The following is a 115,343-nucleotide window of genomic DNA, read 5'->3' on the forward strand; positions in this document are numbered from 1 at the left end:
GGGCCACGGCCTCGATCTCGCCGTCCGCGCCGCGCGGGTACAGCACGGGGCGTCCCGGGCCGCCGTCGCCGAAGCGCCCGGCCAGATCGGACAGGATGTCAGGGGTGTGGTTGCTGACGATCCGGCCCGTCCACGCGTCGCTCAGCACGGGGGCCGAGGCCGGGCCGGGGTACCGGTGGCAGCCGGCCTCGTACAGCGGGCGCAGCGCCGAGTGCCCGCCGTCGGGCTCGTCGGGCACGGCCGGCAGCAGGGTCACCGGCAGGACGTCGTCGAGACCGAGCAGGCCGTGGGTGACGGCGATGGACAGACACTGCGGACAGGACGGCGACAGGTACAGGCGGTAGCGGCCGGGCACGGCGTAGTGGCCGCTGCGGGCGTCGGGGCCGATGCGGCCCCGGAAGGCGGGCGGCGACGAGCGGAACGGCACGGCGGGCGATGGCGTGGCGGGCATGTGTCTCCCCGGGTGCGTTGTGGTTCTCGGACGTGCGGTGGGCGTCAGGCCGGCCGGGTGGGCGGGTGCGGCGCGCGGCCGGTGCGCTGGCGGCGGCGGGCAACCGCTCCGGGGCGGCTTCCCGGCTTCAGCGCAGAGGGCTCGCGGCGCTGCAGACACGCAGCAGGTCGATGTGGCGGCGGGACGTCAGCAGGGGAGACGGACGGCGCGTGCGCCTCGCACGCTCCTCGGCCGGCTCCACGCGTCCCATATTTCCCACCGATTCGCTAGGGATTCTGCTGGAAGTGTCGTCCGGCCCGCGGACTCCGTCAAGGGAGGGGGACGGCCGGGCGTCCGGGACGCGGGCGCCCGCGCGCGCCGGACGGGGCGCCGGGCGGCGGGCGGTGGTCAGGGATTGGTCCACGCCTCCCGGTCCTCGGCCAGGTCCACCACCTCGTCGGGCAGTTCGGCGGCGGCCACGTCGGCCAGGGTGACCTCGTCGAGGATCTTGCGCACGTTGGCGCGTACCGCGATCCACAGGGGCAGCAGCGACTGGGCCGGGCCGGTGTAGGACAGTTCGGGCGGGCGCACGCCCCGTACCGAGACCAGCGGTCCGTCGGCCGCGCGGATCACGTCCGCGATCGCGATCGTGTCCGCCGGGCGGGCCAGCCGGTAGCCTCCGTTGCCGCCGCGGCGGCTCACCACCAGCCCGCCCCGGCGCAGATCGCCGAGGATGCCCTCCAGGAACTTGTGCGGGATGCCCTGCGCCGAGGCGATCGTCTCGGCCTTGAGCGGGATGTCCTCCCCCGCCGCCGCCAGCTCCAGCGCGGCGCGCACCGCGTAATCCGCCTTGGCCGAGATTCGCATGCCGTGATTATCCGCCATGGCCGGGTCCGCCCGGCACCGGTTGCCCACTCCGCCGGGGAGGAAAGAGCGGCGGAAAGGGGAGAGCGGTCACAGAGGGAGGGTGAACGGAGGGTGGGCGCCGTCCAGGAAGTGTTCCCCGAGTTCGCGCAGCCGGTGGGCACCGGGCACGCGCAGCGTGTGGGTGCGGGCGTCGCGCCAGAAGCGGTCGAATCCGAGCCGTGCCGAGGCGGCACCCGGGCCGACGGCGTCCAGGGCGCGCGTGGTGATCTCCTCCACGGCGCGGAAGGCGGCGGCCTCGGCCGCGCTCACCAGCACGGCGATCTCGGCGCACTCCTCGTCGTCCAGGTCCTCTCCCCGCGCGAGGCCGCGCACCAGCGCCTCGACCGCCTGGTCGGCGAGGGCGGAGGCGGAACGGGCGGCGACGACGAGCTCCCCGCAGGCGCTCAGCACGTACGGGTCGGGTGACGGGCCGCCCGGCCAGGGCTGCCGCGGCAGCGGCCGCCAGGGCGAGTGCGCGGCCCGGCGGTATTCCCGGGTTTCGGCGAGCAGTCCCTCGGCGACGCCGAGACAGAACTGCACGGAGAACATCCGCGCGGCCGGTGCGGCCAGACAGGCGAAGGGGGACAGGACGCCCTCGTCGGGGGAGAGCGAGCCGAGCACGTCGTCGGCCGTGACCGTCACGGAGTCGAACTCCACGCTGTCGCGGGCGGCCAGGCGCTGGCCGAAGGTGTCCCCGTCGTTGCCGTGCACGACACCGGGGCGGGCGGGGTCGACGAGGACGGCCAGGGGTTCCCCGGTGCCGGACCGCGCCGCGCGGACGACCAGCCGGTCGGCGACCTTGGCGGCGGCGACCTGGCCGCGGCGCCCGTCCAGCGCGTAGCCGTCCCGGACGGGTGTCAGCACGAGCGGCGGCTCGTGGGACGCCAGGCCGCCTCCCCAGCACCACGCTCCCGCCGCCGACGCCCGTTCGACGCGTGCGGCGACGGCGGGGCCGGCGAAGAACCGGGCGGCGCAGGAGAGGAAGTAGTGGCTGCCGAGCAGATGACCGACGGCGCCGTCCGCGGCCGCGATGGTGCGGACGACCCTGTAGGCGGTACGCCAGTCGGCGCCCGCCCCGCCGTGCTCGGCCGGCACCAGGAGGGTCAGCAGCCCGGCCTCGCGCAGCCGCGTCACCTCGTCCACGGGCGGTTTGCCGGCCTGTTCGCGCTCGACGACGTCGGTGGCCAGGTCGTCCGCCACCTCCCGGGCGATGTGCGGCCAGTCCTGCGCGGTCACCTGGTCGTCCTGCGGTGCGGTGGTCATGGCGGTCTTCCTTCGGGAGCCGTGGAGAACCGGTCGAAGGGCGCCATGCTCACCCGCCCCGCCGACTGGCGTCAATATTTCCCTACTAAATCGATAGGAAAACTAGGGATGAGGGCCGCACGTCGGCCGACTCCCGCCCACAGATGGCCGGTTGGCGTCGGCGCGTCGCCTGCGCGCGGGACCGGGCGTCCGTGCCGGGGAGGCCCCCTGGGGCACCCTGCCGGCGGTTCTCGTCCCGGCGCTCATCCGGTGGCCGCCAACAGGGCCGGGCGGCCGCCGAGAGCGAGGGAGAACCGGTCGGTGACCTGGGCGAGGGCCTCGGCGGAGCGCGGCGCGACGCTGAGGGCGCCGTCGTCGCCCACCGTGATGTCCTCGTCGAGTGTGAACCAGCCCGGGACGATGTGCGCGGCGCCCATGGAACTCAGCACGGGGCGCAGGGCGTAGTCGATCGCCAGGACGTGGGCGGTGGTGCCGCCGGTGGCCAGCGGGAGGACGGTCTTGCCGGCCAGCGCGTACTGCGGGAGCAGGTCGAGCAGTGATTTCAGCAGTCCCGAGTAGGCGGCCTTGTAGACGGGGGTGCCGATCACGACGCCGTCCGCCCGGTCGAACAGGGCGGTGGCCTCCGTGATGGCCGGGTGCGTCACGTCGGCCCCGAGCAGTGCCCCGGCGGGCAGGGCGCGGGCGTCGAGGGCGACGACCTCGTGTCCGTGGGCGGTGAGCCGGCGGTCCAGGTGGCGCAGCAGCCGCGCGGTGCGGGAGGTGGCGGAGGGGCTTCCGGAGACGGACAGGATGCGGGCCATGGGACGACCTTTCGGGCGACGGCGTGGACGGAGCGGTGGCCGGGGGCTCGGACGGCACCGGTGCGAGCCGGGCGGGACGGGCGGGACGGCGAGCAGGGGCGGGGGTCACGGTTCGCGCCACAGGGTCGTCGGGGCCTCCCGCCGTACCGCCGGTGCGATCTCCTCGGCGAAGCGGTGGAGTTGGTCGATCTGCCCGGGCAGCGTCAGGCCCGAGGCGTCGACGGTGACGGACTGAAGGTCGTGGCGGTAGGACTCGTGGTAGCCGAGGATCTTGTCGATGATCTGCTGCGGGCTGCCGATGAGGTGCGGGCCGTGCGCGACGGCGTCCTCGACGGTGCGGAACGGGGTGTTGTAGCCGGGCCTTCCCTCCAGTGCGGGCCGGTGGGCCTGCCGGACGCGGGCTTCGTAGTAGTCCTTGAAGCGGGTCACCGCCTCCCGGGTGGTGTCCGCGATGAACAGCCCTCCGGATCCGGCGCCCACGTAGGCGGTGCGCGGGTCGTGGCCGTACGCCTCGAAACGCTCCCGGTAGTGGCGGATGAGCCGGGCGTAGGCCGCGCGGGGCTGGACGGCGTTGGCGCTGAAGAGCGGGTCGCCGTGTCTGGCGGCCAGTTCCGGGGAGCGCAGGCTGGTGGCCGAGCCGTGCCAGACGCGCGGCGGGCGCCCGCCGTACGGGCGGGGCAGCGTGGTGACGTTCTTCAGCGGCGGGCGGAACCTGCCCTCCCAGGTGACCTCCTCCTCGCGCCAGAGCCTGCGCAGCAGCTCGTACTTCTCGGCCTGGTACTCCCACTGCCGCTCCTCGTCCAGGCCGAACAGCCCGAAGTGGCCCGCCTCCGCGCCCTTGCCGACGACCAGTTCCACCCGGCCCCGGGAGAGCTGGTCGAGGGTGGCGTAGTCCTCGGCGACCCGCACGGGGTCGAGGACCGCCAGCACGGTGACCCCGGTCAGCAGCCGGATCCGGGTCGTCCGGGCGGCCACCGCGCCGAGCAGCACCGTCGGGCTGGAGGACAGGAACGGACCGGCGTGCCGCTCCCCCACCGCGTACGCGTCGAAGCCCAGCCGCTCGGCGGCGACCGCCGTCTGGACGGCCTCCGCGATCCGGTCGGCGGCGGGGCCGAGTTCGCCGGTCAGCGGGTGGGGCGCGTGGCCGACGATGGTCAGGACCTGGAATCTCATCGCTCGCTCCCGGGTGCGGTCACGTGCCCGTCCTCGGCAGGCCGGGCGGGTTGATCTCCGAGGTGGTCACGGCCTCGCCGGACAGGCCCCAGCGCTTGAGCACCTCGGCGTAGGTGCCGTTGCCGATGACCTCGTCGAGGGCGTCGGCGAGCGGCTTCACCAGGCCGCTGTCCTTCTTGGTGGTGGCCGCGATCAGGCCCTGGAGGGTGGCCCCGCCGCCGGAGTACGTGCCGACGATCTCCGTCTGCCCGGTGGTGGCGGCGTGGTAGGCGGCGGTCGGATGGGGGCCGAGGTGGAGGTCGATCCGGCCGGACCGGAGGGCGAGATAGGTGTCGGTGTCGTTCTGGTAGTAGTTGATGTCCACCGGCTTCCGGCCGGCCCTCTCGTTCTCCTCGCTCCACTCGACGAGCAGCTTCTCCTGGTTGGTGCCGCTGCTGACGGCCACCGTGCGGCCCGCGACGTCCTTTGGGCCGTCGACCTTCAGTCCGCTGCCCTTCTTCGCCGCGAAGCCGAGGTTGTCCTTGCGGTAGGTGGCGAAGTCGTACTTCTCCTTGCGTTCCTCGGTGACGGTGATGTTGCCGAAGCCGACGTCGTACTTGGCGCTGTCGAGGCCGACGAAGACGTTCTCCCAGGAGACCGTGTGGATGCGGGGTTCGAGGCCGAGGACGTCGGCGACCAGATGGGCGATGTCGGTCTCCACGCCGATCACGGTCCGGTCGTCGGTGGCGCGGAAGGTCAGCGGCGCGGCGGAGCCGGAGGAGCCGGCGATCTCCAGGGTGCCCCTGGCGCGGATCTTCCGGGGTACCCCGGCGGCGATGGAGTCCACCTTCGCGGTGGTGACGCGGTTCTGGTCGGGGGTCAGGTTGATCGTCGTCCGGGTTCCCGAGGTGTCCGCGATCTCGGCCGTGTCCCCGCCGGAGGGATCGCCGCAGGCGGCCAGGAGGAGGACGGACGCGGCCCCGAGCGCGAGGGCGGTGCCGCGGCGGGCGGTGGTACTCACGGTGGCTCTCCTTGCGCGCGGAAAAGGGTGAGGGGTGGTCAGAGGACCTTGGAGAGGAAGGCGCGGGTGCGGTCCTGCCGCGGGGCGTCGAGGACGGCCGCGGGCGGTCCCTGCTCCACGACGACGCCGCCGTCCATGAACACCACCGTGTCGGCGACCTCGCGGGCGAAGCCGATCTCGTGGGTGACGACGATCATCGTGGTTCCGGTGCGGGCCAGGTCCTTGATGACGTCGAGCACTTCGCCGACCAGCTCCGGATCGAGCGCGGAGGTGGGCTCGTCGAAGAGCAGCACCTTGGGTTCGACGGCGAGCGCGCGGGCGATGGCCACGCGCTGCTGCTGGCCGCCGGACAGCTGCCGCGGGTAGGCGCCGGCCTTGTCGGCGAGGCCGACCCGGGCCAGGAGCAGGCGGGCGGCGGCCTCGGCCTCGTTGCGCGGGCGGCGCAGCGCGGAGACGGGCGCCTCGACCAGGTTGTCCAGCACGGCCAGATGCGGGAAGAGATGGAAGTCCTGGAAGACGAACCCGATGCGGGTGCGCTGCGCGAGGACGTCCTTCTCCTTCAGCTCGTACAGCTTGCCGCCCGAGCGGCGGTAGCCGATGAGCTCCCCGTCGACGCCGATCCAGCCGCGGTCGGCCTTCTCCAGGTGGTTGATGGTGCGCAGCAGCGTGGACTTGCCCGATCCGGAGGGTCCGAGGATCACGGTGACCTCGCCGGCGCGGACCTTCAGGTCGACGCCGCGCAGCACCTCCAGGGGACCGAAGCTCTTGTGGACGCCGTGGACGTCCACCATCACCTGGCTCATCGGCTGCCTCCCAGCGGTTTCAGGGGGACGACGGGCTCGCCGGGCCGGGCCGCGGCGGCGCGTACGGCGCGCACCAGGCGCCGGGCGCGCTGGACGGGGGTGGGCGGCGGGGTGCGGTCGGCGCCCCGGGCGAAGCGGCGCTCGACGTAGTACTGCGCGAGGGACAGCAGGGAGGTCAGCACCACGTACCAGGCGGTGGCGACCAGCAGCAGGGGGATCACCCGGCCGTTGCGGCCGTAGATCACCTGGGTCTGGAAGAACAGCTCGCCGATGGACATGACGTAGACCACCGAGGTGCCCTTGAGCAGGCCGACGACCTCGTTGCCGGCGGTGGGCAGGATGGCCCGCATGGCCTGCGGGAGCACGATCCGGCGGATCTGGCGCAGGCGGGGGATGCCCAGGGCCGCGGCGGCCTCCAGCTGCCCGTGGTCGACCGAGACGACGCCGCCCCGGACGACCTCGGCGGCATAGGCGGCCTGGTGCAGGGACAGCCCGATGACGGCGGCGCCGATGGTGCCGACCAGGCTGTTGCTGTCGACGGACCAGAACACCGGCCCGAAGGGGACGCCCACGCCCAGTTCCTCGTACAGGGCGCTCAGGTTGAACCAGAACACCAGCTGGACGATCATCGGGATGGACCGGAAGATCCAGACGTAGGACCAGGCCACGGTCCGCAGGACCGGACTGCGCGACAGCCGCATGAAGGCCAGGACGGTCCCGAGGAGGAAGCCCAGCACGGTGGCGTACGCGGTGAGCTGGAGGGTCACCCACACGGCCCGGACGATCGTCTCCGACAGGACGTAGTCGGCGAAGACGTGCCATTCCCAGACGGGGTTGGTGGCCAGGCCGTGGACGAACTGGGCGGTCAGGACGGCCACGGCGCCGGCCGCGGCCCACCGGGCCGGGTGGCGTGCCGGGACGACCCGGACCGGCGGGTCCGGGAGGGGCGGGGGCTGCGGGCCGCTGCCCGGCGGTGCCGCGCCGGGCGGCGCGGTGGTGGCGGTGCGTCGCATCGTCGTGTTCCTGCTCAGTTCTCGGGGGTGTGCTCGGGCGGGTTGATCCGGGAGGCGTCGATCGCGGAGGCGGTGGTGCCCCACTTCGCGAGGATCCGGGCGTAGGTGCCGTCCTCGATCAGGTGGTCGACGGCGGCCCGGAACGCCTTGGTGAGGGGGGAGTTCTTCCTGAAGGCGAAGCCGACGTCGAGACGGTGGTACTCACCGAGGAAGGCGGTGCGGGAGGCCGGCCGGGCCGCCTGGTGGCGCAGCCCGTTGATGGTCGACATGATCACGTCGATCCGGCCCTGCTGGAGCGCGGTGAGCGTGGCCGCGTTCTCCGAGTAGACCTTCACCTCGTACGGCTTCCTGCCCGCCTCGGCGCACACGCCCCGCCGCGCGGTGAGGGTCGCCTCGAAGGTGGTGCCGGCCCCGGTGCCGATGGTGAGGCCGCACAGCTGGGTGAGGCGGGTGACCTTCGTCCCCAGCGTGGTGTCGCCCCTGCGTACGGCGAAGCCCTGGCCGTCGTTGATGTAGGTGACGAAGTCGATCGTCTTCAGCCGCTCGGCGGTGACGCCGAAGTTTCCTGTGCCGACGTCGTACTTGCCGCTGCCGAGGGCGGGCAGGATCGTCTCGAAGGAGGCGTCCTGGCGCTCCAGCCTGACGCCGAGGACCTTGGCCACCGCGTTCGCCAGGTCGATGTCCTGGCCCGCGGGCGCCTTGTCCGGGCCGTCCGGGTAGTACGCCCCCGGCGGGGTCCCGATGGCGCTGCCGATCCGCAGCGTGCCCGCCTCGCGCACGCGGGCGGGCAGCAGGGCGGCGACGGAGTCCACCGTGCGCACGCCGGCGACCGGGTCGCCGGACGGCCCGGCGGCGGCCGGTGCCCCGGCCTTCACCGTGCCGTCGCCCGCACCGGTGCCGCAGGCGGTCAGGGCGAGCAGGGGCGCCAGCACCCAGGCGGCCACGCGGCGCGGCCGGGTGCCGGAGGTGGGGAGGTTCACAGGTCGGATGCCTTTCCGGTGCGGGCCGCCGGAGCGGTCAGGTGCTTCTCGAAGGCCAGCGGGCCGATGGTCTCGGGGTCGGCCCGGGTGTCGAACAGGGGGGTGTAGCCGGTGGCCAGGTACAGGCCGCGGGCCTCGGGCTGGCGCGGTCCGGTGGTCAGGTGGATCCGCCGGTAGCCGCGGAGGGCCGCCTCGCGTTCCAGCTCGGCGACGACCCGGCGGGCCAGGCCGCGCCGCCGGTGGGCGGAGTGCGTCCAGATCCGCTTCAGCTCGGCGGTCCTCGCGTCGTACCGGCGGAAGGCACCGCCCGCCACCGGCGCGCCGCGTTGGAGGAGCAGCAGCAGGGCTCCGCCGTACGGTGCGGTGAACTCCTCGTCGGGGTAGCGGGCGAGTTCGGCGTGCGCGTCCCTGCCGTACCGGGCCGTGTACTCGTCGCCGAGTTCGCGCAGCAGCGGCTCCACCCGGGGGTCGCGGACCGTTACCTGAACGACCGTCAGCTCCGGTGCCGAGGTCATCCGCCCACCGCCGCGAGGACCCCGGCGCCGCGTGCCGCGCGCTCGGCGTCGCGCTTGGCGACCTCCTCGCGCACGAGCGGGATCACGTACCGGCCGAAGTCGATCGCGTCGTCGAGCAGGTCGTAGCCGCGCGCGGAGAGGATGTCGACGCCGAGGTCGTAGTAGTCCAGCAGCGCCTGCGCGACCGTCTCCGGGGTGCCGACCAGGGCGTTGGAGTTGCCGGCGCCCCCGGTGGCGGCGGCGGTGGGGGTCCACAGGGCGCGGTCGTAGCGCTCGCCCGCCTCGGCGATGGCGATCAGCCGCTGCGAGCCGGTGTTCTCCGGCGCCCCGGTCCGGTGGTGCCGTACCAGGCCCGCCGCGCGCCGTTCGCGGATGGCACCGACCGCGCGGTGGGCCTTGTCCCACGCCAGCTCCTCGGTCGGGGCGATGATGGGGCGGAAGGCGACCTGGAAGCGCGGCACGTCGGTCCGCCCCGCGGCCCGCGCGGCGGCCTTCACGGCCTCGATCTGCTCGGCGGTCCTGGCCAGGGGTTCGCCCCAGAGGCAGTAGATGTCGGCCTCGGCGCCTCCGGCGGCGTACGCGGCGGGGGACGAACCGCCGAACGAGACGCCCGGGCGGGGCTGCTGGACGGGGAAGACGTCACTGACGAAGTCGTGGAAGCGGTAGTGCTCGCCCTCGTGGCCGAAGGGCTCGCGGGTCGTCCAGATCTTCTTGACGATCCGGATGTACTCCCGGGTGCGGGCGTAGCGCTCGTCCTTGGTGAGGGTGTCGCCCTCGCGGCCCTGCTCGTGGTCGTTGCCGCCGGTGATGAAGTGCACGGTCAGCCGGCCCCCGCTGATCTGGTCCAGGGTGGCGAAGGTCTTGGCGGCGAAGGTGGGGTAGGAGACGTTGGGCCGGTGGGCCAGCAGGATCTGGAGGCGCTCCAGCCGGCTGGCGACATACGCGGCGGCGGGCGCCGGATCGGGGGATCCGGAGCCGTAGGCGAACAGGACCCGGTCCCAGCCGTGGTCCTCGTGGGCCCGGGCGAGCCGGAGGGTGTACTCCTTGTCGAAGGCGGCGCCGGAGCGCGGGGTGGTTTCGGAGCCGTCGTTGGTGGCGGCGATGCCGAGGAACTCCACGGGCATGGAACGGCCTTTCTCAGGTCCTGGTGATGCGCCGCCCGCAGGCGGGCACGGCGGAACAGCCCTGCCGACGACCGTGGGTGACGGTGCGTCAGCTAGGTGCTGGTGATGGCTGAGCGAGCGTGAGCGTGACGACGCCGCGGCGTCGGAAGGCAAAACGGGAGAGCGGCGGCAGCGCGCGCAGGGAGATCTCGGCCCGCGACGGGGTCACCGAGGGAGGGAAGGGCCGGTCAGACGGCCCGCTGCCGAGTCAGGCGCAACACGCCGCGGACCACACCCGACCGAAGTCGATGTGGTCGCGCGAGACCAAGCGCTGCTGGGCGTTCATGCGATTACTTGAGCAGGACATCGTGCTCTTCGTCAACCGGTGCCCGCATCCCGGACCCCAACGGGCCCGCCGCGATGGCGTGTTGACAGACGGGTGCCGCGGCCGCCTACGATCGGCGGCGGACGGGCCCCGCCGTGCGCGGTGCCCCGTCCGGCCGCGTTGAGGGACGCGGCAGCGTGTGACGACGCCCGAACCGGACCGCAGCGCCTTCGCTGGGGCACCTCGAACCGTGCCCGCCCGCGCTCGCCGCCCGGTGATCTCCCACGCCCGCGCCTCCCTCTCCGGAGACCCCCGATGGTCACCTCTTCCGACACCGCCCCCGCTCCGCCCGGCCCGCGCCGGGAGTCCGGCCCGCCGGCCGGCCCGCCGCGGATCGTGCCCCGCCGGCACATCGGCCGCTTGCTGTCGGCCGCCGCCGGACTGCTGGTCCTCGCGATGGTCCTCAACTCCGTCGTCCGCAACGACGCGTTCCGGTGGGACGTGGTCGGCCGGTACTTCACCAGCGCCGCGGTGCTGGACGGCCTGCTGCTGACCCTGTGGCTGACCGCGGCGGTGACCGTGCTCGGCTTCCTGCTCGGCACGCCGCTGGCGGTGATGCGGCTGTCCGCCAACCCGGTGCTGCGCACGCTCAGCTGGGGGTTCGTATGGATCTTCCGCTCCACCCCGCTGCTGGTGCAGCTGCTGTTCTGGTTCAACATCGGCGCCCTGTATCCGACGCTCGGACTCGGCGTCCCCTTCGGCCCGCAGTTCGTCACCGTGCAGACGGTGAACCTGCTCGGCCCCACCCTGACCGCCGTCATCGGCCTCACCCTGCACGAGGCCGCCTACGCCGCCGAGGTGGTGCGCGGCGGCATCCTCTCCGTCGACCCCGGCCAGACCGAGGCCGCCCAGGCGCTCGGCCTGAGCAGGCGCCGCACCCTGCGCCGGGTCGTCATCCCCCAGGCGATGCGCTCGATCGTGCCGACCGCCGGCAACATGCTGATCGGCACGCTCAAGGGGACCAGCATCGTCAGCGTGCTGGCCGTGCACGACCTGCTCCACTCGGTACAGCTGGTCTACAACCAGACCTACGAGATCATCCCGCTGCTGCTGGTCGCCACCCTCTGGTACATCGCCGTCACCACGGTGCTCAGCGCGGGCCAGTTCTACGTCGAGCGGTACTACGCCCGCGGCACCTCGCGCGCTCTGCCGCCCACGCCGCTCCAGCGGCTGCGCGGCCGGCTGTCGGCCGCGGGCGGCCGGCTGCGTACGGTGACGGCGGCCGACGCCCGCCCGGTGATCGGCGGTGACCGGTGAACGACGCCGTCCCCGCGGCCGTGCTGGCCGTCGTCGGCGCGGGCCCGCGCACCACGGGCCTGCTGGAGCGCATCGCCGCCAATGCCCCCGAACTGTGGGACTGGGCACGGGAGTTGCGGATTCACCTGATCGATCCGTATCCGCCCGGCCCGGGCCGGATCTGGCGGCACGAGCAGTCCCCGCTGCTGCGGATGAACTCGATGGCCGAGGACGTCACCCTGTTCACCGACGAGTCCTCCACCCTCGACGGCCCGGTACGGCCCGGCCCCTCGCTGTCCGAGTGGGCCGCCCAGTTCTCCGGCCGCGGCCCGCGCCACGAGCCGTACGCGGAGCCCGCCGACCCGGAGGTACTCGCCGAGCTGCGCACCCTCACCGGCACCGACTTCCCCACCCGGCGCGCGCAGAGCGCCTACCTGGAGTGGGCGTTCCGCAGAGTCCTGGCCGACCTGCCGCCCTGCGTCACCGTCGTCCGGCACCGTACGACCGCCACCGCCGTCACCGGTCCCCCGGACGGCCCGCAGCAGGTCCACCTGGCCGACCGCACCACCGCGCTCACCGCCGACGTGGTGGTCCTCGCCCAGGGCCACCTGGGCTCGGCGCCCACCGGTGAGCACCGCGCGCTGGCCGCCTTCGCGCGCCGGCACGGCCGCTTCCACCTCCCGCCGGCGTTCACCGCCGACGCCGACCTGTCGGGCCTGCGGCCCGGCGAGCACGTCATCGTGCGCGGCTTCGGGCTGGCCTTCGTCGACCTGATGGCGCTGCTCACCGAGGGACGCGGGGGCACCTTCCGCCCCGCCGCGGACGGCACCCTCACCTATCTGCCGTCCGGCCGGGAGCCCGTCCTCCACGTCGGGTCGCGGCGCGGGGTGCCCTACCACGCCAAGACCCGCTACCGGCTGAGGGGGCCCCGGCCCCCGCTGCCGCGCCACTTCGGCCCCGAGGCGGTCGACGCGCTGCTCGCGCGGGGCCGCCCGCTGGACCTGCGGCGCGACGTGTGGCCGCTGATGGCCAAGGAGATCGGGTTCGGGTACTACCACGAACTGTTCCACGCCCACCCGGAGCGCACGGCCCTGCCCTGGCCGGACTTCGCCGCCGCCTACGACCGGCTCGGCGGGGACGGCGACGCCATGGCCGCCCTCGTCGCGGCGGCCGTCCCCGACCCGGCGGACCGGCTCGGCCTTCAGGCCCTGGACCGCCCCCTGGACGGCCTCGCCTTCCCCACACCGGACGCCTTCCAGGAGCATCTGCGCGAGCACGTCGCGCGGGATGTCGCCCGCCGCGAGAACCCGCGGTTCAGCGCCGACCTCGGGGCGTTCCTCGCCCTGCTGTCCGTGTACGGCTCCCTGCCCCGTCTGGTCGCCGCGGGGCGGCTGACCGCGCGCTCCGTCGCCGAGGACCTCGACGGCTGGTGGCACGGCTTCTTCAGCTTTCTCGCCTCCGGCCCGCCCGGCTTCCGCCTGCGCCAGCTGCTGGCCCTGTCCCGGGCCGGGATCGTCCGCTTCACCGGGGCGGGCGTCCGGATCGGCACGGACGAGACCACCGGCACCTTCACCGCGGCCAGTCCCACCGTCCCCGGCCACACCGTCCACGCCACCGCCCTGATCGAGGCCTACCTCCCCGCTCGCTCCCTCGCGCGCACCGAGGACCCTCTCCTGCGGCACCTGTACCGGACGGGCGCGCTCGCCGAGGAGATCGTCACCGATGCCTCCCATGTCCACCACTCGGGGCTGCTCACCGTCTCCCCCGCCGACGGCCGTGTCCTCGACCCGGGACTGGGCGGACCCCACCCCCGCCGTGTCGCGCTCGGCGCCCCCACCAACAGCCGGGCCGTCGCCGCCTTCGCCCGCCCCCGCACCGACGCCCCGGTCTTCCGCCAGAACGACGCCGTGGCCCGTGCCCTGCTGCGCACGCTCGCCGCGCCGGACCGGGCGCTCGCGCCGGACGACGCCGACGGCACACCGGTCCCCGCCGCGGCGCCGGCCCGGTGACACCGCGGGGCGGAGGTGACCACGCGCCACCGGGCCGCCCGGGTGCGGCGCGGGACACCGCGGTGGCTGCCCCGCGGCGCCGGCCGCGCGTCTGAGCAGCAGGGCCCGGGCGCGGGCCGGGAGTGCGGGCGCCGGTCCGGTCAGGCGTCGAATTCGACCGCCGTGCCGTACAGGCGGCGTGCCTTCAGCCGGATGACGACCCGGCGCTCGGCGACCTGCTGCTCCAGGAACGCCTGTTCGTCCTCCGGTCTGGCGGTGTCCGGGAGCATCGCGAGCAGTTCGCGCCCGACCGCGTCGCCGGGGACCGTGGTGATCTCCGATATCTCGGCCTCGCCCTCGGCGACGGCGAACGACCAGACGTCGTCGCCCGTCACATGCAGGGCGGCGCGCGGATCGTGCCGCAGGTGCCGGACCTTGACGCGGTCGGCCGTGGTGGAGAACCGGGCCGTGCGGGCTTCGGGATCCCACTGGTAGACCATGGTGGTCAGATGGGGATGGCCACTGCGCTTGCTGGTGGCGAGGGTGCCGAACCGCTGCTTGGCCAGCAATCCGGAGAGGGCTTCGTCGGACAGGGCGCGGGCTGTGGGCGCTTGAGTCATGACAGGGGCAACCGCTCGGGGGCGCCCCCTCATTCCGAGCGCCGGGCGCGGAACCGGCGCACGCCGCCGGGGTGTTGGCCGGCAAGCGCCGGGAGAGCCGGCCGCCGGCCGCTCGGCCTCCCGAGGTCTCCCGCACGATCGGTCGCGGTCACGCACAGGCGCGGATGCGCCGGGCCGCCCCTCGCAGACAGTCCTCGACGGCGCCGGAGTCACCCTGTCGCCCGGACCGGCGTGGCGATCGATGCCCCTGAGGGCGCCCGTCCGGCCGCCACGGCGCGGATGAGAGGGTGGGCAGGACAACTTCTTTCCACAGGAAGAGACTTCCGGTATGGCCGTCATCCACCGCACCGTCCTCACGCCGACCAAGCTCGAACTGCTCACCTCCTGGCTCCCGTCCCGGCCGTGGTACCACGGCGGCAGGGCTGAACCGGAGCTGACCACGGCCGGCGGCTTCCGGCTGGACGATCCGCAGGGCGAGGTGGGGATCGAGTTCATCGTGGTGACGGACGCCTCCGGCGCCCGCCCGGCCTCCTATCTGGTGCCGCTGACCTATCGCGGGGCCCGGCTCGACGGGGCCGACCACGCTCTCGTCGGCACCATGGAGCACGGAGTGCTGGGGCAGCGCTGGGCCTACGACGGCTGCCACGACCCGGTGCTGGTCGCCCAGTTGCTCGCCCTGATCGAGGGCCGGGTCCAGGCCCAGGACCAGAACGCCAGCGACACCCCCGACCGGGAGGTCACCCGCTCCTGCGCCGCTGACGGAGTCGCCCGCGTGGGCCTCACCGCCGCCACCGACGACCTGGAGGGCACCGAGATGCCCCTCACGCACGGCATGGCGCTGCGCCTCCACCGGGTCCTGCGGCCCGCCCCGGACGGCCGTCCCGTCCTTCCCGAGGTGGCGGCCGGCCATGTCGCCGGGGTCTGGAGCGCGCCGGACGGCACCCGCGTCCGGGGGCTCTTCGCCGTCCTGCACCACACCGCCGCTCGGTAGCGGCCGCTTGCCACCGCCCGGCCGCCGGCGGTGACGGGCCGCCGGCGGTGACGGGCCGACCGCCAGGGCGCCGGACAGCGGGCGGGCCGGGCCTAGCTGTGGCTGTCCGGACAGGCCCTAACGCACCAGGCAGGGGCGCTTGGCGTCGAACTCCCAGCCCGGGATCAGGTACTGCATGCCGACGGCGTCGTTCCGCGCTCCCAGGGCCTTCGTCCGGTAGAGCTCGTGGGCCGCGAGGAGGCGGTCCATGTCGAGCTCGACGCCGAGACCGGGGGCGTCGGGGACGGCGATCTCACCGTCGACGATGCGGGGCGGGGCGGTGGTGAGCCGCTCCAGGCCCTCCTGCCATATCCAGTGCGTGTCCAGGGCGTTGTACTCGCCGGGCGCGGCGGCTCCGCAGTGCGTGACCATGGCGAGGGAGATGTCGAAGTGGTTGTTGGAGTGGCAGCCCCAGGTCAGTCCCATCGCGTTGCACAGCTGCGCCACGCGGACGGAGCCCTGCATGGTCCAGAAGTGCGGGTCGGCCAGCGGGATGGAGACCGACTGCAGGGCGAGGGCGTGGGTCAGCTGCCGCCAGTCCGTGGCGATCATGTTGGTGGCGGTGGGCAGACCGGTCGCGCGACGGAACTCGGCCAGGATCTCCCGCCCGGAGTAGCCGTTCTCCGCGCCGCAGGGGTCCTCGGCGTAGGCGAGCGTCCCGGCCAGCGGCGCGCAGAGCTCGACGGCCTCCTTCAGCGACCAGGCCCCGTTGGGGTCGAGGGTGATCCGGGCCTCGGGGAACCGGTCCTTCAGGGCCCGTACGGCCTTGACCTCCTCGGCGCTGTCCAGGACGCCGCCCTTCAGCTTGAAGTCGCGGAAGCCGTACAGGTCGTAGGTCGCCTCGGCCTGGCGGACGATCGCCTCGGGCGTCAGGGCCTCCTCGTGCCGGATCCGGTACCAGTCGGTGTCCGCGTCGGGCTCGCGGACGTACTCCAGGTCGGTGCGGCCGGGATCGCCGACGTAGAAGAGGTAGCCCAGCACCCGTACGGAGTCCCGCTGCACGCCGTCCCCGAGGAGGGCGGCGACCGGGACGTCGAGGTGCTGGCCCAGGAGGTCCAGGAGAGCCGACTCGACGGCGGTGACGGCGTGGACGGTGGTCCGCAGGTCGAAGGTCTGCGCGCCCCGTCCGCCGGCGTCGCGGTCGGCGAAGCGGGCCCCGATCTCGCGCAGCACCCGCTTGTAGTCGCCCACCTTGGCCCCGACCACGAGGGACTCGGCGTCCCGCAGGGTCTGCGTGATCTTCTCCCCGCCGGGCACCTCGCCGAGGCCCGTGCGGCCCTCGGAGTCCGTCAGGACGACGATGTTGCGGGTGAAGTAGGGGCCGTGGGCGCCGGAGAGGTTCAGTTCCATGCAGTCGCGCCCCGCTACGGGGTAGACGGAGAACGCGGTGACGGTCGGCTGGTTCGTGCTCATGCTCTCTTCTGGCTCCTTGTGTCTGCGTGTATCGGCTCGCGCCGGCTGGTGCCGGCTTCCGCTGAGGGTGCGGGGCGGGTCACAGGCTCATGAGGTCGAGGGCCCATTCGGCCGCCAGGACGCCGCCCAGACCGAGGACCGACAGCACCGTGGTGTAGGTGGTGCGGACCTTGATCGCCTGGATGACCGACAGATTGAAGTACTCCTTGAACAGCCAGAATCCGGGATCGTTGACGTGCGAGAAGGCGACCGAGCCGCAGGAGACGGCGAGCACCATCATCTCGGCGTGCGCACCGCTCCCGGCGAGCAGGGGCAGCACCACCCCGGAGGACGTCACGACGGCGACCGTGGCCGATCCGAGGGCCACCCGGAGAATGGCCGCGATGAGCCAGGCCAGGACGATGGCGGAGATGGACCAGGAGTCGGTGACGTCCTTGATGTAGTCGGAGATCCCGCCTTCCACCAGGACGTTCTTGAAGGCGCCGCCGGCGCCGATGACCAGCAGGATCATCGCCATCGCCTTGACCGCCGAGGAGCAGGACGCGCTGACCTCCGACAGGCTCCGGCCGATGCGCGGCCCGAAGGCCCAGATGGCCAGGAGCAGCGTCAGCAGGAGCGCGATCGGCGCCGATCCGAGGAACGCGACGGAGTGCAGGAAGCGGCTCTCGCCGGACGTGGCCATGTCGGTCACCGCGGCCCCGGCGATCAGGGCGACGGGGAACAGCGCCACCAGCAGTGACCAGCCGAGGCCGGGCATCTCCTCCTCGGTGAACACCCGCTCGCTGACCAGGCCCTGGGGCATGGCGGGGTTCATCGCCTTGATGAACGGCAGGCGGGGCCAGAGCAGCGCGATGAGAGCGCCGACCGGCACCGCGAGGAACAGGCCGTAGAACAGCGTCAGTCCGACGGAGGCGTCGAAGGTCGCGGCGACGGCGGTGGGGCCGGGGTGCGGCGGCAGGAAGCTGTGCATGGTGGACAGGGCGATCGACATCGGCAGCCCGACCCACAGCAGGTTCGCCCCGGTGACCCTGACCAAGGTGAACGCGATGGGCACGATGATGATGAAGGCGACCTCGTAGAACATCGTCACGCCGATGAGCATGGACGTGACCACCATGGCGACCTGGACCCAGCGCGGCCCGAAGGCGTCGAGCAGGGTGCCGGCTATGCGCTGGGCGGCGCCGGAGTCTCCCATCACACGGCCGACCATGGCGCCGAGCCCGATGGTGAGCATCGTGTCGCCGATCTGCCCTCCGATGCCCTCCGAGAGGATGTCCGGGATGTCCTTCACCGGAATTCCCTGGACCACGGCGACACCGACCGCCACGAGCAGGAGAGCCGCGAAGCCGTTCAGTTTCAGCCTGGTCATGAGGAGCAGCAGAACCAGGACGCTGATTCCGACTACGACGAGTGGCATGTCAGTTCCCCTTTGAACTGTGGGTGGAGCGGCCGGGCCTCGGGCGGCGTGAGGGGGCGGCACGGACTCGGTACGGGGCTGGCGGTGGGGGCGAAGGCGGTGCGGCGACGGCTTCGAGCCGTGGCGGCCGGCGAGAGCGCCGGGGAGACCGGCGGGGTGAGGTGGCGCCTCGGGGAGCCGCCGTGCGGGACGCGGCGGCGAGCGGGCTCCGGTCGTCACCGGACCGGCTTCGCGTCGAGGCGGCGTTCCCGCGCGCCGGGCTCGACGCCGCCGGTCGCCTGCCCGGCGGACAGCCGGCGCGCGGCCGTGGGGCGGGGCACCGATGCGGCCGCGGCGGTCCTCGGTGCCCCCGGCTCGGTGGTGCGGTCAGACGAGTAAAGGGTCCGGGTGACCGGCGCGGGCCCCTGGGACGTCGGGCCTCTCCGCCGCGGCCCGGCGACGCCCGGGGCGGTCCGCGGACGCGGGGGCTCCGGAAGCGGCGGTCGCCGGCTCGTCCTGCCGGGCGGGAGCGGGCATGGTCGATCTCCTAGACCTGAGGGGGGAAGCGACAGCGTGCCGCGTGCGGTCCGAGCCACCGAATCGGTGGCTGAGTTGACCGTAGAGATCGTTCTGATTCACGTCCATGTCGAATTTTGTTGGTTGCCATACCTTTCTTGGATGGCCGCTTCATGACGGGGACGTGTCGGGCCGGGCCAGGCGGGGGTCACAGGTGCCGCAGCAGCGCGTGAAGAGCCGGATTGTCGTTGTTCCGGCGCCATACGAGGCTGAGTTCGACCGGTCGCGGGTCCGGCAGCGAGACCTGCCGGAAGACGACGCCTCCGTAGCGCATCCGGGCCGCGGTCTCGGGCACCAGGGCGATGCCCCAGCCGCCGTTGACCAGGGCCAGGATGCTGTGCACCTGCGTGAGGTACTGGGTGAAGACGGGCCGGGCGCGCGCGGCCCGGAAGACGCTGATCAGCAACTCGTGGAAGTAACGGGCCTCGATGGGCGAGTACATCAGGAAGTCCTCGCCGTCGAAGTCCTCGATCCGCATCGGCCCCTCCAGCGCGGCCAGCGGGTGCCCTGCGGGAAGGGCGGCCAGCAGCCCCTCCCGCACCGCCGTACGGGACGTCAGGTCGGCGCCCGTGGTGGAGGGCCGGATCAGCCCGAGGTCGAGCGAGCCCTCGCTGAGGGCCTTGAGCTGGTCGCGGGTGACGAGCTCCTGGAGCAGGATCTCCACTCCCGGCAGTGCCGCCCGGGCGGTTTCCAGCAGGTCGCCGAGAGCGGAGTAGGCGCTGGCGGCCGTGAACCCGACGGCGATCGCCCCCGCCTCGCCGGTGGAGACCCGGCGGACGGCGAGGGTGGCGTGCTCGGACTGGCGCAGGATGCGGCGCGCCTCGATCAGGAAGGCCCGGCCGGCCGGGGTGAGCCGCACGGTCCGGTTGGTGCGGTCCAGCAACTGCACGCCCAGCTCGTTCTCCAGCAGCTGGATCTGCCGGCTCAGCGGCGGCTGCGTCATGTTCAGCCGTTCCGCGGCGCGGGTGAAGTGCAGTTCCTCGGCGACGGCCACGAAGCTCGTCAACTGGGCGAGAGTGAACATTGATGCTCTCCAGGTATTGCGACATCCAAAATCTATGTTGGACGTGAATCATTGGGGACCGTAGCGTCGGATGTGGACAGACGGCGACCCCGCGAGTGCCTCGGCCGCAGCCCCCGGAGCACCGGAGCGGGGGCCGGCTGCCGGCCGAGGCCCGCCCGCGGCCGACGGACCCCGGCGCGGGCGGCGTCGTCACCGGACAGCCGCGCCGCCCGCGCCGGCCACCCGAAGCGCCCGCGGCCGACGGCCGCGGCACCCGCACCTCCACCGCACCATCCCGACCTTCAGGAGCGCTCCATGACGTCCTTCACCCCGGCGGAACTCGGCCGCCGCATCGGCTCCGGGCTGCTGTCGTTCCCCGTGACCCACTTCGGCGACGACCTGTCCTTCGACGAAGGCGCCTACCGGGAGAACATCGTCCGCCTGGCCCAGTACGACGTCGGCGGCCTCTTCGCGGCCGGCGGCACGGGCGAGTTCTTCTCCCTGACCCCCGCCGAGGTCGAACGCGTCGTGGCCGCCGCCGTGGGCAGCGCCCCCGACGGCACCCCGATCCTGGCCCCGGCCGGCTACGGCACCGCCACCGCGATCGAGCTGGCCGCCGCCGCCGAACGGGCCGGCGCCGACGGCCTCCTGCTGTTCCCGCCCTACCTCACCGAGGCCGGGCAGGAGGGGCTGGCCCGCCACGTCGAGGCCGTCTGCCGCTCCACCTCGCTCGGCGTCGTCATCTACAGCCGCGCCAACGCCGTGTACTCCCCCGACACGGTCGCCCGCCTCGCCGGCACCTGCCCCAACCTGATCGGCTACAAGGACGGCGTCGGCGACATCGACACCATGACCCGGATCTACGCCCGCCTCGGCGAGCGCCTCACCTACATCGGCGGCCTGCCCACCGCCGAGACGTTCGCCCTGCCCTACCTCCAGCTGGGCGTGACGACGTACTCCTCGGCCATCTTCAACTTCCTGCCCGAGTTCGCCCTCGACTTCTACGCCGCCGTCCGCGAGCGCCGGCACGACGCCGTCACCGGCATGCTCAGGGACTTCGTCCTGCCCTACACCGAGATCCGCAACCGCCAGGCCGGCTACGCGGTGAGCATCGTCAAGGCCGGCATGACCGCCACCGGCCACAGCGCGGGGCCGGTCCGCCCCCCGCTCACCGACCTGACCGCGCGGGAACTCGACGAGCTCAAGGCGCTCATCGCCAAGCTGCCCTCCGCGGCGGGCTGACGCAAGATTCCGCTCGTCCCCCTCCCCCCTCCCCCGCTTTCCGCGCCGTGCGCGGCGGGTGCGCCGGAGCCGTCCGGTACACCCACCGCCCGGAACGGGGCTCGGTCCAAAAACCCTGCCCGCCACCGGCCTGCCCGGCGAAGCGGATCAGCAGCCGGGGACGGTGCCACCGGCGCCGCGCAGGGCCTTCAGCGCCGCCAGGGCGTCGTCGAGCGTGCGGACCGGAACCAGGCGCACGCCCTCGGGGCGGGCGGCCATGGCCTTCGCGCACTGGCCGCGGGGCATCAGGAAGTTCCGTACCCCGTCCCGCCGTACGGCCTGTTCCTTGAGCTCGATGCCTCCCACGGCGCCGACCGTGCCGTCCGCGGCGATGGTGCCGGTGCCGCCGATGGCCTGCCCGCCCGTGAGGTCCCCGCCCCGTCCGTCACCCTCGATCTTGTCGATGATGCCGAGGGCGAACATCAGCCCGGCGCTCGGCCCGCCCACGTCCGGCAGCGTCAACCGCACCCGGACCTCCTTCGGGGACAGTCCCAGGTGCCCGAGCGCCGCTGCCGCGGCGGCGTCCTGGGAGTCGTTCATCTCCCGCGTGTTGTGCCGCGCGATCCGCTCGACGGACTTGCCCGCGGGGTAGACCCCGTCACGCGGTACGACGGCCCGGTGCTCGTCGAACCACGCGCCCACCACGTCCGACGACTTCACCGGCGCGTCGGGCGCAGTGACCGAAACGACCGTCGCCAGCCGGAGTTCACCCGACGTCTCGCGGGTCCGGGCGCCCTCGATGGCGATGACCGGTGTGCCGCGCCGGGCGCCGAGGACATCGGCGGTGGGTCCGGGCACGAGTACCGCGAACGGCAGCGGAGCCAGCACAGCGGTGACGACCAGTGAAAGGACCGGGGCGGCGCAGACGATGAGCGTACGGATGCGAGTAGTCACGCGCGTCACCTTGTCAGACGGCACGGAGCCGGGTCCGACGGGGCTGCCCGAGGGGGCGGTGGTATCGCACGCGGGGACGGGCGCGTTCGCGGCGCCGCGGATCGGGCGAAGGGCTCCGGCGGCGGGTGACGGCTCCGCGGCGCGGCAGGGGGCCGACGGTCCCGTCACGGGGTTCCGTGGTCCCCTGCCGCAGCCGGGCGGGGGTGTGCGGGGTGGACCGGGTGTCACACGGCGCCGGTCGTGGATATCACCAGCATCCGGGTCACCGTGCCGTCGTCTCCCACGACGTCCCGCACCGGGCGGAAGCCCAGGCGGCGGCAGAGGGCGAGGCTGGCGGTGTTCTCGGCGCCCACCATGCCGTAGGCCTCCCGCAGCCCCAGATGGTCGGCGGCGTGGCGGAGCAGGCCGCGGACCGCCTCGGTGCCCAGGCCCTTGCCCCAGTACCCGGGGGCCAGGGCGGTGACCAGTTCGTGGCCGTCGACGTTTCCGGTCTTCTTCACCTCGGCGTGGCCGGCGTAGACGCCCTCGTGCCACAGGCCCCACACGTCGAACAGCCGCTTGGGGTAGACGTCGGTGAGGATGGTGCGGAACAAGGTGCGGATCTCTGCCTCGGGCACCCGTTCCTGGCCCATCCAGCGGCAGACCTCCTCGTCAAGCAGCAGGGCGACGAACACGTCCTCGTGCTCGGCCCGGTAGGGCAGGAACTCAAGCCGTTCGGTGCGCAGGACGGATGACACGGAACCTCCCGGTCCACAGGGCTGGCCAATCGCGGCACCGGGCCGCGGAGGTACGAGGTGCCGTACCTCCGCGTCCCCTCTCGGTGCGGTGCCGGGTCAGGCCCCGGCGTTCTCCATCCGCTCCCGCAGGCTGCGCGGGCGCATGTCGGTCCACACCTCGTCGACGTAGGCGGTGCACTCGGCCTCGGTGCCCTCCTTGCCGACGGGCTGCCAGCCGGCGGGCACGTCGACGTCGACCGGCCAGAGGGAGTACTGCTCCTCGTCGTTGCGCAGCACCTGGTAGCGGGTGTTCTCGTCCATCGCGCGGGCTCCTGTCTTCAACGGTGATCGGTTTTCCGGTGGTTCTTGCGCAGGTGATCGTTACTCGGTGGTCGTGTTCCCGGTGGGTGTGTTCCCGGTGGGTGTGTTCCCGGTGGCCGGGGCGGGCAGCGGGCCCGGGGTCCGCCCATGCTCAGCGCACCCCCCGCGCGTGCCGCGCGATGTGCCGCAGCGCCTCGGCGAACTCCCCGGCGACGCGCCGTACCGTCGCCGTGTCGTGGACGGCGGGACGGTGGTGCCAGGTGAAGGCGAGACGGCCGTGCTGCACCGCGCCGACCACCTCCAGCAGGTGGGATCCGCCGTCACGGGGGTCGTGGTCCCGGCCGAGGCTGCCGTGCTCGGCGCGGATGAGGCCGCTGCCCGGGGCGCCGTCGCCGGCCGGGCGGGCGTCCCACTGACCGAGGTAGTTGAACACCACCTGGCCGTGGGAGGCCGCACCGCCGAGCCGCTCGCGCACCTCGGGCGGGCCGTAGGTGCGCAGGGCGCCGAAGCCGATGCCGTTGCCGGGCACGGCGCGCAGCTGGCGGCGCACCGACTTGACCAGGGCGCGCCAGTCGCGTCCCGGGCCGAGGTCGCCCGGCGCGTCGACGCGCAGCGCGACCGGGTGGACGGTGGTGAACCAGCCGACGGTGCGCGACAGATCGGCCCCGTCCAGCAGGTCCTCGCGGCCGTGGCCCTCCAGGTCCAGGCGGACCCGCTCCCCGCCGGTCCAGCGGGCGAGGGCGAGGGCGAGGGCGGCGAGCAGGACGTCGTTGACACGGGTGCGGTAGGCGGTGGGCGCGGACCGCAGCAGGGCCTCGGTGTCCTCCTCGCCGAGTTCGACGGTGAGCGCCCGGGACTCGCCCGCGTCACAGAGGGCCGGGCCCGGGACCGGTTCGGCGGCCACCGCCTCCTCCCAGTAGGGCAGTTCGTGGTCCAGGCCGCCGCCGGCCACATGGGCGGCGAGCCCGCGGGCCCAGTCCCGGTAGGAGGTGGTGCGCTCCCCCAGCGCGACCGGCTCGCCCCGCACCGCCTGCCGGTAGGCGGCCTCCAGGTCGTCGCGCAGGATCCGCCAGGACACGGCGTCCACCACGAGGTGGTGGGCGACCAGGAGGAGGAAGGCGGGGCGGCCTGGACCGCCCGTGAACAGCCCGGCGCGCAGCAGGGGGCCGCGTTCCAGGGCGAAGCCGGCGTGGAGTCCGTCGGCGGCCCGCTCCATGGCGGCGTCGGCCTCGTCGGGGGCGAGGCCCGTCAGGTCGTGGCGGACGAGGACGTCCCGGTCCTCGGCGGGCGGCGGGTTGAACTGGTGCCAGCCGTCGGCGTCCCGGGTGAAGCGCATGCGCAGCGCGTCATGGTGCGTGAGCAGGGCGGCGAGGGCCGTCTCCAGCGCCGCCGGGTCGGGCGTGCCGTCCAGCTCCAGCAGCAGCGACTGGTTGAAGTGGTGGTGCGCTGCGCGCGGGGTGGTCAGGAACCACTCCTGGATGGGGGTGAGCGGTACGTCGCCGCTGACCGGGCCGTCACCGGAGCGCTGCGGCCCGGTGCGGACGACGGCGGCCAGTCCGGCGACCGTCTGGTGGGTGAACAGGTCCCGGGTGGCGATGTGCAGCCCCTCGCGGCGCAGCCGGGACACCACCTGGAGGCTGAGGATCGAGTCGCCGCCCAGGTGGAAGAAGTTGTCGTCGGCGCCGACCTCCGGCACGCCGAGGACGTCGGCCCAGACGCGGGCGACGCGCCGCTCGGTGTCCGTGCGCGGGGCGGTGCGCGGACCGCCCCGCGCGGCGGCGGGGCCGGGGGCGGGCAGGGCGCTCCGGTCCAGTTTGCCGTTCGGGGTGAGCGGCAGCCGCTCGAGCGGGACGATCACGGACGGGACCATGTGCGGGGGCAGGTGCCCGGCCAGCTCCTCCCGCAGCCCGGCGGGCTCTTCGCGCGGCGCGGCCGTCTCCTCGCGCGGCGCGGTCCGCCGGTCGTGCGGCCGGGCGCCGGGGCGCCGGTCGCCTCCGGTGGCGGGGACGACGTACGCCACCAGCCGTGCCGTGCCGGTGGTCTCGTCGTCGCGTACCACGACCACCGCGTCGCGCACCCGGGCGGTCCGGCGCAGCGCGGCCTCTATCTCGCCCGGCTCGATGCGGAAGCCGCGGAGTTTGACCTGGGCGTCGGCGCGTCCGGCGAAGCGGAGCTGCCCGCCGGCGTCCCAGCGCACCAGGTCCCCGGTGCGGTACATCCGCTCCCCCGGCGCCCCGAACGGGTCGGGCAGGAACCGGGAGGCGGTCAGGCCGGGCCGGCCGAGGTAACCGCGGGCCAGGCCCGGGCCCGCCACGTACAGCTCGCCCAGCACCCCGGGCGGTACGGGACGCAGCGCGGCGTCGAGGACGTAGACGCGGGTCGCCCCGGCCGGGCGGCCGATCGGCGGGGCGCCCGCCCCGGGGGTGAGCGGGCCGGTCCAGGTGGCGACCACGGTGGCCTCGGTGGGCCCGTACGAGTTGATCATCCGGCGGCCGGGGGCCCACCGGTCGACCAGATCGGCGGGGCACGCCTCGGCGCCGACGATCAGGGTGCGCAGCTCCGGCAGGGCCGTCGCCGTCTCGGCCGGTACGGTGGCGAGGGCGGCCGGGGGGATCAGCGTGTGGCTGACGCGCCGCTCGGCGAGCACCCGCGCCAGCCGTTCGCCGACCAGCGGGCCCTCCTCGCCGGTCACCAGGGTGGCGCCGGTGAGCAGGGAGACGCACAGTTCCAGGACGGAGGCGTCGAAGCTGGGCGAGGCGAATTGCAGCACCCGGTCGCCGGGCCCGGCGGCGTAGCGCTCGGCGGCGGCCGCGGCGAACGCGGCCAGCCCGCTGTGGGTGACGACGACGCCCTTGGGGGTGCCGGTGGAGCCCGAGGTGTAGATGACGTAGGCGGGGTGCCCGGGGGTGAGCGGGGTGGTGCGGTCGGCGTCGGTGGGGGCGGTGTCCGGTCCGCCGGCGGCCCACACCTCCTCGGGGTCGTCCAGGACCGCGACGGCGCCCGCGTCGCGCATCATGAACCGGCGCCGCTCCTCGGGGTAGCCGGGGTCGACGGGGAGGAAGGCGCCGCCGGCCTTGGTGACGGCGAGCTGGGCGACGACCGTGGCCGCGCCGCGGGGCAGCGCCAGGGCGACGACGGCCTCGGGACCGACACCGCGGGCGATGAGCCGGTGGGCGAGCCGGTTGGCGGCGCGGTCCGCCTCGGCGTACGTCCACCGCCGGGCGCCCTCGCTCAGGGCGATCGCGTCCGGGGTGCGGGCCGCCTGCCGTTCGAACAGCCGCGGGAGCGTGGCCGCCGGTACCGGCCGTGCGGTGCCGTGGCCCTGGTCGAGCAGGGCCTTGAGCTCGGCGTCGGTGGTGAGCGGCAGGGTGCCCACCGGCCGGTGCGGGTCCTCGGCGAGGGCGGTCAGCAGGGTGCCGAGCTGTTCGGCCATGCGCTCAGCGGTGGCCGGGTCGAACAGGTCGGTGTTGTAGGTGAGCAGGCCGTGCAGCGCGCCGGTGTCGGTCTCGGCGAACTCCAGGGTGAGGTCGAACGCCGCGTGCCGCAGTTCCGTCTCCACGTCGGTGACCTCCAGACCCGGCAGGTCCAGGTCGGCGGGGGGCGTGTTCTGCAGGACGACCATCACCTGGAACAGCGGGGTGCGGCTGGTGTCGCGTACCGGCTGCACCTCGTCCACCACCCGTTCGAAGGGCACGTCCTGGTGGGCGAAGGCGTCGAGCACCGTCCGCCGTACGGCGGTGACGAACTCCGGGAAGGACTGCTCGGGCCGCACCTCGGAGCGCAGGACCAGGGTGTTGACGAAGAAGCCGACCAGGTTCTGCGTCTCGGGCAGGTCGCGGCCGGCGGTGACGGTGCCGACGGCGATGTCCCGTCCGCCGGACAGCCGGGCCAGGTAGACCTGCGCGGCGGCGACGAGCGTGGTGAACAGCGTGGCGCCGCGCTCCTGTCCGGCCCGGGCCAGGCGGCGGGCGGTGCGCGGCGGCAGCACCAGGCGGGTGGTGGCGCCGCCCGCGGTGCGCACCGGCGGGCGCGGCCGGTCGGTGGGCAGGTCGAGCGGTTCGACGCCGGCCAGCCGCTCCTTCCAGTACGCCAGGTGGTCCTCGCCCGTGGTGTCCAGGACGGTGCGCTGCCAGTGCGCGTAGTCGGCGTACTGCACGGGCAGCGGCGGCAGTTCGCCGCCGGCCGTGCCTGTCTCGGCCCGGTAGAAGTGGGCCAGGTCGCCGGTGAGGACGGCGGTGGACCAGCCGTCGGTGACGATGTGGTGCACGACGAGCGCCAGGACGTGGTCGTCGCCGTCCAGCCGCACCAGCGCGGCGCGCAGCAGCGGGCCGCGGCGCAGGTCGAAGGGGCGGGTGCGTTCGGCGGTGAGGAGTCCTTCGAGGCGGGCCTCGCGTTCGGCTCCGGGCAGGCCGGACAGGTCGTGCAGGGGCAGGGGCACGTCCTGCGGCGGGTGCGTGATCTGCACGCCGCGGCCGTCGGCCGAGTCGAAGGTGGTGCGCAGCGACTCGTGCCGGGCCACCACGGCCCGCAGGGCCCGGGCCAGGGCGCCGGTGTCGAGGGTGCCGCGCAGGCGCAGGGCGAGCGCGGTGACGTACTCGGCGCCGCCGGGCGCGAACTCCTCCAGGAACCACAGGCGTTGCTGCGCGTACGACATCGGGGCCGCCGTGTCGCGGGCCACCGGCACCAGGGCGGGCCGCGCCGGGCCGGTGCCGGGGGCGGTGAGCCAGGCGGCGAGCGCGGCCGGGGTGGGGTGGTCGAAGACGGCGCGCGGTGAGACGCCGGTGCCGAACGCCTCGGCCAGGCGCGAGGCCAGGCGGATGCTGAGAAGGGAGTCGCCGCCCAGCCGGAAGAAGTCGTCCTCCACGCCGGGCGGTTCGGTGCCCAGCACCTCGGCGAAGGCGTGCGCGGTGCGGCGTTCGGCCTCGGTGCGCGGCTCGGTGCGCGGTCCCCGCCCGCGCTCCGCTTCGTCCGCCGGGGCCGGGAGCGCCGCCCGGTCCACCTTGCCGTTGGCGCTGAGCGGGAACGCGGCGAGCGGGACGACGGCGGAGGGGACGAGGTAGTCGGGCAGGGTGCGGCGGGCGTGGGCCCGCAGGGCGTCCGGGTCCCGGCCGGCGTCCCCGACGACGTAGGCCACCAGCCGTCTGGTCCCCGGCCGGTCCTCGCGGGCCACCACCGCGACGTCCGTGACTCCGGGATGGCCGGCCAGGACCGCCTCCACCTCGCCGGGTTCGACGCGGAAGCCGCGGATCTTGACCTGGTCGTCGGCGCGGCCGAGGAACTCGACCGTGCCGTCCGGGCCGCGCCGGGCGAGGTCGCCGGTGCGGTACATGCGGGCGCCGGGCGGGCCGCAGGGGTCGGCGAGGAAGCGGGCGGCGGTGTCGCCGGGGCGGCCGAGGTAGCCGCGGGCCACGCCCTCGCCGGAGACGTACAGCTCACCGGCGCAGCCCGGCGGGACGGGACGCAGCCGGGAGTCGAGGACGTACACGCGCAGGTCGTCCAGGGGGCTGCCGACCGGCACGGTGGCGGGGACGGCCTCGGCGTCGGTGAGGGCGTGCGCGGTGGCGAAGGTGGTGGTCTCCGTCGGTCCGTAGCCGTCGACCACGGTCAGGCCAGGGCAGGCGGCCAGGACCCGGCGTACGGCCGCCGCGGGGACCACGTCACCGCCGGTCCACACCTGGCGCAGGCCCGCGAAGCAGTCCGGGGCGTCCTGGGCGAGCAGCCGGAACAGGCCGGCCGTCAGCCACACAGCGGTCAGGCCGCCGTCCGCGGCCAGCCGCCGCACCAGTGCCGCGTCCACGGTCTCCCCGGGCGCCACGACCACGCACCCGCCGGTCAGCAGCGGCGCCCACACCTCGAACGTGGCCGCGTCGAACGCCACCGGCGAGTGCAGCAGCACCCGGTCGCACACCCCGCCAGCGAACCGGCTGTCGGTCGCGAGCGACGCCACGTCCCGGTGGCGCACGGCGACCGCCTTGGGCCGGCCGGTGGAGCCGGAGGTGAACATGACGTAGGCGAGGCGGTCGGGGTCGGCGGCGGGCAGGGGCCGGGTGAGCGTCTCCCCCGCGCAGGCGGCCACCTCCCGCGCCGTGAGCCGCGCCGTCGCTCCCGCCTGCGCCAGCAGGGTCCGGGTCCGCTCCTCGGGGGCGCGGGCGTCCACCGGGACGTAGGCGCCGCCCGCCTTGACCACCGCGAGCTGGGCGACGACGAGTTCGGCGCCGCGGTCCATGACCAGGGCGACGCGGTCCTCGGGGGCCAGCCCGTCCGCCAGCAGGCGGGCGGCCACCCGGTCGGACCACTCGTCGAGCCGGCGGTACGTCAGCTCCCGGTCGCCGTCGCGGACCGCGACGGCGCCGGGGGTGCGCCGGGCCTGGTCCGCGAAGAGGCCGACCGGGCTGCGCGGCGGGAGGCTGCGGGCGGTGGTGTTCCACCCCTCCAGCACGCGCCGGTCCTGCGCGGTCAGCAGCTCCAGGTCGTCGATATCGCCGTCGAGTCCGGCGGCGAGCGCGGCGAGCAGGACGGAGAGCCGGGCCGCGGCGCGTTCCACCGTGGCGGTGTCGAACAGCGCGGCGTCGTAGGCGAGGTCGAAGCCGAGCCGGTCGCCGAGGTGGGCGCGCAGGCACAGGGGGAAAGTGGTGGCGTCGTCGGCGCGCACCTCCTCGACGGCCACGCCGGTGCGGGCGGTGGCGGACTCGTCGACGGGGTAGTTCTCGAAGACCACCATGCTGTCGAAGAGCGCCTCCCCCGCCGGGACGTCGCTGACGGCGTGGATGCGGGGCAGGGCGAGGAAGTCGTGGTGCCGGGCCGCGCTCTGTTCCTCCTGCACGCCGCGCAGCCAGTCCCGTACACGGCCGGACGGCACCCGCACCCGGGTGGGCACGGTGTTGATGAACATGCCGATCATCGTCTCGACGCCGGGGAGTTCGGCCGGGCGTCCGGAGACGGTGGTGCCGAACACCACGTCGTGCCGTCCGCTGGTGCGGGCCAGCAGCAGCGCCCAGGCGCCCTGGACGACGGTGTTGACGGTGAGCCCGGCGCGGGCGGCCGTCTCCCGCAGCCGCCGCGAGAGGTGCTCGTCCAGTTCGCGGTGGACGGCGGCGGCGGAGCGGGCGCGGTGCGCCTCGGCGGGGGTGCGGTCGTAGGGCAGCGGGGTGCGGGCGGTGAAGCCGGCGAGGGCGTCGGCCCAGTACCGCTCGGCCGCGGCGGCGTCCTTCTCCTCCCGCTCGGCGAGCCAGCGCAGGAAGTCCGCGAACGGTCTGCGCGCCGGCGGCGCCGCGGCGGGGCCGCCGGTGAGGGCGGCGTAGCGCTCGCACACCTCGGTGAGCAACTGGCCGGTGCTCCAGCCGTCGAGGACGATGTGGTGGGTGGACCACACGAGCAGCACCTCGTCGCCGGGCAGGGCGGCCAGGGTGAGCCGGGTGAGCGGGGCGCGGGTGAGGTCCATACCGGCGGCGTGGTCCTCGGCGAGGAGCCGTTCGGTCGCCTCGGCGCGCCGCCGGGGCGTCAGCGCCCGCCAGTCGAGGTGGGTGACGGGCAGGTCCGCCTCGCGGTGGACGACCTGGACCGGGTGCGGCAGGCCCCGCCAGTGGACGCTGGTGCGCAGGGCCGGGGTGTGGTCGGCGACCTGCTGCCAGGCGGCGGCGAAGGCCCGCGGGTCCGCGACGCCGGAGAGCCGTACCGCGATGCGGTCGAAGTAGGCGCCCGCGGTGTCGACCAGGCCGTGGAAGAGCATGCCGGACTGCAACGGGGTCAGCGGCAGCACGTCGGCCACGTGCCGTCCGTCGCCGACGAGGCGGTCGAGCTGGTCCTGGGTGAGGCCGGCGAGCGGGAAGTCGGAGGGGCTGCGGCCGCCGGTGTCCGGGCGGGCGCAGTGGGCGACGATCTCGCGCAGCGCCGCGCGCATGTCCTCGGCGAGGCGGCGCACGACGGACTCGTCGTAGACGGCGGGCGGGTAGGTCCAGCCGAGTTCGAGGCGGCCGTCCTGGACGACGCCGGTGACGTCCAGCAGGTAGGGGCGTTCCTCGTCGGGGTCGGTGTCGCGGCCGGCCGGGGGCAGCGCGGCCCGCAGCAGTCCGCCGTCCGTGCCGCCCGCGTCCCACCGGCCGTGGTAGTTGAAGCCGACCCGGGGTCGCGGGGCACCGGCCAGCGGGCTGCCGGGCACGAGGTGGCGCAGGGCGCCGTGGCTCAGTCCGCGGCGCGGCACCGCGCGCAGCTGCTCCTTGACCGAGCGCAGGGTGTGGTGCCAGCCGGCGCCGGGCGCGACGGTCAGGGCGAGGGGGAACTCGGCGGTGAACCAGCCGACCGTGCGCGACAGGTCCGCCTCGAAGCCGTCGCCGAGGTCCTCCCGGCCGTGCCCCTCGACGCCGACCAGGACGGTGTCGCGTCCGCACCAGCGGGCCAGGGCGCGGCCCAGCGCGCTCAGCAGCACGTCGTTGACCTGGGTGCGGTAGGAGTCGGGGACGCGGCGCAGCAGCGCGTCGGTCTCCTCGGGCTCCAGCGTCACGGTGAGGGTGGCGGCGGTGCCGTGGGTGTTGGGGCCGGGCCGGCCGGGGGGCAGGGCGGCCGGGGCGGCGCAGGCGCGGGTCCAGTACGCCAGGTCGGCGTCGAGGGCTCCGGAGCGGGTGTGCTCCTCCAGCCGGGTCGCCCAGGTGGTGTACGCCGTGCCCGCCGGGGGCAGGGCGACGGGCCGGCCGGCCGCGGCGTCGCGGTAGGCGGTCTCCAGGTCGGCGAGCAGGATGCGCCAGGAGACGCCGTCGACGGCCAGGTGGTGGAGGGTGAGGACCAGCTGGGCGGGGTCGCCGTCGAAGAGCAGGGCCCGTGCCATCCGCCCCCGGGCCGGGTCGAGGGAGCGCTGCGCGGTGTCCGCCGCGCGCTGGACCTCCTCCTCCCCCGCCGGCCCGGTGTGGCGGGTGAAGACACCGTCCGGGGCCTCGGGCAGGACTTCTTGGCGCCAGCCGTCCGCCGTGTGCCGGAACCGGGTGCGCAGGGCCGGGTGGTGGCGTACGAGGGCCTCGACCGCCCGCTGGAGCGCCTCGGCGTCCGTGCCGGGGGCCAGGCGCAGGCGCTGGGTCATGGTGAAGCGCAGGCGGTCGCCCGGGCGGCGGTCGTCGAGGTACCAGTGCTGGATGGGGGTGAGCGGTGCCTCGGACGGTGCCTGGGCCGCGGTGGGCCGGGGGGCCGTTTCGGTGACCGACAGGGCGAGTTCGGCGACCGTCTGGTGGCGGAAGACGTCCTTGGTCGTCAGGGCGAGGCCGGCGGCGCGGGCGCGGGAGACGATCTGGATGCTGAGGATCGAGTCGCCGCCGAGAGTGAAGAAGTTGTCCCGCGCGCCGACCCGTTCGACGCCGAGGACCTGTGCCCAGATCGCCGCCAGTTCCTCCTCGGTGCCGGGGCGCGGCGCCACGTACGGGGTGGTGCTGTCGGGCTGCGCCGGCGGTGCGGGCAGCGCGCGCCGGTCGGTCTTGCCGCTGCTGGTGCGCGGGATGCGGGCGAGCGGCACGAACGCGGCGGGCACCATGTGGCCGGGCAGGGTACGGCGCAGCCACACGCGCAGTGCGTCGGCGGGCGGGACGCGGTCCCCGGCGGGCACCAGATAGGCGGCGAGCAGGGCGCGGCCCGCGTGTTCGCGGGCGGCCACGGCCGCGTCGGCGACGTCCGGGTGGGCGAGGAGCGCGGCCTCCACCTCGCCGGGCTCGATGCGGAAGCCGCGGATCTTGACCTGCTCGTCGGCCCGGCCGAGGAACTCCAGCCGTCCCTCGGCGTCCCAGCGGGCGCGGTCGCCGGTGCGGTACATCCGCTCCCCCGGCGCGCCGAACGGGTCGGCGAGGAAGCGGGCGGCGGTCTGCCCGGGCCGGTTCAGATAGCCGCGGGCCACCTGGGCTCCGGCCAGGTACAGCTCGCCGGGCATGCCGGGCGGCACCGGCCGCAGGGCGCCGTCGAGGACGTAGGCGCGCAGGCCCCGGCCGGGGCGGCCGATGACCGGCCGGCCGGGGCCGTCCGCGCAGGGGCCGTAGACCGCGTCGACGGTGGTCTCGGTGGGGCCGTACATGTTGTACGCGTGCACGCCGAGGTCCCGCGCCGCGCGCAGCTCCCGCCAGGTGGCGGCGTCGACCGCCTCGCCGCCGACGAGCAGCAGGCGCGGGTGGTGGCGGCCGGGGGCGAGGAGGCCGGCGGTGAGGAGTTCGCGCAGGAAGGACGGGGTGACGTTGACGAAGTCGAGTTCCCGGTCGGCGATCTGCGCGCAGAACGCCTCCGGGTCCAGGCGGGTGTCCTCGTCGATCAGGTGCACCTGGTGGCCGAGGGCCAGCAGCAGCGGTCCCTCCCAGGAGGTGTCGAAGGAGAAGGAGGCGCTGAGCGCGGCGCGCAGCCGCCGGCCGTCGGCGGTGTGCGGGGCGAGGAGGCCGTCGCGGTGGTCGAGGCAGAGGCTGACGAGCTGGCGGTGTTCGACGGCGACGCCCTTGGGGCGGCCGGTGGAGCCGGAGGTGTGGATGACGTACGCGGTGTTGTGCGGGCTGAGCGGGCGGCGGCGGTCGGCGTCGGTGGGGTCGTGGGCGGGCAGCCGGTCCCAGGGCACCGCGCCCAGGGCGTCGGGGGTCAGCACCGTCCGGGCCCCGGTGTCCTCCAGCAGCGCCGTCACGCGTGCGGCGGGCAGCTCCGGGTCGATCCACTGGAGGGCGGCGCCCGCCTTGAGCACCGCCAGCAGCGCGACCAGGGCGTCGCCGGTGCGCGGCAGGCGTACGGCGACCACGTCCTCGGGGCCGGCCCCGAGGGCGATGAGGTGGTGGGCGAGGCGGTTGGCGCGGGTGTTGAGCGCGGCGAAGTCGTAGGTGGTGTCGCGGGCCGCCACGGCGGTCGCGGCCGGGGTGCGGGCGGCCTGCGCCTCGAACAGGGCGGTGAAGGTGGTGTCCGGTACCGGCAGCGGGGCGCCCTGCCACGCGTGCAGGACGTGGTGCCGCTCGGCCTCGGTGAGCAGCGGAAGGGCGCCGGCCGGGCGGTCCGGGTCCTCGGCGGCGGCCTGGAGCAGCAGCCGGAGCCGGCCGGCGAGGCGTTCTGCGGTGTCCGCGTCGAACAGGCCGGTGCTGTACTCCAGATAGCCGGTGAGGCCGCCGTCCCGTTCGACGAAGTCGAAGGAGAGGTCGAAGGTGGCGTGCCGGACCGGCGGGGTGACCGGTTCGACGTCCAGGCCGGGCAGGGCGGGCGCCTGGGCGCCCAGGTTGTGCAGGGCGACCATGACCTGGAACAGCGGGGTGCGGCTGGTGTCCCGCTCGGGCTGGAGGGCGTCCACCAGCTGCTCGAAGGGCACTTCCTGGTGGGCGAAGGCGTCCAGCACGGTGGTGCGGGCCCGCCGCAGCAGCTCCCGGAACGACAGCTCGGGACGGACCCGGCCGCGCAGCACCAGGGTGTTGACGAACATGCCGACCACGTCGTGCAGTTCGGCGCGCTCGCGTCCGGCGGTGACGGTGCCGACGGCGATGTCCTCCTGCTCGGACCAGCGGGCCAGCAGGATCTGGCAGGCGGTCAGCAGCGTCATGTAGAGGGTGGCGTCGGCGGAGCGGCCCGTCGCGCGCAGCCGGTCGGTCAGCTCGGGCGGCAGGTGGAAGGTGACCAGGGCGCCGTCGCGGGTGCGGACGGCGGGCCGGGGCCGGTCGGTGGGCAGCTCCAGCGGGGCCAGCCCGTCCAGGGTCCGCCGCCAGTGGGCGAGGTCCCGCTCGGCCCGGTCGGTGCGCGCGCGCTGCCAGGCGGCGAAGTCGGCGTAGCGGACGGGCAGTTCGGGAAGGTCGGGGGCGCGCTGGTCGAGGGCTGCCGCGTACAGCTCGCCCAGGTCGCGGCCGAGGACGGCGACGGACCAGCCGTCGGTGACGATGTGGTGCACGGCGAGGACGAGCACGTGCTCGCCGGGGGCCAGGCGGGCGAGGCGGGCGCGCAGCAGCGGGCCGGCCGCCAGGTCGAAGGCGGTGGCGGCCTCCCGTTCGATCAGCGCGTCGAGGGCCTGCTCGCCCCGGCCGGTCAGGTCGTCGGCCGGCAGCGGGACGGGGCGGGGCGGGTGGATCACCTGCCGGGCGTGGCCGTCCTGTTCGGCGAACGTGGTGCGCAGGGCCTCGTGCCGGGCCACCAGGCCGTCCAGGGCGGTGCGCAGGGCGCTCTCGTCGAGCGGGCCGCGCAGCCGCAGCACGGACAGCGTGGTGTACTCGGTGCCGCCCGGCTCGAAACGGTCGAGGAACCACAGGCGTTGCTGGGCGTACGACAGCGGGGCCGGGGCGTCCGGGTCCGCGGCCGGTATCGCCTCGGCCGGGGTCCCGGCCGGTTCGCCGAGCTCGGCGGCGAGCGCGGCGACCGTCGGGTGGGTGAACAGCAGCCGGGGCGAGACGTCCGCGCCGAAGGCCGCGCGCAGCCGTGCGGTGACGCGCACGGCGAGCAGGGAGTCGCCGCCGAGGGCGAAGAAGTCGTCGTCGGCGCCGACCTCCTCGGTGTCCAGGACGTCCGCCCAGGCGGCGGCGACGAGTCGTTCGGCGGGGGTGCGCGGCGGGACGCGGTCGCCGGTGGCGGCGAAGCCGTCCGGGCCGGGGGCGGGCAGGGCGCGCCGGTCGAGTTTGCCGTTGACGGTGAGCGGCAGTGCGGGCAGCGGTACGTAGGCGGCGGGCACCATGTGGGCGGGAAGCAGGCGCTCCAGGTGGGCGCGCAGCTCGGCGGCGGAGGGCGGGGCGGCGGCGCCGTCCCCGCTGCCGGTGCCCACGACGTGGGCGACCAGCCGCCGGGTGCCCCCGGCGTCCTCGTGGACGCCGACGGCGGCCGCGCCGACGCCCGGGTGGGTGTGCAGGGCGGCCTCGATCTCGCCGGGCTCGATGCGGTAGCCGCGGATCTTGACCTGCTGGTCGGCGCGGCCCAGGTACTCCAGGGTGCCGTCGGCGCGCCGCCGGGCCAGGTCGCCGGTGCGGTACATGCGGGTCCCCGGCGTCCCGAACGGGTCGGCGACGAAGCGGGACGCGGTCAGTCCGGGCCGGTCGAGGTAGCCGCGGGCCAGTCCCTCCCCCGCCACGTACATCTCCCCCACCGCGCCGGGCGGTACGGGAGCCAGGGTGCCGTCGAGGACGTACACCCGCAGGTCGGGGATGCCGGTGCCGATGGGGCTCGCGCCGCCGCTGGCGGCGGTGGCGCCGTCCAGCGGGGCGTAGGTCACGTGCACGGTCGTCTCGGTGATGCCGTACATGTTGACCAGGCGCGGCGCGTCCTCGGGGTGCCGCGCGTACCAGCCGGCGAGCCGTCCGGTGTCCAGTGCCTCGCCGCCGAAGATCACCATGCGCAGGGCCAGCCGGTCCCCGGTCCGCGGGTGTTCGGCGTCGGCGCGGGTGAGGGGGTAGAAGGCGGACGGGGTCTGGTTGAGGACGGTGACCCGTTCGTCGGCCAGCAGCCGCAGGAAGTCCTCCGGGGAGCGGGCGACGTCCTCGGGGACGACGACGAGCCGCCCGCCGTGCAGCAGCGCGCCCCACAGCTCCCAGACGGAGAAGTCGAAGGCGTAGGAGTGGAACAGCGTCCACACGTCCTGGGGGCCGAAGCCGAACCAGTGCGCGGTGCGGGTGAACAGGCGCACCACGTTGGCGTGCGGCACGACGACGCCCTTGGGGCGGCCGGTGGAGCCGGAGGTGTAGATGGCGTAGGCGGGATGCTCCGGCAGGGGCCGGCGGGCGGGGTCCGGGCCGGTGGCCGGGCGGCCGGCGAGGTCGGCGGCCACCAGGGTGTCGTCCAGCGCCAGCACGGGCACGGCGGCGCCCTCGGCTCCGGTTGCGGTCCGCGTGGTCGTCACCAGCGCCACGGGGCGTGCGTCGTCGAGGACGGCGGCCAGCCGCTCGGCGGGCACGGAGGGGTCGACGGGCAGGTAGGCGGCGCCGGTCTTCAGTACCGCGAGGATCGCCACGACCTGGTCCAGGCCGCGGGGCAGGGCCAGCGCGACGTAGCGCTCCGGCCGGGCGCCGGCCTCGGCGAGCCGGTGGGCCAGGCGGTTGGCGAGGGCATCGAGCGTGGCGTAGTCCAGGTGTGCGCCGGCGCAGGTGACGGCGAGGGCGCCGGGGGTGCGGGCGGCCTGCTCCTCGAAGAGGTCCACCAGTGTCCGGCCGGGGCGGCCGTGCGCGGTGCCGTCGCCCTCGGCCGCCGGCAGGCGCCGCTCCTCGGCGGTCGTCCAGGGCAGGGCGCGCAGCGGACGGTCGAGGTCGTCGGCGATCCCCGTCAGCAGCAGGCAGAGCCGGGCAGCCAGATCCCGCACGGTGCCGGGGTCGAGCAGGCCGGGGTCGTAGGCGAGGTCGAAGCCGATGCGCTCGCCCTGGTAGGCGCGCAGCACCAGCGGGTAGTTGGTGGCGTCGCGGGAGTCGACACCGGCCAGGCGCACGCCGGAGGTGGCCGTGCGGGCCTCGTCGAAGGGGTAGTTCTCGAAGGCGACCATGGTGTGGAACAGCGGGCTGCCCGGCGGCACGTCGCTCAGCGAGGTCAGCTCGGCCAGGGACACGGCGGCGAACCGGCGGGCGTCGGCCTGGGCCCGCTGGAGTTCGCGCAGCCAGTCGGCGGCCGGGCGGTGGGCGTCCACGCGGACCCGGGTGGGCAGCGTGTTGATGAACATGCCGACCATGGACTCGGCGCCGGGCAGGTCGTCGGGACGGCCGGAGACGGTGGTGCCGAACACCACGTCCTCCTCGGCGCCGTAGCGGGCGAGCAGCAGCGCCCAGGCGCCCTGCACGACGGTGCTCAGGGTGAGCCCGGTTTCCCGCGCGGTGCGGGCCAGCCGCTCGGAAACCGCGTCGGAGAGTCCGGCCGTGTGCACGGCCGCCGACCGGGTCCGGTGGGTCTCGCGCGGCGCTCCGCCCGCGGGCAGCGGGGTGGGGGTGGCGAATCCGGCGAGCACGCCCCGCCAGTGGTCGCGGGCGGCACCGGCGTCCTGCTCGGCGAGCCAGCGCACGTAGTCGCCGAAGGGGCGGCGCACCGGCGGCCGGCTCTCGCCGCCGGTGGTCAGGGCGGCGTACTCCTCGCAGACCTCGGTGAGCACCTGCGCCAGGCTCCAGCCGTCCAGGATCAGGTGGTGCGAGGTCCACAGCAGCCGCAGCTCGGCGTCGGGCAGCCGGACGAGGGTCAGCCGCATCAGCGGGGCGGTGTCGAGGTCGATGCCGCGGGCCAGGTCGGCCTCGCGCAGCCGGTCCAGCCGCTCGGCGTGCTCGCCGGGGTCCACCTCCCGCCAGTCCAGGTGGGTGACGGGCACCTCGACGCGCCGGTGCACGATCTGCAGCGGTACGGGCACATCCTCCCAGACCACCGAGGTGCGCAGCGCGGGGGTGCGGTCGGTCACCCGCTGCCAGGCGAGGGCGAAGGCGTGCGGGTCGGCCACGCCCCGCAGCAGCAGCGCGGCCTGGTCCACGTAGACGTCGTCGCCGCCGCCGACCAGGCGGTGGAAGAGCATGCCCTCCTGGAGCGGGGTCAGCGGCAGGAGGTCCTCCACGCCGCGCCCGTCGCCGGCCAGCCGGTCCACGGCGGCCTGGTCGAGGCGGGCCAGCGGGAAGTCGGACGGGGTGCGGCCGCCGGCGTCCGGGCGGGCGCAGTGCTCGGTGATCGCGGCCAGCGCCGCGGCCATGCCGTCCGCGAGCCGCCGTACGGTCGGCTCGTCGTGGACCTCTTCGCTGTAGTGCCAGGTGATCTCCAGCGCGCCGTCGACGACGGCGGCGGAGACGTCCAGCAGGTGGTCCAGGGGCTCGTCGGCGGCGATCTCCCGGCCGGGCACCTCGGCGGCCTGGGCGAACTCCCCGGAGCCGGGCGTCTCCCACTGGCCGTGGTAGGTGAAGGACACCTGGGGCAGCGGCACCTCACGCAGCGCGCGGGCGGCGGGGTCGGGCGAGCCGAGCCGGGCCAGCGCCTCATGGCTCAGGCCGCGCCGGGGCACGGCCCGCAGCCGCTCCTTGACCGCCTTCAGCGTGGCGCCCCAGTCGGGCGCGCCGGCCGGGCCGGCCGGGGTGAGGGTGACCGGGTACTGGGTGGTGAACCAGCCCACAGTGCCCGAGAGGTCGTGCGGCTCGCCGACGTCCTCCCGGCCGTGTCCCTCCAGCGCGACGGTGATCCGGTCGGCGCCCGCCCAGTCGGCGAGCACCCGGCCGAGGGCGCTGAGCAGGACGTCGTTGACCTGGGTGCGGTAGACGCCGGGCACCCGGCGCAGCAGCGCCTCGGTGGTGGGGCGGTCCACCCGGGTGCGGACGGTGCGCACCGACGCGGCGCGCGGCGTGCCGGGCCGGTCGACGGGCAGCGGGGTGCGCGGCTGGGCGGCCTCGGCCGTCCAGTACGGCAGGTCGGCGTCGAGGTCGCCGGCCCGCACCCGCTCGGACAGGTGGGCGGCCCAGGCGGCGAAGGGGGTCTGCTCCGGCGCGAGCCGGACGGGTCCGCCCGCGGCCGCCTGCCGGTAGGCCCGCTCCAGGCCGGTGAGGAGCACGCGCCAGGAGACGCCGTCCACGGCGAGGTGATGGGCGGTCAGGAACAGTTGCGGGCGCTCGCCCGGGGCGGGCAGCAGCAGGGCGGCCCGGAAAAGGCTGCCGGTGGCCGGGTCGAGGGCGGCGCGGGCGGCGTCGGCGGCCCGGGCGCGGGCGGTGGCCGGGTCGGGGGCGGCGGACAGGTCGTGGCGGGTGAGCAGTCCGGTGGCCGGGCCCTCGCCGGGGTGCTGCCGCCAGGTGGTGCCGGTGCGCGCGAACCGGGTGCGCAGCGCCGGGTGGCGGACGGCCACCGCCTCCACCGCCTGCTCCAGCGCCCGCTCGTCGAGGTCGTGGGGCAGGTCCAGCAGCACCGACATGCTGAAGTGGCGCAGCGGGCCGTGCGCGGCGAAGAACCACTCCTGGACGGGGGTCAGCGGTGCCGGTCCGCTGACGCGGGGGGCCCGGGGCACCGGGGCGACGGGGGTGCGCGGGGCCGCCGCGGCGGCGAGGTCGGCGACGGTCTGGTGGCGGAAGACGTCCCCGGAGGTCAGGCGCAGGCCGGCGGCGCGGGCGCGGGAGACGGCCTGGATGCTGAGGATGGAGTCGCCGCCCAGCTCGAAGAAGTTGTCGGTGACGCCGACCCGGTCCACGCCCAGCACCTCGGCCCAGATCCCGGCCAGCGTCCGCTCGGCGGGGGTGCGCGGGGCGGTGTACTCCCGCTCGCCGGGCCCGGATCCGAAGTCGGGGGCGGGCAGGGCGCGGCGGTCCAGCTTGCCGCTGACGGTCAGCGGCAGCGCGTCGAGGACGGTGAAGGAGGACGGCACCATGTGGTCGGGCAGGACGCGGCGCATCGCGGCGCGCAGGGCGGAGGCGGCGGGGACGGCGGTCCCGGCGGCGGGGACCGCGTAGGCGGCGAGCCGGGTGTGGCCGCGCGCGTCGGCCACCGCGACGACCGCGGCGGCGGTCAGCTCCGGCAGGTCCAGCAGGGCCGCCTCGACCTCGCCGGGCTCGATGCGGTGCCCGCGCACCTTCACCTGGTCGTCGGCGCGTCCGAGGTAGTCCAGTCGGCCGTCCGCGGTCCAGCGGGCCAGGTCGCCGGTGCGGTACATGCGGGTGCCCGGCGCCCCGAACGGATCGGCGACGAACCGGGCGGCGGTCAGGCCCGGGCGGCCCAGGTAGCCGCGGGCCACCTGCTCGCCCGCCAGGTACAGCTCGCCGCCGACGCCGGGCGGCACCGGCTGGAGCCGGTCGTCGAGGACGTAGGCCCGCACGTTGGGCAGCGGGCGGCCCACCAGCGGTCTGCGTTCGCCCTCGATCCGGCAGGCGAGGGCGTCGACGGTGCACTCGGTGGGGCCGTAGAAGTTGTAGGCGGTGACGTCCCGGTGGGCGGCCAGCTCGCGCCACAGGCCCGGTCCGACGGCCTCGCCGCCGACCATCAGCACCCGGGGGCGGTGGCGCTCGTCGGTGAGCAGCCCGGCGGGCAGCAGCTGGCGCAGGTAGGAGGGGGTCAGGTCGAGGAAGTCGACGCGGTGCTCGACGACGTACTCCACCAGGGCCGCCGCGTCCAGCCGGGTCGTCTCGTCGACGAGGTGCAGCGGGTGGCCGTCGGCCATCAGCAGCACGCCCTCCAGCGAGGTGTCGAAGGAGAACGACGCGGTGAGCGCCACGTTGAGCGGTCCGCCGCCGGCCTCGGCGACGAAGCCCTCGCGGTGCGCGGCGAGCAGGTTCGCCAGCGACCGGTGGGCCACGGCGACGCCCTTGGGGCGGCCGGTGGAGCCGGAGGTGTGGATGACGTAGGCGGGGTGGCCGGGGTCGAGGGGGGCGCGCCGGTCGGCGTCGGTGGGGTCGGTGTCGGGGCCGGGGTCCGCCGGGTCCGTCCGCGGGCCGGCGCCGGGGACGGCGCGCAGCGCGGCCTCGTCGAGGACGAGGGCGGGGCGGGCGTCGTCGAGGAGGTGGCGCACGCGGTCCTCGGGCAGGGCGAGGTCGAGGGGGAGATAGGCGGCGCCGGCCTTCCACACGGCGAGGATGCCGGTGATCATGTCGGCGGTGCGGGGCAGGCGCAGGGCGACGAGCCGCTCGGGGCCGGCCCCGCGGGCGATGAGGTGGTGGGCCAGGCGGTTGGCGCGGGCGTTGAGGGTGGCGTAGTCGAGGCGTTCGCCGCCGGCGACGAGGGCGGTGGCGTGCGGGGTGCGGGCCGCGCGCTCCTCGAAGAGCCGCGGCACGAGCGTGGCGGGGACCGGGCGGGCGGTGTCGTTCCAGTCCCGGGTGACCCGGCGGACGTCCGCCCCGGAGAGCAGCGGGAGGGTGCCGAGGGGGCGGTCGGGTTCGGCGGCGACGCCCGCGAGGAGGCGCTGCAACTGGTCGGCCATCCGGTGAGCGGTGTCCGTGTCGATGAGGTCGGTGCGGTACTCCAGCAGGCCGGTCAGCCGCTCCCCGTCCGGCACGAACTCGACACTGAGGTCGAAGGTGGCGGCCTGCCGGGGCACGGCGACCGGGGCGGTGGCGAGGTCGCGCAGGGCGGGGGCCGCGGGCGGCGCCGGGTGCAGCAGCACCATCACGTCGAACAGGGGGTTGCGGCCCGCCTCGCGGGAGGCGCCGACGGCCTCCACCAGCCGCTCGAAGGGCGTGTCGCCGTGCGCGAAGGCGTCGTTGACGGTGTCGGCGGCGGCCGTCAGCAGGGCGCGGAAGGAGTCGCCGGTCTCCACCGGTGTGCGCAGGACGACGGTGCTGGCGAAGAAGCCGACGGCCCGCTCCAGGTCGGTGCGGGAGCGGCCGGGGGTCAGGGAGCCGACGGTGGTGTCGGCCTGCCCGGACCAGCGGGCCAGCAGCGCCTGGCAGGCGGCGGCCAGGGAGGTGAACAGGGTGGTGTGCTGTTCGGCGGCGAGGGCGCGCAGCCGGGCGGTGACGCCGGCGGGGACGGTGAAGGTGTGCACCGCGCCCGCCCCGGACTCCTCGCCGCGGCGCGGGCGGTCCAGGGGCAGTTCGGGCGGCACGGCGCCGCGCAGCCGCTCCGTCCAGTGGGCCAGTTCGCGCTCCATGCGCTCCCTGGAGAGCTGTTCGCGCTGCCACACCGCGAAGTCCGGGTACTGCGTCTCCACCGGCGGCAGGCGCACCGGCTCCCCGTGCGCCAGGGCGTCGTAGGCGGTGCACAGTTCCTCCAGGACCACGCCCATCGACCAGCCGTCGGTGACGATGTGGTGGGCCGTCAGCAGCAGGACGTGCGCGCGGTCGGACTCGCGCAGCAGCAGGGCGCGCAGCAGCGGGCCGGTGCGCAGGTCGAAGGGGCGGGCGTACTCGTCGAGCAGGGCCGCCTCCGTCTTGGGCGGGGCGGTGTCGCGCACCGGCAGCGGCACGGGGCCGGGTGCGTGGACGCGCTGGACGGGGCGCCCGTCCTCGCCCTCCTCGAAGGTGGTCCGCAGGGCCTCGTGGCGGGCCACGACGGTGTCCAGGGCGCGCCCGAGGGCGTCCCGGTCGAGGGCGCCGGTGAGGCGCAGCGCGACGGCGCTGTTGTAGCGGGCGTCGCCGGGGCGCAGCCGGTCCAGGAACCACAGGCGCTGCTGGGCGAAGGACAGCGGCAGCGGGCGGGTGCGGTCGGCGCGGGGGATGCCCTGGCGGACGGTGGCCCCGGGGGCGGTCCCGGCACGTCCCGCCAGCCGGCGGCGCAGTGCCTCCCTGAGGTCCTCGGGCAGGGCCTCGGCGCGGTTTCGCTTCGAAGACGTCATGGTCGTGGGGTCCTTCACCGTTCGTCGGGTTCGCCGGCGCCACGGGCGGCGGCCTCGAGTTCGCTGAGCACCTGCTCCTCCACCAGCTCCGCCAGGGCGGCGACGGTGCGGGAGACCAGCACGTCGCGGGGCGTGAGCGTGACGCCGAAGGCGTCGTTGGCGCGGGAGGCGATCCGCAGGGCGCGCAGGGAGTCGCCGCCCAGCAGGAAGTAGTCGTCCTGGGCACCGACCGGCGTGTCCAGGGCCTCCTCCCAGAGGGCCGCGAGGGCCTCCTCGGTGGGGGTGCGCGGTTCGACGCGGTCCGCCGCCGGGTCCCGCTCGGGTGCGGGGGCGGGCAGCGCGGCCCGGTCGGTCTTGCCGTTCTCGGTCAGCGGGAAGCGGTCCATGACCACGATCGCCGAGGGCACCATGGGGGCGGGCAGGGTCCGGGCGGCCAGCGCCCTGAGGTCGGCCGCGGTGGGCGGTTCGGTGCCGGGGGCGGCGAGCACGTGGGCGACCAGGCGGGGCAGCCCCGGCTCGTCCTCCCGGATGCCGGCGACGGCGTCCAGGACGGCCGGATGGCGCACCAGGGTGGCCTCGACCTCTCCGGCCTCGATGCGGTGGCCGCGCAGTTTGAGCTGGTGGTCGGTGCGGCCCAGGTGGTGCAGTTCTCCGCGGGCGTCGCGGCGCACCAGGTCGCCGGTGCGGTACATGCGGCTGCCGGGCGGGCCGAACGGGTCGGCGGTGAACCGGGCGGCGGTCAGCCCGGGCCGGCCCAGGTAGCCCTGGGCCAGCCCGTCCCCGGCCAGCCAGAGCTCGCCGGCCACCCCGTCGGCGACCGGCCGCAGCCGCGCGTCCAGGACGTAGGCGCGCGTCCCCGGCAGCCGGCGGCCGATGGGCGGGGCCGTGCCGTCGGGCACCAGCGGATCGGACCAGGTGGCGACCACGGTGGCCTCGGTCGGGCCGTAGGAGTTGACCATCCGGTGGTGCGGCGCCCACCGGGCGACCAGTTCGGCGCGGCACGCGTCGGCGCCCACCACCAGCGTCTTCAGGTCGGGCAGGGTGCCGGGCGTGTCCGGCGGCAGGGTGGCGAGCGCGGCCGGCGGCAGCAGCGTGTGCGTGATGCGCTGCTCGCGCAGGACGCCGGCGAGCTGCGCGCCGAGCAGCGGGCCGGGCGGCGGTACGACCAGACGGGCGCCGTGCGGCAGCGACATGCACAGCTCCAGGACGGAGGCGTCGAAGCTGGGTGTCGCGAACGCCAGCACCCGGTCCCCGGCGTCGACCCGGTAGTGCGCGGCCTCGGCGGCGGAGAAGGGGGCCAGCCCGCGGTGGGTGACGACGACGCCCTTGGGGGTGCCGGTGGAGCCGGAGGTGTAGATGACGTAGGCCGGGTCGTCGAGGTCCAGGGGACGGGGCCGGTCGGCGTCGGTGGGCCGGTGCTCCGGAGTGCCGTCCGGCCCGGCGGCGAGCAGGGCGGCGATCTCGTCGGCGCCGAGCGTGACGGCGGGCGCCGCGTCGCGCAGCATCGCCGCGACCCGCTCCTCGGGGTAGCCGGGGTCGACGGGCAGGAAGGCGGCGCCCGTCTTGGCCACCGCGAGCTGGGCGAGGACCATCTCCGCCGAGCGGGGCAGGACGAGCGCGACGAGCGTGCCGGGTCCGGCGCCGCGGGCCAGCAGCCGGTGCGCCAGGCGGTTGGCCCGCTCCTCGACCTGCGCGAAGGTCAGCTCCAGGCCCGGTGCGGTCAGGGCGGGCGCGGTGGGCCGGCGGTCCACGGCGGCTTCGACCAGGGCGGGCAGGGTCAGCGCCGGCGCCGGATCCGCCGGGGGCCGTGCGGGCCCGGCGAGCAGCCGCGCGCGTTCGCGCGGCGGCAGGACGTCGAGGTCGTCGAGCCGGGCGGTCTCGCCGGCGGCGGCCAGGCCGTGCAGGGTGTGCAGCAGCTGCGTGGCCAGGGAGCGGGCCGTCACCTCCGTGAAGTAGCGCGGGTCGTAGCCGAGTTCGACGGCGAGCCGGTCACCGGGCGACACCACCACGGTGAGCGGGTAGTTGGTGGCCTCGCGGGCGTCCAGTTCGCGCACCCGGACGCCGTTGGCGCCGGCCGTCGCGTCGCCGACGGGGTAGTTCTCGAAGACGAGCAGGCTGTCGAAGAGCGCCGTGCCCTCGGGCAGTCCGCTCAGCGCCCGCAGCCGGGGCAGCGGCACATGGTCGAAGCGCCGGTCCTCGGCGCGCGCCCGCTGCACCCGCTGGAGCCAGGGCGCGCACCGGGTCTGCCCGTCGACGGCGATCCGGGCGGGCAGGGTGGTGATGAACAGCCCGGTGATGGTGTCCGCGCCGGGCAGGTCCGCCGGGCGTCCGGAGACGGTGGTGCCGAAGCACACGTCCCGGGTGCCGCTCCACCGGGACAGCAGCAGCGCCCACGCGCCCTGCACGACGGTGTTGAGGGTGAGCCGGTGGCGGCGGGCGAACTCGCGCAACCGGGCGGTCTCCTCGGTACCGAGCCGCTGCGACAGCCAGGTGCCCGAGCGGGCCGGCGCGCCCGGCGCGGGCCGGGTGTCGTACGGCAGCGGCGTGGTCGCGGTGAGGTCGCCGAGGGCCCGGCGCCAGTGTTCCTCGGCGCCCGCGGTGCCGCGGGCGGCGAGCCAGGCGGCGTAGTCCGCGAACGGCCGCCGCTCGGGCAGCCGCGGTTCCTCGCCGCGGGCGAGCGCCGCGTGGGCGGTCAGGACGTCGGCGAGCACGTGGAAGACGCTCCAGCCGTCCAGCAGCACATGGTGGAAGGTCCACACCACACGCACCTCGTCCGGGCCCAGCCGGATCAGGGCGACGCGCAGCAGCGGCGGCCGGTCCAGGGTCATCCCGCGGGCCCGGTCCGCGGCCAGCAGCCGCGCCAGTTCGCCCTCCCGCTCCCGGGCCGGCAGCCCCGACCAGTCGTGCTCGGTGACGGGGAGCCGGGCGGCGCGGTGCACGGTCTGCAACGGCTCGGGTACGCCGTGCAGGACGACGGCGGTGCGCAGCACCGGGGTGCGGTCGACGACGTGCTGCCAGGCGGCGGCCAGCGTCCGCACGTCGCGCACCCCGTCCATCACGAACGTGATCTGCTCGACGTACAGGCCCTCGCCGGGCTCGTCCAGGGCGTGTACGACCATGCCGGCCTGGGTGGGGGTGAGGGGATAGACGTCGGTGACGTCGCGCCCGGTGCCCACCAGCCGGTCCACGGCCGCCTGGTCGAGGCGGGCCAGCGGGAAGTCCGACGGGGTGCGGCCCCCGGCGCCGGGCTCGGCGCAGTGCCGGACGAGCGCGCGCAGTTCCGCGGCGGTCTCGGCGGCGAGCCGGGCGACGGTGTCGCGGTGGTGCACCTCGCGCGAGTAGGACCAGGTGAACTCCAGCCGCTTGTCGGTGACCCGGCCGAGCACGTCGATGAGGTGCGGGCGCCGCGCGTTCCGGTCCATGCCGCCCGCCAGGCCGTCGTGCGGGGCGTGCAGCAGCCCGCCCGGTGCCGCGTTCCAGTCCTGCCGGCCCAGGTAGTTGAAGCTGATCTGCGGCAGTCCGGGCAGGCGGGCGCCGGCCGTCGGGTGCAGGTAGCGCAGGGCACCGTAGCCGAGGCCGCCGTGCGGGACGGCGCGCAGGTTCTCCTTGACCGACTTCAGCACGGTCCCGGTGGCCGCCCCGCGCGGCACGTCCAGGGCGACGGGGTACATCGTGGTGAACCACCCGACGGTACGGGCGAGATCGACACCGCCGAACAGTTCCTCGCGGCCGTGGCCCTCCAGGGTCACCGCCACCCGGTCGCGTCCCGTCCAGCGGGCCAGGACCCGGCCCAGGGCGTACAGCAGCACGTCGTCGATCCGGGTGCGGTAGGCCTCCGGTACCTCCTGGAGCAGACGGCGGGTGTCCTCGTGGTCCAGGGCGACGGTCACCGTCTCCTCGCAGGCGACCGTGTTGGCGCCGGAGAGGTCGGTCGGCAGCGGGGTGTCCTGAAGGGCCTGCCAGTGGGGCAGTTCGGCGTCGAAGCCGCCGGCGGCGGTGTGCGCGGCCAGCCGCCGCGCCCAGGTGCGGAAGGACGTCGTCTTCGGCCCGAGGTCCACCGCCTCCCCGGCCCGCAGCGCCCGGTAGGCGGTGTCGAGGTCCTCCAGGATCACCCGCCAGGACACGGCGTCCACGACCAGGTGGTGGGCGGTCAGCAGCAGCACCGGCCGCCGGCCGTCGCCGGGACGGCACAGCGCGGCCCGCAGCAGCGGTCCGGTGCGCAGGTCGAACGCTTCGGCCGGCGCGACGGCGGCCCCGGGCGCCGTGTCGCGGACCTCCAGGCGGGGCGCGGTGCCCGGCGCGGTGCCGAGCTGGCGCCGGCCGCCGTCGCAGTCCGGCTCGTAGCGCATGCGCAGCGCGTCGTGGTGCTCCGTGACCGCCGCGAGCGCGGCGCGCAGCAGTTGGGGGTCGGTGTCGGCGGCGACGTGGAAGGAGACCGACTGGGTGAAGGCCGCCGGGTCGCCGGTGAGGGTGTCCAGCAGCCAGTGCTGGACGGGGGTGAGCGGCACCTCGCCGGTGACGGGGCCCTGCTCGGCGGTGACGGCCGCGGCGGGCTCCTGCCCGGCCGCGGCGGCCAGTTCGGCGACGGTCTGGTGGGTGAACAGGTGTCGTGGTGACAGGTGGAGCCCGGCGCGGCGGGCGGCGGAGACGATCTGGATGCCCAGGATGGAGTCGCCGCCGAGCGCGAAGTAGTTGTCGTCCGCGCCGACCTCGGGCACTCCCAGCACCTCGGACCAGATCGCGGCGAGCGTCTGCTCGGCGCCGGGGCGCGGCGGCCGGGAGGACCGGGCGGCGGCGGTGCCGGGTGCGGACCACACCGGGTCGGGCAGGGCGCGCCGGTCGAGTTTGCCGGTGGCGCCCAGCGGCAGCCGCTCCAGCGGCACGACGATCGCCGGGACGAGGTGGTCGGGAAGCGTGCGGGCGAGGAAGTCCCGCAGCTCGGCCGGGTCCGCCGCCTCCGGCCCGAGCGGCACCGCGTAGCCGACCAGCCGCCGGTGGCCCTCGTGCTCCACCACCCGCGCCGCCGCGGCGGACACCCGCGGATGCCGGGCCAGCGCGGCCTCCACCTCGCCCAGTTCGATGCGGAATCCGCGCACCTTGACCTGGTCGTCCGACCGGCCCAGGTAGACCAGATCTCCCTCGGCGGTCCAGCGGACCAGGTCGCCGGTGCGGTACATCCGGCTGCCGGGTGCCCCGTAGGGGTCGGCGAGGAAGCGGGAGGCGGTCAGGCCGGGCCGGTTCAGATAGCCGCGGGCCACGCCCGTTCCGGCGAGGTACAGCTCGCCGGGCGCGCCGGGCGGGACCGGGCGCAGCCGGGCGTCCAGGACGTAGGCGCGGGCGCCGCCGACCGGGCGGCCGATGGGCGGGTCGCGGTCGGGGTCGGCCGGGTCGCAGGCGAAGGCGGTGGCGTAGACGGTGGCCTCGGTGGGGCCGTAGATGTTCAGCACCCGGCAGCCGGGCACCGCCGCGCGCACCTGGCGCACGGTCCGCGCGGGCAGCGCCTCGCCGGCCAGGACGACGGTGTCCGCGCCGGCCAGGACGGTGTCCTCGGCGAGCAGCCGGCCGAGCGCGGAAGGCACGGCGCTGAGCAGCCCCGCCCGCCACGGCTCGGTGCGCTCGGCGAGCGCGAGCAGGTCGCGGACGAGCTCCACCCGCCCGCCGGACAGGAGGGGCGAGAAGATCTCGAACACCGACACGTCGAAGTTGAGCGAGGTGGACGCCACCACGTGCGCCAGGCCCCGGTCCGCGAACTCGGCGGCGGCCCAGCCGGTCAGCGCCAGCACGGAGGCGTGGGCGACGACGACGCCCTTGGGCCGGCCCGTGGAGCCGGAGGTGTGGATGACGTACGCCGGATGCTCCGGCAGCAGCGGGCCGCGCCGTTCGCCGTCGCCGAGCCCGGCGGGGGAGACCCCGGCCAGGCGGGCGGCGGTGTCCGGGTCGTCGAGGACGAGGTGCGCGGCGGGGTGGTCCGGGAGCCGGCCGGCGATACGGCTGTCGGTCACGACGACGGCGGGCCGCACGTCCTCGAACAGGAACGCGATGCGCTCGGCCGGGTAGCCGGGGTCGACCGGGAGGTAGGCGGCGCCGCTCTTGAGGACGGCGAGCAGGGAGACGATCAGGTCGGCGGTGCGGGGCAGGGCGAGGGCGACGAACCGCTCGGGGCCGGCGCCCGCCTCGATCAGCAGCCGGGCCAGGCGGTTGGCGCGCTCGTCGAGCCCCCGGTACGACAGCTCCTCGCCGCCGGCCACCACGGCCGGGGCGTCGGGGGTGCGCGCCGCCTGTGCGGCGAACGCCTCGGGGAGCGTGCCGCGCGGCGCGCGGACCGCGGCCCCGCCGAACCGGTCGAGCAGGGCGCGGCCTGCCGCGGGGGCGAGCAGCGGCAGGTCGTCCAGGCGGCGGCCGGGGTCGGCGGCGATCTCCGTGAGCAGGGTGCGCAGTCCGGCGCCCAGGCCCTCGACGGTGGCGGCGTCGAAGGCGGCCGGGTCGTAGTCGAGGGTGACGGACAGGGTGTCGCCGGGGGCGACGACCACGCTGAGCGGGTAGTTGGTCGGCTCCAGGTCCCGCTCCTGGGTGAGGGCCAGGCCGTGGCGGGCCAGGGCATCGCCGTCGAACGGGTAGTTCTCGAAGACGACGATGCTGTCGAACAGGCCGGTCCCGCCGGGCACCTCGCTCCAGGTCTGGAGCTGGGCGAGGGAGACGAAGTCGTGCCGCCGGGCCTCCGACTGCGCGGCCTGGAGCTCGCCCAGCCACTCCAGCAGACGGCGCCGCCCGTCGACGCGGGCGCGCGTCGGCAGGGTGTTGATGAACACGCCGACCATGGAGGTGACGCCGGGCAGTTCGGCGGGGCGGCCGGAGACGGTGGTGCCGAAGACGATGTCGTCGCCGCCGCCGTAGCGCGACAGCAGCAGCGCCCAGGCGCCCTGGAGCACGGTGTTGACGGTGAGTCCGGCCCGCTGCGCGGTCTCCCGCAGCCGCGCCGAGACGGGCGCGTCGAGCGTGACCCGCACGGTCCCGGAGGAGGAGGCGCGGTGCGCCTCGGCGGGGCGGCGGTCCCGGGGCAGCTCGGTCGGGGCGGTGAACCCGGCCAGCGTCTCGCGCCAGTGGCGCTCCGCCGCGGCGGTGTCCTGACGGGCCAGCCAGCGCAGGTAGTCGGCGAACGGGGCGCGCTGGGGCACCTGCGGGCGGCGCCCGGCGGTCAGCGCCGCGTACCGCTCGCACACCTCGTCGAAGACCTGGGCCGCGCTCCAGCCGTCCAGCAGGGCGTGGTGGAACGTCCACACCATCCGGACCCGTTCGGGGTCCAGCCGGATCAGCGTCAACCGCATCAGCGGGGCCTCGGCGAGGTCGAGGCCGGCCTGGCGGTCCTCGGCGAGCAGCCGGGCCGTCTCCCGCTCGCACTCCCGCTCGCTCCGCCCGGTCCAGTCGTGGTGGGTGACGGGCACGGTGGCGTGGTGCCGCACCACCTGGAGCGGTTCGCCGGCCTCCTGCCACACCAGGCGGGTGCGCAGCATGGGGTTGGCGTCGGCGGTGTGCTGCCACGCCGCGGCGAGGACGTGCGGGTCGGTGACGCCGGACAGCACCATCTGCACCTGGTTGAGGTAGGTGCGGCCGTCGGGGTCCATCAGGCTGTGGAAGAGCATGCCGGCCTGCATCGGCGTGAGCGGGTAGACGTCGGCGACGGCGCGGCCGTCCCCGGCCACCCGGTCCACGGCCGCCTGGTCGAGGCGGGCCAGGGGGAAGTCCGACGGGGTGCGGCCGCCGGCGTCCGGGGCGGCGCAGTGCGCGACGATGGCCTCCAGCGCCCGCAGCATGCCCTCGGCGAGCCGGGCCACAGTGTCCCGGCGGTGCCGGCCGCGGCTGTAGTGCCAGCCGATCTCCAGCTCGCCGTCCTCCACCCGGGCGACGACGTCCAGCAGGTGCGGGCGCTCGGCCTCGGGGGCGTCGGCGCCGTCCAGACCGCCGGGCACCGCCCGCACCAGGGCGCCGCGGCCGGCGCTCCAGTCGAAGCGGCCCAGGTAGTTGAAGCTGACGCCGGGCGCCGGCGCGGGCGGCAGATCGCGCGCGAGGCGGGTCAGCGCGCCGTGGCCCAGCCCGCGGCCGGGTACGGCCCGCAGCTGCTCCTTGACGGACTTCAGGGCCGTGCCCCAGTCGCCCTGCGGCACCCGGAGGGCCACGGGGTAGAGGCTGGTGAACCAGCCGACCGTGCGCGAGAGGTCGACGTCCTCGAAGAGTCCGTCCTCCCGGCCGTGGCCCTCCAGGCCGACGGCGACGGTGTCCCGCCCGGTCCAGCCGGCCAACACCCGCCCGAGGGCGGTGAGCAGCACGTCGTCGACGCGGGTGCGGTAGACGCCCGGCACCTCGCGCAGCAGCGCGTCGGTGCGTGCGCGGTCCAGCCGTACGGTGACCGCGTCGGCGTCGGCGACCGTGTTGCCGCCGTCGGCGTCCACCGGCAGCGGCGCGGCGCAGTGCCGGGCCGCCGCCTCCCAGTACTCCCGTTCTCCGGCGAAGCCGCCCTCGGCGGTGTGCGCGCGCAGCCGCCGCGCCCACTCCTGGACGGACGTGGTGCGCTCCGGCAGCCGTACCGGCTCCCCGGCCAGGGCCTGCCCGTAGGCGGTGTCGAGGTCCTCCAGGAGGATGCGCCAGGAGACGCCGTCGACCACGAGGTGGTGGACGGCGAGCAGCAGCCGGGGGGCCGGGACGCCGGTGAACAGGCGGGCGGTCAGCAGGGGGCCGGTCCCCAGGCGGAAGCCGGTGTGTGCCGCTTCGGTGGCGCGGGCCTCGGCCTCCCGCGCGGCCGCCGCGTCCAGTCCGCCGAGGTCGCAGACCTCGAGCAGGTGCGGCGGCTCCTCCCGCGGTGCGGCGCACCACTGCCGCCAGGAGCCGTCGTCCCGCCGGGTGAAGCGGGAGCGCAGGGCGTCGTGGTGCGTCCACAGGGCGTTCAGCGCACGGCGCAGGGCGTCCGGGTCGACGTCGCCGGGCGTCTCGACGACCACGCACTGGTCGAAGACCTCCGGGCGGCGCGGCTCGGCGTCGAGGAACCAGTGCTGGATCGGGGTGAGTCCGACGTCGCCGGTCACGGGCGCGGTCCCGGCGGCGGCCCCGGCGCCGCCGGTCGTGCCGGCGGCGGCCAGGGCGGCGACGGTCGGGTACCGGAACAGGTCGCGCGGGGTCAGGGTCAGACCGGCGGCACGGGCGCGGGAGACGACCTGGATGCTGAGGATGGAGTCGCCGCCCAGCATGAAGAAGTTGTCGTCGACGCCGACGCGTTCGACACCGAGCAGTTCCGCCCAGATCCCGGCGAGGAGCCGCTCGGCGCCGGTGCGCGGTTCCCGGTGGGCGGCGTCGCCGGCGGCCGACCAGTCCGGAGCGGGCAGCCGGCGCCGGTCCACCTTGCCGTTGGCGGTCAGCGGCAGCTCGGGCACGGTGACGAACGCGGCGGGCAGCATGTAGTCGGGCAGGGCCGCCGACAGATGGGCGCGCAGGGCGGCCGCGGACGGTACGGCGGCGTCCGGGGCGGGCACCAGGTGGGCGGCCAGCCGCTTGGCGCCGGCGTGCTCGTAGAGCGAGACCACCGCCTCGGCGACCGCCGGGTGCGCGGTGAGCCGGGCCTCGATCTCGGCGGGCTCCACCCGGAAGCCGCGGATCTTGATCTGGTCGTCGGTGCGGCCCACGAAGTGCAGCTCGCCGTCGGTGCTCCAGCGCACGATGTCGCCGGTGCGGTACATCCGGCCGCCGGGCGGGCCGAACGGGTCGGCGAGGTAGCGGGCGGCGGTCGCCCCGGGACGGGCCGCGTAGCCCCGCGCCAGTCCCGCTCCGGCGATGTACAGCTCGCCGGGGACGCCCGGCGGCTGGGGCTGGAGGGCGTCGTCGAGGACGTAGACGCGGGTGTTGTCCAGCGGGCGTCCGATGGGCAGCACCGGCGGCAGCGGATCGCCGGCGCGGAAGGCGCGGCGGGTGGCGAAGGTCGTGGTCTCGGTGGGGCCGTAGCCGTCCACGACGGTCAGGCCGGGGCAGGCGTCCAGCACCCGCCGCACCACCGCGCCGGGCACGGCCTCCCCTCCGGTCCACACCTCTCGCGCGCCGCGCAGGCAGCCGGGGTCCTCCTGGGCGAGCATCCGGAACAGGCCCGCGGTCAGCCACAGGTGGCGCGCCCGCCGCTCGCTGACCGCGCGGCGCACCACGGCCGCGTCCAGCTCGCCGGGTGGCGCGAGGACGGCCGTGCCGCCGCGCAGCAGCGGCACCCACAGCTCGTAGGTGGAGGCGTCGAAGGCGTGCGGCGAGTGCAGCAGGACCCGGTCGTGTCCGGCGAAGGCCCCGTCGAGGGCGAGCGCGGCGACGTCCCGCTGCCGTACGGCGACGCCCTTCGGGGTGCCGGTGGAGCCGGAGGTGAACATGAGGTACTGGACGTGGTCGGGGTGGACCTCCGGCAGGGCCGGGGCCGGGGAAGCGCCGAACGCGCCGTCCGCCCGGACCACCCGCCCGCCGGGCAGCAGGTCGCGGGCCGTCCCCTCGCCCGCCGCGTCGGTGAGCAGCAGCTCCACGCCGGCCTCGGCGAGCATCCGCCGCTGCCGCTCGCGCGGTGCCCGCCCGTCCAGCGGCACGTACACGCCGCCGGTGCGGGAGAGGGCGAGCTGGACGACGACGAGCGGCACGGAGCGGTCCATGAGTACGCCCACCGGGCACTCCGGGGCGACGCCCAGCGCGGCCAGGTGCCCGGCCAGGCCGGCCGCGCGGGCGTCGAGCTGCCGGTAGGTGAGCGTCTCGGGTCCGGCCTCCAGCGCGACCGCGTCGGGGGTGCGCCGCGCCTGCGCCGCGAACAGCGCGGCCGTGGTGGTCACGGGCGCGTCGGTGGCGGTGTCGTTCCAGGCGCGGACCACCTGGTCGCGGCGGGCGGGCGGGAGCAGCGGCAGCCGGGCCGGCGGCCGGTGCGGATCGCCGGCGGCGCCCTCCAGCAGGACGGTGAGGTGCTCGGCCAGCCGCTCGGCGGTGGCGGCGTCGAAGAGTTCGGGGTCGTAGCCGAGGCGCAGGGTGAGTTCGGGGCCGGGGTAGGCGACCAGGCTGAGGGGGTAGTTGGTGGTCTCGATGCCGTCCAGGTCGCTCAGCCGCAGTCCGCGGGCGGCGGCGAGGCCGTCGTCGACCGGGTAGTTCTCGAAGACGACGATGCTGTCGAACAGCGCGGCCCGCTCGGGCAGTCCGGTGTACGTCTTCAGGCGGGTGAGCGGTACGTGGTCGAAGCGCCGGTCCTCGCTCTGCTCGCGCTGGAGACGGCGCAGCCAGTCCACCAGGGTGCCCCGGCGGGGCACGGTGACGCGGGTGGGCAGGGTGGCGATGAACAGGCCGGTCATGGACTCGGCGCCGGCCAGCTCCGGCGGCCGGCCGGAGACGGTGGTGCCGAAGACGACCTCCGCACGGCCGGTGTGGCGGCTCAGCAGCGTCGCCCAGGCGCCCTGCACCACGGTGTTGAGGGTCAGTCCCGCGTCCCTGGCCAGCTGTCGCAGCGCCCGGGTGGCGGCGGCGGGCAGGACGGCGCGGACCTCCGCGCGGGACTCGGCGCGGTGGGTCTCGCGCGGCTCGCGGTCCCAGGGCAGGGGTGTGGGCTCGGCGAGGCCGGCGAGCCGGTCGCGCCAGTGCCGTTCGGCCTCGGCCCCGTCGCGGCCGCGCAGCCAGGCCACGTAGTCCCGGAACGGCCGCCGGTCGGGCGGCGCGGCGTCCGGGGCGGCGAGGCAGGCGAGGACGTCCGAGAGCACCTGGAACAGGCTCCAGCCGTCCAGGACGAGGTGGTGGAAGGACCACACCACGCGCACGGCGTCCCCGGGGAGCCGGATGAGCACCAGGCGCTGGAGCGGTGCCCGGGCGAGGTCGATGCCGCGTTCGCGGTCGGTGCGCGTCAGCTCCCGCAGGCGGCTTTCGCGTTCGGCGTCCGGCAGCCCGCTCCAGTCCAGGTGGGTGACGGGTACGGGTACCTCGCGCCGCACCACGAGCAGCGGTTCGGGGACGTCCTGCCACACGGCGTGGGCGCGCAGCACGGGCGTACGGTCGGTCACCCGCTGCCAGGCCGCCGCGAGCGCCGCCGGGTCGGGCACCCCGTCGAGGACGAAGGTGAGCTGCTGGAAGTAGGCGCCGCCGCCGTCCTGGGACAGACCGTGGAAGAGCATGCCGGCCTGGGTGGGGGTGAGCGGGTGGACGTCCTCCACGGCGGCCGGGTCGTCGCCGGTGACGCGGTCCACGGCCGCCTGGTCGAGCCGGGCCAGCGGGAAGTCCGACGGGGTGCGCCCGGCGGCGCCCGGGCGGGCGGCGTGCCGGGCCAGACCGGCGAGCGCGTCGGCGTACCGCTCGGCGAGGCCCTGGACGGTCGCCGCGTCGTGCAGTTCGGCGGAGTGGAAGAAGGTGAACTCCAGGGCGTCGCCGTCGAGCCGTCCGACGACCTCCAGCGGGTGCGGGCGCACGGTTCGCGGATCCGCGTCCAGCTCCAGCGGGCGGAACGCGGCACGGTACAGGCTCCCGGGCCCGCCCGGCGGCGTGAAGCGCCCCAGGTAGTTGAAGCTGATCTGGGCGTCCGGCGCCGGTGGCAGGGCGCCGGGGCCCGCCAGGTACCGCAGTACGTCGTGGCCGAGTCCGTGCCGGGGCACCGCCCGCAGCTCCTCCTTGACCTGCTTGAGCACGGTGTCCCAGTCCGCGTCCGGCGCCACCGCGAGGGCGACGGGGTGCCGGGTGGTGAACCAGCCGACGGTGCGGCCGGTGTCGACCTCGGCGAACAGCTCCTCGCGGCCGTGCCCCTCGACGTCCACCAGGACCCGCTCGTGCCCGCTCCACGCGCACAGCACCCGGCCGAGCGCGCTCAGCAGCACGTCGTTGGCCTGGGTGCGGTAGGTCTCCGGCAGGGTGCGCAGCAGGGCGGCGGTGTCCTCGGCGCTCAGGCGTACGGTGACCGCGCGGGCGGAGGCGTAGGTGTTGGTGCCCGACCGGTCCGCCGGCAGCCGCGTTCCGGCGCCGGCGGTGACCCGCGCCCAGTAGGCCGCCTCGTCGGCGAAGCCGCCCTCGGCCGCGTACCCGGCCAGCCGCTCGGCCCAGTGCCGCAGCGGCGAGGTCTTCGGCGGCAGTGCGGAGCGGCCGTCGCGTCCGGCGCGGCGGGCCCGGTACGCGCGGTCGAGGTCTTCGAGCAGCACGCGCCAGGAGACGCCGTCGACGACCAGGTGGTGCACGGCGAGGTGCAGCACGGGCGGGCGGCCCGGCCCGCGGTCGTGCAGGACGGCGCGCAGCAGCGGGCCGCGGGCGAGGTCGAAGGGGCCGTGGTGCGGTGTGCCGGTGTCCGGGCCGCGGTGGCGGGCGAGGGTGAGGCGGGGCGCGCCGTCGTCGATGGTCCAGCGCACGCCCGTTCCGCCGTCCTCGGGCAGGAACCGGGACCGCAGCGCGTCGTGGTGGGCGGCCAGGTCGTTGAGCGCGTCCTCCAGGGCCGCCGCGTCGGCGTCGTCGCCCAGCTCCAGGGAGAGGGTCTGGGCGAAGTGGCCGGCGCGCTCGCCGGCGCTCGCCAGCAGCCAGTGCTGGATGGGCGTCAGCGGCGCGGGGCCGGTGGCCGCCACCGCCGCGGGTGCGGCGGTGCGGCGGCCGGCCGCGTCCTCGGCGCAGCGGGCGAGGGCGGCGACGGTCTGGTGCCGGTAGACGTCACGGGAGGTGAGCGCGAGACCGGCCTGTCTGGCCTGGGCCACCACCTGGATGCTGAGGATGGAGTCGCCGCCGAGGGCGAAGAAGTTGTCGTCGGCGCCGACGCGTTCGACGCCCAGCACCTCGGCCCAGATCGCGGCGAGCGTCCGCTCGGCGGGCGTACGGGGTGCCACGTGGTGGGCGGGCGGGCCGGCCGGCCCGGGGTCGGGCAGCCGGCCGCGGTCCAGCTTGCCGTTGGGGTTGAGCGGCAGGGCGTCGAGCACCGTGACCACCGGCGGAACCATGTAGTCCGGCAGGGTGCGGGCGAGCGTCCGGCGTACGGCGGCGGGCTCCACGGCCGCGCCCGGAGCGGGCACGACGTAGGCGGCCAGGCGGCGGTGGCCGTCGTCGGCGCGGACGGTCGCGGCGGCCTCGGCGACCCCCGGGCAGGCGCGCAGCGCCTCCTCCACCTCGCCCAGTTCGATGCGGAAGCCGCGCACCTTGACCTGCTGGTCCGTCCGGCCGAGGTATTCCAGCTGGCCGTCGGCGTTCCAGCGCGCCACGTCCCCCGTGCGGTACATACGGGCCCCCGGCGCGCCGAACGGGTCGGCGACGAACCGGGCCGCGGTCAGGCCCGGGCGGCCCAGGTAGCCGCGGGCGAGCCCGTCGCCGCCGAGATAGAGCTCGCCCACCACACCCGGCGGCTGGAGGCGGAGCATCCGGTCCAGCACGTAGGCGCGGGTGCCGGCCAGCGGCCGTCCGATCGGCGGCGCCTGCTCGGGGGCCTCGTCACCGGCGAACCAGGCGGTGGCGTAGACGGTGGCCTCGGTGGGGCCGTAGATGTTGGCGATGTCGCAGCCGGGCATGGCGCGGCGCAGGTCGCGTACGGTCTGCGCGGGCAGGGCCTCGCCGGCCAGGACGACGGTGCCGGCCGTCACGGGCATACCGGAGCCGGTGAGCATCCGCGCCACCACGGACGGCACGCCGCTGATCAGCCCGGCGCGGCGCGGCTCGGGCGCGTCGGCGAGCGCGGGCAGGTCGGGGACCACCTCCACGGTGCCCCCGGCGAGCAGCGGGCACAGCAGCTCGAAGACGGAGACGTCGAAGTTGAGGGAGGTGGAGGCGATCACGTGGTCCAGCCGGGCGGCGCCCAGTCCCTCGGCCGCCCAGGCGGCGAGCGCGGCGACGCTGCGGTGGGTGACGACGACGCCCTTGGGGCGGCCGGTGGAGCCCGAGGTGTAGATGACGTAGGCGGGGTGGGCGGCGTCGAGGGGGCGCAAGCGGTCGGCGTCGGTGAGGTCGGCGTGCGGTCCGGTGCCGTCGGCCAGGCAGTCCTCCAGGATCAGCGGCTGGCAGCCCTCCGGCAGCGTCTTGGCGGTGTCCCGGCTCGCCACCACCAGGGCGGGCGCCGCGTCGGTGAGCATGAAGCGGACGCGCTCGGCGGGGTAGCCGGGGTCGACCGGCAGGTATCCGGCGCCGGACTTGAGGACGGCCCAGAGCGCCGGGACCAGGTCGGCGGTGCGCGGCAGGCACAGGGCGACCAGCGTCTCCGGTCCGGCGCCGCGCGCCACCAGCCGCCGGGCGAGCCGGTTGGCGCGGCGGTTGACCTCGGCGTAGTCCAGGCGCGTGGTACCGCATACGACGGCGGTGCGGCCGGGGGTGCGGGCGGCCTGCGCCTCGAACAGCCGCGGCAGGGCCGGCCCGCCCTCGCGGTCGCCGGGCACCGGCGGGTTCCAGGTCCGCAGCAGGGCGTGGCGCTCGTCGTCGGTGAGCAGCGGCAGTTCGGCGAGGGCGCGGTGCGGCCCGTCGGCCATGCCCTCCAGCAGGCGGTGCAGATGGCGGCCGAGCCGGGCGGCGGTCGGCGCCTCGAACAGGTCGGTGTTGAACTCGACGGTCAGCTCGCAGCCTCCGTCGGGGCGCGGCGCGAATTCCAGTACGAGGTCGAAGCGGGCGGCGGGCCGGGGCAGCGGGTGTTCCTCGACGCGCACGCCGGCGGCCTGCGGCGGGTGCGCGAGCGGTGTCTGCTGGACGACGAGGACCTGGACCAGGGGGGTGCGGCTGGGGTCCCTGGGCGGGGCGAGCTCCTCGACCACCCGGTCGAAGGGCACCTGGTCGTGCGCGAACGCGTCCAGCACGGTCGTCCGCATCGACTCCACGAACCGGTCGACGGTGAGGGTGTCGTCCACCTCGCCGCGCAGGACGACGGTGTTGGCGAAGAAGCCGGTGACGTCCTCCAAGTCCCGCCGTCCGCGCCCGTTGGTGACGGTGCCGAAGGCGATGTCCCGCTGCCCGGAGTACCGCGAGAACAGCACGGCGGCCGCCCCCGCGAACAGCGTGAACAGGGTCGTCCCCCGGCCGGCGGCCAGCCGCCGCAGCCGGGTGACGAGTGCGGCGGGGAGCCGGTGGCGGTGGGCGGCGCCGGCGGTGGTGCGGACGGCCGGGCGGGGCCGGTCCGTGGGCAGGTCCAGCTGCTGAAGCCCCGCCAGCCTGCGTCTCCAGTAGGCGAGGTCGTCGGCGTCGCCGCCGGCGGAGAGCCGCTGGTGCTCCCAGACGGCGAAGTCGGGGTACTGGACGCCCGGTTCGGGCAGGCCGCCGGGCTCGCCGGTCGCCTCCGCCCGGTACAGGGCGACCAGTTCGCGGGTCAGTACCCCGACCGACCAGCCGTCGGTGACGATGTGGTGCTGGGCGAGCAGCAGGACGTGGTCGTCGTCGGCGCGGCGCACCAGCAGCGCCCGGGTCAGGGGTCCGGCCGCCAGGTCGAAGGGGCGGCGCAGTTCCTCGGTGAGCAGGCGTTCGGTCTCCTCGGCGTGCCGCTCGGCGGGCAGCGGGGTGAGGTCCTCGGTGCACAGCGGCAGCTCGGCCTCGGGGGCGATCCGCTGGGCGCCCTGTCCGTCGACGGTGGTGAACGTGGTGCGCAGGGAGTCGTGGCGGGCCGCGAGCCGGTCCAGGGCCCGGCGCAGCGCCGGGGTGTCGAGCGGACCGCGCAGGCGCAGCGCGACACCGGTGTTGTACTCGGTGCCGCCCGCGCTGAGGTCGTCCAGGAACCACAGGCGGCGCTGGGCGCCGGACAGCGGCAGCGCCTCCGCGCGCGGGGCGGGCGGGATCGTCTCCGGCGGGGCGGCGGCGGACGGGTCGTCGAGCAGCGGGGCCAGCGCGGCGACCGTACGGGCGGTGAACACGTCCCGCACCGACAGCCGGACGCCGAGTTCGTCGCGGACGCGGGACAGGGCGCGCGCGGCGAGGACCGAGTCACCGCCCAGGTCGAAGAAGTCGTCCTGGGCACCGACGGGTTCGACGGCGAGTACCTCGGCCCAGATCGCGGCGAGCGCGCGTTCCGCGGGGGTGCGGGGCGGGACGTGTCCGGTGGGGGCGTGGGCGGGCGCGGGCAGCGCCCCGTGGTCGACCTTGTGCTGCGGGGTCAGCGGCAGGGCGTCCAGGACGAGGACGGCGGAGGGCACCAGATGCGCGGGCAGCGAGGCGGCGAGCGCGGCGCGCACCTCCCCCGGCTCGGGCGGCCGTCGCGCGTCGGCGGGCGTGACGTAGCCGACGAGCCGCCGCCGGCCCGGCTCGTCCTCGCGTGCCACCACCACGGCCTCGCGTACGGCGGGGTGGCGCAGCAGGGCGGCCTCGATCTCGCCGGGTTCGATGCGGAAGCCGCGCACCTTGATCTGGCGGTCGGCCCGGCCGAGGAACTCGAGTTGCCCGTCGGCCCGCCAACGGGCCCGGTCGCCGGTGCGGTACAGCCGGGCGCCGGGCGGCCCGAAGGGGTCGGCGACGAAGCGGGCGGCGGTCAGGCCGGGGCGGCCCAGGTAGCCGCGGGCCACGCCGTCCCCGCCGATGTACAGTTCGCCGTCCGTGCCGGGCGGCACCTCGCGCATCGCCGGGTCCAGCACGTGCGCACGGGTGCCGGGCAGCGGGGTGCCGATCGCGGGCGTGCCGGAGCCGGCAAAGAGCGGACCGGTCCAGGAGGCGACGATGGTCGCCTCGGTCGGCCCGTAGGAGTTGATCATCCGCCGCCCGGGGGCCCACCGGTCGACCAGCGCGGCCGGGCACGCCTCGGCCCCCACGATCAGCGTCCGCAGATGCGGCGCGCCGCCGCCCCGTCCCGGGTCCGGCAGCGTGGCGAGCGCGGCCGGTGGTATGAGGGCGTGGCTGATCTCGAACTCGTCCAGGACGCCGGCGAGTTCGTCGCCGAGCCACGGCCCGTCCGGGGGCACCACCAGGGTCGCCCCGGCGAGCACGGAGATGAACAGCTCCAGCACGGAGGCGTCGAAGCTCGGCGAGGAGAACTGCAGCACCCGGTCCCCTGGTCCCACGGCGTACCGCTCGGCGGCGGCCGCGGCGAACCCGCCGATCCCCCGGTGGGTGACGGTCACGCCCTTGGGGGTTCCGGTGGATCCGGAGGTGTAGATGACGTAGGCGGTGTGGTCGGCGCCGACCGCGGCCCCGCCGGACGGCACCGGGGCGGGCTCCTCTCCCGGCTCCAGCAGCCGCCGGACCTCCGCCGGGTCGTCGAGGACGACGGCGGGTGCGGCGTCGGTGAGCATCAGCGCGCGCCGCTCGGCCGGGTAGTCGGGGTCGACGGGCAGGAACGCGGCCCCCGCCAGGGCCGTGGCCAGTTCCGCGGCGACCAGTTCCAGGGAGCGGGGCAGGACCAGCGCCACGGTGCGCTCCGGGCCGGCCCCGCGCCGCCGGAGCTCGCCGGCGAGCCGGCCGGCCCGGGCCGCCAGTTCCCGGTAGGACCAGGTGCGCCGGCCGTCGGTCAGCGCGGGCGCGTCGGGCGTCCGCGCGGCCCACGCGGCGAACAGCTCACCGAGCGGCGGATACGGCGCCTCGTCCCGCGGGGCCCGGGCGGTGGGGGCGGCCGGCGGCAGGGAGGGCGCCGGCGCGGGCGTGTCGTGCAGGTCCGTCATGGGTGCAGTCCTTCGGAGCGGGGACGGGACGGCGCACGGCGGCGTGTCCTGGCCGGGGGGCGGCGGCCGGGACACGGCGGTGCGGCGCGTGTCCGCGTGCGGATGCGGGGAGGTGGTGCGGGGGGGGCGGCCGGAGGGTCAGGCGGTGCGCGCGGACCCCGGGGACGTGGCCGGTGCGGAGGCGGGCCCGTCCGGGCGGCGGGAGAGCGGTACGGCCCCGCCCGTCCCGGGGGCGGCCTGGCCGCGGGTGCCCGGATCGGTGGCGCGTGAGCCGGGCCTGTCCGGCACCGGGGTGTCCGCTCCCGCGTCCGCGGTCCGGCGGGCCGCGCGCCCGGAGATCTGCACGCGGTCGAGGACGCCGGTCAGGGGGTCGCGGTGGAAGTGGCCCGCGGGCTCGGGCCGGCCGGTGGCCGGGTCGACGAGGTCGCAGCTGAGGTCGGCGTAGCAGACCAAGGGCAGCGGCAGGTCGCCGTCGACGGAGAGGATCGGGGAGCCGGCGGCGTCCAGGCTCACGCGGTACTCGGTGGTGCCGTTGCGGTAGGTGCCGGCGCATTCGGGGAGCGCGATCGGGCGGCCCCGCTCGGGCGCGGGGGCCGGTGTGGTCGGCACCGCGAGGCCGGTGAGCGCGTCGAGGTCGTCGGTGAGGTCGCGCCACAGGGCGGTGGCGGAACCGGAGTTGCCGGTGAAGGCGACGACGACACCGGTGCCGGGTTCGGCGCGCAGATGGCAGGAGGTGCCCTGGGCGTTGCCGTCGTGGCCGCACCACCAGCGGCCCTCGCGCCGGAACAGGGCCGCGCCGGGTCCCCAGGCGTCGGCCAGGGCACCGGGGCGGGCTCCGGGCTCGGGCCGGCGCATCAGCTCGGCGGCGGCGGGCGGCAGGACGGTGGAGCGGCCGGCGAGGGCCCGGCCGAGGGCGAGCAGGTCGAGGGCGCCGGCGAGCAGCGCGCCGGCCGGCGCCTGGGCGGGGGCGAGGTTCTGCGCGACGGCCAGCGGGCGGCCGGAGGCGGTGTTGCGGGCGTGGCCGGCGGCGACGGGCCGGTCGGGTGCCGGGCCGCCGAGGAAGGCGGGGCGGGTGCCGAGCGGGTCGAGGAGGAGCGCCTGTATCGCTTCCCGCCAGGTCATGCCGGTGACCTCTTCGATCAGCCGGCCGGCGGCCGTGTAGCCGGCGTTGGAGTAGGAGAAGCCGGTGCCCGGTGCGAACAGGACGTCGCGGGGGGTGCAGACCGACGCGAGGTAGCGGGCGGCGGTGAGGCCGGCGGCGGTGTCGGAGTCGGGTCCGCTCGGCAGTCCGGCCGTGTGACTCAGCAGGTGACGTATGGTCACCTCGGGTAACGGGCGCAGCTCCGGCAGGAATGCGGCGGCGGGCTCGTCGAGGTCGAGGTCGCCGTCGTCGGCGAGGAGCAGGACGGCGGCGGCCGTGTAGAGCTTGGTGACCGAGCCGAGCGGGACGGCCGTCTCCTCGGTGAAGGCGCTGCCGGTGGCGGCGTCTGCCGTGCCGGTGTGCACGCTGATCACCCGGGTACCCGTGTGCACGGCGAGCTGGGCGCCGGGCACCCCATGGGCGCGGGCGAGGTCGTCCAGACGGTGCTGGAGGGTGCGGAGGTCGGGGGACGGCCGCCGTTCGGCGACCGGAGCGGCGGTGGTGTACGGCATGGGAAGGGGACTCCTGGTGGCTGCGGCTCTGACGGGGGACGCGGCGGCCCGGTGGGGTGAGCGGTACGGGCCGGGGCGGCGTGCGGACGGCTAGTTCCGGGTGACCTCGACGGGCAGGTGCCGCACGCCGACGATGACGGCCGGGTTCTGGTACGAGACGTCGTCGTAGGACGGAACGGCCAGACTGCGGAAACGTTCAAGCAGCAGGCGCGTGGCGATGCGTGCCTCGAGTCGGGCGAGGTGCGCGCCGAAGCAGAAGTGGATGCCGTGCCCGAAGGTGAGATGGGGATTGGGACGGCGGGTCACGTCGAAGGTGTCGGGGTCGGGGAAGCGGGCGGGGTCGCGGTTGGCTGCGCCCAGATGGGCCATGACCAGCGTGTCGGCCGGGATCTCGTGGCCGTCGAGGGTGACCCGGCGCGTGGTGCGGCGGCCCAGTTCGGGGAAGGGCGGCAGCCAGCGCAGCACCTCCTCCAGCGCGTCCGGGAGCCGGCCGGGGTCGGCGCGCAGCGCGCCGAGGGTGCCGGGCCGCCGGTCGAAGGCGACGACGGCGTTGCCGAGCAGCGCGGTGGTGGTGATGTGCCCGGCGACCAGCAGCAGGGCGACGAACCCGACGATCTCCTCGTCGGCCAGGCGGACGCCGTCGACCTCCGCGCCGAGCAGGCGGCTGGTGAGGTCGTCTCCGGGGGCGGCGCGCCGGCGGCGGATGTGGTCCAGGACGTAGCCGTTCATCTCGCGCACGGTGGGGGCGATGGCCTCCAGCGCGCGTTCCAGGTCGGCCATGTCGGGGGCCTCCGCGAGCTGTTCGCCGCCGAAGAGGGTGCTCGCCCACTCCTGGAAGAGCGGGTGGTCCTCGACCGGTACGCCGAGCAGTTCGGCGATGACGATGATGGGGAGCGGATAGGCGAGGGCGTCGACCAGGTCGAAGCGGTCCCGGTCGGCGACGCCGTCCAGCAGCCGGGTGGCCACGGCCTCGATGCGCGGGGCGAGCCCCTGGACGACTCTCGGGGTGAACGCCTGACTGACGAGGGTGCGCAGCTTGCGGTGGTGCGGCGGGTCCATGCCGACGAAGTTGCCCTGCCGGAAGGCGTCGAAGTCCTCCTGGGCGGGGGCGATCGGGGACATGTCGGAGGAGTAGGTGGCCGGATCGCCGAGCATGGTGCTCACGCCCTGGTGGTCCACGACCTGCCATACGTCCTGCCGCTCGTCGTACCGCACGGGGCCGGCCTCGCGCAGGGTCCGCCACCGGTCCGCCAGCGCGTCGAAGGGTAAGCGCGGCTCGGTCAGTTGGTTGCTGGTCACCTTTTCTCCCTTGGGTGGCGCGCGGGCACGTCGCGGCCCCGGATGGGGCGGCCGCGGATGCCGGCGGCGCGCGGGGCAGCGCGCCGCCGGGTAGCCGTGGCCGTCCGGAGACGCGGTTGGGCACTGTGGGGGGTGCGGCGGACTCGGCGGGTGCCCTCCCCTGTGGGGGTGCGGGCGCGGGCGGCACGTCCCGGGCGTGGCGCCGGGTCGTACGGCCGTCCGCCGTGCAGGTCGTCCGGGTGGCTCAGAGCTGCGTCAACAGGCCCACGGCGTCGCCCTTCCGGGCCGTAGCCGTCCACGGACAGGCGGTGGCTGCTGCTGCGCGACCCAAACCGACATCATCACTCCCCCAGTGCACCTCCGCGCAGCGCCTGCGCGGTACCCGGTGGCCGACCCCTGCCTGCCGTGCGCCCGGGCCAAGAGCAGAGATTACGCGCAACTTCCGCACGACGTCTCCAACTTGGCGAAACTGGCCCCTGCGCACCCATACGCCCCCGGCCCCGGTCGAACCGGCCACAGTCTTCACCGTGGGTCACCTGATGGCAACCCAGCGAATCAAAACGGCGGGTGCCATTGTGGCCCGTTCGCGTAACCGTCGCGCCACTTTCGGTGGGCTTCCCGCACGCACGGCACTCGGTCCGGTCTGCCGCCCCGTCGTGTGCCCCCGGTTTTCCGCCCCAAACTCCCGGCGGCGCGACTTTTTCTCCCGCGCCGCCGTCGGCGCGCCCGCCCGGACGTCCCGTCCGTCGCCGTCCGCCGGGGCAGGCGGCGGAATGTCCGGCGACCGGCCGTGGTTCCCCTGGTCCGCGCACACGAAGGAGGCCGCGGATGGACAGCGTGTACTACGACCACGGGACGCAGGCCGAACGCTGGGAACGCGCGCGGATGTTCTTCGGCGCCAAGGACTACACCGGCGCCGCCCGCGTCCTGGCCGGGCTGGTCGAAGAGGTGCCGGAGCAGACCGGACCGCGGCTGCTGCTGGCGCGCGCCTACTACCACTCGGCCCGGTTGCGGCGGGCGGAGGCGGAGCTGCGCGTCATCGTCGAACGCGATCCGGTGGAGCACTACGCGCGGCTGATGCTGGGCCGCACCCTGCAACGGCAGGGGCGGCAGGAGGAGGCGGAGGCGCACCTGCGCATCGCCTCCGCGCTCGCGGGCGACTTCGAGCGCGGGTGAAGCCGGTGCCCGGCTCCGTCACGGGGCCGGGCACCCCGCCGGGCGGGCCCGCCGGCCACGGAGGCGAAGGCGCCCGGCCGAAGGGCCCGGACGGGGCGCGGCGCCGTGGCATGCTGGCCCGATGGGAACTCCGAGTGATCGCGCCCCGCTTGCCGAACGGGTCGAGGAACTCCTCGCCGGCGGCGCCCCGTTGCCCATCGTCACGGCTGGCGACCCGGTTCTGCGGCGGGGCGCCGAACCCTTCGACGGTCAGCTGGAACCGGCGCTGCTGGCGCGGTTCGTCGAGGCGCTGCGCGTGACGATGCGCGCGGCTCCGGGGGTGGGTCTGGCGGCGCCGCAGGTCGGCGTGGCGCTGCGGATCGCGGTGATCGAGGACCCGGCGCCGGTTCCCGAGGAGGTGCGGGTGGCGCGCGGGCGGGTGCCGCAGCCGTTCCGGGTGCTGGTCAATCCGTCGTACGAGGCCGTGGGCACCGCCCGGGCCGCCTTCTTCGAGGGCTGTCTGAGCGTGCCGGGCTGGCAGGCGGTGGTGGCCCGGCACGCTCGGGTGCGGCTGCGCGCGCGGGACGAGCGCGGCGCGGCGGTGGACGAGGTGTTCACCGGCTGGCCCGCGCGGATCGTGCAGCACGAGACGGACCATCTCGACGGCACGCTCTACCTGGACCGCGCCGAACCGCGCTCCCTGTCGTCGCATACGGCGATGGCGGAGCGCTGGACGCAGCCGACGCCGGCCCGGGCCGCGGCGGAACTGGGATTCGACCTGCCCGGGGGCGTGGGAAGCCGGTAGCGGCGGGGCGGTGTCAGTGGTCCCGGTACGCCTCCAGCAGCCGCAGCCACACCTCGCTGATCGTCGGATAGGACGGGACGGCGTGCCACAGGCGGCCGATCGGGACCTGCCCGGCGACCGCGATGGTCGCCGAGTGGATGAGCTCGCCGACCCCGGGGCCGACGAGGGTCATGCCGCGTACGATCTCGTCCTCCAGGTCGACCACCATGCGGGCCCGGCCCCGGTAGCCGTCCCCGTACAGGCCGGCCCCGGCCACCGACGACAGGTCCACGTCGACGGCGCGGACGCGGTGTCCGGCCTGTTCGGCCTCGGCCAGGGACAGGCCCACGGCCGCCGCCTCCGGATCGGTGAACACCACCTGCGGGACGGCGGCGTGGTCGGCGGTCGCCGCGTGCGCGCCCCAGGGGTGGGACTCCAGGCCGGTCGTGCCGGACGCCCGGGCGGCGATCGCCGCGCCGGCGATCCGCGCCTGGTATTTGCCCTGGTGGGTGAGGAGGGCGCGCCGGTTGACGTCGCCGACGGCGTACAGCCAGTCATGGCCGTGCACCCGCAGGCTGTCGTCGGTCTCCAGCCAGGAGCCCGGCTCCAGGCCGATGGTCTCCAGGCCGATGTCGTCGGTGCGCGGGGCGCGGCCGGTGGCGAAGAGGATCTCGTCGGCCTCGATGCGGTCGCCGCGGTCGGTGACGGCCACGACGGTGCCGTTCTCCCGGGTCACCGACGCGACGGAGGTTCCCGTGCGGACGTCGGCCCCGGCCTCGGCGAGCGCCTCGGCGACCAGTTCACCGGCGAACGGCTCCATGCGGGCGAGCAGGCTCTTGCCGCGCACGAGCAGGGTGACCTGGGAGCCGAGGGCCTGCCAGGCGGTGGCCATCTCGGTGGCGACCACACCGCCGCCCACCACGATCAGCCGGTCCGGCACGGTCGTGGCGCTGGTGGCCTCACGGCTGGTCCAGGGGCGTACCTCGTCGAGTCCGGGCAGGCCGGGCAGGGCGGCGCGGCTGCCGGTGCAGACGGCGACGGCGTACCGGGCGGTCAGGACCCGCCGCTCGCCCTCGGGGCCGGTCACGGTCACCGTGCGCGGGCCGCTGAGCCGGCCCCGGCCGCGGTGGAGGTCGGCACCGACGCCCTCCAGCCACCGCACCTGGCCGTCGTCCTGCCAGTGGGAGGTGTACTCGTCACGGTGGGCGAGAACGGCGGGCGCGTCGAGGGGGCCCTGGACCGACTGGCGCAGTCCGGGCACGCGGCGGGCCTCGGCACGGGCGATGACCGGGCGGAGCAGCGCCTTGCTGGGCATGCACGCCCAGTAGGAGCATTCGCCGCCGACCAGCTCGTTCTCCACGATGGCCGTGGACAGCCCGGCGGCGCGGGTGCGGTCGGCGACGTTCTCGCCGACGGGGCCCGCGCCGATCACCACGACGTCGTACGCGTTGGTTTCCGTATCCGTCATGGGGCCAGTCTGGTGGGTGGTGTGCGGGGTGGCCACAGGGGTACGCGCGCGGAATACCCGCCCGGACGGCCGTGTTGTGCCGACGGCTTCGCCCCCGACAGCAGGAAGAGGGAACACCTCATGAGCAGCACCGTGGAACTCACCAAGGAGAACTTCGACCAGACGGTCACGGACAACGAGTTCGTCCTGATCGACTTCTGGGCGGAGTGGTGTGGTCCGTGCCGTCAGTTCGCGCCGGTCTACGAGAAGGCGGCCGCGGACAACCCCGACCTGGTGTTCGGCAAGGTCGACACCGAGGCTCAGCCGGAGCTCGCCGCGGCCTTCGGTATCCAGTCCATTCCCACGCTGATGATCGTGCGGGACCAGGTGGCGGTGTTCGCGCAGCCGGGGGCGCTGCCGGAGGCCGCTCTGGCGGATGTCATCGGGCAGGCCCGGAAGCTGGACATGGACGAGGTGCGCAAGGCGATCGCCCAGCAGCAGGGGCAGGCCGGGCAGAGCGGGTCCGGACAGGGCGAATAAGCGAGGGGCGTCGGCTCGGCTCGCGGTGCGGCGGGCCGGGGCTTCAGCTGGAGTCGCGGTGCACCAGCGTCGCGCCCAGCACCTTGTGTCTCTCCGGCGCGGCGGCGGGGTCGCGGACGGCCCGGTCGACCAGCTCGGCGAGACGCGGACCCGACGGCAGCCGAATGCGGACGGTGCTCAGGCGCGGTCGGAGCAGCCGGCCGAGCATGAGGTCGTCGGCGCCGATCACGGCCGTCTCCTCCGGGATGGCGACCCCCTCGTCCTGGAGGGCGCGCATCAGCAGCATGGCGTACTCGTCGTTGTAGGCGAACACGGCGTCGAGGCGGAGCGAGCGCCAGCGGGCGGCGAGCGCGGCGGCGGCCCGCTCGTCGTAGGCGAGGGGCAGTTCGGTGACGGTGGCGTCGGTGCCGTGGACGGCGCGGCGCACGCCGTCGAGCCGGGGCCCGGCGAACGCCTCCAGGCCCGCCTCCTCGGGCACGACCACGCCGATGCGGCGGCGGCCTCGGTCGTACAGGTGGCGGCCGGCGCGGCGGCCGACGGTCCGATGGTCCATGAGCAGCGCGTGCGCGCCCTCGACCGGCTCGGGGCCGAGGGTGACCACGGCCCGCGCGCCGGAGCGCCGGAGCACGGCGACGCCCTGCGGGCCGAGATCCGCTCCGGGGACGAGTACGGCGACCGGCCGCAGTTCGGCCCAGGCCCGGGCGGCCTCGTCGCCCCGCAGGCCGACACTGCCGTACTGGACGACCGTGTAGTCCAGGTGGCCGAGGGCCTTCTGGAGTTCGCTGAGGAACCGGCTGTAGAGCGGGCCGGCGGGGATGGCCGGCGCGGGCATCAGGACCATGCGGCTGTGACCGGCGCGCAGGCTGCGGGCCGCCGCGTGCGGGACGTAGCCCAGCTCGCGCGCGGCCTCGTGGACGCGGCGGCGGGTGGGTTCGCTGATCCGGACGGCGCTGGTGTTGTTGAGGACGTACGAGACGGTCGCGCGGGAGACGCCGGCCAGGCGCGCCACGTCGGTGCTCGTGGGCGCGGAGCGTGGTGCGCAGGACGCGGCGGCGGGCGTTTTCGGTATCTGCACCATGACGTACCGCATCTTGGCAGAAGCGGTACGGCGACGCCTCGGGCGGGGCGATCCCGTGGGACGGGCGGCGGCCGGGCGCCGCCCGCCGGGTCATCCGGGCGGCTCGGTGCGGGTCACCCGGGCGACCAGATCGAGCCAGCCCGCCTCCAGCCGGTCCAGCGGCATCCGGCACTGCCGGGTCAGGTGGTGGACCAGGACGGGGTCGAGGTAGGCCATCAGCGTGTGGGCGAGCAGCTCCACGTCGGCGCCGAAGGCCACCTGGCGCAGCAGCAGGGCCACGTGCCCGCGCAGGAAGCGGCGGGGCGGGGCCGTGAAGCGGCGCTCGGCGGCCGGTTCGGCCGCCAGTTGCAGCTCCAGTTCGTCGGCCGTGCGGCGCAGCACCGCGCAGCCGAACGCCCGCAGCCGCTCCAGGGGCGGCGCTCCGGGGCCCAGGGGCGGGGGTCCGCCGAGGAGCGCGGCCTGGAACTTCTTCTCGGAGTGGTCCAGCAGCGCGAGGAGCAGCCCGGTGCGGTCACCGAAGCGGCGGAACACCGTGCCCTTGCCCACGGAGGCCGCCGCGGCCACCGCCTCCATCGTGACCCCGGCCGCGCCGTGCTCCGCCACCAGCCGCGCGGCGGCCTCCAGCAGCCGGGCCCGGTTGCGCGCGGCGTCGGCGCGCAGGCCGCACTCGGCGTCGTCGGCACCCAGCTGGAGCAACTCGACCTGTGCCGCGTCCTGTTGCGGCTTCGGGCAGGGGGGCAGGGCGGCTGGCATGAAAACAGCGTAAAGCATCGGGAACAAAACTGGACCGCGGTCCGCTTAGGGTGGTAGAAATTTAAACGGACCACGGTCCGGATCGTTCGCAGCAGTGTTTCCGCATACCTGGGAGTTCTCATGTCTGTCCGCATCCTCGCTCTCGTCGGCAGCGTCCGCGCCGGCTCGCACAACCGCCAGCTGGCCGAGGCCGCCGCGAGGCTCGCCCCTGCGGGCACCGAGGTGCAGCTCTTCGAGGGCCTGGCGGAGATCCCCTTCTACAACGAGGACATCGACGTCGAGGGCAGCGTCCCGGCCGCCGCGCTCCGGCTGCGCGAGGCCGCCGACGCGGCCGGCGCCCTGCTGCTGTTCACGCCGGAGTACAACGGCACGATCCCGGCCGTCCTGAAGAACGCCATCGACTGGCTGTCCCGCCCGTACGGCGCCGGCGCCATCAGCGGCAAGCCGGTCGCCGTGGCCGGCACCGCCCTCGGCCAGTACGGCGGTGTCTGGGCGCACGACGACACCCGCAAGTCCGTGGGGATCGCCGGCGGCAAGGTGGTGGAGGACATCAAGCTGTCCATCCCGGGCTCCGCCAACCGCTTCGGCGAGATCCACCCGGCCGACGACGCCGAGGTCGCCGCGCAGCTCACCGAGGTCGTCACCCGGCTGCGGGACCAGGCCGGCGAGGCCGCGGCCGCCTGACCGGCACCCCGCGGGTCCGTACGAGGGCCGGAAGTCCGCGCGCCGGGCTTCCGGCCCTTTCCCCTGCGGGTCCGGCGACATCACGCCACCGCCGTCGGCGCCAGGGCGCGCAGTTCCTCCAGCGCCGCCGCGACCGCCGGGCGCCGGTGCCCGCCCCGGCGCGTGCAGGTCAGCAGCTTGCGGTGCGGGCGGCCCGCACAGGGCACCCGCGCGATCGGCAGGTGCGGGGCGGTGTGGGCGAGCCGCGGGATCAGGGCGACCCCCAGACGGTGGGCGACGAGATGCGCGGTGACGTTCCAGTCCAGCGCGTGGTGGACCACGTCCGGGGTGAAGCCGGCGGCTCCGCACGCGGACATCACATGCGGCCGGCAGGGACTCTCGGGCACGGGCGCGATCCACGCCTCGTACGCCGCCTCCGCCAGATCGGCGCGGTCGCGTCCGGCGAGCGGGTGGTCCTCGGGGACGACGAGGTCGAAGGGGTCGTCCAGGAGGGGGCGCTGGTCGAAGCGGGCGTCGCTCAGCGGCGGGTTGTGCGGCGTGGACTCCACCACGGCCAGATCGGTCTCCCCCTCGAACAGCAGGTCGAAGCTGTCCGGCACGCCCGCTTCCCTGATCCGGACCGACAGGCGCGGATGGCGTTCGCGCAGCCGCGCCGCCATCGGCGCCAGCAGCACCGAGACCGCCACCGGGAAGCCGGTCACACGCAGCGGCCCGGCGGGGGTCCCCCGCCCGGCGCGCAGGTCGAGCTCGGCCTGCTCCCAGCGGGCCTGGATCGCGTCGGCGTGTGCGAGGAGGCTCTCGGCGGCCGCCGTCAGCCGTACCCCGCGGCCCTGCGGCTCCAGCAGGTCCACACCCAGGTCCCGGGCGAGCTGCCGGACCTGCTGGGAGGCGGCGGACGGGGTGATGTGCAGGGCGCGGGCGGCGGCGGTGACCGTGCCGTAGTGGGCGACCGCCCGCAGGACGTGGAGCCGGCGCAGATCAATCATGAAGGCGACGCTTCATGGTGAGGTCCATGAAGTCAACCTGGACGTGTACGGTTCCGGCGGCGCACCCTGGCTGGGTGGTGACCCCCGATCAGCTCGGCGAGGACGGCGGCAACGTCGTCGCGTGGGTCCCGACGGGTGTGATGGGCCTGATGGACCTGAATGGACCGAATGGACCGGACGGACCGGACGGACCGGACGGACCTGACAGATCGGATGGACCGGCCACCACTCCGTTACACGGAAGGAGCGGCCATGCCCAGCACGACCGGTAGCCTTTGCCCGCACTGCGGATGGCCGGACGCCGCCGAACCCTTCCAGGTGGTGTCCGGGCACAGCACCGCCGCGGGCCGCACGGTGTGGACCCGGTGCGGCTGCGGCTCGTTGCAGGTCCGGATCGTCGACGCGTGCGGCACACGTGTGATCTCCCGCAGCCGCCCCGCACCGGACCACCCCAGCCCCGCCAACCGGTGAACGGGCCGGGAGGCACCCGACAGGACAGGGCCGGGTGAAGACGCAGGTGACGGCGCCGGGGCACCGTTGACAGGCGCTCGGCGGGGCCGTACAAATCAGCGGACACGGTCCGCCGGGCACCGCCGGCGGGCGTCCCGGCGCGGCGGCAGGAGGCGTGAGCGTGCAGCGGCTTCCCCTGTCCGGCGTGACGGTGGTCAGCGTGGAGCAGGCCGTGGCGGCGCCCTACGCCACCCGGCAGCTCGCCGACCTCGGCGCGCGGGTCATCAAGGTGGAACGGCCGGGCGAGGGCGATTTCGCCCGCCGCTACGACACGGCCGTGCACGGCCACTCCAGCTACTTCGTGTGGCTCAACCGGTCCAAGGAGTCCCTCACCCTGGACCTGAAGGACCCGAGGGCCCGCGAGATCCTCCACGACCTGCTGAGCGGCGCCGACGTGTTCGTCCAGAACCTCGCCCCGGGCGCCGCCGGCCGCCTCGGCCTGGACGCGGACGCCCTCACGCGCCGCCACCCCCGGCTGATCCCCTGCACGATCTCCGGTTACGGCACCACGGGCCCCTGGGCCGGCCGCAAGTCCTACGACCTTCTGGTGCAGTGCCAGACGGGCCTGGTGTCCCTGACCGGCACCCCGGAGGCGACCGCCCGCGTCGGCATCTCCGTCGCCGACATCGCCGCGGGCATGTACGCCTACAGCGGCGTCCTCACCGCCCTGTACACGCGCGCCACCGCCGGCACGGTCCACCCCGTGGAGGTGTCGCTGTTCGAGGCGCTCGCCGAGTGGATGGGCCAGCCCGCCTACTACACCCGCTACGGCGGCGGCCAGCCCCCGCGCCTGGGGACCCGGCACGCCACCATCGCCCCGTACGGCGCCTACCGCGCCGCCGACGGCGAGGAAGTGCTGTTCTCCGTCCAGAACGAGCGCGAGTGGGCCGCCTTGTGCGCGGACTTCCTCGGGCGGCCGGAGCTGACCGGTGACCCCCGGTTCGCCACCGGCCCGGACCGGGTCGCCCACCGCGAGGAGCTCGACGCGATCGTCGCGCGACGGTTCGCCCGCTCCGCCGGCGCGGAGATCCTGGCGGAGCTGGAGGGCATCGGCATCGCCTGCGCCGGGGTGAACGACGTCGCCGCGTTTCTCGACCATCCCGTGCTGGCGGCCCGCGACCGCTGGCGGGAGGTGACCGTACCGGACGGGGCGGCGGTGGGTGCCCTGCTGCCGCCGGCCGACCTCGCGGGCGTACCCGCCCGCATGGGCCCCGTCCCGTCCGTCGGGGAGCACACCGACGCCATCCTCGGGGAACTCGGCCGCGGCCCCGGCGACATCGCGGCCCTGCGCGCCGACGCCGTCGTCTGAGGGCGGACTCCGGCGGCCGACTCACTCCCCCGGGCGGTGGTGCGCGGGCCGGCCGCCGTGCAGCGCGTCCAGCACATCACCATCGGTGAGTTGTTCGAAGTCGTCGTACCAGAGGCCGACGGCCTGGAACGCGGCCGGCCGGTGCAGACAGACCACCTCGTCGGCCTCGGCGCGCATCAGCTCCGCCGCCTCCGGCGCGCCGACCGGCACGGCCAGCACCAGCCGTCCCGGGCCGCGGCGCCGCAGGGCGCGCAAGGCCGCGCGGGCCGTCGATCCGGTGGCCAGGCCGTCGTCGACGACGATCACGGTGCGCCCCCGCACGTCGGGGGCGGGACGCCCCTGCCGGTAGCGCTCCTCACGGCGGCGGACTTCGGCGCGCTCCCGCGCCACCACGGGGGCCAGCTCGGCCTCGGTGAGCCCCAGCCGGCGCAGGGCCCGTTCGTCGTAGAGCGGGTCGTCGTCACCGGCGATCGCGCCGATGCCGTACTCCTCGTGGAACGGCGCCCCGATCTTCCGTACGACGAGCACGTCGAGCGGCGCGCCGAGCTCCCGGGCGACCTCGCGCGCCACGGCGACGCCGCCGCGGGGCAGGGCGAGGACGACGGGGTCGGGCAGGGCGCCCTCGTCGCGCAGGGCCCGCAACCTCTCGGCCAGCGCCTGTCCGGCCTGCCGACGATCCTGGAACCGCATGGCTGCCGTTCCTCCTTCCCCGGCTCCCCCGCTTCTTCCCCGGATCCCCCGGTTCGCCGGGCTACCTGGGTTCACGGGTATTACGGGTATTCCTGACGGCCCCCGGTGCGTCCCCGCGTACCCCCGGGGCGCCCGCCGATGCGGCGCCCCGGACAGCGCCCCGGACTACGGTCCCGGACTACGGTCCCGGGCAGAGCCCTCGGACGGCGGTCCCGGACGGCGGCCGCCCATTGGGAGCAGGGAGTGTTTCCAACCGGTCGGCGCAGGCAACCCGGCACGCGGCGCGAGCCACGACCGCCTCGCGCCCCGGCCGGCAGCCCGGCCGTCTCCGCACGTGACGGGAGTTCCCGGATGACCACTGCCTCCTCCCCTCCGCAGCCCGCCCGCTCGGGCCCGCGCATCGGCGTGCTCGGTTCGTACGGCGGTTTCAACATCGGCGACGAGTCGATCCTGACCTGCATCCTGAACTGTCTGCGCGCGCAGCGGCCGGACGCCCACTTCGTCGTCTTCAGCCGGAACGCCGAGCACACCCGCACCCACCATCCCGACGTCCACGACGTCCTGGACTGGGAGGGCGTCAGCCGCAACCACATCTCGGAGGCGCTGACCGGACTGGATCTGCTGGTGCTGGGCGGCGGCGGCATCCTCTACGACAGCGAGGCCCGCCGCTATCTGCGGCTGGTCCGCACCGCGCAGGACCGGGGCGTGCCCACCTTCGCCTACGCCGTCGGCGCCGGCCCGCTGCGGGAGGCGGAGGACCGGGAGGCGGTACGCGGCGTGCTGGCGGAGATGGCCGACATCGTGGTGCGGGACCAGGAGTCCAAGCTGGTCCTGGAGGAGGTCGGCCTGGAGCGCGAGGTCACCGTCACGGCCGATCCGGCGCTGCTGCTGGAGCCCGAGCCGTTCACCGACGCGATGATGCGCGACGAGGGCGTGCCCCCCGACGCCCGGCTGGTGGGGATGTCGGTGCGGGAACCGGGCCGGGCGGCCGAGAAGCTAGACGAGGGCGACTACCACGCACTGCTCGCCGACGTCGCGGACTTCCTCGTCCGGCGGCTGGACGCGCACGTGGTGTTCCTGCCGATGGAGCGGCACGACGTACGGCACGCGCACGCCGTACTGTCCCATATGACCGCGCCGGACAAGGGCCGCATCCTGCACGGCGCCTACAGCCCGGGGCAGGTCCTGGGCTTCATGCGCCATCTGGACCTGGCCGTGGGCATGCGGCTGCACTTCGTGATCTTCGCGGCGCTGTCCGGTGTGCCGGTCCTGCCCCTGCCGTACTCCGGCAAGGTGTTCGACTTCGCGCGCCGGCTCGGCGCCCCGGCCCTGGTGGGCGTGGCGCGGGAGCAGGCCGGGCTGCTGCTGGCGGAGGTGGACCGGCTGTGGGACGAGTATCCCCGGCGCCGGGAGGACCTGCGCGGCCGTATGCGGGAGCTGACCGCGCTCGCCCGGGAGACCTGCGCGCGCTGCGGCGTCCTGCTCGACGCGATCGATGCCGGGCGGCCGGGCGGAACCACGGAGGCGGGCGCCGAGGCGGACGTCGAGGCGGGCGCCGAGGCGGGCGCCGAGACGGACGCGGGGCGCGGCGCGGAGGAGGCGGAACCGCCCCGTCCCGCCGAGCCCCGCCCGCTGATCGTCTGACCCGATCGTCTGCCCCCGGCCCGCCGCGGCCGTCTTCCGCCCGCCCGAGGAGACCGATGCCGATCCTGGAAGAGCCCCGCGAGCCCCGCACGGTCACCCTGCCCCCGCGTCCGGCCCGGCACGGGGGACGGTGCGACGTCCTCGTGGTCGGCGGCGGCCCCTCCGGGTTCGCCGCCGCGGTCGCCGCGGCCGACGCCGGAGCCGACGTGGTCCTCGTGGAGCGCTACGGGTTCCTCGGCGGCAACGCGACCGTGGCGCTGGTGATGCCGCTGATGTCGTTCCACAACGAGCACAAGCAGGCCGCCTTCAGCGAGTCCGGTGACAACTCCCGGCTGCTGCCCACCGACCACGGCGAGGGGGAGCCGGTGGTCGCGGGCGTTCTGTGGCAGCTGCTGGACCGGCTCATGGGGCGCGGCGGCTGCCTGCCGCCCTCCCCGAAGACCGGGTACACGGTTCCCTTCGACCCGGAGCTGTTCAAGCTGGCACTGCTGGAGATGCTGGACGAGGCGGGGGTGCGGATGCTGTTCCACGCCTTCGCCTCCACCGCGCTGCCCCTGGAGGACGGCCCCGGCTGGCGGGTGGTGTTCGAGACGAAGTCCGGTCCGGTGGTGATCGACGCCGGGGTGGTGGTGGACGGCACCGGCGACGGCGACGTCGCGGCGGCCTGCGGGGCGTCGTACGAGATCGGCCGCCCCGAGGACGGGCTGGTGCAGCCGATGACGCTGATGTTCCGCGTGGCGGACTTCGCCCGGCCGGACTTCGCCGACTACGTGCGCGCCCATCCCGACCAGTGGCGGGGGGTGCACGGCCTGTGGGACCTGATCGAGGAGGCCAGGGCCGCCGGTGAGCTGCGGCTGCCGCGCGAGGACATCCTGTTGTTCGCGACCCCGCATCCCCGTGAGGTCGCCGTCAACAGCACCCGGGTGACGCGGGTGCTGGGCACCAGCGTGTGGGACCTGACCCGGGCCGAGTACACGGCCCGCCGCCAGCTCGCCCAGATCGACCGCTTCCTGCGCACCCGCGTGCCCGGTTTCGAGGAGTCGTACGTGGTGCAGAGCGGCACCCACATCGGCGTGCGGGAGACCCGGCGCGTCGTCGGCGACTACCAGCTGACCGGTCACGACATCCTGGCCGCGCGCCCGTTCCCGGACGTGGTCGCGCACGGCGCCTACCCGATCGACATCCACAACCCGCGCGGTACCGGCACCGTGCTGAAGCGGGTGCCCATGGGCCGTTTCTACGACATCCCGCTGCGCTGTCTCGTTCCGAAGGGAACCGACCGGCTGCTGGTGGCGGGGCGGTGCATCTCGGGGACGCACGTGGCGCACTCCTCGTACCGGGTGATGCCGATCGCGATGGCGACCGGGCAGGCCGCGGGCGTGGCCGCCGCGCTGACCATCCGCCACGGTCAGGGCCCGCGGGGCGTGCCCTACCGGCTGGTGCAGCGCGAGCTGCTGCGGCAGGGCGCCCGGCTGCGCACCGACCTCGGCGCCTCGGTGTGACGGCGCGCCGCCCGCACACCCGCCCGGGGTCGCTGCCCGGCCGGGCGGCGACCGGCGGACGCGCCCGGGGTGCGGTGCCGGCCGGGCGGCACCCTGCCGACGCCGGTCAGCCGGGCGCGGCGCGCAGGTGCTCGTCGCACCACTGACCGGCCGCGTCGGCGACCTGGTCGAGGGCGCCGGGCTCCTCGAACAGGTGGGTGGCGCCGGGGACGATCCGCAGAGCGTGCGGGGCGTGCAGACGCCGGGCCGCCTCCTGGTTGAGCCGCAGTACCTGTTCGTCCCGGCCGCCCACGATCAGCAGCACCGGCGCCCGTACGGCTCCCAGGGCGTCGTCGGCCAGGTCGGGCCGTCCGCCGCGCGAGACGACCGTGAGCACCCGGCCGGGCCGCTCGGCGGCCGCCACCAGGGCCGCCGCGGCACCGGTGCTGGCGCCGAACAGGGCGACGGGCAGGCCCCGCGTGCCGGGCCCGCTCTCCAGCCAGTCGATGGCGGCCACCAGGCGGTGGCCCAGCAGGGGGATGTCGAAGCGGTGCTCGGCGGTCACTACGTCCCGTCTCTCCTCTTCCTCGGTGAGCAGGTCCATCAGCAGCGTGCCGAGCCCGGTGGCGCGCAGGGCCTCGGCGACCTGGCGGTTGCGCGGGCTGTGCCGGGAGCTCCCGCTGCCGTGCGCGAAGAGCACGACGGCCCGGGCGGCCTCCGGTACGGCGAGGTCACCCGCCAGGGTGGCGTCGGCGGTGGGTACCGCGATCGTTTGGGAGATCATCGGCGGCCTCCTCCCGTCAAGTGGTCCCCTCGGGCCCTACCGGACTCCTCGGGCCCTACCGGACTCCTCGGGCCCTACCGGACGCCCTCGGGACCTTCCTGTTCCTCCTCGGGTCCTTCCGGTTCCTCCTCGGCCTCTTCCGAACTTCCACAGGTCCCTTCCGGACGCCCTCGGTTCCTCCCGGGCGTCCTCGGGTCCCGCCGGCTTATCGCCGTGCGGCGCCGCCTCCACGACGTGTGACGCCGGGCACACCGGCAACTCCATAGTCGTGCACGGCGGTACGGCGGTACAGCGGTACAGCGACACGGCAGCAGGGCGGAGCGTTCGCGTCGCACGAGGGCGCGGTGACGGAACAGGCGGTGGACATGCTCGGGGACACGGACGACGACAGGCAGGCGCGGGAGCGGGGCGAAAGCGGCCACCGGGCGGTGCCGCACACCGCCGACATCCGTATCGAGGCCTGGGCGGCGAGCCGGGAACGATGCCTGGCGGAGGCGGTGCTGGCGATGGTGGAGTGCTTCGCGGACGTCTCCGGGGTGCGCCCGACGGCCGTGGATCGCGTGCGGCTGGCCGAGGGCTGCGACGAGGATCTGCTGGCCACGCTGCTGGACGAGGTCATCTTCCGGCTGGAGGTCCACGGCCAGGTGCCCGTGGACGTGGAGGCGGACGAGGACGACGGCGGCCTCGACGTCCGGCTGGCGGTGGCCGGGCTGGCGGAGGTCGAGATCACCGGGGCCGCGCCCAAGGCCGTCGCCTGGCACGAGCTGCGGATCGGACCCGATGCGTACGGGTGGTCGTGCACGGTGACGGTCGACGCGTGAGGCGTCCGTCCGGCCCGGCCGCTGTCAGCCCTTGACCACTCCCAGCGGCACCAGCCGGGCCACCGTGCGGCACAGCCCGGCACGTTCGCTCGCGGCCACCACCGCGCTCACGTCCTTGTACGCCTCGGGCGTCTCCTCGGCCAGGCCGCGCCAGGAACGCGGGCGCACCGCGATGCCGGCCGCGTCGAGCCTGGCCCGCACCTCCTTGCCGGTGACCGCGCGGGCGGCCTGGTGGCGGCTGAGCACCCGGCCCGCGCCGTGGCAGGTGGAGTGGAAGGCGTCGCCGCCGGGGACCCCGGTCAGTACGTAGGAGGCGGTGCCCATGGTGCCGGGGATGAGCACCGGCTGCCCGGACCGGCGCAGGTCGGGCGGCAGTTCCGGGTGGTCGGGCGGAAAGGCGCGGGTGGCCCCCTTGCGGTGCACACAGAGCCGGCGTGGCCGGCCGGCCACGTCGTGCGTCTCGGTCTTGGCGAGGTTGTGGGACACGTCGTACACCAGGGACAGCCGCGCGCCCGCCGCCCGCCGGAACACCTCCCGGGCCGCGTGGGTGAGCAGCTGGCGGTTGGCGCGGCCGTAGTTGGCGGCGGCGGCCATCGCGCCCAGGTACGCCTCGCCCTCGGGCGAGCCGACCGGGGCGCAGGCCAGCTGCCGGTCGGGGACGGTGATGCCGTACCGGGCCATGGCGCGGTCCATCGCCCGGACGTGGTCGGTGCAGATCTGGTGCCCCAGGCCGCGCGAACCGCAGTGGATCATGACGCAGACCTGTCCGCCGGCGAGCCCGAAGGCGCCGGCGACCGCTTCGTCGTAGACCTCGGCCACCTGCTGGACCTCCAGGAAGTGGTTCCCCGACCCGAGGCTGCCGACCTGGGCCAGGCCGCGTTGCCGGGCCCGCTCGCCGACCTGCGTCACGTCGGCACCGGCGACCGCGCCGCCGTCCTCGCAGCGGACGAGGTCGCGCTCCTCGCCGTACCCCTCCTCGACCGCGTACCGGGAGCCGTCCGCGAGGATCCGCTCCAGCGGTCCGGAGCCGGACGGCCGCCACACGCCGCCGGGGCCCGCGCCGCGCGGGATCGCCCGGTCCAGGCCGTCCATGACGGCGGGCAGCGCCCGCCGCAGGTCCCCGCCGGGGATGTCGGCGGCCAGCAGCCGCACCCCGCAGGAGATGTCGAAGCCGACCCCGCCGGGCGAGACCACGCCGCCCTCGTCGACGTCGGTGGCCGCCACGCCGCCGATCGGGAAGCCGTAGCCCCAGTGAATGTCGGGCATGGCGTACGAGGCGCCCACGATGCCCGGCACCGTGGCCACGTTGACGACCTGCGCCAGCGACTTCTCGGCGTCGGCCAGCAGATCCCGCGAGGCGAACACCACGCCGGGCACCCGCATCGCGCCGTGCGGTTCGATGCGGTAGCGGCAGGGGCGCTCCTCGACCAGTTCCATCGCGACCTCCAGCGGTTCGCGCCCCCCTCGTGTCCCCCTCACTCCGCGGTACCCGCGCCGGGGGCCGCCATGTCGGCGGGATGCGGCGCTCCTCCCGCGCGTGGGCCCGGCCGCCGCCGAGCGGCCCGCGCGCCCGGACACCCGTGGCACCCGGGGCTCCGGCGTTCGCGGGCCTCCAGCGTTCGCGGCCTCGTTCCCGGCCTACCGGGGGTGTGGCCCCGAGGCCGCGCCGGGGGCCGGTCCGCTCTGTGCTGTGCTCCGCCGGGTTCCCCCGGACCGCCGCGGGGGGGCCGTTCAGAGGGCGGAGACGGCGCTTTCCACGACGCTGAACAGTGAGTTCCTGTCCATCGGCGCACCGCTCCTCGCGGTCGCCACGCTGAGCTGGCCCCGCCGCACGGCCCTGGTCGTGCCGCGGGCCGTCTTCATCGCCGCGCACATCGTCGCGCCCCCGCCCCGGGCTACCAAGTCCTGTCCGCCCCGCGTGTCGTCGGCGCTCTCGCCTACGCGGGTTTCCGGGGCGTCGCCGTGGCCGCCGCCGTCGCCCTCGTGCCGGCGAACGCCCAGGGCAAGGCGGTCGCGGTCGTCGCCGGCGGACTCACCCTCGCCGCCATCATCGGCGTCCCCGCGGGCACGGTGCTCAGCCAGGTCGCCGGATGGCGCGCCGCCTTCTGGAGCGTGGCCCTGCTCACCCCCGTCACCCTCGTCTGCTCGGTGTTCGCCCTTGCCGGCGGACGGGGACGCCGGGGAGGAGACGCGTACCGTCCGCGCCGAGCTGCGGGCGATGGCCCGGCCGCGGTTGTGGCTCCCGTACACGGTGACGGCGTTCTCCTTCGGCGCCGTCACCGTCACCTTCAGCTACCTCGCCTCCCTGCTCACCGACGTCACCGGCACTGGCCGACCGCTGGGTGCCCGTCCTGCTGGCGCCCTGTTCGGCGTCGGCGGCCTGCCGGCCTGGTCGTCGGCGGCAGCTCCGCGCGGGCGTACCCGATCCGCACGCTCGCGCCCGGCACCGGCGTCCTCGCCGCGGCCTCCGCACTGCTCGCCGTCCTGGCGGGGAACACCGTCGTCACCGTGGCCCTGATCTTCGTCCTCGGCGTGGCGGGCTACGTCACCAATCCGATCTCGCAGTCCCGGGTCTTCGTCGTGGCACCCGGCGCACCGACCCTGGTCGGCGCCGCCAGCACCTCGGCCTTCAACGTCGGCAGCCCGCTCGCGCCGGCCCTCGGCGGCATGACCACCGACGCCGGGTTCGGCTTCGCCTCGGTGGCCTGGGCCGGCGCCGCGCTCGCCGCCACCGGCCTCCTGGGCGCCCTGTGGGCCGGACACCTCCAGTACCGCTCCCACCCGGTCGAGGGCGGCGTCGTCGCGGGAGGCGGCAGCGGCACGCGCCACGGCCGCGAGCGGACCGAGACCCCGTGTGACCCGGCACCACCCCCCGGCTCCGGTCGGGACACGGTCATGCCGTGACTTCTCGGCGGCGGATCAGGCCGTGCTGCGAGCCGCGCTCCGCCCGAGCGCCGCGAGCGCCGCCCTGCCCGCCCCGTGGGCGCCGGCCCCCGGAATCGTCGGGTGTGCGCCGAGCCCCCTACTGTGGAGACGTGGGCGGCGGCACGGTGACGCTGTTCCTGTGCGGTGACGTGATGCTCGGGCGCGGCGTCGACCAGATCCTCGCGCACCCCGGCGATCCGGAGCTGCGCGAGGAGTATGTGCGCGACGCGCGGACCTACGTCCGGCTGGCGGAGGCGGCGAGCGGCCCCGTGCCCGCGCCGGTGCCGCCCGACTGGCCGTGGGGCGAGGCGCTGCGCGTGCTCGGGGAGGCCGCTCCGGACGCCCGGGTCGTCAACCTGGAGACGGCGGTGACGGGCGGCGGCGCCTTCGCGCCCGGCAAGGCCGTCCACTACCGCATGCACCCCGCCAACCTGCCCGCTGTGACGGTGGCCCGGCCCGACGTGTGCGTCCTGGCCAACAACCACGTCCTGGACTTTGGCCGCGCGGGCCTGGCGGAGACCCTGGACACGCTGGCCGGTGCGGGGCTGCGCACGGCGGGTGCGGGCCGGGACGCCGCGGAGGCGTACGCGCCCGCCGTGGTCCCGCTGGAGAACGGCGGCCGCCTGCTGGTGTTCGCCCTCGGCATGAGCTCCAGCGGCATCCCCGCCGGGTGGGCGGCGACGGCCGGCCGGTCCGGTGTCGCCTACGTCGCCGAGCCGACGCCCGGCGCGGCCGAGACCGTCGTCCGGCGCGTCCGGCGGGCCAGGCGGACCGGCGACCTCGTGGTGGTGTCCGTGCACTGGGGGTCGAACTGGGGATACCGGGTGCCCGCGGAGCAGGCCCGGTTCGCGCACGCCCTGGTGGACGGCGGGGTCGACATCGTGCACGGGCACTCCTCGCACCACCCCCGCCCGCTGGAGGTGTACCGGGACCGGCTGGTGCTCCACGGCTGCGGCGACTTCATCGACGACTACGAGGGCATAGCGGGCTACGAGCGGTACCGGGACGATCTGCGGCTGGCCCATCTGGTGACGGTCGCGGCGGACACCGGACGGCTGCGCGGACTGCGCCTGGTGCCGCTGCGGGCACGCCGGATGCGGCTGGAGCCGGCCGGCGATGAGGACCGCTCCTGGCTCCGGGAGACACTGGACCGGATGAGCGCGGGGGTGCGCGTGGTCCTCGCGGGCGACGGCGCGCTGGGCGCCGTGTGCAACGGCGAGCGCGCGGGGGGATGACGCGAGCGCCCCGCGCGAGAGCTGCGGAAGGGCGCCGGGCCGGGTACCCGGCGCGGGAGGGGGCTCAGCCCGCCCAGGCCACGAGGCGGTCCCGGGTCTCGGGCGCCCTCAACTGCGCGAGCGACTCCTTCTCCAGCTGGCGTACGCGCTCCCGCGTCAGACCCACGTGCCGGGCCACCTGCTCCAGGGTGCGCGCCCGTCCGTCGTGCAGGCCGTAGCGCAGGCTGAGGATCAGGGCCTCGCGGGGTGCCAGGGTGCCCACGGCTTCGCGCAGTTCCTCGGCGAGCGCCTGGTACTCGGCGACCTCCGGGGCCTGGAGCACGTCGGTGTCGGGGATGAGGTCGCCGACCACGGTCTCACCGGTCTCGTCCACCGGGGTGTCCAGGCTGACCGCGTCCCGGCCGACCCGCCGCAGCCAGACCACCTTGTCCGGGGCGAGTCCGCTCTCCCCGGCCACCTCCTCGGGGGTCGGTTCGCGCCCCAGGTTCAGCTGGAGGCGCCGCTCGACCTTGGCGAGCTTGCGCAGTTGCTCCACGACGTGCATGGGCAGCCGTACCGTCCGCGCGTGTGTCGCCACGCCGCGTTCGATCGCCTGGCGGATCCACCAGGTGGCGTACGTCGAGAACTTGAACCCCTTGGTGTGGTCGAACTTCTCCACCGCGCGGATCAGCCCCAGGTTCCCCTCCTGGATGACGTCCAGCAGGGGCAGGCCCCGGTGGGCGTGCCGCTTGGCCAGGGCGACCACCAGGCGGAGGTTGGCCCGCACCATGTGGTCCTTGGCCTCCTGCCCGTCGCACACGGCCCGCTCCAGCTCCCGGCGCCGCCCGGGCGCCGGCGCGGGCTCGCCGGCATCGGCCTGTTCCAGTTCCTCCAGCGCCCGTACCCCGGCCTCCATACACTCGGCCAGCCGCACCTCGTCCTCCGCGGTGAGCAGCGGCGTGGCGCCGATCTGGGCCAGGTACTGGCCGAGCAGATCGGGCTCCCCGTACGGCTCGGGGACCCGGTTGCGCGCCCGCGCGGCGTGGGCGGAGGCGCGGCGGGGACCGTGAGTCCGCGCTTCTGCGGCGGTTTCCGCTTGGGGAGACATGTCGCGCTCCTCCGTCTCCTCCTCCGTCGGAGAGCCACGGGTACCCGGCTCCCCCGGTCCGAACCCGCGAGCGCGCGGAACAGGGCGCCACTCCCCCCGCCTGTTCGATATGACGGAATTGTCCGGGGTACTCCGGGCCCATGGCAGGTATCGAGCTCAGCAGTGGCGCATTCGACGACCACTCCTTCATCCCACGGCGGTACGCCTACGAAGGGGAGAACGTCTCCCCGCCCCTGGCCTGGTCTGGCGTGCCGGACGAAGCGGTCGAACTGGTCCTGTTGTGCGAGGATCCCGACGCACCGTCCGGCACCTTCGCGCACTGGGTCGTGGTCGGCGTCGATCCCCGCAGCGACGGTGTCGCCCCGGGGCAGTGCCCGCCCGGTGGCACCGAGCTCGTCAACGGGTACGGGGAACAGGGCTGGGGCGGCCCGCACCCCCCGCCCGGGGACGAGGCACACCGCTACTTCTTCCGGCTCTACGCCCTGCGGGAGCCGTGCGTGCTGCCCGACGCGCCCGGCGCCGGCCAGGTGCACCGGGCGGTGGACGAACGGCAGCTCGCGAGCGGCGCCCTGGTCGGGCTGTACCGGCGCTGACCGGTCACCGGCGCCGACGGCACCCGCCGGAAGGCGGCCGGCGCCCTGCCGCCGCTCGGCCTGTCGCCGCGCGCACCGCACCGTCCGGGCGCCGGGCCGGGACCGGCCGCCGGGCTCAGACGGACGCCTGGTCGCTGTCCTTCAACGTCCCCCAGGCGTGCCAGCGTTCGACCTCGATCCAGGCACTGACCCGGGCCCGGACCCGGTCCGGATAGGGCTTGCCGGTGTAGTGGCGGGAGAGCCGGTCGATGTCGGCCAGACCGTCGTCGTCACGCAGCGCGGCGACGCGGCCGAGGAGGGTCACGTGCGTGTACCAGTCGTCCTCGTCCAGGACGGTGAGGGTCACGCGCGGGTCGCGGCGCAGGTGCTTCAGACGCACCCGGCCCTCGTCGAGGTTGACCAGCACCCGGCCGTCCTCCCACAGATACCAGGTGGGGGTGGAGACGGGGGTGCCGTCCGAGCGCACGGTGGCCATCACACACGGGTTGGCGCGGCGCAGCAGGTCGACGGCCTCGGGCGGCAGCGGGGGCTTGGACATGCGGGATCCTCTCTGTCACGTGCCTGTCATGCCGTACGTCATGACGCTTCTGTCCGGTGGTACCGGCGCGGCGCTCTGCCACGCCCGTCCCGAAGGGCTTCCCCGGCGGTGTTCCCCGACGGGTCCTGCCGGCCGGGACGCTCCCGTCCCGGCTTCCCCGTCCGGGGCATCCTGTGCCGGCCTCCCCCTTCGGGGTCTCCTGTGTCGGCCTTCCCCGTCCCGGCCCATCTGTCGGCCTTTCCGGCATGTGTCACCCGGCCGGACCCGGGCCGCCGGCGGTGGCGCGTTCTCAGGCCGACGGCTTCTCCTCGAAGCTCGCGAAGTAGGCCGCGGCCATGTCCTTGTCCCCGTGCCCCCGCGCGGCGGCGCGGGCGAGCCGCCGCGCGCTCGCGTCGGCCACGTCGAGACGGACGCCGTGGCGCTCACCGGCCTCGACGATCAGCCGGGCGTCCTTCTCGGCGGTGGCGACCGCGAACTGGGGCGGGGACAGCCGGTCCCCGAGGACGAGCGCGGCCTTGGCCCGCAGGTAGCCCATGTCGAGCGGACCTCCGGCGATGGCGTCGAAGAAGCTGTCCGGGTCCACGTCCAGGGCGCCGGCGAGGGCCAGCACCTCGCCGGCCGCGCTGGTGGCGGCGATGACCCAGCTGTTGGCCACCAGCTTCAGCCGGGTGGCGCTCCCGGCCGCACCGTCCTCGCCGGTCCACACGGTCCGGGCACCCACGGCGTCGAACACCGGCGTCACCGCGGCCCGCCCCTCGGCCGGACCGGCGGCCAGGACGACGAGCTGCCCGGCCTCGGCGGGCTCGCGGGTGCCGAGTACGGGGGCGTCGTAGAAGACGAGGCCGTGCTCGCGGGCGAAGGCGGCCAGGCCGGTGATCGCCTCGATGCCGGCGGTGGTCGACTGCATCCACGCGGTACCGGGGCGCAGGGCGGGCGCGGCCTGGCGCATGACGTCCAGGGCGGCCGGGCCGTCGTACAGCATGGTCAGGACGGTGTCGGCGCCGTCCACCGCCTCGGCGGGGGTGCCGGCGACGCGCACGCCCTCGGCGGCCAGCGGCTCGGCCTTGTCAGGGCTCCGGTTCCAGGCGCGGACGGCGTGCCCGGCACGGGCGATGTTGCGGGCCATCGCGGCGCCCATGATGCCGGTGCCCAGAACGCTCACGGTGAGCTTGTCGGTCATGAGGTGCGGCTTCCTGTCGTGGTGCGGTGATCATCCGCAGATCAGCCTGCCACCATCGGCGGGCGCCATCGAACACGACCTCCCCCGGCACCGGGGGCCGTCGGCGTGACCCGTCACCCGGTCAGCGCCGCCTCGGCACCACCGCACGGGTCGCGGTGGGCGCGGCCGGGCGCGCGGTGGCAGCCGCCGCCCCGATCCGTTCGGTCCGCCGTGCGACGCCGCCCGGGCGCGCGCTCATGGCGCGACCCCCGTACGCGCCACCGTCACGCACCGCACGGCCTCCCCCGTCGTGCTCAGGTACGCATCGTGAGCGATGCTGGTCCTGCGGCGCAACGGGGTTTCCCCGTCCCGGACCGCGCCCTGGGGAACGCCCGCGCAGGTTTCGGGAAACTCCCGGAAAGGCACCCGGGAGCGGCCCGGACACCGGCGGGGTTGGGTGGAACGTCCCGGTACGCACCCTTGTGCCGAGCCGCGTGAAGGTCTTGGGTGGGACGAGTGACCCCGGCCCGGACCACCGGACCGGGGCCGATGACATGGTGGCTTGATGGCATGGTGGCATCTCAGGAGGATCCCGACATGTCCGACCCTGTCGGCACACCGGTCGGTGGCGGTACGGAGCCACCCACCCCGATCAGTGAAGCGGAGGTCGAGACCCTGGTTCGCGGCATCTGTTTCAAGACCGGCCCGCCGCGGCGCCTCGGCGTCGAAGTGGAATGGCTCGTCCACGAGCTGCGCACCCCGCGGCTCCCCGTGGCACCCGAACGACTCGAAGCGGCCTACGCCGCGCTGCGGACCGTGCCCCTGAGGTCGGCGCTCACCGTCGAACCCGGCGGGCAGCTGGAGCTGAGCTCGCCGCCCGCCGCCTCCCTGACGGAGTGTGTCGGTACCGTCTCCGCCGACCTCGACGCCGTCCGCGCGGTCCTGCGCGAGGACGGCCTGTCCCTGGTCGGCATGGGCCACGATCCGTGGCACCCGCCGCGCCGGTTCCTGCGCCGCCCGCGCTACGACGCGATGGAGGCGTGCCTGGACCGCACCGGCCCGGCCGGCCGCGCCATGATGTGCACCTCGGCCTCGGTGCAGGTGTGCGTGGACGCCGGGCACGAGGAGCCGGGCGTCCTCGGCCATGTGCGGCGCTGGTGGCTGGCGCACCGGCTGGGCCCGGTCCTGGTGGCCGCGTTCGCCAACTCGCCGCTGGACCGGGGGCGGCCCACCGGCTGGCGGTCCACCCGGCAGCTGCACTGGGCGCGGATCGGCGCCGGCCGGGCGGGCGGCCCCGTGCTGGACGCCGACCCGCGCGGCGCCTGGGCCCGGCATGTGCTGGACGCGCCGGTGATGTGCGTCCGGCGGGACGGCGGCCCCTGGGGCGTCCCCGAAGGGCTGACCTTCCGGGAATGGACCCGGGCGCACCGGCCGCGGCCGCCGACCCGGGACGACCTCGACTACCACCTCACCACGCTGTTCCCGCCGGTGCGGCCGCGCGGCCATCTGGAGCTGCGCATGATCGACGCGCAGCCCGGCGACGACGGGTGGCAGGTGCCGCTCGCCGTGACGGCGGCGCTGTTCGACGACCCGGAGGCCTCCGAGACCGCCTACCGGGCGGTGAAGCCGCTCGCCGAGCGCGCCCTCGGCCGGCCCGCCCCGCACAATGCGCTCTGGCGCGACGCGGCCCGGCACGGCCTGGCCGACCCCGAGCTGCGCGAGGCGGCCGTCGTGTGCTTCACGGCGGCGCTCGGGGCGCTGCCCCGCCTCGGCGCCACCACCGGGATCACGGACGCCGTCACGGCGTACCTCGACCGCTACGTCACCCGGGGCCGCTGCCCCGCCGACGAGTTGCTGGACGGGCCGGACGGCACGGGCCGCCGCCCGCACGGGAAGGACGTCCGCCCATGAACGACCCCGCCCTCGGCACCGAAGCCCTTCGCGAGCGCGCGCTGGCCACGCTGGTCACCGCGCGGGACCGCACCACGCTGCTGACCGGCTGTGTGGACGACCCGGACCTGACCGCCCAGCACTCACCGCTGATGTCACCGCTGGTGTGGGACCTGGCGCACATCGGCAACCAGGAGGAGCAGTGGCTGCTGCGGGCCGTCGCCGGCCAGGAGGCGCTGCGGCCCGAGATCGACAGCCTGTACGACGCCTTCGAGCATCCGCGGGCCGAGCGCCCGAGGCTGCCGCTGCTGCCGCCCGCGGAGGCCCGGCGGTACGCGGCCGAGGTGCGCGCCCGGGCCCTGGACGTACTGGAGCACGCCGCCTTCGACGCCTCACGGCTGACGCGGGCCGGGTTCGCCTTCGGGATGATCGCCCAGCATGAGCAGCAGCACGACGAGACGATGCTGATCACGCATCAGCTCCGCAGGGGACCGCGGGCGCTCACCGCCCCGGACCCCGACCCGGGGCCGCCGTACACCGGGCCGGCCGAGGTCCTCGTCCCCGGCGGACCGTTCACGATGGGCACCTCCACCGAGCCGTGGGCGCTGGACAACGAGCGCCCCGCGCACCGGCGGGAGCTGCCGCCCTTCTGGATCGACACCACCCCGGTGACCAACGCCGCGTACCAGGCGTTCATCGCGGACGGCGGCTACGACGACCCGCGCTGGTGGCAGCCGGAGGGCTGGGACCACATACGGCGGCACTCCGTCTCCGCGCCGCTGTTCTGGCGCCGGGACGGCGGGCAGTGGCTGCGGCGCCGCTTCGGCGTCACCGAGGTGGTGCCGCCCGACGAGCCGGTGCTGCACGTGTGCTGGTACGAGGCCGACGCCTACGCCCGCTGGGCCGGGCGGCGGCTGCCCACCGAGGCGGAGTGGGAGAAGGCCGCGCGGTACGACCCGGCCGGCGACCGGTCGAGGCGCTACCCGTGGGGGGACGCCGACCCGGGGCCCGAGCACGCCAACCTGGGCCAGCGGCACCTGCGGCCGGCGCCCGCCGGGAGCTATCCGGCCGGTGCGTCCGCGCTCGGGGTGCGGCAGCTGATCGGGGACGTGTGGGAGTGGACGGCGAGCGACTTCCTGCCGTACCCCGGCTTCCGGGCGTACCCGTACAAGGAGTACTCGGAGGTGTTCTTCGGGCCGGAGTACAAGGTGCTGCGCGGCGGTTCGTTCGCCGTGGACCCGGTGGCCTGCCGGGGCACCTTCCGCAACTGGGACTATCCGGTCCGGCGGCAGATCTTCTCCGGGTTCCGCACGGCCCGCTCAAAGGGCCGGGGCTGATGTGCCGCCACCTCGCCTACACCGGTCCCGCCGAGCCGCTGGGCCGGCTGCTCGTGGAGCCGCCGCACGGGCTGTACCGCCAGTCGTGGGCGCCGCGACGGCAGCGGCACGGAACGGTCAACGCCGACGGTTTCGGGGTCGGCTGGTACGCCGAGGGGGACCCGGTGCCGGCCCGGTACCGCCGGGCCGGGCCGATCTGGGCGGACCAGTCCTTCGCCGACCTGGCCCGGGTGGTGCGGACGACCGCGCTGCTCGGCGCGGTGCGGGACGCGACCCTGTCGGGCGCGGACGCGGAGGCCGCCGCGGCGCCCTTCGCCGCGGGCCCCTGGCTGTTCAGCCACAACGGGGCCGTGGCGGGCTGGCCGGGTGCTCTCGCCCCGCTCGCCCCTGGCCTGCCGCCCGGGGAACTGCTGGCGCTGGAGGCCCGCAACGACTCCGCGTTCGTATGGGCGCTGGTCCTGAACCGGCTGCGCGGCGGCCGGGAGGAGCCTTCGGCGCTGGCCGAAACGGTCGCCGAGGTCGCCGCGGCGGCCCCCGCCTCCCGGCTGAACCTGCTGCTCACCAATGGCGTCACCCTCGCCGCCACCGCCTGGGGCGACACCCTCTGGTACCTGTCCCGGCCCGGCGGCGGCACCGTCGTGGCCTCCGAGCCCTACGACGACGACCCGCGCTGGCGCGAAGTCCCCGACCGCACCCTGCTGTGGGCCGACCGCACCGACGTCCTGCTCACCCCGCTGAAGGACGCCGCGCCCGCCGACTCCCCCGAAGCCCCGGCCCACGGCCGGCCCGCCACCACCCCGGCGCCCGCTTCCGCCCCGGCACCCGCACCCGCACCCGCGAAGGAGCCCCGTACGTGAGCCCGTTCCGTCTCTCCCGCACCCTGCCCGAGGACGCCACGGAGGCCGCCCTGCGCGCCGACGTCATGGAGGGCCTGGCCGGCACGCCGAAGACGCTGCCGCCCAAGTGGTTCTACGACGCGCGCGGCAGCGAGCTGTTCGAGCGGATCACCGAGCTGCCCGAGTACTACCCCACGCGGGCCGAGCGCGAGATCCTCGCCGCCCGGGCCGGGGAGATCGCCGCGGCGGCCGGCGCCCGCACCCTGGTGGAACTGGGCTCCGGCTCCTCCGAGAAGACCCGGTATCTGCTGGACGCCCTGACCGGGCTGCGCGCCTACGTGCCGGTCGACGTCAGCGAGAGCGCCCTGGACCAGGCGGGGCGGGCGCTCGCCGCCGAGCGGCCGGAGCTGGAGGTGCACGCGCTGATCGCCGACTTCACCGCCGGGCTGACGCTGCCGGACACGCCGGGGCCGCGGCTGCTGGTGTTCCTCGGCGGCACGATCGGCAATCTGCTGCCCGCCGAACGCGCCGCCTTCCTGTCCCGTGTCCGCGCCCTGCTGTCCCCGGGCGACGCGCTGCTGCTGGGCACGGACCTGGTCAAGGACGAGGGCGTGCTGGTCCGGGCGTACGACGACGCGGCGGGGGTGACGGCCGCGTTCAACAAGAACGTCCTCACGGTGATCAACCGGGAACTGGGCGCCGACTTCGACCCGGCCGCCTTCGACCACGTGGCACTGTGGGACGCCGAGCGGGAGTGGATCGAGATGCGGCTGCGCTCCCGTACCGCGCAGACGGTGAAGATCCCGTCTCTCGGTCTGGCCGTGGACTTCGCCGCGGGCGAGGAGCTGCGCACGGAGGTGTCCGCGAAGTTCCGCGAGGCGGGCGTGCGCGGCGAACTGTCCGGGGCGGGCCTGGAACCGGTCCGCTGGTGGACGGACGGCGAGGGCCGGTTCGCGCTGTCGCTGAGCGTGGCGCGCTGAGGGGAAGGCGGTGCCCGCCGCCGGGCTCACTCCAGGCCGGGATCCAGGAGCTCGGTGATGCGGCGGGAGGCCCGTCGGGCCTCCGTCGCCGGGTCGGCGCCGGTCAGCACCTTCGTCATGTACTCCTTGATCGGGTTGTCCGCCTCGACCGCGCCCCATCCGGGCGTGGTCGGGGTGGCCCGGCCCTGCGCGGCCCCGGCCGCCATGGCCTCGACGCCCTCCCCGCCCGCGACGGCCTTGGCGAGCGACTTCTTGTTCGGCACGTAGTTCATGGTGCGGGCCAGGTCGGTGTTCCACCGGGTGCCCGTGAGGGCCTCCACCACGGCGACGGCGCCGTCCCGGTCGTCGGTGTTGCGCGGCACGACCAGATCGGAGCCGCCGGTGAAGACCGCCCCGGGCTTGCCCGCGGTCTTGCCCGGCACCGGGAAGAAGCCCAGCTCGCCTTCCAGGTCCGGGTTCTCGCGCACGATGGCATGGGCCAGACCCGGCACCGCGACGATCTGCGCGACCCGGCCCCTGGCGAACACGCGGGCCTGCGGCGGGTGTTCCTCGTCGGCGTCGACCGGGCCGTCCCCGAGCGCCTGGAGCCTGCGGTAGAAGTCCATGCCCCGCAGCGCGGCCGGGGTGTCCAGCGCGCCCTCCCAGACACCGCCGCCGCGCTCCCGGGCCAGGTCGCCGCCCTCGTCCCAGATGAAGCCGGAGAGGGTGTACCAGTCCTGTCCGGCCAGGTAGATGCCCTGGTCGCCGCCCGAGTCGAGCCGTTCGGTGACGGTGAGCCACTCGTCGCGGGTGCGGGGCGGGGCGGTGACGCCGGCCCGCGCGAACAGGTCCTTGCGGTAAATAACCACGCGGTTGGCCGCGTACCAGGGGATGCCGTACTGCTGGGACATCCACTGCCCCGGTTCGGCCAGGCCCGGCAGCCAGTCGCGGATGCCCCAGTCCCGCATCGCCTCCAGCGTCAGGTCGTGGAGTCGGCCGCCCTCCGCGTACTGGGTGACCTGGGTGTTGCCGACCTCGATGACATCGGGCCCGTCCTCGCCGTCCGCCTCCAGCGCGGCCTGCACCTTCTCGCCGATGCCGGTCCACTGCTGGATGCGGATGTCGAGGTCCAGGCCGGGATGGGCGCGCTCGAAGTCCTCGGTGAACCGCCGCAGGAAGTCCTGCGAGGCGCTGTCCTTCATCAGCCACACGGTGACGGCGCGCCGCTCGGGCCCGCCGTCTCGCGGCAGCAGGCCGCAGCCGCTGAGCAGGGAGGCCGACACGCAGGCGAGGGCGAGGAGGCGACGTCTCACGAGGGTTCCCGTTCTGTCTGGCGGACGCCGCCCGCCGGCGGACGGGTGGTCCGTCCGGGCGGGCAGGCGAAAGGAGACCCGGCGTGGGGGGACGAGCAGCGGCTCGTACGGGTGTGCTGGATTTTGGTATGGACCAATACGGAGGTCAAGGCCCCGCGGCCGGCGAAGCCGACGTCTCGCGCTCCGCCGCGGCTTGGGGCACGGTGGAGTGACACGCGGCACGCGCGCCCCGGCCGTCACCGCCGAGCGGAGAGGAGCACCCGCATGTCGAACCACACCTACCGGGTCACCGAGATCGTCGGCACCTCGCCGGAGGGCGTCGACCAGGCCATTCGCAACGGCGTCTCCCGCGCCTCACGCACCCTGCGGAACCTGGACTGGTTCGAGGTGACGCAGGTGCGCGGGCAGATCGACGCCGGGCAGATCGCACACTGGCAGGTCGGCCTGAAGGTCGGCTTCCGCCTGGAGGACGCGGACTGACCGCACCCTGCGGACTCCGGCGGGTCCGGTTCAGGTCCGCCCTTCCCGCTCCTGCGCCACCTTCAGCTCCGCCGACGGGGCCGCCCAGCGCGCCCGCACGACGGTGAAGCCGTCCCGCTCTGCGTCCTCGCAGACCAGTTCGTCGTCGTCCACCAGCACGCGGATCTCCCGGGCGCGGGCGAGCCGCCGCAGGATCTCCAGCTTGGTGCGCCGGGCCGGCCGCCGGTCGCCGTCGCGCCGCATGTACACGCGCCCCTGCGGCAGCCCGTGCGCGGCCAGCCAGTCGAGCGTGTCACGACGGCAGCGCTCGGGGCGCCCGGTCAGATAGACGACCTCGCAGTCCTCGGCGCTCGCCCGGGCCAGGGCGATGCCCTCGGCGAGCGGCGGATCGTGGGGCGCGGCGGCGAAGAAGGCGTCCCAGTCGCGCGGCCCGCGCTCCAGGAACCGCTGGCGATGCGCGGTGTCGGCCAGGGTGTTGTCGAGGTCGAACACGGCCAGCGGGGGCCTTTTGCCATCGGTCACGCCTCCCACCCTAGGGTCTGCCCGCCGCACGCGCGCCACCCGGCACCCGCGCCCGCCCACCCCTCAATTGCTCATGGGAACCGTTTTCATGTAGCGTCCCGGGGCGACCACCGAACGAGGAGGAGTCCCCGTCCCATGGCAGTGCCCAAGCGGAAGATGTCCCGCAGCAACACCCGTCACCGCCGCGCGCGGTGGAAGGCCGTCACGCCCGCGCTCGTGCCGGTCACCGTCGACGGCGTCCGTCATCTGGTGCCGCAGCGTCTGGTGAAGGCGTACGAGTGCGGCCTGCTGCGCCCCGGGGACTGAGCCGATGCCGCACGGCCGACTGCCCGTCACCGTCCTGTCCGGGTTCCTCGGAGCGGGCAAGACCACCCTGCTCAACCATGTCCTGGCGGGCCGCGAGGGGCTGCGCGCCGCCGTGATCGTCAACGACATGAGCGAGATCAACATCGACGCCGCCCTGGTCCGCGGCGGTGAGGCGGCCCTGTCCCGGACGGAGGAACGCCTGGTCGAGATGACCAACGGCTGCATCTGCTGCACCCTGCGCGACGACCTGCTGGAGGAGGTGGCGCGGCTGGCCCGCGAGGGCCGCTTCGACCACCTGCTCATCGAGTCGTCGGGCATCTCGGAGCCGATGCCCGTGGCGGCCACCTTCGCCCTCGCCCGCGACGACGGCGCCACCCTCGGCGACATCGCCCGGCTCGACACCATGGTCACGGTCGTGGACGCGGCGAACTTCCTGGCCGAGCTCCAGACCGGCGACGATCTCGCCGAGCGCGGCCTCGCCCCCTACGAGGACGACGAGCGCACGGTGAGCGATCTCCTCGTCGACCAGGTGGAGTTCGCCGACGTCCTGGTCCTCAACAAGCTGGACCTGGTCGGCGAGGAGCCCGCGGCGCGGCTGCGGGCGGTGCTCGGCCGCCTCAACCCGGCCGCCCGGATCGTCGGGGCCGTGCACGGGCGGGTGGACCTGCGCGAGGTGCTGGGCACCGGCCTGTTCGACCTGGAGCGGGCCCAGCAGGCCCCCGGCTGGGTGCGGGAGCTCAACGGGGACCACGTCCCGGAGACGGAGGAGTACGGGATCTCCTCCGTGGTCTTCCGCTCACCGCGGCTGTTCCACCCCGGACGGCTGTGGGGCTTCGTCACCGGGCAACTGGAGGGCGGGGCGTTCGGGAGGGTGCTGCGCTCCAAGGGGTTCTTCACCCTGGCCGGCCGCGCCGGGGTGACGGGGCTGTGGTCGCAGGCCGGCTCGGTCGCCCGCTTCGAGCCGTCCGCCGCCCGCGACGCCGATGCCCCGCACGCGCAGGAACTGGTGTTCATCGGGACCCGGCTGGACCCCGGGGCGCTGCGCGCCGCGCTGTCCGGCTGCCTGCTGGCACCGGGCGAGGAGATCACCGGCGACGACCCGTTCCCGGTGTGGGACACATACGGCACCGACGACACCTGCGACCACGAGCCCCCGCCGGCTCAGTCGCCGGCCGGCGCCGCCGGGAATGCGGCGGCGCCTGACGCGTTGAACCCCGTGTGAGCTCCCTGATCGCCCAGACCCGCTTCTCCGTCCTCGACCGCTCCCGCACCCGCGAGGGCCATACGCACGCCGAGGCGCTGCGTGACACCGTACGGCTGGCGCGGGAGCTGGAGCGTCTCGGATACCACCGGTTCTGGGTCTCGGAGCACCACGGCGTGCCGGGGGTGGCCGGCTCGGCGCCGACCGTGCTGGCCGCCGCCGTGGCCGCCGCGACGCGGACCATCCGCGTCGGCACCGGCGGTGTGATGCTGCCCAACCACCGGCCCCTCGTCGTCGCCGAGCAGTTCGGGGTGCTGGAGTCCCTCTTCCCGGGGCGGATCGACATGGGGCTCGGCCGCTCGGTCGGCTTCACCGACGGGGTGCGCAAGGCGCTGGGCCGGGACAAGGGCGACGCGGACGACTTCGAGGGGCAACTGACGGAACTCCTCGGCTGGTTCCGGGGCACCTCCCCGACGGGCGTGCGGGCACGCCCCGCCGAGGGGCTGACCGTCCCGCCGTTCGTGCTGGCCATGGGCGAGGGCGCGGCCATCGCCGCCCGCGCGGGCCTGCCGATGGTCATCGGCGACCTGCGCGACCGGGAGAAGATGCGGCGCGGCGTGGACCACTACCGCGCCCGCTTCCGGCCCTCCCCCTGGGCGAGCGAGCCGTACGTTGTCGTCTCCGGCACCGTCGCCGTCGCCGCCACCGCCGAGGAGGCACGGCGGATCCTGGTCCCGGAGGCGTGGTCCATGGCGTACGCGCGCACCCACGGCTCCTTCCCTCCCCTGCCGCCCGCCGAGCGCGTCGAGGCCCTCGCGATGACGGCCAAGGAGCGCGGCTTCTACGAGTCCGGCCTCACCGGGCACATCGCCGGCACCGAGGAGCAGGTCGCCGACGAGCTGGAGCGCCTCCTGAAGGAGACGGGCGCGCAGGAGGTCCTGGTCACGACCAGCACCCACGACCGCGCGGCGCTGCTGGACTCCTACCGGCGGCTGGCCGCGGTCGTCGGCGGCGGCGCGGGCTAGCCCGGGCGGGCGCCGTGCGGCCGCCCGGCCGCGTGTGCATAGAATCGCGGGGTTTGTCCCGACGCGGCCCTTCGGGCATACCGCTCAGGGTGCCCTGAACGGCCGCCGAGGGTCCGCCGCAGTCCACTCCCCCGAGCACCGCCCGGAGCCCTCGTCATGCACAGCCCCCACGACCCGTACGTCCGGGTGCGCGCCGCCCGCGAGCACAACCTGAAGGCCGTGGACGTCGACATCCCCCGGGACGTGGTGGCCGTGTTCACCGGTGTGTCGGGCTCGGGCAAGTCGTCGCTCGCCTTCGGCACGGTCTACGCGGAGGCGCAGCGGCGCTACTTCGAGTCGGTGGCGCCGTACGCCCGCCGCCTCATCCACCAGATCGGCGCGCCGAAGGTCGGCGAGATCACCGGCCTGCCGCCCGCCGTGTCGCTCCAGCAGCGCCGTGCCGCCGCGACCTCCCGCTCCTCGGTCGGCACGGTCACCCACCTCTCCAACTCCCTGCGCATGCTGTTCTCCCGCGCCGGGACCTATCCGCCGGGCGCCGGGCGGCTCGACTCCGACGCCTTCTCCCCCAACACGGCGGCCGGGGCGTGCCCGGACTGTCACGGCCTCGGCCGGGTCCACCGCACGACCGAGGAATTGCTGGTCCCGGACCCGTCGCTGTCCATCCGTGAGGGTGCGATCGCCGCGTGGCCGGGTGCCTGGCAGGGCAAGAACCTGCGGGACATCCTCGACGCGCTCGGTCACGACGTCGACCGGCCCTGGCGTGAGCTGCCCGCCGAGCAGCGGGAGTGGATCCTGTTCACGGACGAGCAGCCGGTGGTCACCGTGCATCCGGTCCGGGACGCGGGCCGTATCCAACGGCCGTACCAGGGCACGTACACGAGCGCCCGGCGTTATGTGATGAAGACGTTCTCGGACTCCAAGAGCCCCGCGCTGCGCGCGAAGGCGGAACGCTTCCTGACCAGCGCGCCGTGCCCGGCCTGCGGCGGCAGCCGGCTGCGGCCCGAGGCGCTGGCGGTCACCGTGGGCGGCCGGACCATCGCCGAGCTGGCCGCGCTGCCGCTCACCGAACTCGCCGCGTGCCTGCCCAGGGAGGGGGAGACGGCCCGTGTGCTCACCGAGGACCTCGTCTCCCGCATCGCCCCGGTCGTCGAGCTCGGCCTGGGCTATCTGAGCCTGGACCGTGCCACGCCGACCCTCTCGGCGGGCGAACTGCAACGGCTGCGCCTGGCCACCCAGTTGCGCTCCGGGCTCTTCGGGGTCGTGTACGTGCTGGACGAGCCGTCCGCCGGGCTCCACCCGGCGGACACCGAGGCCCTGCTGACGGTGCTGGAGCGGCTGAAGTCGGCGGGCAACTCGGTGTTCGTGGTCGAGCATCACCTCGATGTCGTGCGCGGCGCCGACTGGATCGTGGACGTGGGGCCGGGGGCGGGCGAACACGGCGGGCGGGTGCTGTACAGCGGGCCGCCCGCCGGGCTGGCCGGCGTCACCGAGTCGGCGACGGCCCGCCACCTCTTCGCCCGCTCCCCCGCGCCCGCGCGCCACGTCCGTGAGCCCCGGGGAGAGCTGACGGTGGGCCCGGTCGCCCGGCACAACCTGAGCGGGGTGACGGCGCGGTTCCCGCTCGGCGTGTTCACCGCGGTCACCGGCGTGTCGGGGTCCGGCAAGTCGACGCTCATCGGGGAGATCACCGAGGATCTGCCGGGCGTCGGCCGGCTGGTCCGCGTCGACCAGAAGCCCATCGGCCGCACGCCCCGCTCCAACCTGGCCACCTACACGGGCCTGTTCGACGTGGTGCGCAAGGTGTTCGCGGCGACCGGCGAGGCGCGCGAGCGCGGCTACGGTGCCGGGCGCTTCTCCTTCAACATGCCGGGCGGGCGCTGCGAGACCTGTCAGGGCGAGGGATTCGTCAGCGTGGAGCTGCTGTTCCTGCCGAGCACGTACGCGCCCTGCCCGGACTGCGGCGGGGCCCGCTACAACCCGGAGACGCTCCAGGTCGCCTACCGCGGCCGGACCATCGCGCAGGTGCTGGACATGACGGTGGACAGCGCGGCGGAGTTCTTCGCCGACATCCCGGCCGCGGCCCGCAGTCTCGCCACCCTCCGCGACATCGGCCTCGGCTATCTGCGCCTCGGCCAGCCCGCGACCGAGCTGTCCGGTGGGGAGGCACAGCGCATCAAGCTGGCGAGCGAGCTCCAGCGGAGCCGCCGCGGCCCCGCCCTGTACCTCCTCGACGAGCCGACGACCGGGCTCCACCCGGCCGACGTCGACGTCCTGATGCGCCGGCTGCACGATCTGGCCGACGCGGGGCACACGGTGATCGTCGTCGAGCACGACATGTCCGTCGTCGCGGGCGCCGACTGGGTGATCGACCTGGGTCCGGGCGGCGGCGACGCGGGCGGCCGGATCGTGGCGGCGGGGCCGCCCGCACAGGTGGCGCGGGCGGCGGGCAGCCGGACGGCGCCCTACCTGGCACGGATGCTCGGCTAGGGGTCACCGGGCCGGGGATCGCGCGGCAGGCGCGACGTCGCGGACACACCCCCGCGCCGGCGGCAGTCCGGCCAGCAGCCCGCGCGCCTGGGGCGTCGAGCGCCAGCGCGAGGTGGACCCGGAGCGTGCGCGGGTGACCCTCGGCCCGTTCTTCCCCCAGCCGGGCATGGGCCCGCGCCTCGATCGGCTTGGCGAAGTCGCGTACGGACACGGCGGCGGGACCGCCGCGCCGGCGCCGGTGGAGTCCGGGGCGCCGCGGTGGTCCGCCCGTCCGGAGAGGTCCGGGCCCGCATCGGGGAGATGTCCCGGCACGGCGAGCCCGCGGTGGGCGGCTGACCGGCTCACGGCCGGCGCGGCCGGCGGCAGCGGCCCGCGGGCCGCTCACCGGCGTGATCGCGCGGGGTGCCGGGCGGCGCCGACCGGTCCGGCGGTGCCCGCCGGACCCGGCACGTGCGCCGGTGCCGCGCCGTCCGGGTGGACGGCCGGGTCCGGGCGGCGGCGGGAGGAGCAGCCGGAAAGTTCCCGTTGGGCCGCCTGCGCGAGGGCGCGGCGGTCGGGATGGCGGCCCGGTGGGATGGCCGGGCGCACCTCCACCTCGGCCACCAGACCTCTGGCCGAGGCCACCCGCCACAGCGACGCCATCAGGGTGTCCGCGCCGACGAAGGCGGGCACCGTGCTCACCGCTCCCGCGCCGGTCCGGTAGCCGACGCGTACCGGCTGCACCGGGACCCCGGCGTCGAGGGCGGCCTGGAAGACGGCCCGCCGGAAAGGTCCGTGGGCCCGGCCGCACCAGGTGCTGCCCTCCGGGAAGACGGCGACCGCGCGTCCGCCGCGCAGGGCCTCCGCGACGCGGGCCACCGTGCCCGGCAGGGCTCGCAGCCGGTCCCGCTCGATGAACAGGGCACCGCGCGCGGCGAGGGCCCCGGCCACGGGCCACCGCCGGATCTCGGCCTTGGCCAGCATCCGGGCCGGGCGGACGGCGGCCAGCAGCGGGATGTCCAGCCACGAGACGTGGTGGGCGACGAGGAGCAGCCCGCCCGTGGGAGCGGCGGCACCGCCGAGGCGGACCCGGACGCCCGCGGCCCGCACGATCCACCGGCACCACCACCGCACCGGCCGCGCGGGAAGACGCCCGGCGAGCGGTGCCAGCGCGATCCCGGTGAGGAGCAGGACCGCGACCGCCGTGAGCCGCAGGACGGCCCGGGGTGCCGCCGCCGCGGCGCCGGCCGGGTCCACGCAGGACTGCGGCGTACACGGGGCGCTGGGCAGCCAGGCGCCCATCAGGCCGGGACGAGGGAGAGGAAGTGCCGCAGATAGCGGGGGTGGACCCGGCTCATCGGCAGCAGGACGTAAAGGTCGGCGACGCCGAAGCCGGGGTCGTGCGCGGGCTCGCCACAGACCCAGGCGCCCAGGCGCAGGTAGCCGCGCAGCAGGGGCGGCAGGTCGGCCGGTGCGGCGGGCCGCGCCGCCCGGGGCGCCCAGGGCAGCAGCGGGCGTACGCGGTACTCGTCCGGCGCCAGGTGCGTGGCCCGTACCCGGTGCCAGGCGGCGGAGGCCAGCGCTCCGCCGTCGGCGAGCGGAAGCGAGCAGCAGCCGGCGAGCCACTCGTGGCCGCGGTCGGTCATGTAGCGGGCTATGGCGGCCCAGATGAGCCCGATGACCGTGCCGTCGCGGTGGTCGGGGTGGACGCAGGACCGGCCCACCTCGACCAGCCCCGCCCGGAGCGGTCGCAGCGCGGTGAGGTCGAACTCGCCCTCCGCGTACAGGCGTCCGGCGATCTCCGCGCGTTCCGGCGGCAGCAGCCGGTAGGTGCCGACGGTCTGGCCGGTCTCGGTGTCGCGGACGAGGAGATGGTCGCAGTACGCGTCGAAGGGGTCGATGTCGTGGCCCGGTTCGGGGGTGGACAGCAGCGCGCCCAGCTCCCCGGCGAAGACGTCGTGCCGCAGCCGCTGGGCGGCGCGGACGTCCTGCTCGTCGCGGGCGAGGGTGACGGTGTAGCGGGTGGGGGCCGCGGGCAGCGGGGGGCGGCCGACGGCCAGTACGCCGGTCATGGCGGGTCTCCAACCACGGTTCGGGGACGGGGGCGGCCGACCGGTGCGGTCTGCCGCTCCTGTTCTTCCGACGGCGGTTGGCGTGCGCGTGACCCTGGCCGGGAGCGCGGGTGTGGGGTTGTTGAACGGCGTGGGCCGGCCGGCCCACGCCGTGGTGCGGCGCAGGCCGGTTGCGAGGGCCGGATCAAGCCCCTGCCTTCTCGAACGGCCCGGCCGCGCCGTGTTCCGGGTCAGGTGCGGGCGCGCGCGTCGTAGGCCGCTCGGGCCCGGGCGATGGCCAGGCGGTGGCGCTCGGCCCACCCCACCAGTGCGGTCAGGGAGGCGTGGAGTTCGCGGGCCATGGGCGTGAGGCTGTACTCGACCTTGGGCGGCACGGTGGGATGGACGGTGCGGACGAGCAGCCCGTCCCGTTCCAGGCGGCGCAGGTTGAGGGTGAGCATGCGCCGGCTGATGCCGTCGATGGCGCGCTCGAGTTCGGTGAAGCGGACGGGGCCGTGCGCGGCGGCGATCAGGATGCCGATGCTCCACTTGCCTGCCACGTGGTCGAGTACCTCGGTGACCGGGCAGGCTTCGTCCCTCAGTGCGTCGGCAACACGGGTGTGACTGTGTGACACAAAAGTGCCTCCTTCCGCCGACCGGCATTGTTACCGAGGATGACCGCTGTAACAAGCCGTGCACCAAAGGAAGCAGAGGTGAAGAGGACATGTCCGTGCGCGCCCTCGTCGTCGATCCGTCCGCACCCGCCGCCGTCCGGCTCGCCGAGGTCGCCGATCCCGTGCCCGGGCCGGGCCAGGTCCTGGTGGACGTCTCGCACGCCTCGCTGAACTACGGCGACCTCAACGACGCCCGCTCCGGTCGCGTCCCCGTGGGGGCCGTGCTCGGTTCGGACGCCGCCGGCGTGGTCGTCCGGGCCGCCGCCGACGGCACCGGTCCGGCGGTGGGCACGCGGGTGGTGGCCCTGACCTCCGGGGCGTTCGCCGAGCGCGTCGCGATCGGCGTGGGGGCGCTCGCCCGGATACCGGAGGGCCTGGATCCGGCGCGGGCGGCCGCGCTGCCGGTCGCCGGGGTGGCCGCGCTGCGCTCGCTGCGCGCGGCCGGGGCGGGGCCGGGCAAACGGGTGCTGATCACCGGCGCTTCCGGCGGAGTCGGCCGGTTCGCCGTCCAGCTGGCGGCGCGGGCCGGGGCCCATGTGATCGCGTCCGTGGGCTCGCCGGCCCGTGGGCGGGGGCTTGCCGAGGCCGGGGCCGACGAGGTGCTCACCGGCCTGGAAGGACTCGACCGGCCCGTCGACGCGGTCATCGACAGCGTGGGCGGGCCCCAGCTGGTCGCGGCGTGGAACCTGCTGGCCCCCGGGGGCGGCGTGCAGAGCGTCGGCTGGACGTCCGGCGAGCCGGCCGTCTTTCCGCCCTACGCCACCGTGGGCCCGGCCAAGTCGCTGACCTCCTTCGTCATCGAGGGCGACGCCGGCGCGGACCTCGCCGAGCTCACCGAGCTGGCCGCACAGGGCGCCCTCGCCGTCGAGGTCGGCTGGCAGGGCTCCTGGGAACGCTTCGCCGAGGCGGCCGAAGCCCTGCGCGGGCGCCGGGTCTCCGGCAAAGCGGTCCTGCGGGTGTCGGGCGAGAGGCATCCGCTCGCCGTGGTCGAGGCAGACGGGAGTCAGACGACGGTCCCTAGCGCTTGGCCGCCTTCCGCGCCGCCCGCAGCCACTCCCTGTTCATCTGGGTGATGGAGGTGAGCGGGATGCCCTTGGGGCACGCGGTGGCACACTCCCCGGCCAGGGTGCAGCCGCCGAAGCCCTCCTCGTCCATCTGGGCCACCATGTCCAGCACCCGGGTCTCGCGCTCGGGCGCGCCCTGCGGCAGGACGTTGAGGTGGTTGACCTTCGCGGAGGTGAACAGCATCGCCGCGCCGTTCGGGCAGGCGGCGACGCAGGCGCCGCAGCCGATGCACTCGGCGTGCTCGAAGGCGTAGTCGGCGTCCGGCTTCGGCACCGGTGTGGCGTGGGCCTCGGGCGCGGAGCCGGTGGGGGCGGTGATGTAGCCGCCGGCCTGGATGATCCGGTCGAAGGCGGAGCGGTCGACGACCAGGTCCTTCACGACCGGGAAGGCGGCGGCCCGCCACGGCTCGATGTCGATGGTGTCGCCGTCCCGGAAGGACCGCATGTGCAGCTGGCAGGTGGTAGTGCGCTCCGGGCCGTGCGCCTCGCCGTTGATGACGAGGCTGCACATGCCGCAGATGCCCTCGCGGCAGTCGTGGTCGAAGGCGACCGGGTCCTCACCCTTGAGGATGAGCTCCTCGTTGAGCGTGTCGAGCATCTCCAGGAAGGACATGTCGGGGGAGATGCCGTCCACCTCGTACGTGGACATCGTGCCTTCGGCGCCGGCGTTCTTCTGCCGCCAGACGCGCAGGGTGAGCTTCATGCGTAGCTCCGCTGGGAGGGGTGGACGTACTCGAAGACCAGGTCTTCCTTGTGCAGGACGGGAGCCTCGCCGGTGCCGGTGAACTCCCAGGCGGCGGCGTAGGCGAACGCGTCGTCCTTGCGGGCCGCCTCACCGTCGGGGGTCTGGGACTCCTCGCGGAAGTGGCCGCCGCAGGACTCGGCGCGGTGCAGCGCGTCGAGGCACATCAGTTCGGCGAGCTCCAGGTAGTCGACGATACGGTTGGCCTTCTCCAGCGACTGGTTGAACTCCTCGCCGCTGCCGGGCACCTTGATGCGCCGCCAGAACTCCTCGCGGATCTGGGGGATCCGCTCCAGCGCCTTGCGCAGGCCCGAGTCGGTGCGGGCCATGCCGCAGAACTCCCACATGAGCTCGCCCAGTTCGCGGTGGAAGGAGTCCGGGGTGCGGTCGCCGTCGACGGCCAGCAGGAGGTTCAGCCGGTCCTCGGTCTCGGCGAGCGCCTCCCGCACGACCGGGTGGTCGTCGGTGACCTCGTCCTTGTGCGGGTTGCGGGCCAGATAGTCGTTGATGGTGGCCGGCAGCACGAAGTACCCGTCGGCCAGGCCCTGCATCAGCGCGGACGCGCCGAGGCGGTTGGCCCCGTGGTCGGAGAAGTTGGCCTCGCCGATCGCGAACAGGCCGGGGACGGTGGTCTGGAGATCGTAGTCGACCCACAGGCCGCCCATCGTGTAGTGCACGGCGGGGTAGATCCGCATCGGCACCTCGTACGGATCCTCGTCGGTGATCCGCTGGTACATGTCGAAGAGGTTGCCGTACTTCGCCTCCACGGCCTTGCGGCCCATCCGCTTGATGGCGTCCGCGAAGTCCAGGTAGACGCCCTGCCCGCCGGGTCCGACGCCCCGCCCCTCGTCGCAGACGTTCTTCGCGGCGCGGGAGGCGATGTCCCGCGGGACCAGGTTGCCGAAGGAGGGGTAGATGCGCTCCAGGTAGTAGTCGCGCTCGTCCTCGGGGATCTCGTTGGGCGGGCGGGTGTCGCCCTTGGCCTTGGGGACCCAGATCCGGCCGTCGTTGCGCAGCGACTCGCTCATCAGCGTCAGCTTGGACTGGTGGTCGCCGGTGCGCGGGATACAGGTGGGGTGGATCTGGGTGAAGCAGGGGTTGGCGAACCAGGCGCCGCGCCGGTGCGCCCGCCAGACGGCGGTCGCGTTGGAGTTCATGGCGTTCGTCGAGAGGTAGAAGACGTTGCCGTAGCCGCCGCTGGCGAGCACGACGGCGTCCGCGAAGTACGTGGATATCTTCCCGGTGATCAGGTCCCGGGCGACGATGCCGCGTGCCCGCCCGTCGACGACGATCAGGTCGAGCATCTCGGTGCGCGGGTGCAGCTCCACGTTGCCGGCCGCGATCTGCCGCGACAGCGCCTGGTAGGCGCCGAGCAGGAGCTGCTGGCCCGTCTGGCCGCGGGCGTAGAAGGTACGGGAGACCTGGACGCCGCCGAAGGAGCGGGTGTCGAGCAGGCCGCCGTACTCGCGGGCGAAGGGGACGCCCTGGGCCACGCACTGGTCGATGATCTCGACGCTGATCTGCGCGAGCCGGTGGACGTTGGACTCCCGTGCCCGGAAGTCGCCGCCCTTGACGGTGTCGTAGAACAGGCGGTGGACGGAGTCGCCGTCGTTGCGGTAGTTCTTCGCCGCGTTGATACCGCCCTGCGCCGCGATGGAGTGGGCGCGGCGAGGGGAGTCCTGGTAGCAGAACTGGATGACCTTGTAGCCCTGCTCGGCGAGGGTCGCGCCCGCGGAGCCGCCCGCCAGGCCGGTGCCCACGACGATGATCGTGTGCTTGCGCCGGTTGGCCGGGTTGACCAGCTTCGCCTCGAAGCGGCGCTTGTCCCAGCGCTCGTGGACGGGCCCGGCGGGGGCCTTGGTGTCGACAACCGGCGCACCGGTCGTGTAGTCGGTGTAGGAGGTCATCTTCAGCTCACCACTCCGGTCATGACGCCCACGGGTACGGCGAGGAAGCCTGCCGTGAGCAGCAGCGCGAGGACGTTGGCGACGGCCTTCAGGGCGCGGTCGCGGGTTCGGCTGCCGGCGCCGAGGGTCTGGGCGGCGCTCCAGAAGCCGTGCCGGATGTGCAGGCCGAGGGCGAGCATCGCGACGATGTAGACGGCGTTGCCGTACCAGGTGGAGAAGGTGTCCACCACGTTCTGGTAGGGCTTGCCCGTCTCGAAGCCGCCGGAGTGCACGGTGCCGGTGGTCAGGTCCAGGATGTGCCAGACGATGAACAGGCCCAGGATGACGCCGCCCCAGCGCATGGTCCGCGTCGCGTAGCCGGCCCGCGGCCTGCGGTGCACGTACTTGCTGGGCCGCGCCTTGATGTCGCGCCGGCTGAGCTGGTACGCGGAGACGGCGTGGGCGACGACGGCGGCCAGCAGCACGACGCGGATCACCCACAGCGTCCACTCGTAGTGCATGAAGGGCTCGCCGACGGTGCGCAGCCAGTGCGCGTAGTGGTTGAACTCGCCCGACCCGAAGAAGATCTTCAGGTTGCCGATCATGTGGACGACCAGGTACAGCAGCATGATCAAGCCGCTGACCGCCATCACGGTCTTCTTGCCGACGGTCGAGTCCCACACGGTACGCGCCATGGACGGCCGTCGGTCCGTCCGCGTTGCCAGAGCCATGGCACGGACGTTACGGCCGGCAGAGCCGATCGGTCCAAGACATGGTGCGGCTGGTTTGAATAGGCAGTGCCTATGATGACCGAGTGCAGTTCCAGCAGCTCCAGTACTTCGTGGCGGTCGCCGAGACCCGGCACTTCACCCGGGCCGCCGATCTGGTCCACGTCGCCCAGCCGTCGCTGTCGCAGCAGATCAAGGCGCTGGAGCGGGAGCTGGGCGCCGATCTGTTCCTCAGGGCGCGCGGCAACATCACGCTGACGGACGCCGGGGAGGCGCTGCTGCCGCTGGCCCGGCGCATACTGGCCGACGCCGACACGGCCCGGCACGAGGTGCAGGAGCTGGTGCAGCTGCGCCGGGGCCGGGTCCGGCTGGGCGCCACGCCGAGCCTGTGCACGGGCCTGCTCCCGGACGTGCTGCGCGCGTTCCACGACCGCTATCCCGGGATCCGGCTGCTGATCGAGGAGGGCGGCTCGCACGATCTGGTGCGGGAGCTGGCCCGCGGCGCCCTGGACCTGGCGCTGATCGTGCTGCCCCTGCCGACGCCGGCGCCCGCGCTGACCACGGTGGAACTGCTGCGCGAGGATCTGGTGGTGGTGTCGTCACCGGAGGCGGCCCGGCCCGGTGGCGGGCGACGCACCGTGCGCGTCGCCGACCTGGCGGGCGAGCGCCTGGTGATGTTCCGGCACGGCTACGACCTGCGGGAGCTGACCGTGGCGGCGTGCCGGGCGGAGGGATTCGACCCGGACTTCGCGGTGGAGGGCGGCGAGATGGACGCCGTGCTGGGGTTCGTCCGGGCGGGCCTCGGGGTGGCGGTCGTACCGCGTATGGTGGCGGCCCGGTCCGGGCGCGGACTGCGGGTCACGCCGCTGGCCCGTCCAGGCCTGCACCGCACGATCGCGCTGGCCCACCGCAGCGATGTGGCACCGCCCCGGGCGGCCCGGGAGCTGCAACGGATGCTGCTGGAGCGGTGAGCGGCGCCTCTGCGGCCGGTTGTACGCGGGCGCCGGCCGACCGCGCCCGCGCACGACCGGCCGCGGGAGGGACCCGCCCGGCCGCCCGCGCACCCCGCGTGCGGCGACACGCCCCCGCACCCCCGTGACATCGGCCGCGCCCGGACGGCCGTCCGCGCGTACGCTCGCGCCGTGAGCGAGGAGCAGTACGCGAGGGACCGGGACGTCGCGAGGGTGCCGGCGGCGATCGGGGTCCGGATCACGGCGCGGACCGGCCGGGTCACCGTCCGTCCGCCCAAGGCGCCGGCCCGGGCCGCCGTGACCGCGTGGCACCGTGAGGAGAACGACGCGCCCCGCCCGGAGTCCCCCGGGCCATACCCGCCGCGCGACGCCACCGACGGGCCGGTGCCGACCGGTCGCGCGATCGGTGGACGCGGCCGCCGGGAGGGCGCGGAGGTCGTCGTGGACCTGGCCGTCGCCTCCGCCGGGGCGGCCGCGCGCGCCGCGGAGCGGGCCCGTCACCATGGTCCCGCCAGGGCCCGCGGCGGGACCGGCCGGGTCATCCCGTCACGTCCGCCAGCGCCAGCTCGTGGAGCCGCTCCGGGGGTCCGGGGCGGGCGTAGTACCAGCCCTGGGCCGTGTCGCAGCCCAGTATCTTCAGCTGCTCGGCCTGGGCTCCGGTCTCCACGCCCTCCACGGTGACCGCGAGGTCCAGGCTGTGCGCCAGCGAGACGATCCCCTCGACGATCTTCAGATCGACGGGGTCGGCGGGGAACTGCTGCATGCCCCGGGTGAAGGAACGGTCCAGCTTGAGGATGCTCACCGGCAGCCGGCGCAGGTTGGCGAGGTTGGAGTAGCCGGTGCCGAAGTCGTCCAGGGCGATGTCGACGCCCATGTCCGCCAGCCGGCGCAGCGGCTTGAGCAGATCGTCGTCCGCGCCGATCAGCGCGGACTCCGTCACCTCCAGGCACAGGGCGTCGGGCTCGACGCCCGCCCGCTCCAGGATCTCGACGGTGTCGCGGACCAGGCCGGGGTCGGTCAGCTGGCACGGCGAGAGGTTGACGTTGATGCGCAACGGGGCGGACGCGGAGTCCGCGCCGCAGATCTCGCGCCACTCCCGGGCCTGCCGTACCGACTGCTCCAGCACCCAGCGGCCCAGCGGCACGATCAGCCCGGTGTGCTCGGCGAGCGGGATGAACCGGTCGGGGCCGAGCACGCCGTGCTGCGGGTGCAGCCAGCGCACCAGGGCCTCGGCGCCGCGCACACGACCGTCACCGAGGTGGACCAGCGGCTGGTACTCGATGAAGAACTCGCCCCGGTCCAGCGCCGTGGGCAGCGCGGTGGTCAGCCCGTGCCGGGTGATGGTGCGGGCGTCGGCCTCCGGGTCGGCCAGCTCGAACCGGTTGCCGCCCGCCGACTTCGCCCGGTACATGGTGATGTCGGCGCTGCGCAGCACCTCCGCCGGGCTGCGCTCCCCCGCCGGTCCCTCGACGACGCCGATGCTGCCCCTCACGGTCAGCTCCCGCCCGTCGATGCTGACCGGGGCGAGCAGCGCGTTCATGATGCGCGTGGCGAGCTCGTCGACCGCCTGCCGGGTGTCCGGCCCGGTGGTCAGCGCCACGAACTCGTCACCGCCGAGCCGGGCCACCATCTCGCCCGGCGCGGTGGCGCACGCCTGGAGCCGGTCGGCGACCTCCACCAGCAGCCGGTCGCCGACCGCGTGCCCGAGGCTGTCGTTGACGGTCTTGAAACCGTCCAGGTCGAGGTAGCACAGGCCGAATCGCTGACCGGGGCCGGCGTTGACCGCCTTCTCCAGGCGTTCGAAGAAGAAGCTGCGGTTGGGCAGGCCGGTGAGCGCGTCGTGCGTGGCCTCGTAGCGCAGCCGCAGGTTGAGCAGCCGCCGCTCGGTGGTGTCCTCCATGAGGGCGAGCTGGTACTGCGGGTCGCCGTCGGCGTCGCGCAGCAGGGAGACGGTCAGGTTGGTCCACAGGACCGTTCCGTCGGGCCGGTGGAATGCCTTCTCCACGTGGTAGTGCTCCCGCTCCCCGCGGACCAGCTCCTGGTAGAGCCGCCAGAGCTGGGGCGCGTCGTCGGGGTGGGTCCACTGGGTGACGTTGCGGCCGCGCAGCGTCTGCTCGGACACGCCGAACATGCGGGTGAGGGCGCGGTTGACCTGGAGGACGTTGCCGTCCAGGTCGGCGATGCCGATCCCTATCGCGGCGCCCTCGAAGACGGCGCGGAAGCGGGCCTCGCTGGCGTGCAGCGCCTGCGCCACCACGCCCTGGGCGCGCAGCGCGGCCTGGGCGATGGCCTCCTGCTCGGCCAGCGTCCGGTCGCGCAGCGCCTGGGCGTAGCCGGCGGCCATGGCGTGCTGCAGCCGCGCCGAGCGCGCCCGCAGGTCCTCCTGGTCGCCGTCGCCGCCGCAGTAGAGCACCAGATAGGCGTCGACGCAGTCGAGGGTCCGGCTCAGCGCCTCGGGGTCGGTGCAGTGCGCGCCGACGAGCGCGGCGCCGACCGCCCGGCCCTGGTCGGCGTCGAAGCTCCGCGCCCGCAGCGCCCGGCTCAACCGCCGGGCGAGGGGCAGCAGTTGCTCCTCGAACTCGGGCCGGGTCGCCGACGTGGTGGTCACCGGGAAGACCGCCCGGCTCCAGATCGTCGCGAACCGGCGCAGTCTGTCCTCCGGCCCGTCCGGATGCGCGATCACGCCGTACGCCCCACGCCCGCGAACCCGGAGAACGCGTACGGATCCTCGTCCTCGGGCGCCGTCTCGGGCCGCCAGTGCGGCATCGGCACCAGCCCGGGTTCCACCATGTCGTACCCCTCGAAGAACCGCGCGATCTGCTCGCGCGAGCGCATGATCAGCGGGTTGCGAATGTCCTTGTATACGTCCACCACGCCTCCCGCCCGCTCGGACGGCAGCGGAATTCCCTCGTACGAGGCATGCGTGAGGACGAGCAGGCTGCCGGGCGCGAGCGCGTCGCGCAGTTCGGCCACCGCTCGGTACGGGTCGTCCGCGTCTTCCACGAAGTGCAGTATGGCAACGAGGAGCAGAGCCACCGGACGATTCAGGTCGATCAACCGCTCCACCTGGGCACTGGTGAGGATGTCCCGCGGCTCGAGCAGGTCCGCGGCCACGATGTCCGCGTCGTCGTTGCCCTCCAGGACGGTCTGGCTCCGCGCGACCGCCACGGGGTCCCGGTCGACGTACACCACGCGGGCGCCGGGGTGGGCGGCCTGGGCCATCTCGTGGACGGTGCCGAACCCCGGGATGCCCGGGCCGACGTCCAGGAACTGGGTGACGCCCTCGTCCACCGCGAAGCGCACCGCGCGGCGCAGGAAGGCACGGTTGGCCTGCATGATCTTGGGAAGTCCCGGCACGAAGGCCATGGCCTTGCGGGCCGCCTGCCGGTCGGCCTCGAAGTTGTGCGAACCGCCCAGGTAGAAATCGCGGATCCGGGACACGCTGGGCACCGTGATGTCGATGCTCCGCGGAGCCCAGACGGGACGCTCCATCGATCTCTCCAAGACATAGGCGATCCGGTGTTCGAGCTGAGGCTACTGATCGCCCGCCCACGGGGCGAGCGGAAACGGAAATTGACCATCCGTTACCGGTCACTGCCTGCGGCACATGCCTTGTGGCGCCGGGCGGGAACGGCCGCGGTCACGCCCCGCGCGGCGTGTGTACGGGGCGGGCCGGCGGGCGGCGGGGACGCCCTCGCCACGCCCCCGCCGCCTCCGTCTCCGCCTCTTTCGTCTCCGTCTCCCCGGCCCGCTTCCCCGCCGGCGCGCCGCCCGGGTATCCGCCGGGGAGACGGAGTACCAGGTGCCGTAGGCCGCCGCCGTCCTGACCGCACGCCGTCGTCAGCGCCGGTGCCGCCGCGGCGCTCGGCCAGGAACTCTTCATCGTCGGCTTCCCTTCGCCGCAGGCGCTTCGCGGCGCGGCGCTCTGCCGCGCCGCCGCACGACAGCGGGTACGCACCGGAGGGAAGGCCGCGTACAGCGGCAACGGCGTTCTCCCCGCCGGGGGCGGTGCGGCGCCACCGGGCGGGCGGAGGGGCCAGACCGGACCGTCCGTGTCGCACGTGTGTCCGCCACCTGGCGCCGACGCCCGGACGCCGGTCAAACCACCGGTCGCCGGCATTCCCCCGTTCGGAGCAATAACCCGGCGCCGGAGCGTGACTCGGCGCGCCAGGCCGCATCATCTGACCTCGTGCATGGACCCGAAGCGAGCCACCCCGCCCCCGCCGGACGGCTGTTGGCCCTGGTGACGCTCACGTTCGCGCTCGTCGGGGCGCCGACCGGGGCGGCGCGGGCCGACGCCTGCGCGTACGTCTCGAATTCCCCGGGCGGCAGCGTGTCGACGACGGGCTCCGGTGGGGGGTCCTGGCCCACCTTCCCGCCGTGCCCGGCACCCACGACGACACCCGCCCCTCCGACGCCACCGGAGCCCACACCGCCGCCACCACCCCCACCGCCCTCGCCGCCGCCCTCACCGCCGCCACCGCCCTCACCGCCGGAACCGCCGCCTCCCCCGCCGCCGAGGGCGACACCGGAGCCCGAGCCTCCGCCTCCACCGCCCCGGCGTCCCCCACGGCCCGCTCCGGCCCGCTCGGCTCCCCCGCCCCGCCCGGCTCCGGCCCCCGCCCCCGCCCCCGCCCCCGCTCCGGCGCCTACACCGTCGGCGACCCCGGCACCCCGCCCGTCCCTGACGCCGGTGCACTACCCGCGCCACCGCGCCCAGGCGCCGCGACGGCCCCCGCGCGACACCCCGTCGCCGCTCTACTTCGTCCTGCTCATCACGGCGCCCGCGGTGATCGCCGTCGCCGCACTGCGTCCGCGCTGACGCTCCGAGTCCCTGGAGGAACCTCTTGGCGGAATGGCTTGTTCTCACCCTCGCGATGGCGGCCGCCTGTGCCGTGGTGATCCTCGTCACCTTCGTACGGCACCGCAGGGCGTCCGACGACGAGGATCCCTCCGAGACCCCCGACGTCATCGAGTACATGACGATGTGGATCGGTGTGGTGTACGCCATCGTCCTGGGCCTGGCCATCGCCGGCGTCTGGGAGGCGCGCAGCGCCGCCCAGGACCACGTGCAGGCGGAGGCTGTGGCGCTGCACGAGATCTCCGAGCGGGTCCGGGTCTATCCGCCCGAGGTCCGTGACCGCATCCGGGATGATGTCAACACCTATGTCGGACACGTCGTCACCGCCGAGTGGAAGGTCATGTCCGAGGAGGGCCGGATCACCGAGCGCGGCACCGTTCTCCTCGACCGCGTCCGCGCGGACGTCACCGACTACGAACCGCGGACCGACTTCGAGGCCCAGGCCTACCAGCCGCTCGTCGACCAGGTGGCCGCGGCGGACCAGGCCCGCGCCGCCCGCGCCGACTCCATCGGGGCGACCATGCCGGGCGTGGTGTGGTTCGGGCTGATCATCGGCGCCGTCGTCACGGTGGGCATGGTCTTCGCCTTGCAGATCCGGCGTACGCCACGTGAACTGATCCTCGCCGGGCTGTTCTCCGCCCTGATCGCCTTCCTCCTCTTCCTCATCTGGGACTTCGACGCGCCGTACAGCCGCGGCATCGCCGCGTCGGCGGACCCGTTCCTGACCCTGTTCCCGCATCTGGCGGACTGACCCGGGTGCGGCGGCCGGGGAGACCCCGCCACACGGCCGCCCCCGGCGGCCGCGCCCCTGTCCCCCGAGCGGCCACACGGCTGCCCCGTTGGCGCGACTGCGATCGCGGCGCGGCACGCGCCTTCCCGGTGCTGCCGCCATCGAGGCGCGTTCCGGGCGCGAGCGGAAGAGGTCCGCGACTGCCACTCGGGGCCGGAGGATCGACGGGGCGGCCCGCCCCCGTGGGACCGCCCCGAGTACGGTGCCCGGCGTACGGCCGGGAGACGGCGGCGGTCAGACGCGCTTCTCGGCGCGGCGGCGCATCCAGAACAGGCCGCCCCCGGCGACGGCCGCGACGACGAGCCCGCCGCCGATGGCGATGTCGGCCCGGGTCGCTCCACTGGAGCTGCTGCCGCCGATGCCGCCGCGGACACCCCCGATGACGGTGAAGGCAGCCGGGCGGGTCAGGGTCCTGCCGGAGCAGTTGACCGTGATGTCGTACGAGCCCGGACGGGCGTCCCGCTTGATGGTGGCGACGCCCTTGGAGGTCTCGTTGGCACCCCTGACCGGGGTCAGTCGGGTGGTCGGGAACGCGCGGGAGGTCATCGTGCCGCCGCGCGGGCAGCCGTCGACCGTGACGGTGAGCTGGCCGCCGCGGGCGATGACGCTGGGCAGGGCGACGATGTTGCTCGGCGTGTCCCACGCGGCGGCCGTGGGGGCGGCGAGCCCGAGGACGGCGACCGCGGCTCCGGCGGCCGCAAGGGCACGAGAGTTACGCATGTGTTCCTCCGCGGAAGACGCCCCGGGACCCGTCCCCGGTCGATCGGCGAGAAAGCGTCTCCCACGAAGACCCTGAGTCGCCCCGCCCGGCGCCGCATGTCGGGGATGGTCCGTCCCGGTGAGCGAACACGCCGGGGGAAACCTCGGGCGTGGATATCCCCGCAGGTCACGGTCCGTCAGAAAGCGCCGGTGGGCAGGCCCCCGGATGGCGCAGGGAGGGAGGGGCGCCACCCGTTCGCTGCCGCCGCGTCGCCGGTCGCGCGCACCGCGCTTAGCGTTTTCCCATGCGCGACATGACACGGCGACGGCCGTGCCGAGAAGGGTGGCGAATGTCTGCGTGGGAGCCGGCCGAAGCGGAGGAGCGGCAGCGCAAGCGCGCTCCCTGGGGGGTCATAGCGCTGGTCCTGCTGACCGGCCTCGCGCTGATCCGGAACGGTTCCGGTGAGTTCGACGTGGGCCCGCCGCAGCCGGCCTCGGCGGCGGCCTCCGACAGCCGTGTCCTCGATGGCGCCTCCGCCGCCCCGGCCCCCCGGCCGCTGCCGTACTCCGCGCCCGACCGGGTCCGGATCCCCGCGATCCAGGTCGACGCCCCGATGATGCCGGTCGGTCTGGACGCGGACGGCTGGGTCGGCGCCCCGCCGCCGGAGGACCCGAACCTGGCCGGCTGGTTCACCGGTGCCGTGTCCCCCGGGGAGAAGGGCACCGCCGTCGTCGTGGGACACGTCGACAACGAGCAGGGCCCCGCCGTCTTCTACGGGCTGGGCGCCCTGAAGAAGGGGAACGAGGTGGAAGTCGCCCGCCAGGACGGGAAGACCGCCGTGTTCGAGATCTACGGCCTGGAGGTCTTCGCGAAGGACGACTTCCCGGGCGACCGGGTCTACGCCTCCAAAGGCGCCCCGGAACTGCGGGTCATCACCTGCGGCGGCGGTTTCTCCGAGCAGGACGGTTACGAGGCGAACGTCGTCGCCTTCGCCCGCCTGGCCGCGATCCGCTGACCGGTCCCCGGCCGGGCCGGCGGGGACCGGTCAGGCGTACTGCCGGCGGGGGACGGTGATGTGGTAGCCGGAGTCCAGCAGATACGGCAGGTAGCGGCGCAGCGCCGTCACGCTCTGGGAGCGGTCGCCCCCGGCGTCGTGGGAGAGCACGACGACGCCGGGGGCGGCGCCGTCCTCGACCCGGTCGACGATGGTGCGGGCGCCGGGGGTGGTCCAGTCGAGGGTGTCGACGGTCCAGCCGAGGGGCTCCATGCCGAGTTCGGCGCCGAGCTGGAAGGCGGCCCGGTTCCAGGCGCCGTAGGGGGCCCGGAACCACAGGGGGCGTTCGCCGTACGCCTCCTCGATGACGTCGCAGGTGGTTTCCATCTCCCAGCGGATCCGGCGCCGGGTGAGACGGGTGAGCAGCGGGTGGGACCAGGTGTGGTTGCCGACGACGTGCCCCTCGTCGGCCATCCGGGCCAGCAGGTCCCTGTTGCCGTCGGCCATCTCCCCGCACACGAAGAACATGGCGCGCACCTCGTACTCGGCCAGCGTGTCCAGGATGTCCGGGGTGTAGCGGGGGTCGGGGCCGTCGTCGAAGGTCAGCACCATGGCGCGGCCGCGTCCGGACATGCGCAGCAGCGGCTCACGCCGTACCGGGGGCCGGACGGGCACGGCCCGCGGCGAGCCGTAGCCGGTCAGCGGCCGGAGGCGGTAGGCGGAGGGCCGCTGCGCGCGACGGGCCGGCGGGCCGGGGACGGGGGCGGCCGGGAGGACCGGCGCGTCCCCGGGGCCCGTGGCGAGCACGCCCGCGGTGCCGGCCGCCGCCACGGCCGCGGCG

The 115,343-nt window shown here is 75.2% G+C and carries 74 protein-coding genes and 1 pseudogene (2 of these 75 cut by a window edge); 31 read left to right on the plus strand and 44 right to left on the minus strand.

Annotated elements, in window-relative coordinates; genetic code table 11:
• From AB0L74_RS16025 to AB0L74_RS16075, 11 genes are all read right to left on the minus strand, one after another.
• Positions 1 to 451, minus strand: partial view of a glutathione S-transferase C-terminal domain-containing protein gene (locus AB0L74_RS16025; protein WP_365651372.1) — the 5' portion only. Its footprint begins 443 nt before the window's first position; the window shows 451 of its 894 coding nt (coding positions 1–451); the start codon lies at positions 449 to 451; its stop codon lies off the left edge, out of view.
• A 387-nt stretch (positions 452 to 838) separates the two neighbouring features.
• Entirely contained in the window at positions 839 to 1,297 is a 459-nt protein-coding gene (locus tag AB0L74_RS16030; RefSeq protein WP_365651375.1) for an Rrf2 family transcriptional regulator, read from the minus strand.
• An 87-nt stretch (positions 1,298 to 1,384) separates the two neighbouring features.
• The gene (locus AB0L74_RS16035) at positions 1,385 to 2,599 is read right to left on the minus strand and encodes an acyl-CoA dehydrogenase family protein (RefSeq protein WP_365651378.1); all 1,215 of its coding nucleotides are present in this window, start codon (positions 2,597 to 2,599) and stop codon (positions 1,385 to 1,387) included.
• A 242-nt stretch (positions 2,600 to 2,841) separates the two neighbouring features.
• On the minus strand, positions 2,842 to 3,399 hold the full coding sequence (gene ssuE / locus AB0L74_RS16040; protein ID WP_365651383.1) for an NADPH-dependent FMN reductase: 558 nt from the start codon (positions 3,397 to 3,399) through the stop codon (positions 2,842 to 2,844).
• Positions 3,400 to 3,504: 105 nt separating this feature from the next.
• On the minus strand, positions 3,505 to 4,572 hold the full coding sequence (locus AB0L74_RS16045; protein ID WP_365651386.1) for an LLM class flavin-dependent oxidoreductase: 1,068 nt from the start codon (positions 4,570 to 4,572) through the stop codon (positions 3,505 to 3,507).
• A gap of 19 nt (positions 4,573 to 4,591) precedes the next feature.
• Positions 4,592 to 5,572 (minus strand): ABC transporter substrate-binding protein, encoded by a 981-nt coding sequence (locus AB0L74_RS16050; protein ID WP_365651389.1) that lies wholly within the window; start codon positions 5,570 to 5,572, stop codon positions 4,592 to 4,594.
• Positions 5,573 to 5,610: 38 nt separating this feature from the next.
• Positions 5,611 to 6,375 carry an amino acid ABC transporter ATP-binding protein gene (locus AB0L74_RS16055; RefSeq protein WP_365651392.1) on the minus strand — a complete coding sequence of 255 codons (765 nt, stop codon included), beginning with the start codon at positions 6,373 to 6,375 and terminating at the stop codon, positions 5,611 to 5,613.
• A complete protein-coding gene (locus tag AB0L74_RS16060) occupies positions 6,372 to 7,388 on the minus strand; it encodes an amino acid ABC transporter permease (RefSeq protein ID WP_365651395.1) in 1,017 nt (338 codons plus the stop codon). Before AB0L74_RS16060 ends, AB0L74_RS16055 begins: the two co-directional genes overlap by 4 nt.
• Positions 7,389 to 7,402: 14 nt before the next feature.
• Positions 7,403 to 8,368 (minus strand): ABC transporter substrate-binding protein, encoded by a 966-nt coding sequence (locus AB0L74_RS16065; RefSeq protein WP_365651398.1) that lies wholly within the window; start codon positions 8,366 to 8,368, stop codon positions 7,403 to 7,405.
• Entirely contained in the window at positions 8,365 to 8,883 is a 519-nt protein-coding gene (locus AB0L74_RS16070) for a GNAT family N-acetyltransferase (RefSeq protein WP_365651401.1), read from the minus strand. The genes AB0L74_RS16065 and AB0L74_RS16070 overlap by 4 nt, the downstream gene beginning before the upstream one ends.
• Positions 8,880 to 10,007, minus strand: coding sequence for an LLM class flavin-dependent oxidoreductase (locus AB0L74_RS16075; RefSeq protein WP_365651404.1), 1,128 nt, complete (start codon positions 10,005 to 10,007; stop codon positions 8,880 to 8,882). The genes AB0L74_RS16070 and AB0L74_RS16075 overlap by 4 nt, the downstream gene beginning before the upstream one ends.
• Positions 10,008 to 10,626: 619 nt before the next feature.
• On the opposite strand from AB0L74_RS16075, the gene AB0L74_RS16080 reads away from it, so the two are divergent.
• Together AB0L74_RS16080 and AB0L74_RS16085 are read left to right on the plus strand one after the other, a co-directional pair.
• Positions 10,627 to 11,628, plus strand: coding sequence for an amino acid ABC transporter permease (locus AB0L74_RS16080; protein WP_365651407.1), 1,002 nt, complete (start codon positions 10,627 to 10,629; stop codon positions 11,626 to 11,628).
• Positions 11,625 to 13,616 (plus strand): FAD/NAD(P)-binding protein, encoded by a 1,992-nt coding sequence (locus AB0L74_RS16085; RefSeq protein ID WP_365651409.1) that lies wholly within the window; start codon positions 11,625 to 11,627, stop codon positions 13,614 to 13,616. Before AB0L74_RS16080 ends, AB0L74_RS16085 begins: the two co-directional genes overlap by 4 nt.
• Before the next feature lie 140 nt (positions 13,617 to 13,756).
• On the opposite strand, the gene AB0L74_RS16090 is transcribed toward AB0L74_RS16085, so the two are convergent.
• Complete coding sequence (locus AB0L74_RS16090; RefSeq protein WP_365651412.1) at positions 13,757 to 14,215, minus strand: TIGR03618 family F420-dependent PPOX class oxidoreductase; 459 nt, start codon at positions 14,213 to 14,215, stop codon at positions 13,757 to 13,759.
• Positions 14,216 to 14,543: 328 nt separating this feature from the next.
• On the opposite strand from AB0L74_RS16090, the gene AB0L74_RS16095 reads away from it, so the two are divergent.
• On the plus strand, positions 14,544 to 15,206 hold the full coding sequence (locus AB0L74_RS16095; protein ID WP_365651415.1) for a 1,4-alpha-glucan branching protein: 663 nt from the start codon (positions 14,544 to 14,546) through the stop codon (positions 15,204 to 15,206).
• 117 nt (positions 15,207 to 15,323) lie between these two features.
• Here AB0L74_RS16095 and AB0L74_RS16100 read toward each other — a convergent pair whose 3' ends face one another.
• The 3 genes from AB0L74_RS16100 to AB0L74_RS16110 all read right to left on the minus strand — a co-directional run bounded on the left by AB0L74_RS16100 (position 15,324) and on the right by AB0L74_RS16110 (position 19,654).
• Positions 15,324 to 16,658 (minus strand): enolase C-terminal domain-like protein, encoded by a 1,335-nt coding sequence (locus AB0L74_RS16100; protein WP_365651418.1) that lies wholly within the window; start codon positions 16,656 to 16,658, stop codon positions 15,324 to 15,326.
• Positions 16,659 to 16,737: 79 nt separating this feature from the next.
• Entirely contained in the window at positions 16,738 to 18,294 is a 1,557-nt protein-coding gene (locus AB0L74_RS16105) for a gluconate:H+ symporter (protein ID WP_365651421.1), read from the minus strand.
• Between the two features lie 484 nt (positions 18,295 to 18,778).
• A complete protein-coding gene (locus AB0L74_RS16110) occupies positions 18,779 to 19,654 on the minus strand; it encodes a LysR substrate-binding domain-containing protein (RefSeq protein ID WP_365651424.1) in 876 nt (291 codons plus the stop codon).
• A gap of 294 nt (positions 19,655 to 19,948) precedes the next feature.
• Here AB0L74_RS16110 and kdgD point away from each other — a divergent pair, with 294 nt between their 5' ends.
• Positions 19,949 to 20,875 carry a 5-dehydro-4-deoxyglucarate dehydratase gene (gene kdgD, locus AB0L74_RS16115; protein WP_365651427.1) on the plus strand — a complete coding sequence of 309 codons (927 nt, stop codon included), beginning with the start codon at positions 19,949 to 19,951 and terminating at the stop codon, positions 20,873 to 20,875.
• A gap of 147 nt (positions 20,876 to 21,022) precedes the next feature.
• Here kdgD and AB0L74_RS16120 read toward each other — a convergent pair whose 3' ends face one another.
• The 7 genes from AB0L74_RS16120 to AB0L74_RS16150 form a co-directional block, all read right to left on the minus strand.
• The gene (locus AB0L74_RS16120; RefSeq protein WP_365651430.1) at positions 21,023 to 21,808 is read right to left on the minus strand and encodes a hypothetical protein; all 786 of its coding nucleotides are present in this window, start codon (positions 21,806 to 21,808) and stop codon (positions 21,023 to 21,025) included.
• A 224-nt stretch (positions 21,809 to 22,032) separates the two neighbouring features.
• Positions 22,033 to 22,545 (minus strand): GNAT family N-acetyltransferase, encoded by a 513-nt coding sequence (locus AB0L74_RS16125; protein ID WP_365651433.1) that lies wholly within the window; start codon positions 22,543 to 22,545, stop codon positions 22,033 to 22,035.
• A 96-nt stretch (positions 22,546 to 22,641) separates the two neighbouring features.
• On the minus strand, positions 22,642 to 22,845 hold the full coding sequence (locus AB0L74_RS16130; RefSeq protein ID WP_164397196.1) for an MbtH family NRPS accessory protein: 204 nt from the start codon (positions 22,843 to 22,845) through the stop codon (positions 22,642 to 22,644).
• Positions 22,846 to 22,996: 151 nt separating this feature from the next.
• Positions 22,997 to 42,997, minus strand: coding sequence for a non-ribosomal peptide synthase/polyketide synthase (locus AB0L74_RS16135; RefSeq protein WP_365651438.1), 20,001 nt, complete (start codon positions 42,995 to 42,997; stop codon positions 22,997 to 22,999).
• Between the two features lie 14 nt (positions 42,998 to 43,011).
• On the minus strand, positions 43,012 to 61,551 hold the full coding sequence (locus AB0L74_RS16140; RefSeq protein WP_365651441.1) for a non-ribosomal peptide synthase/polyketide synthase: 18,540 nt from the start codon (positions 61,549 to 61,551) through the stop codon (positions 43,012 to 43,014).
• Positions 61,552 to 61,689: 138 nt separating this feature from the next.
• Positions 61,690 to 63,204: a serine hydrolase domain-containing protein gene (locus AB0L74_RS16145; protein WP_365651444.1), complete on the minus strand. Its 1,515-nt coding sequence runs from the start codon at positions 63,202 to 63,204 to the stop codon at positions 61,690 to 61,692.
• Positions 63,205 to 63,294: 90 nt separating this feature from the next.
• Positions 63,295 to 64,503 (minus strand): cytochrome P450, encoded by a 1,209-nt coding sequence (locus AB0L74_RS16150; protein WP_365651447.1) that lies wholly within the window; start codon positions 64,501 to 64,503, stop codon positions 63,295 to 63,297.
• 828 nt (positions 64,504 to 65,331) lie between these two features.
• Between AB0L74_RS16150 and AB0L74_RS16155 the strand changes: the two genes are divergently transcribed.
• Both AB0L74_RS16155 and AB0L74_RS16160 read left to right on the plus strand, forming a co-directional pair.
• Positions 65,332 to 65,679 carry a tetratricopeptide repeat protein gene (locus tag AB0L74_RS16155; RefSeq protein ID WP_365651450.1) on the plus strand — a complete coding sequence of 116 codons (348 nt, stop codon included), beginning with the start codon at positions 65,332 to 65,334 and terminating at the stop codon, positions 65,677 to 65,679.
• Between the two features lie 121 nt (positions 65,680 to 65,800).
• Positions 65,801 to 66,463: a peptide deformylase gene (locus AB0L74_RS16160; protein WP_365651452.1), complete on the plus strand. Its 663-nt coding sequence runs from the start codon at positions 65,801 to 65,803 to the stop codon at positions 66,461 to 66,463.
• Positions 66,464 to 66,476: 13 nt separating this feature from the next.
• Here the strand turns inward: AB0L74_RS16160 and AB0L74_RS16165 are convergent, their stop codons facing one another.
• Complete coding sequence (locus tag AB0L74_RS16165) at positions 66,477 to 67,910, minus strand: NAD(P)/FAD-dependent oxidoreductase (RefSeq protein WP_365651455.1); 1,434 nt, start codon at positions 67,908 to 67,910, stop codon at positions 66,477 to 66,479.
• A gap of 120 nt (positions 67,911 to 68,030) precedes the next feature.
• On the opposite strand from AB0L74_RS16165, the gene trxA reads away from it, so the two are divergent.
• Positions 68,031 to 68,429 carry a thioredoxin gene (gene trxA, locus AB0L74_RS16170; RefSeq protein WP_365651458.1) on the plus strand — a complete coding sequence of 133 codons (399 nt, stop codon included), beginning with the start codon at positions 68,031 to 68,033 and terminating at the stop codon, positions 68,427 to 68,429.
• 43 nt (positions 68,430 to 68,472) lie between these two features.
• On the opposite strand, the gene AB0L74_RS16175 is transcribed toward trxA, so the two are convergent.
• Positions 68,473 to 69,507, minus strand: a complete 1,035-nt coding sequence (locus tag AB0L74_RS16175; RefSeq protein ID WP_365651461.1) for a LacI family DNA-binding transcriptional regulator — start codon at positions 69,505 to 69,507, stop codon at positions 68,473 to 68,475.
• Positions 69,508 to 69,597: 90 nt separating this feature from the next.
• Positions 69,598 to 70,260, minus strand: a complete 663-nt coding sequence (locus AB0L74_RS16180; RefSeq protein ID WP_365651464.1) for a helix-turn-helix domain-containing protein — start codon at positions 70,258 to 70,260, stop codon at positions 69,598 to 69,600.
• A gap of 120 nt (positions 70,261 to 70,380) precedes the next feature.
• On the opposite strand from AB0L74_RS16180, the gene AB0L74_RS16185 reads away from it, so the two are divergent.
• On the plus strand, positions 70,381 to 70,944 hold the full coding sequence (locus AB0L74_RS16185; RefSeq protein ID WP_365651466.1) for an NAD(P)H-dependent oxidoreductase: 564 nt from the start codon (positions 70,381 to 70,383) through the stop codon (positions 70,942 to 70,944).
• An 80-nt stretch (positions 70,945 to 71,024) separates the two neighbouring features.
• Here AB0L74_RS16185 and AB0L74_RS16190 read toward each other — a convergent pair whose 3' ends face one another.
• Positions 71,025 to 71,930, minus strand: coding sequence for a LysR family transcriptional regulator (locus AB0L74_RS16190; RefSeq protein WP_365651469.1), 906 nt, complete (start codon positions 71,928 to 71,930; stop codon positions 71,025 to 71,027).
• A 252-nt stretch (positions 71,931 to 72,182) separates the two neighbouring features.
• Between AB0L74_RS16190 and AB0L74_RS16195 the strand changes: the two genes are divergently transcribed.
• Together AB0L74_RS16195 and AB0L74_RS16200 are read left to right on the plus strand one after the other, a co-directional pair.
• Entirely contained in the window at positions 72,183 to 72,401 is a 219-nt protein-coding gene (locus tag AB0L74_RS16195; RefSeq protein ID WP_365651472.1) for a hypothetical protein, read from the plus strand.
• A 154-nt stretch (positions 72,402 to 72,555) separates the two neighbouring features.
• A complete protein-coding gene (locus AB0L74_RS16200; RefSeq protein WP_365651475.1) occupies positions 72,556 to 73,749 on the plus strand; it encodes a CaiB/BaiF CoA-transferase family protein in 1,194 nt (397 codons plus the stop codon).
• Between the two features lie 21 nt (positions 73,750 to 73,770).
• On the opposite strand, the gene AB0L74_RS16205 is transcribed toward AB0L74_RS16200, so the two are convergent.
• On the minus strand, positions 73,771 to 74,439 hold the full coding sequence (locus AB0L74_RS16205; RefSeq protein WP_365651477.1) for a phosphoribosyltransferase family protein: 669 nt from the start codon (positions 74,437 to 74,439) through the stop codon (positions 73,771 to 73,773).
• 351 nt (positions 74,440 to 74,790) lie between these two features.
• Here AB0L74_RS16205 and AB0L74_RS16210 point away from each other — a divergent pair, with 351 nt between their 5' ends.
• Positions 74,791 to 76,083 carry a polysaccharide pyruvyl transferase family protein gene (locus tag AB0L74_RS16210; protein ID WP_365651480.1) on the plus strand — a complete coding sequence of 431 codons (1,293 nt, stop codon included), beginning with the start codon at positions 74,791 to 74,793 and terminating at the stop codon, positions 76,081 to 76,083.
• 56 nt (positions 76,084 to 76,139) lie between these two features.
• Complete coding sequence (locus AB0L74_RS16215) at positions 76,140 to 77,585, plus strand: FAD-dependent oxidoreductase (protein WP_365651483.1); 1,446 nt, start codon at positions 76,140 to 76,142, stop codon at positions 77,583 to 77,585.
• A gap of 106 nt (positions 77,586 to 77,691) precedes the next feature.
• Here the strand turns inward: AB0L74_RS16215 and AB0L74_RS16220 are convergent, their stop codons facing one another.
• Positions 77,692 to 78,348, minus strand: coding sequence for an alpha/beta family hydrolase (locus AB0L74_RS16220; protein WP_365651486.1), 657 nt, complete (start codon positions 78,346 to 78,348; stop codon positions 77,692 to 77,694).
• 365 nt (positions 78,349 to 78,713) lie between these two features.
• Here AB0L74_RS16220 and AB0L74_RS16225 point away from each other — a divergent pair, with 365 nt between their 5' ends.
• Positions 78,714 to 79,169, plus strand: coding sequence for an archease (locus AB0L74_RS16225; protein ID WP_365651663.1), 456 nt, complete (start codon positions 78,714 to 78,716; stop codon positions 79,167 to 79,169).
• Positions 79,170 to 79,193: 24 nt separating this feature from the next.
• Here AB0L74_RS16225 and AB0L74_RS16230 read toward each other — a convergent pair whose 3' ends face one another.
• Positions 79,194 to 80,606, minus strand: coding sequence for an RtcB family protein (locus AB0L74_RS16230; RefSeq protein ID WP_365651489.1), 1,413 nt, complete (start codon positions 80,604 to 80,606; stop codon positions 79,194 to 79,196).
• A 468-nt stretch (positions 80,607 to 81,074) separates the two neighbouring features.
• Here AB0L74_RS16230 and AB0L74_RS16235 point away from each other — a divergent pair.
• The 3 genes and pseudogenes from AB0L74_RS16235 to AB0L74_RS16245 all read left to right on the plus strand — a co-directional run.
• Positions 81,075 to 81,386, plus strand: a pseudogene (locus AB0L74_RS16235) (MFS transporter); the annotation flags it as partial.
• Positions 81,387 to 81,677: 291 nt separating this feature from the next.
• Complete coding sequence (locus AB0L74_RS16240) at positions 81,678 to 82,073, plus strand: hypothetical protein (RefSeq protein WP_365651492.1); 396 nt, start codon at positions 81,678 to 81,680, stop codon at positions 82,071 to 82,073.
• 131 nt (positions 82,074 to 82,204) lie between these two features.
• Complete coding sequence (locus AB0L74_RS16245; RefSeq protein ID WP_365651495.1) at positions 82,205 to 83,329, plus strand: CapA family protein; 1,125 nt, start codon at positions 82,205 to 82,207, stop codon at positions 83,327 to 83,329.
• Between the two features lie 64 nt (positions 83,330 to 83,393).
• Here AB0L74_RS16245 and AB0L74_RS16250 read toward each other — a convergent pair whose 3' ends face one another.
• Positions 83,394 to 84,416 carry a sigma-70 family RNA polymerase sigma factor gene (locus tag AB0L74_RS16250; protein ID WP_365651498.1) on the minus strand — a complete coding sequence of 341 codons (1,023 nt, stop codon included), beginning with the start codon at positions 84,414 to 84,416 and terminating at the stop codon, positions 83,394 to 83,396.
• A gap of 140 nt (positions 84,417 to 84,556) precedes the next feature.
• Between AB0L74_RS16250 and AB0L74_RS16255 the strand changes: the two genes are divergently transcribed.
• Positions 84,557 to 85,009, plus strand: coding sequence for a YbhB/YbcL family Raf kinase inhibitor-like protein (locus AB0L74_RS16255; RefSeq protein ID WP_365651501.1), 453 nt, complete (start codon positions 84,557 to 84,559; stop codon positions 85,007 to 85,009).
• A 115-nt stretch (positions 85,010 to 85,124) separates the two neighbouring features.
• Here the strand turns inward: AB0L74_RS16255 and AB0L74_RS16260 are convergent, their stop codons facing one another.
• Together AB0L74_RS16260 and AB0L74_RS16265 are read right to left on the minus strand one after the other, a co-directional pair.
• A complete protein-coding gene (locus AB0L74_RS16260; RefSeq protein WP_365651504.1) occupies positions 85,125 to 85,547 on the minus strand; it encodes a PPOX class F420-dependent oxidoreductase in 423 nt (140 codons plus the stop codon).
• Between the two features lie 289 nt (positions 85,548 to 85,836).
• A complete protein-coding gene (locus AB0L74_RS16265) occupies positions 85,837 to 86,727 on the minus strand; it encodes an NAD(P)-dependent oxidoreductase (protein ID WP_365651508.1) in 891 nt (296 codons plus the stop codon).
• A gap of 576 nt (positions 86,728 to 87,303) precedes the next feature.
• On the opposite strand from AB0L74_RS16265, the gene egtA reads away from it, so the two are divergent.
• Genes egtA through egtD form a run of 4 tightly spaced genes read left to right on the plus strand, consistent with a single transcriptional unit; the run spans position 87,304 to position 91,749 of the window.
• Positions 87,304 to 88,617: an ergothioneine biosynthesis glutamate--cysteine ligase EgtA gene (egtA, locus tag AB0L74_RS16270; RefSeq protein WP_365651512.1), complete on the plus strand. Its 1,314-nt coding sequence runs from the start codon at positions 87,304 to 87,306 to the stop codon at positions 88,615 to 88,617.
• Entirely contained in the window at positions 88,614 to 89,933 is a 1,320-nt protein-coding gene (gene egtB / locus AB0L74_RS16275) for an ergothioneine biosynthesis protein EgtB (protein ID WP_365651515.1), read from the plus strand. Before egtA ends, egtB begins: the two co-directional genes overlap by 4 nt.
• Complete coding sequence (egtC, locus tag AB0L74_RS16280) at positions 89,933 to 90,790, plus strand: ergothioneine biosynthesis protein EgtC (RefSeq protein WP_365651518.1); 858 nt, start codon at positions 89,933 to 89,935, stop codon at positions 90,788 to 90,790. The genes egtB and egtC overlap by 1 nt, the downstream gene beginning before the upstream one ends.
• A complete protein-coding gene (gene egtD / locus AB0L74_RS16285; protein WP_365651521.1) occupies positions 90,787 to 91,749 on the plus strand; it encodes an L-histidine N(alpha)-methyltransferase in 963 nt (320 codons plus the stop codon). The genes egtC and egtD overlap by 4 nt, the downstream gene beginning before the upstream one ends.
• 26 nt (positions 91,750 to 91,775) lie before the next feature.
• On the opposite strand, the gene AB0L74_RS16290 is transcribed toward egtD, so the two are convergent.
• Positions 91,776 to 93,041, minus strand: a complete 1,266-nt coding sequence (locus AB0L74_RS16290) for an extracellular solute-binding protein (protein ID WP_365651524.1) — start codon at positions 93,039 to 93,041, stop codon at positions 91,776 to 91,778.
• A 264-nt stretch (positions 93,042 to 93,305) separates the two neighbouring features.
• Here AB0L74_RS16290 and AB0L74_RS16295 point away from each other — a divergent pair, with 264 nt between their 5' ends.
• Positions 93,306 to 93,521, plus strand: coding sequence for a dodecin (locus AB0L74_RS16295; protein ID WP_365651528.1), 216 nt, complete (start codon positions 93,306 to 93,308; stop codon positions 93,519 to 93,521).
• A gap of 30 nt (positions 93,522 to 93,551) precedes the next feature.
• On the opposite strand, the gene AB0L74_RS16300 is transcribed toward AB0L74_RS16295, so the two are convergent.
• Positions 93,552 to 94,043, minus strand: a complete 492-nt coding sequence (locus AB0L74_RS16300) for a hypothetical protein (RefSeq protein ID WP_365651531.1) — start codon at positions 94,041 to 94,043, stop codon at positions 93,552 to 93,554.
• A gap of 135 nt (positions 94,044 to 94,178) precedes the next feature.
• Here AB0L74_RS16300 and rpmF point away from each other — a divergent pair, with 135 nt between their 5' ends.
• The 4 genes from rpmF (at position 94,179) to AB0L74_RS16320 (ending at position 99,062) form a co-directional block, all read left to right on the plus strand.
• A complete protein-coding gene (rpmF, locus tag AB0L74_RS16305; protein WP_365651534.1) occupies positions 94,179 to 94,349 on the plus strand; it encodes a 50S ribosomal protein L32 in 171 nt (56 codons plus the stop codon).
• 4 nt (positions 94,350 to 94,353) lie between these two features.
• Positions 94,354 to 95,571, plus strand: a complete 1,218-nt coding sequence (locus tag AB0L74_RS16310) for a GTP-binding protein (RefSeq protein WP_365651537.1) — start codon at positions 94,354 to 94,356, stop codon at positions 95,569 to 95,571.
• Entirely contained in the window at positions 95,568 to 96,575 is a 1,008-nt protein-coding gene (locus AB0L74_RS16315) for an LLM class flavin-dependent oxidoreductase (RefSeq protein WP_365651540.1), read from the plus strand. The genes AB0L74_RS16310 and AB0L74_RS16315 overlap by 4 nt, the downstream gene beginning before the upstream one ends.
• Before the next feature lie 156 nt (positions 96,576 to 96,731).
• Positions 96,732 to 99,062 (plus strand): excinuclease ABC subunit UvrA, encoded by a 2,331-nt coding sequence (locus AB0L74_RS16320; protein WP_365651543.1) that lies wholly within the window; start codon positions 96,732 to 96,734, stop codon positions 99,060 to 99,062.
• A gap of 381 nt (positions 99,063 to 99,443) precedes the next feature.
• Here the strand turns inward: AB0L74_RS16320 and AB0L74_RS16325 are convergent, their stop codons facing one another.
• The 3 genes from AB0L74_RS16325 to AB0L74_RS16335 form a co-directional block, all read right to left on the minus strand.
• Entirely contained in the window at positions 99,444 to 100,343 is a 900-nt protein-coding gene (locus tag AB0L74_RS16325) for a lysophospholipid acyltransferase family protein (protein WP_365651546.1), read from the minus strand.
• Positions 100,343 to 101,113 carry a GNAT family N-acyltransferase gene (locus AB0L74_RS16330; protein ID WP_365651548.1) on the minus strand — a complete coding sequence of 257 codons (771 nt, stop codon included), beginning with the start codon at positions 101,111 to 101,113 and terminating at the stop codon, positions 100,343 to 100,345. The genes AB0L74_RS16325 and AB0L74_RS16330 overlap by 1 nt, the downstream gene beginning before the upstream one ends.
• A gap of 230 nt (positions 101,114 to 101,343) precedes the next feature.
• Entirely contained in the window at positions 101,344 to 101,727 is a 384-nt protein-coding gene (locus AB0L74_RS16335; protein ID WP_365651551.1) for a helix-turn-helix domain-containing protein, read from the minus strand.
• Positions 101,728 to 101,816: 89 nt separating this feature from the next.
• Between AB0L74_RS16335 and AB0L74_RS16340 the strand changes: the two genes are divergently transcribed.
• The gene (locus AB0L74_RS16340; protein ID WP_365651554.1) at positions 101,817 to 102,839 is read left to right on the plus strand and encodes a zinc-binding dehydrogenase; all 1,023 of its coding nucleotides are present in this window, start codon (positions 101,817 to 101,819) and stop codon (positions 102,837 to 102,839) included.
• On the opposite strand, the gene AB0L74_RS16345 is transcribed toward AB0L74_RS16340, so the two are convergent.
• The 3 genes from AB0L74_RS16345 to AB0L74_RS16355 are packed head-to-tail and all read right to left on the minus strand — an operon-like array spanning position 102,784 to position 106,153.
• Entirely contained in the window at positions 102,784 to 103,533 is a 750-nt protein-coding gene (locus AB0L74_RS16345; RefSeq protein ID WP_365651558.1) for a succinate dehydrogenase/fumarate reductase iron-sulfur subunit, read from the minus strand. The two genes, AB0L74_RS16340 and AB0L74_RS16345, sit on opposite strands and share 56 nt — an antisense overlap.
• A complete protein-coding gene (locus AB0L74_RS16350; RefSeq protein WP_365651561.1) occupies positions 103,530 to 105,479 on the minus strand; it encodes a fumarate reductase/succinate dehydrogenase flavoprotein subunit in 1,950 nt (649 codons plus the stop codon). Before AB0L74_RS16350 ends, AB0L74_RS16345 begins: the two co-directional genes overlap by 4 nt.
• A gap of 2 nt (positions 105,480 to 105,481) precedes the next feature.
• A complete protein-coding gene (locus AB0L74_RS16355; RefSeq protein WP_365651666.1) occupies positions 105,482 to 106,153 on the minus strand; it encodes a succinate dehydrogenase in 672 nt (223 codons plus the stop codon).
• A 119-nt stretch (positions 106,154 to 106,272) separates the two neighbouring features.
• Here AB0L74_RS16355 and AB0L74_RS16360 point away from each other — a divergent pair, with 119 nt between their 5' ends.
• Positions 106,273 to 107,157, plus strand: coding sequence for a LysR substrate-binding domain-containing protein (locus tag AB0L74_RS16360; RefSeq protein ID WP_365651564.1), 885 nt, complete (start codon positions 106,273 to 106,275; stop codon positions 107,155 to 107,157).
• A 538-nt stretch (positions 107,158 to 107,695) separates the two neighbouring features.
• On the opposite strand, the gene AB0L74_RS16365 is transcribed toward AB0L74_RS16360, so the two are convergent.
• A complete protein-coding gene (locus AB0L74_RS16365) occupies positions 107,696 to 109,840 on the minus strand; it encodes an EAL domain-containing protein (RefSeq protein ID WP_365651567.1) in 2,145 nt (714 codons plus the stop codon).
• Positions 109,837 to 110,649 (minus strand): SAM-dependent methyltransferase, encoded by an 813-nt coding sequence (locus tag AB0L74_RS16370; protein ID WP_365651570.1) that lies wholly within the window; start codon positions 110,647 to 110,649, stop codon positions 109,837 to 109,839. The genes AB0L74_RS16365 and AB0L74_RS16370 overlap by 4 nt, the downstream gene beginning before the upstream one ends.
• Before the next feature lie 1,201 nt (positions 110,650 to 111,850).
• Here AB0L74_RS16370 and AB0L74_RS16375 point away from each other — a divergent pair.
• Positions 111,851 to 111,979 carry a hypothetical protein gene (locus AB0L74_RS16375; RefSeq protein WP_365651573.1) on the plus strand — a complete coding sequence of 43 codons (129 nt, stop codon included), beginning with the start codon at positions 111,851 to 111,853 and terminating at the stop codon, positions 111,977 to 111,979.
• 25 nt (positions 111,980 to 112,004) lie between these two features.
• Positions 112,005 to 112,769, plus strand: coding sequence for a hypothetical protein (locus tag AB0L74_RS16380; protein WP_365651576.1), 765 nt, complete (start codon positions 112,005 to 112,007; stop codon positions 112,767 to 112,769).
• 273 nt (positions 112,770 to 113,042) lie between these two features.
• On the opposite strand, the gene AB0L74_RS16385 is transcribed toward AB0L74_RS16380, so the two are convergent.
• Complete coding sequence (locus AB0L74_RS16385) at positions 113,043 to 113,528, minus strand: hypothetical protein (protein ID WP_365651579.1); 486 nt, start codon at positions 113,526 to 113,528, stop codon at positions 113,043 to 113,045.
• Positions 113,529 to 113,857: 329 nt separating this feature from the next.
• Between AB0L74_RS16385 and AB0L74_RS16390 the strand changes: the two genes are divergently transcribed.
• Positions 113,858 to 114,523: a class F sortase gene (locus tag AB0L74_RS16390; RefSeq protein WP_365651582.1), complete on the plus strand. Its 666-nt coding sequence runs from the start codon at positions 113,858 to 113,860 to the stop codon at positions 114,521 to 114,523.
• Between the two features lie 30 nt (positions 114,524 to 114,553).
• Here AB0L74_RS16390 and AB0L74_RS16395 read toward each other — a convergent pair whose 3' ends face one another.
• Positions 114,554 to 115,343, minus strand: the 3' portion of a protein-coding gene (locus AB0L74_RS16395; RefSeq protein ID WP_365651585.1) for a polysaccharide deacetylase family protein. It continues 47 nt past the right edge of the window; the window shows 790 of its 837 coding nt (coding positions 48–837); its start codon lies beyond the right edge, outside the window — the gene reads right to left on this strand; its stop codon occupies positions 114,554 to 114,556.

Source organism: Streptomyces sp. NPDC052020 (assembly GCF_040680575.1).
GTDB lineage: Bacteria > Actinomycetota > Actinomycetes > Streptomycetales > Streptomycetaceae > Streptomyces.

Excerpts from the sequence above, each read along its gene's own strand:
- AB0L74_RS16030 (WP_365651375.1), bottom strand. The coding sequence starts at position 1,297 with ATGCGAATCTCGGCCAAGGCGGATTACGCGGTGCGCGCCGCGCTGGAG.
- AB0L74_RS16035 (WP_365651378.1), bottom strand. The coding sequence starts at position 2,599 with ATGACCACCGCACCGCAGGACGACCAGGTGACCGCGCAGGACTGGCCG.
- ssuE (WP_365651383.1), bottom strand. The coding sequence starts at position 3,399 with ATGGCCCGCATCCTGTCCGTCTCCGGAAGCCCCTCCGCCACCTCCCGC.
- AB0L74_RS16045 (WP_365651386.1), bottom strand. The coding sequence starts at position 4,572 with ATGAGATTCCAGGTCCTGACCATCGTCGGCCACGCGCCCCACCCGCTG.
- AB0L74_RS16055 (WP_365651392.1), bottom strand. The coding sequence starts at position 6,375 with ATGAGCCAGGTGATGGTGGACGTCCACGGCGTCCACAAGAGCTTCGGT.
- AB0L74_RS16060 (WP_365651395.1), bottom strand. The coding sequence starts at position 7,388 with ATGCGACGCACCGCCACCACCGCGCCGCCCGGCGCGGCACCGCCGGGC.
- AB0L74_RS16070 (WP_365651401.1), bottom strand. The coding sequence starts at position 8,883 with ATGACCTCGGCACCGGAGCTGACGGTCGTTCAGGTAACGGTCCGCGAC.
- AB0L74_RS16075 (WP_365651404.1), bottom strand. The coding sequence starts at position 10,007 with ATGCCCGTGGAGTTCCTCGGCATCGCCGCCACCAACGACGGCTCCGAA.
- AB0L74_RS16080 (WP_365651407.1), top strand. The coding sequence starts at position 10,627 with ATGGTCACCTCTTCCGACACCGCCCCCGCTCCGCCCGGCCCGCGCCGG.
- AB0L74_RS16090 (WP_365651412.1), bottom strand. The coding sequence starts at position 14,215 with ATGACTCAAGCGCCCACAGCCCGCGCCCTGTCCGACGAAGCCCTCTCC.
- AB0L74_RS16095 (WP_365651415.1), top strand. The coding sequence starts at position 14,544 with ATGGCCGTCATCCACCGCACCGTCCTCACGCCGACCAAGCTCGAACTG.
- AB0L74_RS16100 (WP_365651418.1), bottom strand. The coding sequence starts at position 16,658 with ATGAGCACGAACCAGCCGACCGTCACCGCGTTCTCCGTCTACCCCGTA.
- AB0L74_RS16110 (WP_365651424.1), bottom strand. The coding sequence starts at position 19,654 with ATGTTCACTCTCGCCCAGTTGACGAGCTTCGTGGCCGTCGCCGAGGAA.
- kdgD (WP_365651427.1), top strand. The coding sequence starts at position 19,949 with ATGACGTCCTTCACCCCGGCGGAACTCGGCCGCCGCATCGGCTCCGGG.
- AB0L74_RS16130 (WP_164397196.1), bottom strand. The coding sequence starts at position 22,845 with ATGGACGAGAACACCCGCTACCAGGTGCTGCGCAACGACGAGGAGCAG.
- AB0L74_RS16135 (WP_365651438.1), bottom strand. The coding sequence starts at position 42,997 with ATGACGTCTTCGAAGCGAAACCGCGCCGAGGCCCTGCCCGAGGACCTC.
- AB0L74_RS16140 (WP_365651441.1), bottom strand. The coding sequence starts at position 61,551 with ATGACGGACCTGCACGACACGCCCGCGCCGGCGCCCTCCCTGCCGCCG.
- AB0L74_RS16145 (WP_365651444.1), bottom strand. The coding sequence starts at position 63,204 with ATGCCGTACACCACCGCCGCTCCGGTCGCCGAACGGCGGCCGTCCCCC.
- AB0L74_RS16155 (WP_365651450.1), top strand. The coding sequence starts at position 65,332 with ATGGACAGCGTGTACTACGACCACGGGACGCAGGCCGAACGCTGGGAA.
- AB0L74_RS16160 (WP_365651452.1), top strand. The coding sequence starts at position 65,801 with ATGGGAACTCCGAGTGATCGCGCCCCGCTTGCCGAACGGGTCGAGGAA.
- AB0L74_RS16165 (WP_365651455.1), bottom strand. The coding sequence starts at position 67,910 with ATGACGGATACGGAAACCAACGCGTACGACGTCGTGGTGATCGGCGCG.
- trxA (WP_365651458.1), top strand. The coding sequence starts at position 68,031 with ATGAGCAGCACCGTGGAACTCACCAAGGAGAACTTCGACCAGACGGTC.
- AB0L74_RS16175 (WP_365651461.1), bottom strand. The coding sequence starts at position 69,507 with ATGGTGCAGATACCGAAAACGCCCGCCGCCGCGTCCTGCGCACCACGC.
- AB0L74_RS16180 (WP_365651464.1), bottom strand. The coding sequence starts at position 70,260 with ATGCCAGCCGCCCTGCCCCCCTGCCCGAAGCCGCAACAGGACGCGGCA.
- AB0L74_RS16185 (WP_365651466.1), top strand. The coding sequence starts at position 70,381 with ATGTCTGTCCGCATCCTCGCTCTCGTCGGCAGCGTCCGCGCCGGCTCG.
- AB0L74_RS16190 (WP_365651469.1), bottom strand. The coding sequence starts at position 71,930 with ATGATTGATCTGCGCCGGCTCCACGTCCTGCGGGCGGTCGCCCACTAC.
- AB0L74_RS16195 (WP_365651472.1), top strand. The coding sequence starts at position 72,183 with ATGCCCAGCACGACCGGTAGCCTTTGCCCGCACTGCGGATGGCCGGAC.
- AB0L74_RS16205 (WP_365651477.1), bottom strand. The coding sequence starts at position 74,439 with ATGCGGTTCCAGGATCGTCGGCAGGCCGGACAGGCGCTGGCCGAGAGG.
- AB0L74_RS16210 (WP_365651480.1), top strand. The coding sequence starts at position 74,791 with ATGACCACTGCCTCCTCCCCTCCGCAGCCCGCCCGCTCGGGCCCGCGC.
- AB0L74_RS16215 (WP_365651483.1), top strand. The coding sequence starts at position 76,140 with ATGCCGATCCTGGAAGAGCCCCGCGAGCCCCGCACGGTCACCCTGCCC.
- AB0L74_RS16220 (WP_365651486.1), bottom strand. The coding sequence starts at position 78,348 with ATGATCTCCCAAACGATCGCGGTACCCACCGCCGACGCCACCCTGGCG.
- AB0L74_RS16225 (WP_365651663.1), top strand. The coding sequence starts at position 78,714 with ATGCTCGGGGACACGGACGACGACAGGCAGGCGCGGGAGCGGGGCGAA.
- AB0L74_RS16230 (WP_365651489.1), bottom strand. The coding sequence starts at position 80,606 with ATGGAACTGGTCGAGGAGCGCCCCTGCCGCTACCGCATCGAACCGCAC.
- AB0L74_RS16250 (WP_365651498.1), bottom strand. The coding sequence starts at position 84,416 with ATGTCTCCCCAAGCGGAAACCGCCGCAGAAGCGCGGACTCACGGTCCC.
- AB0L74_RS16255 (WP_365651501.1), top strand. The coding sequence starts at position 84,557 with ATGGCAGGTATCGAGCTCAGCAGTGGCGCATTCGACGACCACTCCTTC.
- AB0L74_RS16260 (WP_365651504.1), bottom strand. The coding sequence starts at position 85,547 with ATGTCCAAGCCCCCGCTGCCGCCCGAGGCCGTCGACCTGCTGCGCCGC.
- AB0L74_RS16265 (WP_365651508.1), bottom strand. The coding sequence starts at position 86,727 with ATGACCGACAAGCTCACCGTGAGCGTTCTGGGCACCGGCATCATGGGC.
- egtA (WP_365651512.1), top strand. The coding sequence starts at position 87,304 with ATGTCCGACCCTGTCGGCACACCGGTCGGTGGCGGTACGGAGCCACCC.
- egtB (WP_365651515.1), top strand. The coding sequence starts at position 88,614 with ATGAACGACCCCGCCCTCGGCACCGAAGCCCTTCGCGAGCGCGCGCTG.
- egtC (WP_365651518.1), top strand. The coding sequence starts at position 89,933 with ATGTGCCGCCACCTCGCCTACACCGGTCCCGCCGAGCCGCTGGGCCGG.
- AB0L74_RS16295 (WP_365651528.1), top strand. The coding sequence starts at position 93,306 with ATGTCGAACCACACCTACCGGGTCACCGAGATCGTCGGCACCTCGCCG.
- rpmF (WP_365651534.1), top strand. The coding sequence starts at position 94,179 with ATGGCAGTGCCCAAGCGGAAGATGTCCCGCAGCAACACCCGTCACCGC.
- AB0L74_RS16310 (WP_365651537.1), top strand. The coding sequence starts at position 94,354 with ATGCCGCACGGCCGACTGCCCGTCACCGTCCTGTCCGGGTTCCTCGGA.
- AB0L74_RS16320 (WP_365651543.1), top strand. The coding sequence starts at position 96,732 with ATGCACAGCCCCCACGACCCGTACGTCCGGGTGCGCGCCGCCCGCGAG.
- AB0L74_RS16325 (WP_365651546.1), bottom strand. The coding sequence starts at position 100,343 with ATGGGCGCCTGGCTGCCCAGCGCCCCGTGTACGCCGCAGTCCTGCGTG.
- AB0L74_RS16330 (WP_365651548.1), bottom strand. The coding sequence starts at position 101,113 with ATGACCGGCGTACTGGCCGTCGGCCGCCCCCCGCTGCCCGCGGCCCCC.
- AB0L74_RS16340 (WP_365651554.1), top strand. The coding sequence starts at position 101,817 with ATGTCCGTGCGCGCCCTCGTCGTCGATCCGTCCGCACCCGCCGCCGTC.
- AB0L74_RS16345 (WP_365651558.1), bottom strand. The coding sequence starts at position 103,533 with ATGAAGCTCACCCTGCGCGTCTGGCGGCAGAAGAACGCCGGCGCCGAA.
- AB0L74_RS16350 (WP_365651561.1), bottom strand. The coding sequence starts at position 105,479 with ATGACCTCCTACACCGACTACACGACCGGTGCGCCGGTTGTCGACACC.
- AB0L74_RS16355 (WP_365651666.1), bottom strand. The coding sequence starts at position 106,153 with ATGGCGCGTACCGTGTGGGACTCGACCGTCGGCAAGAAGACCGTGATG.
- AB0L74_RS16370 (WP_365651570.1), bottom strand. The coding sequence starts at position 110,649 with ATGGAGCGTCCCGTCTGGGCTCCGCGGAGCATCGACATCACGGTGCCC.
- AB0L74_RS16385 (WP_365651579.1), bottom strand. The coding sequence starts at position 113,528 with ATGCGTAACTCTCGTGCCCTTGCGGCCGCCGGAGCCGCGGTCGCCGTC.
- AB0L74_RS16390 (WP_365651582.1), top strand. The coding sequence starts at position 113,858 with ATGTCTGCGTGGGAGCCGGCCGAAGCGGAGGAGCGGCAGCGCAAGCGC.